Annotated in this window: 120 protein-coding genes, 4 pseudogenes and 1 other annotated feature (2 of these 125 running past the window's edge); of the genes and pseudogenes, 11 read left to right on the plus strand and 113 right to left on the minus strand. The window is 38.0% G+C overall.

Annotated features, from left to right (window positions below):
• Positions 1 to 816, plus strand: the 3' portion of a protein-coding gene (locus FXF62_RS02135; protein ID WP_149517479.1) for a YdcF family protein. Its footprint begins 198 nt before the window's first position; only the last 816 of its 1,014 coding nucleotides appear in the window; its start codon lies beyond the left edge, outside the window; its stop codon occupies positions 814 to 816.
• A 54-nt stretch (positions 817 to 870) separates the two neighbouring features.
• Positions 871 to 1,554: a B3/B4 domain-containing protein gene (locus FXF62_RS02140; protein WP_149517480.1), complete on the plus strand. Its 684-nt coding sequence runs from the start codon at positions 871 to 873 to the stop codon at positions 1,552 to 1,554.
• A gap of 90 nt (positions 1,555 to 1,644) precedes the next feature.
• Here the strand turns inward: FXF62_RS02140 and FXF62_RS02145 are convergent, their stop codons facing one another.
• The 12 genes from FXF62_RS02145 to FXF62_RS10970 all read right to left on the minus strand — a co-directional run bounded on the left by FXF62_RS02145 (position 1,645) and on the right by FXF62_RS10970 (position 12,279).
• Complete coding sequence (locus FXF62_RS02145; protein WP_149517481.1) at positions 1,645 to 3,417, minus strand: ABC transporter ATP-binding protein; 1,773 nt, start codon at positions 3,415 to 3,417, stop codon at positions 1,645 to 1,647.
• Positions 3,418 to 3,426: 9 nt separating this feature from the next.
• Positions 3,427 to 5,163, minus strand: coding sequence for an ABC transporter ATP-binding protein (locus tag FXF62_RS02150; protein ID WP_149517482.1), 1,737 nt, complete (start codon positions 5,161 to 5,163; stop codon positions 3,427 to 3,429).
• A gap of 317 nt (positions 5,164 to 5,480) precedes the next feature.
• Positions 5,481 to 6,668, minus strand: a complete 1,188-nt coding sequence (locus FXF62_RS02155; RefSeq protein WP_007520162.1) for a tyrosine-type recombinase/integrase — start codon at positions 6,666 to 6,668, stop codon at positions 5,481 to 5,483.
• Positions 6,640 to 6,909 (minus strand): DUF3173 family protein, encoded by a 270-nt coding sequence (locus FXF62_RS02160; protein WP_000450956.1) that lies wholly within the window; start codon positions 6,907 to 6,909, stop codon positions 6,640 to 6,642. Before FXF62_RS02160 ends, FXF62_RS02155 begins: the two co-directional genes overlap by 29 nt.
• A gap of 305 nt (positions 6,910 to 7,214) precedes the next feature.
• The gene (locus tag FXF62_RS02175; RefSeq protein WP_149517483.1) at positions 7,215 to 7,433 is read right to left on the minus strand and encodes a helix-turn-helix domain-containing protein; all 219 of its coding nucleotides are present in this window, start codon (positions 7,431 to 7,433) and stop codon (positions 7,215 to 7,217) included.
• 553 nt (positions 7,434 to 7,986) lie between these two features.
• Positions 7,987 to 8,559, minus strand: a complete 573-nt coding sequence (locus FXF62_RS02180) for a hypothetical protein (protein WP_149517484.1) — start codon at positions 8,557 to 8,559, stop codon at positions 7,987 to 7,989.
• 242 nt (positions 8,560 to 8,801) lie between these two features.
• Positions 8,802 to 9,623, minus strand: a complete 822-nt coding sequence (locus FXF62_RS02185; protein ID WP_149517485.1) for a putative PEP-binding protein — start codon at positions 9,621 to 9,623, stop codon at positions 8,802 to 8,804.
• A gap of 277 nt (positions 9,624 to 9,900) precedes the next feature.
• Positions 9,901 to 10,170, minus strand: coding sequence for a nitroreductase family protein (locus FXF62_RS10965; RefSeq protein ID WP_149517486.1), 270 nt, complete (start codon positions 10,168 to 10,170; stop codon positions 9,901 to 9,903).
• A 26-nt stretch (positions 10,171 to 10,196) separates the two neighbouring features.
• Positions 10,197 to 10,418 (minus strand): helix-turn-helix domain-containing protein, encoded by a 222-nt coding sequence (locus tag FXF62_RS02195; protein WP_149517487.1) that lies wholly within the window; start codon positions 10,416 to 10,418, stop codon positions 10,197 to 10,199.
• A 700-nt stretch (positions 10,419 to 11,118) separates the two neighbouring features.
• A complete protein-coding gene (locus FXF62_RS02200; protein WP_149517488.1) occupies positions 11,119 to 11,586 on the minus strand; it encodes an NUDIX hydrolase in 468 nt (155 codons plus the stop codon).
• 4 nt (positions 11,587 to 11,590) lie between these two features.
• On the minus strand, positions 11,591 to 12,139 hold the full coding sequence (locus FXF62_RS02205) for a hypothetical protein (protein ID WP_149517489.1): 549 nt from the start codon (positions 12,137 to 12,139) through the stop codon (positions 11,591 to 11,593).
• A 50-nt stretch (positions 12,140 to 12,189) separates the two neighbouring features.
• Positions 12,190 to 12,279, minus strand: a complete 90-nt coding sequence (locus tag FXF62_RS10970) for an SHP2/SHP3 family peptide pheromone (protein ID WP_394366084.1) — start codon at positions 12,277 to 12,279, stop codon at positions 12,190 to 12,192.
• A gap of 62 nt (positions 12,280 to 12,341) precedes the next feature.
• Here FXF62_RS10970 and FXF62_RS02215 point away from each other — a divergent pair.
• A pseudogene (locus FXF62_RS02215) lies at positions 12,342 to 13,193 on the plus strand (Rgg family transcriptional regulator).
• A gap of 218 nt (positions 13,194 to 13,411) precedes the next feature.
• Here the strand turns inward: FXF62_RS02215 and FXF62_RS02220 are convergent.
• From FXF62_RS02220 to FXF62_RS02235, 4 genes and pseudogenes are all read right to left on the minus strand, one after another.
• Positions 13,412 to 13,570: pseudogene (locus tag FXF62_RS02220) on the minus strand (competence protein ComA); the annotation flags it as partial.
• Between the two features lie 140 nt (positions 13,571 to 13,710).
• Positions 13,711 to 14,343 (minus strand): ABC transporter ATP-binding protein, encoded by a 633-nt coding sequence (locus FXF62_RS02225; RefSeq protein WP_149517491.1) that lies wholly within the window; start codon positions 14,341 to 14,343, stop codon positions 13,711 to 13,713.
• Position 14,344: 1 nt separating this feature from the next.
• On the minus strand, positions 14,345 to 16,360 hold the full coding sequence (locus FXF62_RS02230; protein ID WP_149517492.1) for a bacteriocin-associated integral membrane family protein: 2,016 nt from the start codon (positions 16,358 to 16,360) through the stop codon (positions 14,345 to 14,347).
• A gap of 268 nt (positions 16,361 to 16,628) precedes the next feature.
• Positions 16,629 to 16,799 (minus strand): PhrA family quorum-sensing system peptide, encoded by a 171-nt coding sequence (locus tag FXF62_RS02235; protein WP_149517493.1) that lies wholly within the window; start codon positions 16,797 to 16,799, stop codon positions 16,629 to 16,631.
• A gap of 188 nt (positions 16,800 to 16,987) precedes the next feature.
• Between FXF62_RS02235 and FXF62_RS02240 the strand changes: the two genes are divergently transcribed.
• Entirely contained in the window at positions 16,988 to 17,845 is an 858-nt protein-coding gene (locus FXF62_RS02240) for a helix-turn-helix domain-containing protein (RefSeq protein WP_149517494.1), read from the plus strand.
• A 349-nt stretch (positions 17,846 to 18,194) separates the two neighbouring features.
• On the opposite strand, the gene FXF62_RS02250 is transcribed toward FXF62_RS02240, so the two are convergent.
• From FXF62_RS02250 to FXF62_RS02300, 11 genes are all read right to left on the minus strand, one after another.
• Positions 18,195 to 20,018 carry an SAG1250 family conjugative relaxase gene (locus FXF62_RS02250; RefSeq protein ID WP_149517496.1) on the minus strand — a complete coding sequence of 608 codons (1,824 nt, stop codon included), beginning with the start codon at positions 20,016 to 20,018 and terminating at the stop codon, positions 18,195 to 18,197.
• The gene (locus FXF62_RS02255) at positions 20,005 to 20,370 is read right to left on the minus strand and encodes a MobC family plasmid mobilization relaxosome protein (RefSeq protein ID WP_149517497.1); all 366 of its coding nucleotides are present in this window, start codon (positions 20,368 to 20,370) and stop codon (positions 20,005 to 20,007) included. Before FXF62_RS02255 ends, FXF62_RS02250 begins: the two co-directional genes overlap by 14 nt.
• 4 nt (positions 20,371 to 20,374) lie before the next feature.
• Complete coding sequence (locus FXF62_RS02260) at positions 20,375 to 20,731, minus strand: SAG1252 family conjugative relaxosome accessory protein (RefSeq protein ID WP_149517498.1); 357 nt, start codon at positions 20,729 to 20,731, stop codon at positions 20,375 to 20,377.
• Between the two features lie 920 nt (positions 20,732 to 21,651).
• Positions 21,652 to 24,150: a Spaf_1101 family AAA-like ATPase gene (locus FXF62_RS02265; RefSeq protein WP_149517499.1), complete on the minus strand. Its 2,499-nt coding sequence runs from the start codon at positions 24,148 to 24,150 to the stop codon at positions 21,652 to 21,654.
• Positions 24,151 to 24,177: 27 nt separating this feature from the next.
• Positions 24,178 to 24,939: a type II toxin-antitoxin system toxin PezT gene (gene pezT, locus FXF62_RS02270; protein ID WP_149517500.1), complete on the minus strand. Its 762-nt coding sequence runs from the start codon at positions 24,937 to 24,939 to the stop codon at positions 24,178 to 24,180.
• Complete coding sequence (gene pezA / locus FXF62_RS02275; protein ID WP_048789090.1) at positions 24,939 to 25,415, minus strand: type II toxin-antitoxin system antitoxin PezA; 477 nt, start codon at positions 25,413 to 25,415, stop codon at positions 24,939 to 24,941. Before pezA ends, pezT begins: the two co-directional genes overlap by 1 nt.
• A gap of 80 nt (positions 25,416 to 25,495) precedes the next feature.
• Positions 25,496 to 25,768: a hypothetical protein gene (locus FXF62_RS02280; protein ID WP_048789091.1), complete on the minus strand. Its 273-nt coding sequence runs from the start codon at positions 25,766 to 25,768 to the stop codon at positions 25,496 to 25,498.
• Between the two features lie 37 nt (positions 25,769 to 25,805).
• Positions 25,806 to 26,189 carry a DUF5945 family protein gene (locus FXF62_RS02285; RefSeq protein ID WP_149517501.1) on the minus strand — a complete coding sequence of 128 codons (384 nt, stop codon included), beginning with the start codon at positions 26,187 to 26,189 and terminating at the stop codon, positions 25,806 to 25,808.
• On the minus strand, positions 26,186 to 26,419 hold the full coding sequence (locus FXF62_RS02290; RefSeq protein WP_000152419.1) for a DUF5965 family protein: 234 nt from the start codon (positions 26,417 to 26,419) through the stop codon (positions 26,186 to 26,188). Before FXF62_RS02290 ends, FXF62_RS02285 begins: the two co-directional genes overlap by 4 nt.
• Before the next feature lie 50 nt (positions 26,420 to 26,469).
• Positions 26,470 to 27,555, minus strand: coding sequence for a toprim domain-containing protein (locus FXF62_RS02295; protein ID WP_149517502.1), 1,086 nt, complete (start codon positions 27,553 to 27,555; stop codon positions 26,470 to 26,472).
• A gap of 9 nt (positions 27,556 to 27,564) precedes the next feature.
• Positions 27,565 to 28,206: a peptidylprolyl isomerase gene (locus tag FXF62_RS02300; protein WP_149517503.1), complete on the minus strand. Its 642-nt coding sequence runs from the start codon at positions 28,204 to 28,206 to the stop codon at positions 27,565 to 27,567.
• A gap of 159 nt (positions 28,207 to 28,365) precedes the next feature.
• Here FXF62_RS02300 and FXF62_RS02305 point away from each other — a divergent pair, with 159 nt between their 5' ends.
• Positions 28,366 to 28,563, plus strand: coding sequence for a hypothetical protein (locus tag FXF62_RS02305; protein WP_149517504.1), 198 nt, complete (start codon positions 28,366 to 28,368; stop codon positions 28,561 to 28,563).
• A 13-nt stretch (positions 28,564 to 28,576) separates the two neighbouring features.
• On the opposite strand, the gene FXF62_RS02310 is transcribed toward FXF62_RS02305, so the two are convergent.
• From FXF62_RS02310 to FXF62_RS02360, 10 genes are all read right to left on the minus strand, one after another.
• Positions 28,577 to 28,873, minus strand: coding sequence for a DUF5966 family protein (locus FXF62_RS02310; protein WP_149517505.1), 297 nt, complete (start codon positions 28,871 to 28,873; stop codon positions 28,577 to 28,579).
• Between the two features lie 13 nt (positions 28,874 to 28,886).
• Complete coding sequence (locus tag FXF62_RS02315) at positions 28,887 to 29,171, minus strand: DUF5962 family protein (protein WP_000969635.1); 285 nt, start codon at positions 29,169 to 29,171, stop codon at positions 28,887 to 28,889.
• A 74-nt stretch (positions 29,172 to 29,245) separates the two neighbouring features.
• Positions 29,246 to 35,470 carry an SNF2-related protein gene (locus FXF62_RS02320; protein ID WP_187984210.1) on the minus strand — a complete coding sequence of 2,075 codons (6,225 nt, stop codon included), beginning with the start codon at positions 35,468 to 35,470 and terminating at the stop codon, positions 29,246 to 29,248.
• Positions 35,471 to 35,517: 47 nt separating this feature from the next.
• Positions 35,518 to 35,928 carry a thrombospondin type 3 repeat-containing protein gene (locus tag FXF62_RS02325; protein WP_014713375.1) on the minus strand — a complete coding sequence of 137 codons (411 nt, stop codon included), beginning with the start codon at positions 35,926 to 35,928 and terminating at the stop codon, positions 35,518 to 35,520.
• Positions 35,929 to 36,358: 430 nt separating this feature from the next.
• A complete protein-coding gene (locus FXF62_RS02330; protein ID WP_149517507.1) occupies positions 36,359 to 37,675 on the minus strand; it encodes a beta-carotene 15,15'-monooxygenase in 1,317 nt (438 codons plus the stop codon).
• Between the two features lie 17 nt (positions 37,676 to 37,692).
• Positions 37,693 to 38,424, minus strand: coding sequence for an ABC transporter ATP-binding protein (locus tag FXF62_RS02335; RefSeq protein WP_149517508.1), 732 nt, complete (start codon positions 38,422 to 38,424; stop codon positions 37,693 to 37,695).
• 886 nt (positions 38,425 to 39,310) lie between these two features.
• Entirely contained in the window at positions 39,311 to 40,528 is a 1,218-nt protein-coding gene (locus tag FXF62_RS02340; protein WP_001291561.1) for a tyrosine-type recombinase/integrase, read from the minus strand.
• 81 nt (positions 40,529 to 40,609) lie between these two features.
• Positions 40,610 to 40,813: an excisionase gene (locus FXF62_RS02345; RefSeq protein ID WP_000814511.1), complete on the minus strand. Its 204-nt coding sequence runs from the start codon at positions 40,811 to 40,813 to the stop codon at positions 40,610 to 40,612.
• 460 nt (positions 40,814 to 41,273) lie between these two features.
• Entirely contained in the window at positions 41,274 to 41,504 is a 231-nt protein-coding gene (locus tag FXF62_RS02355) for a helix-turn-helix domain-containing protein (protein WP_000857133.1), read from the minus strand.
• Positions 41,501 to 41,923, minus strand: coding sequence for a sigma-70 family RNA polymerase sigma factor (locus FXF62_RS02360; protein WP_000804885.1), 423 nt, complete (start codon positions 41,921 to 41,923; stop codon positions 41,501 to 41,503). The genes FXF62_RS02355 and FXF62_RS02360 overlap by 4 nt, the downstream gene beginning before the upstream one ends.
• A gap of 504 nt (positions 41,924 to 42,427) precedes the next feature.
• Between FXF62_RS02360 and FXF62_RS02370 the strand changes: the two genes are divergently transcribed.
• The gene (locus tag FXF62_RS02370) at positions 42,428 to 42,781 is read left to right on the plus strand and encodes a helix-turn-helix transcriptional regulator (protein ID WP_001227347.1); all 354 of its coding nucleotides are present in this window, start codon (positions 42,428 to 42,430) and stop codon (positions 42,779 to 42,781) included.
• A 59-nt stretch (positions 42,782 to 42,840) separates the two neighbouring features.
• Here FXF62_RS02370 and FXF62_RS02375 read toward each other — a convergent pair whose 3' ends face one another.
• From FXF62_RS02375 to FXF62_RS02415, 9 genes are all read right to left on the minus strand, one after another.
• Positions 42,841 to 43,026 carry a cysteine-rich KTR domain-containing protein gene (locus FXF62_RS02375; protein ID WP_011058338.1) on the minus strand — a complete coding sequence of 62 codons (186 nt, stop codon included), beginning with the start codon at positions 43,024 to 43,026 and terminating at the stop codon, positions 42,841 to 42,843.
• Positions 43,027 to 43,126: 100 nt separating this feature from the next.
• Complete coding sequence (tet(M), locus tag FXF62_RS02380; RefSeq protein ID WP_002414694.1) at positions 43,127 to 45,046, minus strand: tetracycline resistance ribosomal protection protein Tet(M); 1,920 nt, start codon at positions 45,044 to 45,046, stop codon at positions 43,127 to 43,129.
• Positions 45,047 to 45,364: 318 nt separating this feature from the next.
• On the minus strand, positions 45,365 to 46,300 hold the full coding sequence (locus FXF62_RS02385; RefSeq protein ID WP_001224320.1) for a conjugal transfer protein: 936 nt from the start codon (positions 46,298 to 46,300) through the stop codon (positions 45,365 to 45,367).
• Entirely contained in the window at positions 46,297 to 47,298 is a 1,002-nt protein-coding gene (locus FXF62_RS02390; RefSeq protein WP_000769868.1) for a bifunctional lytic transglycosylase/C40 family peptidase, read from the minus strand. The genes FXF62_RS02385 and FXF62_RS02390 overlap by 4 nt, the downstream gene beginning before the upstream one ends.
• A complete protein-coding gene (locus FXF62_RS02395) occupies positions 47,295 to 49,472 on the minus strand; it encodes a CD3337/EF1877 family mobilome membrane protein (protein WP_000804748.1) in 2,178 nt (725 codons plus the stop codon). Before FXF62_RS02395 ends, FXF62_RS02390 begins: the two co-directional genes overlap by 4 nt.
• Before the next feature lie 2 nt (positions 49,473 to 49,474).
• Positions 49,475 to 51,922 carry a conjugal transfer ATPase TcpF gene (tcpF, locus tag FXF62_RS02400; protein WP_000331160.1) on the minus strand — a complete coding sequence of 816 codons (2,448 nt, stop codon included), beginning with the start codon at positions 51,920 to 51,922 and terminating at the stop codon, positions 49,475 to 49,477.
• Positions 51,906 to 52,298 (minus strand): conjugal transfer protein, encoded by a 393-nt coding sequence (locus FXF62_RS02405; protein ID WP_000723888.1) that lies wholly within the window; start codon positions 52,296 to 52,298, stop codon positions 51,906 to 51,908. Before FXF62_RS02405 ends, tcpF begins: the two co-directional genes overlap by 17 nt.
• 88 nt (positions 52,299 to 52,386) lie before the next feature.
• Positions 52,387 to 52,884, minus strand: coding sequence for an antirestriction protein ArdA (locus FXF62_RS02410; protein ID WP_000342539.1), 498 nt, complete (start codon positions 52,882 to 52,884; stop codon positions 52,387 to 52,389).
• Positions 52,885 to 53,000: 116 nt separating this feature from the next.
• Complete coding sequence (locus FXF62_RS02415; RefSeq protein WP_001009056.1) at positions 53,001 to 53,222, minus strand: hypothetical protein; 222 nt, start codon at positions 53,220 to 53,222, stop codon at positions 53,001 to 53,003.
• Positions 53,223 to 53,401: 179 nt separating this feature from the next.
• Between FXF62_RS02415 and FXF62_RS02420 the strand changes: the two genes are divergently transcribed.
• Positions 53,402 to 54,649, plus strand: a complete 1,248-nt coding sequence (locus FXF62_RS02420) for an ISL3 family transposase (protein ID WP_000019067.1) — start codon at positions 53,402 to 53,404, stop codon at positions 54,647 to 54,649.
• A gap of 256 nt (positions 54,650 to 54,905) precedes the next feature.
• Here the strand turns inward: FXF62_RS02420 and erm(B) are convergent, their stop codons facing one another.
• From erm(B) to FXF62_RS02750, 59 genes and pseudogenes are all read right to left on the minus strand, one after another.
• Positions 54,906 to 55,643: a 23S rRNA (adenine(2058)-N(6))-methyltransferase Erm(B) gene (erm(B), locus tag FXF62_RS02430; RefSeq protein WP_001038795.1), complete on the minus strand. Its 738-nt coding sequence runs from the start codon at positions 55,641 to 55,643 to the stop codon at positions 54,906 to 54,908.
• A gap of 124 nt (positions 55,644 to 55,767) precedes the next feature.
• The gene (locus tag FXF62_RS02435; RefSeq protein WP_001814874.1) at positions 55,768 to 55,851 is read right to left on the minus strand and encodes a 23S rRNA methyltransferase attenuation leader peptide; all 84 of its coding nucleotides are present in this window, start codon (positions 55,849 to 55,851) and stop codon (positions 55,768 to 55,770) included.
• 48 nt (positions 55,852 to 55,899) lie between these two features.
• Positions 55,900 to 56,067, minus strand: a complete 168-nt coding sequence (locus tag FXF62_RS02440) for an MLS leader peptide (RefSeq protein WP_000502600.1) — start codon at positions 56,065 to 56,067, stop codon at positions 55,900 to 55,902.
• Entirely contained in the window at positions 56,067 to 57,317 is a 1,251-nt protein-coding gene (mobT, locus tag FXF62_RS02445) for a MobT family relaxase (RefSeq protein ID WP_117645176.1), read from the minus strand. The genes FXF62_RS02440 and mobT overlap by 1 nt, the downstream gene beginning before the upstream one ends.
• A 177-nt stretch (positions 57,318 to 57,494) precedes the next feature.
• Positions 57,495 to 58,880: an FtsK/SpoIIIE domain-containing protein gene (locus FXF62_RS02455; RefSeq protein ID WP_000813488.1), complete on the minus strand. Its 1,386-nt coding sequence runs from the start codon at positions 58,878 to 58,880 to the stop codon at positions 57,495 to 57,497.
• A gap of 28 nt (positions 58,881 to 58,908) precedes the next feature.
• Positions 58,909 to 59,295: a YdcP family protein gene (locus tag FXF62_RS02460; protein ID WP_000985015.1), complete on the minus strand. Its 387-nt coding sequence runs from the start codon at positions 59,293 to 59,295 to the stop codon at positions 58,909 to 58,911.
• A gap of 15 nt (positions 59,296 to 59,310) precedes the next feature.
• Positions 59,311 to 59,625 (minus strand): YdcP family protein, encoded by a 315-nt coding sequence (locus FXF62_RS02465; protein WP_000420682.1) that lies wholly within the window; start codon positions 59,623 to 59,625, stop codon positions 59,311 to 59,313.
• A gap of 566 nt (positions 59,626 to 60,191) precedes the next feature.
• On the minus strand, positions 60,192 to 63,005 hold the full coding sequence (locus FXF62_RS02480; RefSeq protein ID WP_149517509.1) for a phage tail tip lysozyme: 2,814 nt from the start codon (positions 63,003 to 63,005) through the stop codon (positions 60,192 to 60,194).
• Between the two features lie 11 nt (positions 63,006 to 63,016).
• Positions 63,017 to 65,374 (minus strand): VirB4-like conjugal transfer ATPase, CD1110 family, encoded by a 2,358-nt coding sequence (locus FXF62_RS02485; protein ID WP_187984211.1) that lies wholly within the window; start codon positions 65,372 to 65,374, stop codon positions 63,017 to 63,019.
• Entirely contained in the window at positions 65,325 to 65,684 is a 360-nt protein-coding gene (locus tag FXF62_RS02490; protein WP_001097589.1) for a PrgI family protein, read from the minus strand. Before FXF62_RS02490 ends, FXF62_RS02485 begins: the two co-directional genes overlap by 50 nt.
• 53 nt (positions 65,685 to 65,737) lie before the next feature.
• Complete coding sequence (locus tag FXF62_RS02495) at positions 65,738 to 66,592, minus strand: conjugal transfer protein TrbL (RefSeq protein WP_001054257.1); 855 nt, start codon at positions 66,590 to 66,592, stop codon at positions 65,738 to 65,740.
• 16 nt (positions 66,593 to 66,608) lie between these two features.
• Complete coding sequence (locus FXF62_RS02500; RefSeq protein WP_000627865.1) at positions 66,609 to 66,851, minus strand: hypothetical protein; 243 nt, start codon at positions 66,849 to 66,851, stop codon at positions 66,609 to 66,611.
• Between the two features lie 20 nt (positions 66,852 to 66,871).
• Entirely contained in the window at positions 66,872 to 68,749 is a 1,878-nt protein-coding gene (locus tag FXF62_RS02505; RefSeq protein WP_149517576.1) for a VirD4-like conjugal transfer protein, CD1115 family, read from the minus strand.
• Positions 68,749 to 69,237, minus strand: coding sequence for a hypothetical protein (locus FXF62_RS02510; protein ID WP_000093683.1), 489 nt, complete (start codon positions 69,235 to 69,237; stop codon positions 68,749 to 68,751). Before FXF62_RS02510 ends, FXF62_RS02505 begins: the two co-directional genes overlap by 1 nt.
• A complete protein-coding gene (locus FXF62_RS02515; protein WP_149517511.1) occupies positions 69,227 to 69,526 on the minus strand; it encodes a hypothetical protein in 300 nt (99 codons plus the stop codon). The genes FXF62_RS02510 and FXF62_RS02515 overlap by 11 nt, the downstream gene beginning before the upstream one ends.
• A gap of 282 nt (positions 69,527 to 69,808) precedes the next feature.
• On the minus strand, positions 69,809 to 70,645 hold the full coding sequence (locus FXF62_RS02520; RefSeq protein ID WP_129299934.1) for a nucleotidyl transferase AbiEii/AbiGii toxin family protein: 837 nt from the start codon (positions 70,643 to 70,645) through the stop codon (positions 69,809 to 69,811).
• Complete coding sequence (locus tag FXF62_RS02525) at positions 70,645 to 71,235, minus strand: type IV toxin-antitoxin system AbiEi family antitoxin domain-containing protein (protein WP_138027053.1); 591 nt, start codon at positions 71,233 to 71,235, stop codon at positions 70,645 to 70,647. The genes FXF62_RS02520 and FXF62_RS02525 overlap by 1 nt, the downstream gene beginning before the upstream one ends.
• Positions 71,236 to 71,376: 141 nt before the next feature.
• Positions 71,377 to 71,589 (minus strand): annotated as a pseudogene (locus FXF62_RS02530) (hypothetical protein); the annotation flags it as partial.
• A gap of 80 nt (positions 71,590 to 71,669) precedes the next feature.
• Positions 71,670 to 72,854 carry a hypothetical protein gene (locus FXF62_RS02535; protein ID WP_149517512.1) on the minus strand — a complete coding sequence of 395 codons (1,185 nt, stop codon included), beginning with the start codon at positions 72,852 to 72,854 and terminating at the stop codon, positions 71,670 to 71,672.
• Positions 72,851 to 73,444 carry an ATP-binding cassette domain-containing protein gene (locus tag FXF62_RS02540; protein WP_149517513.1) on the minus strand — a complete coding sequence of 198 codons (594 nt, stop codon included), beginning with the start codon at positions 73,442 to 73,444 and terminating at the stop codon, positions 72,851 to 72,853. Before FXF62_RS02540 ends, FXF62_RS02535 begins: the two co-directional genes overlap by 4 nt.
• A 20-nt stretch (positions 73,445 to 73,464) precedes the next feature.
• Positions 73,465 to 73,688, minus strand: a pseudogene (locus FXF62_RS10815) (hypothetical protein).
• 372 nt (positions 73,689 to 74,060) lie between these two features.
• Positions 74,061 to 74,648: a CPBP family intramembrane glutamic endopeptidase gene (locus FXF62_RS02550; RefSeq protein ID WP_149517514.1), complete on the minus strand. Its 588-nt coding sequence runs from the start codon at positions 74,646 to 74,648 to the stop codon at positions 74,061 to 74,063.
• Between the two features lie 2 nt (positions 74,649 to 74,650).
• The gene (locus FXF62_RS02555; protein ID WP_000840776.1) at positions 74,651 to 74,884 is read right to left on the minus strand and encodes a hypothetical protein; all 234 of its coding nucleotides are present in this window, start codon (positions 74,882 to 74,884) and stop codon (positions 74,651 to 74,653) included.
• Positions 74,885 to 74,896: 12 nt separating this feature from the next.
• A complete protein-coding gene (locus FXF62_RS02560) occupies positions 74,897 to 75,277 on the minus strand; it encodes a thioredoxin domain-containing protein (RefSeq protein ID WP_149517515.1) in 381 nt (126 codons plus the stop codon).
• Positions 75,270 to 75,719 (minus strand): hypothetical protein, encoded by a 450-nt coding sequence (locus FXF62_RS02565; RefSeq protein WP_070889446.1) that lies wholly within the window; start codon positions 75,717 to 75,719, stop codon positions 75,270 to 75,272. Before FXF62_RS02565 ends, FXF62_RS02560 begins: the two co-directional genes overlap by 8 nt.
• Positions 75,703 to 77,061, minus strand: coding sequence for a DNA (cytosine-5-)-methyltransferase (dcm, locus tag FXF62_RS02570; protein WP_149517516.1), 1,359 nt, complete (start codon positions 77,059 to 77,061; stop codon positions 75,703 to 75,705). Before dcm ends, FXF62_RS02565 begins: the two co-directional genes overlap by 17 nt.
• Positions 77,062 to 77,159: 98 nt before the next feature.
• Positions 77,160 to 77,939: a replication initiator protein A gene (locus FXF62_RS02575; protein ID WP_149517517.1), complete on the minus strand. Its 780-nt coding sequence runs from the start codon at positions 77,937 to 77,939 to the stop codon at positions 77,160 to 77,162.
• The gene (locus FXF62_RS02580) at positions 77,936 to 78,109 is read right to left on the minus strand and encodes a hypothetical protein (RefSeq protein ID WP_187984212.1); all 174 of its coding nucleotides are present in this window, start codon (positions 78,107 to 78,109) and stop codon (positions 77,936 to 77,938) included. The genes FXF62_RS02575 and FXF62_RS02580 overlap by 4 nt, the downstream gene beginning before the upstream one ends.
• A gap of 201 nt (positions 78,110 to 78,310) precedes the next feature.
• Entirely contained in the window at positions 78,311 to 78,679 is a 369-nt protein-coding gene (gene rplL, locus FXF62_RS02585) for a 50S ribosomal protein L7/L12 (RefSeq protein ID WP_001196964.1), read from the minus strand.
• 73 nt (positions 78,680 to 78,752) lie between these two features.
• A complete protein-coding gene (gene rplJ, locus FXF62_RS02590) occupies positions 78,753 to 79,253 on the minus strand; it encodes a 50S ribosomal protein L10 (RefSeq protein ID WP_001287273.1) in 501 nt (166 codons plus the stop codon).
• A 39-nt stretch (positions 79,254 to 79,292) separates the two neighbouring features.
• Positions 79,293 to 79,427: a sequence feature (ribosomal protein L10 leader region), on the minus strand.
• 59 nt (positions 79,428 to 79,486) lie between these two features.
• A complete protein-coding gene (locus tag FXF62_RS02600; protein ID WP_048791744.1) occupies positions 79,487 to 79,828 on the minus strand; it encodes a hypothetical protein in 342 nt (113 codons plus the stop codon).
• A gap of 128 nt (positions 79,829 to 79,956) precedes the next feature.
• Complete coding sequence (locus FXF62_RS02605; protein ID WP_149517519.1) at positions 79,957 to 80,754, minus strand: formate/nitrite transporter family protein; 798 nt, start codon at positions 80,752 to 80,754, stop codon at positions 79,957 to 79,959.
• 107 nt (positions 80,755 to 80,861) lie between these two features.
• Entirely contained in the window at positions 80,862 to 81,809 is a 948-nt protein-coding gene (gene mmuM / locus FXF62_RS02610; RefSeq protein WP_149517520.1) for a homocysteine S-methyltransferase, read from the minus strand.
• A gap of 297 nt (positions 81,810 to 82,106) precedes the next feature.
• Positions 82,107 to 82,805, minus strand: a complete 699-nt coding sequence (locus FXF62_RS02615) for a glucosaminidase domain-containing protein (protein WP_149517521.1) — start codon at positions 82,803 to 82,805, stop codon at positions 82,107 to 82,109.
• Positions 82,806 to 83,087: 282 nt separating this feature from the next.
• Positions 83,088 to 83,675, minus strand: a complete 588-nt coding sequence (gene yihA / locus FXF62_RS02620) for a ribosome biogenesis GTP-binding protein YihA/YsxC (RefSeq protein WP_149517522.1) — start codon at positions 83,673 to 83,675, stop codon at positions 83,088 to 83,090.
• 9 nt (positions 83,676 to 83,684) lie between these two features.
• Entirely contained in the window at positions 83,685 to 84,914 is a 1,230-nt protein-coding gene (gene clpX / locus FXF62_RS02625) for an ATP-dependent Clp protease ATP-binding subunit ClpX (RefSeq protein ID WP_015604700.1), read from the minus strand.
• Positions 84,915 to 85,133: 219 nt separating this feature from the next.
• Positions 85,134 to 85,646 carry a dihydrofolate reductase gene (locus FXF62_RS02635; RefSeq protein ID WP_149517523.1) on the minus strand — a complete coding sequence of 171 codons (513 nt, stop codon included), beginning with the start codon at positions 85,644 to 85,646 and terminating at the stop codon, positions 85,134 to 85,136.
• 153 nt (positions 85,647 to 85,799) lie between these two features.
• The gene (locus FXF62_RS02640) at positions 85,800 to 86,285 is read right to left on the minus strand and encodes a hypothetical protein (protein ID WP_149517524.1); all 486 of its coding nucleotides are present in this window, start codon (positions 86,283 to 86,285) and stop codon (positions 85,800 to 85,802) included.
• A gap of 135 nt (positions 86,286 to 86,420) precedes the next feature.
• The gene (locus tag FXF62_RS02645; protein ID WP_149517525.1) at positions 86,421 to 87,260 is read right to left on the minus strand and encodes a thymidylate synthase; all 840 of its coding nucleotides are present in this window, start codon (positions 87,258 to 87,260) and stop codon (positions 86,421 to 86,423) included.
• An 84-nt stretch (positions 87,261 to 87,344) separates the two neighbouring features.
• Entirely contained in the window at positions 87,345 to 87,752 is a 408-nt protein-coding gene (locus FXF62_RS02650) for a hypothetical protein (protein ID WP_149517526.1), read from the minus strand.
• Positions 87,753 to 87,796: 44 nt separating this feature from the next.
• The gene (locus FXF62_RS02655; protein WP_149517527.1) at positions 87,797 to 88,756 is read right to left on the minus strand and encodes an ROK family glucokinase; all 960 of its coding nucleotides are present in this window, start codon (positions 88,754 to 88,756) and stop codon (positions 87,797 to 87,799) included.
• 207 nt (positions 88,757 to 88,963) lie between these two features.
• Entirely contained in the window at positions 88,964 to 89,812 is an 849-nt protein-coding gene (locus tag FXF62_RS02660; protein WP_149517528.1) for a DNA/RNA non-specific endonuclease, read from the minus strand.
• Positions 89,813 to 89,885: 73 nt separating this feature from the next.
• Complete coding sequence (locus tag FXF62_RS02665) at positions 89,886 to 90,074, minus strand: DNA-directed RNA polymerase subunit beta (protein ID WP_148876414.1); 189 nt, start codon at positions 90,072 to 90,074, stop codon at positions 89,886 to 89,888.
• Positions 90,067 to 91,347, minus strand: coding sequence for a UDP-N-acetylglucosamine 1-carboxyvinyltransferase (gene murA, locus FXF62_RS02670; protein ID WP_149517529.1), 1,281 nt, complete (start codon positions 91,345 to 91,347; stop codon positions 90,067 to 90,069). The genes FXF62_RS02665 and murA overlap by 8 nt, the downstream gene beginning before the upstream one ends.
• A 68-nt stretch (positions 91,348 to 91,415) precedes the next feature.
• Entirely contained in the window at positions 91,416 to 91,646 is a 231-nt protein-coding gene (locus FXF62_RS02675) for a DUF1146 family protein (protein ID WP_037616426.1), read from the minus strand.
• A 92-nt stretch (positions 91,647 to 91,738) separates the two neighbouring features.
• A complete protein-coding gene (locus FXF62_RS02680) occupies positions 91,739 to 92,161 on the minus strand; it encodes a F0F1 ATP synthase subunit epsilon (protein WP_148881415.1) in 423 nt (140 codons plus the stop codon).
• A gap of 7 nt (positions 92,162 to 92,168) precedes the next feature.
• Positions 92,169 to 93,575 (minus strand): F0F1 ATP synthase subunit beta, encoded by a 1,407-nt coding sequence (gene atpD / locus FXF62_RS02685; protein ID WP_005589740.1) that lies wholly within the window; start codon positions 93,573 to 93,575, stop codon positions 92,169 to 92,171.
• Between the two features lie 37 nt (positions 93,576 to 93,612).
• A complete protein-coding gene (locus tag FXF62_RS02690) occupies positions 93,613 to 94,491 on the minus strand; it encodes a F0F1 ATP synthase subunit gamma (RefSeq protein WP_125372930.1) in 879 nt (292 codons plus the stop codon).
• Between the two features lie 15 nt (positions 94,492 to 94,506).
• The gene (gene atpA, locus FXF62_RS02695) at positions 94,507 to 96,012 is read right to left on the minus strand and encodes a F0F1 ATP synthase subunit alpha (RefSeq protein ID WP_045496794.1); all 1,506 of its coding nucleotides are present in this window, start codon (positions 96,010 to 96,012) and stop codon (positions 94,507 to 94,509) included.
• A 15-nt stretch (positions 96,013 to 96,027) separates the two neighbouring features.
• Positions 96,028 to 96,564 (minus strand): F0F1 ATP synthase subunit delta, encoded by a 537-nt coding sequence (locus tag FXF62_RS02700; RefSeq protein ID WP_125372929.1) that lies wholly within the window; start codon positions 96,562 to 96,564, stop codon positions 96,028 to 96,030.
• A complete protein-coding gene (gene atpF, locus FXF62_RS02705; RefSeq protein ID WP_005589735.1) occupies positions 96,564 to 97,058 on the minus strand; it encodes a F0F1 ATP synthase subunit B in 495 nt (164 codons plus the stop codon). The genes FXF62_RS02700 and atpF overlap by 1 nt, the downstream gene beginning before the upstream one ends.
• 22 nt (positions 97,059 to 97,080) lie before the next feature.
• A complete protein-coding gene (gene atpB / locus FXF62_RS02710; protein ID WP_045496788.1) occupies positions 97,081 to 97,794 on the minus strand; it encodes a F0F1 ATP synthase subunit A in 714 nt (237 codons plus the stop codon).
• A 33-nt stretch (positions 97,795 to 97,827) separates the two neighbouring features.
• Positions 97,828 to 98,028: a F0F1 ATP synthase subunit C gene (locus FXF62_RS02715; protein ID WP_005589732.1), complete on the minus strand. Its 201-nt coding sequence runs from the start codon at positions 98,026 to 98,028 to the stop codon at positions 97,828 to 97,830.
• A 350-nt stretch (positions 98,029 to 98,378) separates the two neighbouring features.
• Positions 98,379 to 99,755, minus strand: a complete 1,377-nt coding sequence (locus FXF62_RS02725) for a sensor histidine kinase (RefSeq protein WP_149517530.1) — start codon at positions 99,753 to 99,755, stop codon at positions 98,379 to 98,381.
• Positions 99,752 to 100,408: a response regulator transcription factor gene (locus FXF62_RS02730; protein WP_015604682.1), complete on the minus strand. Its 657-nt coding sequence runs from the start codon at positions 100,406 to 100,408 to the stop codon at positions 99,752 to 99,754. The genes FXF62_RS02725 and FXF62_RS02730 overlap by 4 nt, the downstream gene beginning before the upstream one ends.
• Positions 100,409 to 100,429: 21 nt before the next feature.
• Positions 100,430 to 101,647 (minus strand): ABC transporter permease, encoded by a 1,218-nt coding sequence (locus tag FXF62_RS02735; RefSeq protein WP_015604681.1) that lies wholly within the window; start codon positions 101,645 to 101,647, stop codon positions 100,430 to 100,432.
• An 11-nt stretch (positions 101,648 to 101,658) separates the two neighbouring features.
• Positions 101,659 to 102,333, minus strand: coding sequence for an ABC transporter ATP-binding protein (locus FXF62_RS02740; RefSeq protein WP_149517531.1), 675 nt, complete (start codon positions 102,331 to 102,333; stop codon positions 101,659 to 101,661).
• Complete coding sequence (locus FXF62_RS02745; RefSeq protein WP_149517532.1) at positions 102,320 to 103,585, minus strand: efflux RND transporter periplasmic adaptor subunit; 1,266 nt, start codon at positions 103,583 to 103,585, stop codon at positions 102,320 to 102,322. The genes FXF62_RS02740 and FXF62_RS02745 overlap by 14 nt, the downstream gene beginning before the upstream one ends.
• A gap of 28 nt (positions 103,586 to 103,613) precedes the next feature.
• Positions 103,614 to 103,880 (minus strand): hypothetical protein, encoded by a 267-nt coding sequence (locus tag FXF62_RS02750; protein ID WP_015604678.1) that lies wholly within the window; start codon positions 103,878 to 103,880, stop codon positions 103,614 to 103,616.
• Positions 103,881 to 104,120: 240 nt separating this feature from the next.
• On the opposite strand from FXF62_RS02750, the gene FXF62_RS02755 reads away from it, so the two are divergent.
• Positions 104,121 to 105,131, plus strand: a complete 1,011-nt coding sequence (locus FXF62_RS02755; protein ID WP_149517533.1) for a lactonase family protein — start codon at positions 104,121 to 104,123, stop codon at positions 105,129 to 105,131.
• Positions 105,132 to 105,204: 73 nt separating this feature from the next.
• Entirely contained in the window at positions 105,205 to 105,390 is a 186-nt protein-coding gene (locus FXF62_RS02760) for a hypothetical protein (RefSeq protein WP_149517534.1), read from the plus strand.
• Between the two features lie 219 nt (positions 105,391 to 105,609).
• Here the strand turns inward: FXF62_RS02760 and FXF62_RS02770 are convergent, their stop codons facing one another.
• Positions 105,610 to 106,185, minus strand: coding sequence for a hypothetical protein (locus FXF62_RS02770; RefSeq protein ID WP_149517535.1), 576 nt, complete (start codon positions 106,183 to 106,185; stop codon positions 105,610 to 105,612).
• A 76-nt stretch (positions 106,186 to 106,261) separates the two neighbouring features.
• Positions 106,262 to 107,566 carry a surface-displayed alpha-enolase gene (gene eno / locus FXF62_RS02775; RefSeq protein ID WP_015604660.1) on the minus strand — a complete coding sequence of 435 codons (1,305 nt, stop codon included), beginning with the start codon at positions 107,564 to 107,566 and terminating at the stop codon, positions 106,262 to 106,264.
• Between the two features lie 183 nt (positions 107,567 to 107,749).
• Here eno and FXF62_RS02780 point away from each other — a divergent pair, with 183 nt between their 5' ends.
• Together FXF62_RS02780 and FXF62_RS02785 are read left to right on the plus strand one after the other, a co-directional pair.
• Positions 107,750 to 108,208, plus strand: coding sequence for a DUF1694 domain-containing protein (locus tag FXF62_RS02780; protein ID WP_149517536.1), 459 nt, complete (start codon positions 107,750 to 107,752; stop codon positions 108,206 to 108,208).
• Entirely contained in the window at positions 108,205 to 108,543 is a 339-nt protein-coding gene (locus FXF62_RS02785; RefSeq protein WP_149517537.1) for a nuclear transport factor 2-like protein, read from the plus strand. The genes FXF62_RS02780 and FXF62_RS02785 overlap by 4 nt, the downstream gene beginning before the upstream one ends.
• Here FXF62_RS02785 and FXF62_RS02790 read toward each other — a convergent pair.
• The 6 genes from FXF62_RS02790 to FXF62_RS02815 all read right to left on the minus strand — a co-directional run.
• A complete protein-coding gene (locus FXF62_RS02790) occupies positions 108,540 to 109,661 on the minus strand; it encodes a glycerate kinase (protein ID WP_149517538.1) in 1,122 nt (373 codons plus the stop codon). The two genes, FXF62_RS02785 and FXF62_RS02790, sit on opposite strands and share 4 nt — an antisense overlap.
• Positions 109,662 to 109,669: 8 nt before the next feature.
• Positions 109,670 to 110,317 (minus strand): phosphoserine phosphatase SerB, encoded by a 648-nt coding sequence (gene serB, locus FXF62_RS02795; RefSeq protein ID WP_149517539.1) that lies wholly within the window; start codon positions 110,315 to 110,317, stop codon positions 109,670 to 109,672.
• Between the two features lie 99 nt (positions 110,318 to 110,416).
• A complete protein-coding gene (gene ezrA, locus FXF62_RS02800) occupies positions 110,417 to 112,141 on the minus strand; it encodes a septation ring formation regulator EzrA (RefSeq protein WP_149517540.1) in 1,725 nt (574 codons plus the stop codon).
• A gap of 85 nt (positions 112,142 to 112,226) precedes the next feature.
• The gene (gene gyrB, locus FXF62_RS02805) at positions 112,227 to 114,176 is read right to left on the minus strand and encodes a DNA topoisomerase (ATP-hydrolyzing) subunit B (RefSeq protein ID WP_149517541.1); all 1,950 of its coding nucleotides are present in this window, start codon (positions 114,174 to 114,176) and stop codon (positions 112,227 to 112,229) included.
• Position 114,177: 1 nt separating this feature from the next.
• Positions 114,178 to 114,756 (minus strand): HAD-IA family hydrolase, encoded by a 579-nt coding sequence (locus FXF62_RS02810; RefSeq protein ID WP_187984213.1) that lies wholly within the window; start codon positions 114,754 to 114,756, stop codon positions 114,178 to 114,180.
• A 122-nt stretch (positions 114,757 to 114,878) separates the two neighbouring features.
• On the minus strand, positions 114,879 to 115,343 hold the 3' portion of the coding sequence (locus tag FXF62_RS02815) for a DJ-1 family glyoxalase III (protein WP_149517543.1). The gene runs 84 nt beyond the window's last position; the window shows 465 of its 549 coding nt (coding positions 85–549); its start codon lies beyond the right edge, outside the window — the gene reads right to left on this strand; its stop codon occupies positions 114,879 to 114,881.

The raw sequence follows: 115,343 nt of genomic DNA on the forward strand, positions 1-115,343 counted from the left end.
CTTTTAGCAATTCCTATTAGTATTTTCGCTTCTACTGCTTATTTGATTTTTAATGGTCGCCAAATGCTACAGCTAGAGGGGCTCAGACTAGCCAATCTCCTATCCCTTCTCTACGGCCTAGCGATCGTGGGACTTGCTTTACTGCATTTTCTCGCTCCTCGGTCATTTCTTGCAATTTTGATTTCCCTCGCTGATTTGCTACTATTTTACGGAACCTTTCTCTATCTTTCCTATATCATCTACGCATTCTTTTTAAATATTTTTCCAGTTAAGAAAGAGCCTCAGACTATTATTATCCTCGGTGCAGGATTGTTTGGAGACAAGGTACCTCCCTTGCTGGCTCAGCGCTTGGATAAAGGGCTAGCCATCTATGAAAAATTTAATCGGAAGCCAGTCATCATTGTCTCTGGCGGTCAGGGAGACGACGAGTGGATTTCCGAAGCAGAGGCCATGGCAGGATATTTGATAGATAAAGGAGTCCCAGCTGATAGCATTCTACTTGAAAATAAATCTCGCACTACTCTTGAAAATCTCATATTCAGTAAACAGCTCATGCTCGTACAAGGACTGGAGCAAGATCGAGTTCTCCTAGTCACAAATTCTTTCCACGCGCTACGTGCGGGGATCTATATGAGACAAGTCGGTCTCAAAGGCCGCAGTATCGGTTCTCGAACGGCCTTCTATTTTCTTCCTTCTGCATGGATCCGAGAAACCGCTGGCTTAATCTGTATCTACTGGAAATGGCATGCGTTTATCATCGGAATTCTACTGCTTCCCTTCCTTTTCTCCTTATTCCACTCATATTTTTCATTGTGAAAGCTATAGAAAAGAGTATAATAATAGTAAGAAAAAAATGGAGGTGCGTCTAAGATGAAATTTACCATTAATAAAAGTTTAGCAGAACTTGGCATCACAAGCGTCGTCCTTGGCATTGCTAGAAACGTCGATCCCCAAGCACCTTTATCAGAAGTTTTTCTCCAAAAACAGAAGGAAGCAGAAAACTGGGCTTTGAACTGCAATCTAGCAGAAATCACTGACCATCCGACTATCCAAGGCTACTGTGATTTACTGCAGAAAGTGGGGCGCAGTGTTAAAAAGAACCCGCCAACAGTACCAGCTCTGATCCGCAATATCCAACACCGTGGCTCCATTCCAAGGATTAACAGCGTCATTGATATTTATAATGTAGAATCCTTGCATTCTCTCCTAGCTATCGGCGGGCACGACCTTGATAAAATCGGTGATGAGATTGAGTTTACTGTCAGTCAGAAGGACGATATTTTCCTCCCTATCTTATCCAAGGAAAAACACGTGGCTCCGACTGACTATGTCTATCGAGATGAAAAAGGCATCCTTGCTTGGCTTGATGTCCGTGACAGCGACCTTTATAAATTTGATGATCGCACTAAAAATGCCATTTTCATTATCCAAGGAAATGCCCATACATCTGTCCAAATGCGACTAGAAGCCCTTGAACGCATTCACCAGGATTTAGCCGCAGCCATGCCAAATCTCGAATTTGAAACCCATGTCATTCAAGTAGACGATCTTTAAGCAACTTTTACCCGACAAGCTTTTGGTTTAAAACTACATCAAAATGATTATTCAAAAAGGAAACTCAAGCGAGCTTCCTTTTTTGTATGTCTAGGCTTCTTTCTTATCCGAAAATTGACTCATATACAAGTCATGATAGAATCCCTTGTCGGCCAGCAGCGACTCGTGATTGCCCTGCTCAATGATTTGTCCATCCTTGAGCACCAAAATCTTATCTGCTTCTTGGATAGTGGATAAGCGGTGAGCAATGACAAAGCTCGTCCGCCCCTGCATCAGAGTTTTCATGGCTTTCTGAATCAACAGCTCCAAACGAGTATCCACTGAGGAAGTCGCCTCATCCAAAATCAGAATCTTAGGATCCGCTAAGAGCGCCCGTGCAATCGTCAGGAGCTGCTTTTGACCTAGCGAAATATTGCTAGATTCCTGATTCATTTCCATATTGTAGCCACCTGGCAAGGTGCGGATAAAGTGATCTACATTGGCTGATTTAGCTGCTTCCACAATCTCCTCATCGGTAGCATCGAGGTTACCAAAGCGAAGATTTTCCTTGATAGTTCCTTCATAAAGCCAAGCATCCTGCAAGACCATGCCAAATTGCTTGCGATAGTCTTGGCGGGATAGCTGGCGAATATCGTGACCATCCACGCTGATAGAGCCCTTAGTCACATCGTAGAAACGCATGAGCAGGTTGATCAGGGTCGTCTTACCTGCTCCAGTCGGCCCGACAATGGCCACCATTTCACCCGGCTGGACTTCCAGATTAAAGTTGCGAATCAGCGGCTTGTCTGCCACATATTGGAAGTCTACATCTTTGAAGCTGACTTGACCAGTCAAGTCCTTATCTAGCTGGATAGTATTATCCATGACTTCATCTGGCTCATCCAAAATCTGGAAAATCCGATCCAACGAAGACTTGGCACTCTGGAGCTGACCTGCCAGCTGGGTAAGGTTTTGGATAGGCTGATTGACCTGCCAGACGTACTGGACAAAGGCTTGCATATTACCGATGGTCAATTGACCAGCAATAACCTGCAAACCACCCACCAGAGCCACGATGAGATAGGTTAAATCCGAAATCGCATTAAGAACGGGCATCATGAGCCCTGAGATAAAGCTGGCTTTAAAACCGACTTCCTGCAAGTTTTGAGTAATAGCTCGAAAATCCTCAGCCGAAGTCTCTTCCCGACCATAAAGCTTGAGAACATTGAAACCTGACAGATTTTCCTGAACGAAGCCATTCATAGCGCCCAACACATCCGCCTGCTGCTTAAAGTAAGGCTGAGATTTTTTGAGAATAAATCTAGCTCCCAAATAGGTCAGAGGAATGCTGACGATAACGATCAAGGCCAGCTGGAGATTCAGATACAAAACCATCCCGATGACTAAAATCAGGGTCATGACAGCATTGACCACCTGCAAAAAGCTTTGTTGGAGAGCATTTGAGACGGTCTCCACATCGCTGGTAAAGCGCCCAATCAAATCACCAAATTGGTGCTTGTCAAAGTACGAAACAGGAATTTGATTGATCTTATGACTAAGCTCATTGCGCATGTCGCGAACGGTGCTCTGCACAGCATTGGTCATGAAATAGTTAGAAAAGTAAGAACCAATCTCATAAAAGAGGGCACGAATAAAGTAGAGCAGCATGATCCAAGCCACATAGCTGCTATTGATGGTTGCACCGGGCACTCCCTTGGCCATATCCAGCAGATTTTGCGTCAGTTCTGTAATGGCAAGCCCTAGGACAAAAGGCTCTAGGACACTCATGACCACGCTGACAATCTTGAGGAAGACTGCAAGAAGCACGGCTGCTTTATAGACTTTTAGATAGCCCCATAAGCGGACAAAACTATTTTCTTTCATCTCTTCCTCCTATTCTTCTGTTAGTGATTGACTATTGAGCTGAGAATTAGCAATTTCGCGATAGATAGCATTATTTTCCATCAGCTCCTCATGTCGGCCGCGACCCACGATTTCACCCTTGTCTAAGACAATGATTTGATCCGCATCCATAATGGTGCCGACCCGCTGAGCCACGATGAGAACCGTTGCATCCTGAGTCACTTCCTTGAGTCGGCGGCGCAAAGTCGCATCCGTTTTGTAGTCCAGAGCCGAGAAGGAATCATCAAAGATATAAATATCCGGCTCCTTGACAACCGCACGCGCAATGGACAGGCGTTGCTTTTGCCCACCAGATAGATTGCTGCCGCCTTCGGCCAAATGGGTCTCGTAACGCTCTTCTCTGCTTTCGATAAAGTCGCGAGCCTGAGCCACATCTGCTGCTTGATTGAGCTCCTCAGAGCTAGCATCTTCCTTACCATAGCGGATATTTTCAGCGATCGTCCCAGTAAATAGCAGAGCTTTCTGCGGGATAAAGCCAATCTTCTGACGGAGGGCCTTGAGATTATAGGCGCGGACATCCACACCATCCACCAAAATCTTGCCCAAGGTCACATCATAGAAACGCGGAATCAGCTGAACCAAGGAAGACTTACCAGAGCCTGTTGAACCGATAAAGGCGATCGTTTCCCCTGGCTTGGCCTTGAAAGAAATATTATGCAGGACAGGATTTTCTGTCTCACCTGGATAGGCAAAGGTTACATTGTCAAATTCCAAATAGCCATGAGTCGCAGTTTCCGTGATCCCATTCTCATTTGGATCGATGGAAATCGGCATATCCATAACTTCCTTCAGCCGCTCGCTAGAGACCGCTGTCCGTGGATACATGGTAAAGAGACTGGATAGGAGCAGGAAGGACAGAAGAGCATGGAAACTGTACTCGATAAAGGCAACCAAATCCCCGATTTTCAGCTCACCGCTGCCTAGTGGTTTCAGAGCAAACCAGACAATGGCTACAATCATGGCAATGATAATCTGCACAAAGAGAGGCTCCGTCAAACCTGTCAATTTAAAGAGACGGTTAGAATTCTCCGCATAAATTTCATTTTCATTGGCGAAGCGCTCTTCCTGAAAATCCTCACGGGCAAAGGCTCGAATGACCCGCAGACCGGTCAGATTTTCCCGAGCATACTGGTTGATCTTGTCCAACGTCTTCTGCTGCTTTTCAGACAGGGGACGCGTCTTGACTGCCACATACCAGACTACGATTGCCAAAAAAGGCACCGAAATCGCCACAATCCAAGCCATGGAGGGACTGGTCAGGAAAATCATGAGGATGGAAGACAGCATCATGATGGGCGTGATAGCTCCCATCTTGAGCGTTTGCTCCGCAAACTGCATAAGGACAAAGGCATCACTAGTAATCCGCGTCACCAGCGAAGAAACGCCAATCTGCTCGTACTCATGATGGGAATACTCCTGTAGCTTGTCATAGAGATCATTCCTCATATCCCTCACCATGCTGGTCGTTAATTTTCCAGCGGCATAGGAAAGGACGATCCGCCCCAAAATCCCAAGGATAATAACCAGCAGCATGATAAAGCCCCAGAAAAACAGGCGTTCCTGATCGCCCTGGTTAATCCCTTCGTCAATCATGCGCGCCAAAACCGTTGGCAGCCCTAGATTGACCACTACAAAAAAGATGGCCGACACAAAATCCAGCACCAACCACTTGGGATAGCGTTTCAAATAAGACCAAATGTAAAGCATAATCCCTCCAATTTCTATAATAATAAAAAAGCACTGAAGAGCACTTTTAGACAGAAAAGAGCGCGCAAATGCACGCTTTATTAAGAATATTATAGCAGAAATATGAAAAATCGTAAAGAGTCACCAGCATATCTTTTCTTTCGAGTTTGTACTATATTTTAAGAATACGTTATTTAATACAAATTGTTACAAATTGAATAATTACAAAAAAACCAAGTCGAAAGACTTGGTTTTTTAAATTGGATACTATATTACTTAAGAGTAACAATTTGCAAATCCTATTTTCTCCCAGTATTAGTGGGTTAATTCCTCAATTTTCAACTCTGGCAGGAATTTGGTAGGTAAATTGATAATCCAAGATTATCTAAACTGTTTGTAATCTCTTCTGAAATTGTTGAATCACCTGAATAATACCAATGACTATATGTATTCAAGGTGGTTGACTTATCAGCGTGTCCTAATCGATATGAAACATATAAAGTATCCTTATGTAACACATTTATAAGATAAGATGCGTGACTATGCCTTAATCCTTTCCCTGTAATTTCTGGTACACCAGTAACCCTAGCATGCCTTTTAATTATCCTGGAGATTGTAGACTTACACAAGGGCTCACCAAAACGTGATATTACATAATCTTTATCATCATTCTTGATTTGAACTTCTCGCCATTTTTTAAGTATTGTAATCGTAAAATCATCTAAATCAATTTTACGATTCCCTGCTACTGTCTTTGTTTGTTGTTTAGCATACCATACACCGTTTTTATCTTTCTCAATCGTCGAATGAACATGAATCCATTTACGTTCAAAATCAATATCTTCCCATTTAAGAGCAATACCCTCACTAACTCTTAAACCAGTCATAAAATATAACCAGATCGTCATGTAATTATGGAGTCCCTCATACTCACTAATATCAAAAGAGTTTATTACCTTCTTAAATTCATCAAATGTCCAAAATTTTGTATCAGGGTGCTTTCCTCTAGGATTATCTAATCCTTTAAAAGGAACTCTATCAATATAACCCAATCTTTCTGCATAGCCCAGACATGCTTTAAATCTAGACCACATATTTTTAGCATAGTTACTAGAATACTTGTCTATAATAGCTAAGCGAAATCTTTCACAGTCAATAGTACTAATATCTGATAATTTTTTACTACCAAATTGCTTAATAAATAACTGATGATGTGGTAAAGCGGTCTGATAAGTTACAAATTGAACTTTTTGTTGATAATATTTTAAATAAATCTCTTCCATAAACTCTCTAAAAGTTAGAAAACTATTATTAATAGTAGAGTTCACAAATTCATGTTTTAAACGAAGTATCTCTTCATATGCTTCCTTAAAAGAATTAAACGGTAGTCCCTGTTGATTTTTCCTTCCTTTCTTTTGAATTCTTTTCCCAGTTATTGGATCAACTCCTAATTCAATTTGAAAATAAATTTTTCCTTTTGAATCTTTGTATACACCTTTATATTTCTTTGTCTTTGATATAACCATTTTTCTCACCTTCTATATCTGAAAAAGAAATACCAATTAAATTTTCTACAATATTTTTAGGAGCAATGCCTAACCTTTTATTATCGAAAGGTGAACATCCTAATTGTACCGCATTCTTATCATTTTTTCTAGCTTCTTCAAACTTTTTTACAGCAATCTTTTTTGCTTGTCTAATAATATTTCTCGATGTGTGCTCTGGAAAACCAATCGCAACTAAATCTTTATAGTTTACTGTTTCCATGATTTTTCTACTTCCTTTCTTAGATATTTTACCTCCATGGCATGACTGATGAAGTCATCATAAGAATTTCACTTGCTGCTCTTTTACGGTGGCAGCCTGAACGGTCAGAAGTATCATTGTATATCATTTGTATCATGGCATATAAAGTATCGCTCTATTTTATTGATGGTTTTAATGTCGCTCTTATCATGGCGAGCCATTCAAAACTGCTCCACAAATGAGGAAAGTACCATTTTGGACTATTCAATTGTCAATGTTCTAATTAAATTCTTCTTAATTTCACGAGATATGAAATATGGACAATTTTATTTAATGTGAATTTTATTAGGATAATCTGTAATACCCAATAAAAAATCTGTACTTACATTATAAAAATTTGAGAGATCTATTAACACTTCTGCAGTAAGAGTTCGTTCTCCGCGCTCTATCTTTGAATATGCTGAAGTTGTAAATGAAAGTAATTTTGCTAATTCTTTTTGGGTTAAATCACGATCTTCCCTCAAATCCCTTAATCGTCTGTACATACAGCTTTCTCCTGAGAAAAGTATAATATATAAAACTAAGAAATCATTCAAAGTGTCCAAATTGGACATTTTGAACTAAAGTTAATTTATTAAACACTTCTCATAAGCTCATCTATTATAGGTAAGACAATAATAAGAAAGACGGTCAAAATCTATTAACCGTCTAAAAATGTTATAAGCTATTAAAAAATCAGCAGTAATCCGGTAACAAAAGTCACATAATTTTGTTATAGAAGGAATTAATGATGTACAGATTTCTGTAAACCAGCAAATTGAAAAAAGATCAACATGATATTTTGATTGTGAATCTCTTACTTTCAGAATATAAAAATTTTATAATAGGCACGATTTAACAATAAAATTATTTGTTGCATTAACTGATGTAGATAAGCCACTCCATCGATTCAAAGCAATTAATGAGATTTTATATTGTTTTATCTTCGAAGATTCACAAATCAATGTTTACTTACAATTATTCTGTGTATTTCAGAAAAACCAACAATATCAAGTGTTTTAGACATTTTTTCTCCTATAAAATGGTTTTAACTATAACTTAGACTCTGAATCTCTCACAGTTAATAAATAATTTTGATAACATTCCAAGCCCCCCCCTACCTTCAACAACCTCTTTTTTATATAAAAATGTATCCGTATCATTTAAAATGCTATTAACATATGAGTAAGCATCTATATCAACAACTCTTTTATTTATACTACAATAATAATTAAAGAGTTCTCTTATAACTCGTTTCTCTATATAAGAATTATTTATTACTGTATTTTTGTTAAATCTTATTAGTTCTAAACGAGATACCCACAGCTCTTCTTCTAAAGATTTATTAACATACGAATTTAAAATAATTTTATTCTGAACTTCAGAATAAGCTTCAAAAAATTCATCAATTGATATCCAGGATGACTGATATTTCGAATAGTCCATAAAATCATGAATAAGTATCTTACTATTAGCTAAATCGAGACGACTTATCATCGGTGGATGTATTATAGAATTTTTTAAAAAATTACTATAGCTAGAAACTTTCGAAGTATCAATCGCAACAATTACATATTCTTTTCGTTTCAAATGTTTCTGGATAAAATTTAATAACTTTTCTTTAGTATTCAACTCTTTCCTATTCTCGTAAGAAAAGATCAATTCAGGAACATACAAATCATATCCAATAAAAAATCAAAATATTCTTGCTTTGTATTTCTTTGTTCTAAAATAATACATTTCATATTTAACATACTACATAAAAAGTTAATATTTTCTTTAGTATAACAGTTAATAATACTGCTAATATGGGACTCATAAGGCAGAATTCCGTATTTTGGAACGCTCACTGATAATTCAATCATGAGTCTGTCCTAACTTTCTTTTACATGCTTAAGATGCTCTGGATAAGCAACAGTTTTATTAAAAATCTGAGGAATTTGGCTATAATGGATGATACATTTAATATCTAATCTATTCATTTTATCAATAAATGAACGACTTAAATAACCTGCAATAGCTAAATCAACACCATAAATTTTAGCCTTTTCATGAATATTCTTAATAACTCTTAACATTATGTTACTTTCCATATTATGCCACTCACTATTTCTAACTGTTCCATAAATAAAGGAAGTGAGATCGTTCATCCCAATAGTAATTCGAGTAATATCCGTTTTTAATATATTGTCTAAGTCAAGGTATGCTGAAGGTAATTCTATCATTGTTCCAATTTTTCCATGAAAACCATTATTTCTCAGCATTTTAATAGCTTTTTCTAGCTGCGTAGAATCATTTATAAATGGGAAAAAGACAGACAGATTTTGATATTTTTTATATACTTCTCGAATTACATCTATCTCTGCAATGAATTCATCTGGATACTTCAGCAATCTCCTTGTACCTCTGACTCCAAAAAGAGGATGTTTTTCATCTAATTGCTCTCCCGTTCCTTCCAAACAATTAGCCTCACTATTGGTTAACTCTGAAAATCTATACCAAACCTCTTCACTGCAGTACTTGTTGCAGATACCAATCAAATAGTCAAATAAATATTTTTGTGAATCACATAAAAGAATATTCTTTTTCAATTCTCTAATAAGATATTCTCCACGAATCATTCCTACATTCCTAAATAATTCAGGATATATCTTATTCTCTATACGCTCTCCACTTAATGCTAGTTCATTTTTCATTTCTTACTCCATTCCACAAAACATAAACATATTCTTTAACTTATCAAAATCTAGTAAATACCCACCTTAATATACCAACTTATCAAATAAACCAATAAGCCATTTTCTCCTATTATTTCACTTGATTTTTATTTATATATTCATTGCTTAGAAAACATTCTTTTATTTTGGGGAGTTTTTAGGTGTTAATCCCTATTTAGGATTATATCATTTTTCCTCAGCTTTGGAACAACGACCCCTGCATCTTCAATGTAATAATGAGTACTTTCATCAGAACTTATTTCAATAATTGTTGATGAAGCCCTCTTCTTCCAAAGCCCATAATTAATACAGGTGATAAATTTTTATCTAAATCAATATAGGTGTTTATATTTTTATCATTATAGACACTTATGATGCATGAATCGATATTCGATTCCATCAATGACAAAGTTATTATCTGTGCACAAATACCAGCATTGCAACAAACTGATCTTTCATTATCAAATATTTTATCATCATTTATAATTATAATATATCCTGATGGTCTAATAAAAAATCTCCTCATTTTCACACTCTATGGAATTGAGGAGATTATTTTCTAAAGCGAATTTTATCAGGAAAATCTGTCAATTCCAATAGATAGTCTGTACTGACATCGTAAAAGTTTGAGAGAGTTACCAATACATCTGCCGTCAAGGCATGCTCACCCCGTTCAATTTTAGCATAAGCTGAGTTTGGAATCGAAAGTATTTTAGCTATTTGTTTTTGGGTCAAATCGTGATCTTCCCTCAAATCTCTTATACGTTGGTACATTTAGATTTCTCCTAAGAAAAGTATAATATATAAAACTAAGAAATCTTTCAAAGTGTCCAAACTGGACATTTTGAACTAAAATTATTATTAAACACTTCTCATAAGCATATCTATTATAGGTAAGACAATATTAAGAAAGACGGTCAAAATCTATTAACCGTCTAAAAATGTTATAAGCTATTAAAAAATCAGCAGTAATCCGGTAACAAAAGTCACATAATTTTGTTAAGGAAGGGATTAATGATGTCCAGATTACTACTAACCAGCAAATTGAAAAATGGTCAACATGATATTTCTAATATGAATCTCTTACTTTCAGAACCTAAAAGTTGAATAATAGCCACTCCCTACTTATCAATAAAATTATCCGTTGCATTAACAGATGTATATAAACCAATCCATGGATTTCAAAGCAATTAACTAGACTTTATTTGTCAATAACCACAAAATTAGATTAGAAAAATCATTAAAAATTAATTGGAGTCCTTTATGATGCTTTTTAAATAAAAGTAATTTTGCAACTCGTGCTGAATATCTGAATAATACAATATGCTAACGTTTCCTTTCAAAATAAACAATATTTAATCTAATTTGAATTATGATTAAATTTTATAGTAGATAGTACAGATGATTAACATATCAAGAATTTAATAACTCTTTGAATCACTACTTAAAAAATTCTGCACATAAATGCTCCAAACTATCTTCCCAAAATACAAGAATTTTCAAAAAAATCTTTTATCATGTCCTCATGCTGTTTATTCACCAATACTAGTTCTTGTATTTCATCATAATTAAAAAATTTCAACTCCAATGTCTCAACATTCTTATATTCCATGTTAATATAAATATCCTCAGAATAAACTTCATATAAGATAGTAATCACTTGAGCCTCATCTCCGTTTGGATAACAATCTGTATACTTAGTATAAACATTTAAAAGTTTCAAAGGTTTTATCTTAATTCCTGTCTCTTCATAATACTCTCGAATTAATGCTTCAGTAGCTGATTCACCCAATTCAATAGCACCCCCTGGAATACCCCAAGTCCCTTTATCACTCCTTCTTTGTAATAAAATTCGTCCAGACTTCTGTAATATCCCAGCCGAAAAATTTAAAAAAATTTTATCATGTCCCACTTTTTTTCTTATATTTTTAATATAATTCATTGACTTATCCTCTAAAATTATAATCTGTCACTGAGATTTTTTCCATAATTCCAAAAAATTCTTTTGGTATCCCATATGTTTTATAAAAATATTCCCAGTTCGAAATATCTATATTTTCATTACCAAAAATACGATTATTTAAATCTAACTCGATTTTGTGTAATTTTTCGCTAAAATATTTACCTGATTTTTCCGCAATACCATAAAATTCAATAAACATCTTGTAAAATTCACTCAAATCATTACTTGAAATATTACAATAATATTGAGAGTAAATGAATAAACTTTTTATTTTACGAGCTAGTTCACTTCCAATTCCTTTTGCTGAAGGATATATACTATTCTCAAATAATATTGAAATCGTGATAAAATCATTCAAAAGTCTATGAATATTTATTTCACTTAAATTTACTTTTTTTAATATCTTGTAACAGAAGTTGTATTTTTTTCTCTGAAAAATATACTCCACATTCTCTCTTATTATACCAATTCTTTCTTGAAATAATATACTGTCAAGTTGAGAAAGATTTTCTTCTGTATTAATATCTACCAATACAAAGCTTCCAATAACGACAATTTCGTTAAGGTGTACACCTAAAGAATTTATCCACCAACAATAATGATAATATCCATCACCAAAAACAAAATTGGCAAAAATTTTGAAACTTTGTTCATACTCATACTTCCTTTCATTTTTTATTTATTGTATAATAAATAAAAAATGTGATATTTTTTGTTGGGAAAATGGGAAAATTATGAAATCAAAACTTGGCATAACACTTAGAAAAGTTCGTAAGGGAAAACAAATTAGTATATGTTCTGTGTCAGATGAGTATCTTTCAAAATCACAGATATCTCGATTTGAACGCGGAGAATCAGAAATATCTTGTGTTCGATTGATCAATATCTTAGACAAATTACACATTACCTTGGATGAATTTCTTATTTTACATGACAAAGACTACACAAATACCGAATCATTCGCCAACTTGGTACAATACATACGTAAACAATATTCATTACAAAATATCAATAGCATAGAACACATACTTTCAGACTCTTCAAATTACACTCTCAATCTTTTTGAGGAAATAATGGTAAAATCAATCTTATACTCAATGGATTCAACTATTTTTCCTTCAGAAGAAGAATTACTTCAACTAACAGATTATCTCTTCAAAGTTGAAAATTGGGGTTACTATGAAATCATTTTGTTAGGTAACTGTGTGCGAACAATTAACTACAACTCCTACTTCTTACTAACAAAGGAAATGTTAAATAATTACATTTACTCTTCTCTAAATAAAACCAATAAACGAATTGTTACTCAACTAGCTATCAATTGTTTAATTCTTAGTATTGATAAGGACGAATTTCCAAATTGCTCATATTTAATTAATTAGATAAAAAAGTTATTAAATAATGAATTAAATTTTTATGAACAGACCGTTTTTCTTTATGCAACCGGTTACTATGAATTTAAGCGGGAATTAAGTAGTGGTATTGAAACAATGAAACAAGCTATACAAGTTCTCGATATTTTAGGAGAAGACGAGTTAAAATTACACTATACTGACCATTTTAATAAACTGGTAAACAATAAATGAAATGATTATTTACCATCTAACGTTTTATAATCAAGAGTCTCAATAAAGCCATAAAAGCAACAAGTTCATTCGGACTTGCTGCTTCTTTCTCTTATTCTTTAATTATTGTTTATTTTGAAATGAATCCTTCAAAATCTTTTAGTTGAAAAGTATATTTTTCAGTGAGTAACACATTATCCACTGCAACATCTTCTCCCAATGGGTAAATATTTCTTTTGAAACGGTTGTAGGAGTAAAATCTCTCCTACACTATTATTGATTCTGAGAGAAAATTGCAAAATATCATCTACCAAACTTTCAATTATTAAGATTTTTTGCAGTTTATCTGAATTAGAATCGCAAGGCTTCTCAATAATATAATTGTCGAATTTTTTCATTCTAACTTCCTCTCCACTATTTCTTCCTTTATCAAGAAAAAGTAAGCTCAATATTAATAAAGTACAATTCTAAATTAACTCCAATTATTGATTCATGATAATATTTCAGTAACTCATCGTGCAATTAAAAACAAGGATTTTTATTTCAAACGATCCATCGTGATCACTTCATCAGCCATCTCCCAAATTGCCGGATTATGTGTTGCGATAATGATTAGCCTATTATCATCTCGAAGAGATAGCAAAATCTCCATAATCAACTGAGAGGTTGCTGGGTCTATTGAAGCTGTTGGCTCATCTGCCAGAATAAGGGGTGGATTCTTTAAGATAACTTTTGCCAAGGCAACCCGTTGCGATTCTCCGCCCGATAACTCAAAGATGCGCTTATCTAGGTCAAGATAAGCCAGGCCGACCTGTTCTAAAGCCTGCTTCTGCCTCAACCGCTGTTCCGACCGACTCAACTTTTGACCAATGAGACCTAGCTTAAGGTTTTCTTCAATACTTTGATTTTCAATTAAGCCAAAGTTCTGGAAGAGGTAGCCCAATTCGTGACGGAAAAAATCACTCGATTTATAATTGGTCAAGTCTTTACCTCGGTAAAAAATCGTCCCATCATAAGATTCTAATTTCCCAATCATGTTCATCAAGGTTGTTTTTCCGCTACCACTTGAACCAATTAAGGCATAGACTTTTCCAGCCTCAAATATCATTGAAAGATTCGAAAATAACTCTCGTTCTCCAAAAGATTTACTCACCTGTTTAAGTTCAATCATATTAACCTCCCTTCAAAACAAGCATGGACATCTTGTTTTCTTTCTGCATTTGGACATGTAACTGTAAAAGAGATAGACCAGTAAAGAGTAACGAGACTAAGAAAGCAACTAGTATCTCTACCTGAAGAAATACACTCGCAACAAATCCCAGTAAAAACACACCCAGTTGAACAAAGAGATAAGTGCGATGGATTTCTAAGAACCTGAGACCTGCAATGCGTTTGATAAAAATGGCACGTCTAAATTCTTCAAAGTAGAGCCTATTCATAGTGTTAAACAACAAGATTGAAGTTGCAATCCCAAGCACAGCTCCTGCTAGCATTACCCAAAGTTCCCTCTGGAAATTATCCAATAATGTGATGTAGTTGTGGTAACCTGTTTGCATTTCTGAGACCCAATTTTCAATGCCTTGTCTCTGGATAAGCTCCTGGGCATCAGACAATTGATTAAAGAGAACGTAGTTCTGTACTGCGTCTACCCAAAACAAAATGGACTGTGGACCAGTTGATTGGGGTGTTATAACAATGATGATTGGATCTTTCAAAAACTGCTGGTAAGAAATAGGGGTCGTATTATACACAAATCGATCCTGACCTGATTCCAAATAACCCACCGTAGCAGTCATTTGCTGTCGTTCATCTTGACTAGACATGCGACTGGTTAAGTCGTCTTCAAAAACAGATTTATAATGTTCTTCCTCTGAACGGAGGTGTTCAGGCAGCAATAAGACAAACTCCCCTACATCAAGGTGATTCATCTTTTGCACAATAGTTGTATCTACAGGAATGTTTTGACGCTCCAAGTATTGCGGTGTGACGATAAGGACATTGCCTTTCGGGCTGTAATCGTGCCATTCTGTAGAGGTTGTCAAGTTTTTGGAGGAAGCCATGCCATTTTGCAAAGTACGTTCAATTAACTGGTGTCTAGATAAGAAAGCCTTTTGTTCTGAAACAGCCAGATCCATCAATTGATACCAAGTTCTGAGTTTCCTTTGAGTTTGTTCATCAAAACCAGGACTCGTTCCTTCACGGCTGATTGATAGGGTAATCAGTTGCCTTTCCTGACTCCAAACCTCTTGTCCAATCCGATGCTGTTGCCAGCCTTGGAAATACTTTAAGCTACTCCCTATTCCCAGCGTTACAATAATAATCGCTAATAGTTGACCGATTAAAATCAAACTAATGATTCCTCTGACAGGCACTTGCCCTTTTATAATCTGCATCAGGTGTATCTTTTTTATCCCAACTGCGAAGAGTTGAGCGAAAAACAGGGAGATCGACAACAAGATGAAATTATAACTGAGCAAGCCTTCTCCTATGGTCATTAGGGATTGCGTTGGAAGCGACAGAATTTTTTGCATAAGAATGGCGAGCACGCCAGCTAAACTGAAACCAACAGCTATCCCTTTCAAATCCTCACCAACTGGTCTAAGGAAAATGGACCACCGTTTCTCTCCTGAAATGAGGCGAATGCCCGACGACCGTAATTGGCTAATTTGACTAATTAAAGTCAGTGCTACAAAGGTTAAGATGAAAATTAATAGACTGATTAACTGAAATCCGTTACTAAAGATAGCCATTAACGTAGATAGTTTAGATGGAATTATCAGGTGCATGTTAGTCAAGCCAAGTTGACTTAGCTCCTCCCTTAGCAAGTGAATATCTAGGTGTCCATCGAATACAAAATAATTTGTTTCAACACTACTACTTTGAGCATCTTTTAGATTTTTTTCCTGAAGCCCATCAGGCAACTTTCCGTCCCCAAAGGTCGTATAAGAAAAAACTGTATTACCATCTGAGTTAAGATCTTGGTGTTGAATCGCAATAAAGCTATCCGTTTCTTCTGCTAGTTTTTCCAAGCGTGTAGCAACATGCTGAAAAGTTGTTTCAGGGGAAGAATCACGTACAACAACGTTGGGGTAATAATGGGAGACATATGTATCAGTCCAAATGGTAAATACCCAAACAAAGAACAAACTAACAAGCAGGTTGGATATGAGTATAAATATTTTTTTCATAGTGCACTCCTTATTCTAAAATAGAGGGCAAAAATACCCCTGACTTCTATAAACTAACAAGCTTACTAAACTATTGATAAAAGAATCTTCTTCAATTTTTATAAACCAATCTTAAATACTTTAGATTTTGTAACTCATAATTTTCAACAGTTGGTTAGCTATAAAAGCATTTTATCAAACATCTCCATTCTTATATTTATCTGGTATTGTTACAAGCCCTCATCAGAATACTTTTCTCTAAATAGTTGAATTTTAAAGTAATACGAAATCAATCAGCCTTCCCAACATCAAGACCATCAGACTTCTTTTGTGATTCTACTCGAATCTCCAATCGTTTATTCTTCTGAATAAACTGTTGGTAAGGAATTGTATTACTAAACGTAAAAACCCCTGGTAATGCTAATATAGCTAATTTTTGAATTCCACGATCTTTCTTCATTCGTGAAACCGCTTTCTATTTCCTTGTTTTTATTCTAACATATATATTTTTATTTAGCCATTTTTTTATTGTTTATTGAACTTTTTTATTTTTTATTACCATAAATAATATTTTATTCCTTTAACTTCCTATTTTGAACTAAAAATTTTATAATGAAATTAAGCAAATAGGAAGGTTTATTATCTTTAATGAATACACTCGCAGAGAAATTCAGATTAAAAAGAAAAGAGCTAGGACTCTCCCAACAAACTCTTGCAGAAGGAATTTGTGAACAAAGCCAGATTAGTAAAATTGAGAGAGGGTATTTCATTCCCTCCGCAGACCTTTTGTTCAAACTCTCACAACGACTTGAAGTACCATTAGATTATTTTTTTAATGAACAAATTGAAATTAAATCTAACCTCTCTAATTTCAAGCAATTATCTGCTCGACTATTAGATGACAGAAATTATGATGATTTGGAATATATTTATAGAATAGAGATTGAACGAAGTACTTTTCTAACACTAGAAGACCGAACTTACCTTGAATGGATTAAAGCTATTATTGACTTCTATCAATATGACAGTAAGTGTGAGGCTATTTCTTCATTGGAAAATATATTATTAAAAGTCTCCTCAAATACTCTGATTTATTTAAAGGTATTGAATACTCTATCTAATTTCTATTCCTTAGTGAGTCGTGAACAAGAATATGAGGCAAACTACTCTCATTTAATGGAGTTATATCAGACAAAAAATTTTGAGCATCAAGAGTTTTTATTTGGCTACATCAGAGTTCGTTACAACTACGCTCACTACCTAGTGTCAAAGGAAAAATATAACGAAGCCATCCAAGAAGCTCTTGAGACGATTGAACTCTGTAAACAAAGACAGACAAGCTACCAACTGGCTCCCCTACTTATTCTTGTAGGAAATGCTGGAGCCAAATTTCTAGACAAAGAACAAGTCAAAAATTATTATATAGAAGCAAGAGAGTTATGTAAGATTTATAACAATCCTTTAATATTGATAAAATTCTCTAATCTCCTAACCTTATATTCGTAATCATCTATCCATTTAGTCATAAATCTTTGATTTTCTTCGATTGCTTTCTCCACCTGCTCCAGTTTGATAGCTGAAGTCAGGTTCATCTTGGCAAAGATATTGAAAAGAAAAATGATAAATAAGAGTAAACGATAAGATAAAACCATTGAGCAGTTGAATTTATCAAACAAATCAATAAAAAAACTAGTAAGGAAATAAGTGAATAAATATAAGGAGATATTTGCTCAAAATGATGATTTTTTTGTATCGTATGTGATAACTAAATCTACGACTGATGCAATAAAAATTATCATAATTTCAAATATGTTTTATAAAAGATACACATTTTATATAATGGTTGTCTGGGTTCCTATTTTTGAAAACATATCCCTTCTTCTTTTGAAATTTTCTTACTCAAACGATTGATAAACTTATTCACTTTAAATACGATGTTTTCATATCTATTGCTCTCTAATTCTATCTGGATACCTAACTCATTCAATTCCTTCTCAACAACATCAATGCCAATTTTATCAGTTATATTCAATTTTGAAAGATTCAATTTCATTTTTTGCTTATTTTCAGCTGAAGCCAGTAAATATTCTGCTACTTGATTTAAGGTTGTCACTCGTTCTTGCAAAGCATTGATTCTCAATTCTGAAGCTGCTAATTCATGAATTAAATCATCTTTAATTGTAATATAAGAGTGCTTATCCATATCCAGCTCAAGTAAAGTATACACTTCCTCAATCTTCTCTTTAATCATATCGACTGTCGTTTTTCTGCGGAATGGAATCGTTTGATTTTCAGAGCTAAACTGTCTAATCAAGGTTCGGCCTTTCATATAACGATTTTTATCGGCAGCATCTTTGTGATAAATGTAGTAGGAACTGGTTTCTCTGATGAAAACTTTCACCTTGTCCTCCTCCATATCGAGCTCCATGTTAGGCAAAAAGATAAGCCCTTCGTGACGAATACCAAACTTGACCTTGATGTAAATACCATCATCCACTACTTTTTCGATTTGATTGAGTGACAACTCTACCTCAAATTCATGAACAGCATCTCTGTTTCTCCTAAACTCTTGATAAGATTCCCAAAACTTCTCCTCGCTTGGGAGTTCTTTTTCTTTGGAGAATCTCTCTTCTTGATAAACTTGAACTAAATCCTTAACTTCTGGAGCTTTCAAATCTTTTCTCTTCTCAAAATAATCTTTGAAAAACTCTACATCATATAATTTTTTCTGATCTAGTTCTGTCTCTTTCACTTTTACTTCTGCAAATTGAAAAGAAACATGCTTTTGCTTAGGATTGATATTTAATCCAAATAGTTTTGCTTTTTTTACCAGATTTTCTAAGTTATCAACCTTGGGTAAAAGAAATTCCATAAGCTCTTCCATTTTCCTTTTGGCAAAGTAATTCTTGAAAAATTCTTCTGTGTAAGCTTGCTTGCGATTGAGTTTATTACCACGCACCACTTGTCTCATAGTTGAGTCCGTCATAAAAAAAGTGGTATGCTTGTGACTGAAATCTATCTTCACATGTAGTAATGGAGCGTTCTTTTTGAAATCCTCTAAATCGGTAGAATTTTTCATCAAAAAATAGAGTCGTTGCTTAAGTTCATATTTGTGATTAGTCTTACGATAAATTTTATACTGCTGGTGAGAATAGCGATTCTCGATAATTTTTGCACCTGCAATTTTAGAAAATCTATCTGAAATCATGCGAAGATTTCGTTCGACTTTATAATCCCACTTAAGTTTTTTGTCAGAATTGCTGTCAACCGAGTTTATAATGATGTGATTATGCAGATGGTCTTTATCAACGTGGGTCGTAACAATAAAGCGAAACTTTCCACCAGTCAATTCTTTCATAGTCTCATAACCAATCTGATTGATTTGTTCAGGAGTGAGATTGTCCTCTGGCGAAAAGGACTGAATAATATGGTGAGCATGGATTTGTCGTTGTTTCTCCTCCAGCCTATCGTTTCGAAAATCGTAAAGCGTGTCATTGTTGATAAAATTTTCATGATACATCTGCACCATCTCCTCATAGCTAGGAAAATCCAGAAAATTCCTCATACCATAGTCCGATACCAATGCAAGATTCTTGGTCTTCTCAGGATTAAGAATATACTTGATGATTTTTTTGCGATAACTCTTTCCGTGAACGGCAAAATGTTTAGTGATGACCATGAAACTCCCTCAACTTTTTAGCTTGAATACTAAACTCTTTCTCTACCTCTCTTATCAATTCGGAGATTCCTTTTTTCAAGTTCTGTAATTCATCATTTGAAATTAACTGAGATTGGTTTACACTTCGGGCAATCTGATTAATATTGTTGCCAATCCTCTTCAACTCAAACACCAAATCTTGATAACCAGTTGTATCAATGGTGATGAAATTCATACCAGGATTGAGTAGGGTTCGTCGAGCATATTCTGAAAAAGATTGACAACCGCTTTTGTCGATACAATGTTTCAACTGATCCAATTCGCTATCAGACAGGAAAACTTTCTTTAGATTGTTTCGGTAACGATTTTCCATGTGCCTACCTCATGTATTTTTTACGGAAGTCTTGACTGAGAGGAATGGAGTTCCCTATTTCTTGAATCAATTCCTGCACACAGGTTAAGAGAATGGATACATGTTCTTGGGTGACTTGATTTTCTGACCTTGATAAGATTAAAATCTCATAAACATCACGACTGATTTGTTCCAACTTTTGAGATTGCCAGAAGGTGAACCACTTTTCAGCAGTCATTTCTAACTCATCCTCCAGTAACTTGTTTCTGGCAAATGAAGAAAAGTGTTCAAATCCTTTATTTTTCATCATTACGTCAATCATTTCTAATTCATTTGCGGTCAAATTAACCTCTTTACGAATGTCTCTGTATTGTTCTGGCATACTATTTCCTCACTTTCATGCATGGTCGTACGATCCCCGACCCCGTGTCAATCACGGGAAACTTGCAAAATCAAAATTCAGCATTCTGTAAGGCTTTGCGAGCTCAGATATTGTGTCCACAATATCACAAAAATCATATCGCCAGCCGACCAAAACCTTCTAGTTTTGACAGCCAACGATAAGATAACTTGGTGGCTTCGCCCCCAAACCCCCAGTTTAAATTTGAGGATCGATTTTCTTTGGATGATATTAGGATAGCAAGGATTATTTGAAGAAGTTATCACAGATCGATTAGGGACTAATCTCTAGCCCCTCTCACACCACTGTGCGTACCGTTCGGCACACAGCGGGCCAACTAAGTTTTAACGAAAGCATTATTCTCACTCATCTTCTCATTTTACAATTCGTTCTATCAGTGCCGTCCTATATTTATAATCAGCTTCCATCATTTACGTTTTCAGTTCACTGTCTTTTCAGGCCAGGAATTAGGATTGACAAATTTAATTAGAGAGATATTCATTTAGTTATTCACCCTTCGCTCCATTTCCATTACAGAAATTTCTTCAATACTATGGGTTCAGCTGACTCCCATGATTCGTTGTACTACGTCCTAAACGCTCACGGAATAAGCCGTACATCTTTCCTAGTTTACTCTCGTAATTTACGTATATAGGTTACGACACCTATTTGGATTTTAGAGTTCCTCATCCGATATATGGCTTCAAGTCACGATTCCGTTTATAGAGCCTTGATTCCGCTAATTCCTTCCTCTCCCCCCTACCTCACGATATTCACCCTTAGGAGTCGCTATTGGTTTCATCTGCAGCAGATATCCACAGAGGACTTGGACCTCAGATGTACACTATGCCTGTCGAACAAAGAAAAAAGTAGGCTAAATTTCTAACCTACTTTTTCTGGCTCTACTCTGATAAAGCCGTCTCATATATAGACATTTTATGCTTGAAGGAATCTTTCCCTCCCTCTAATTGATTGATGATATGATTTTTTATATATTTTTCACTAACATATCCCTGTGATTCAATCCATCCGTTAACTCCATCTGACTCCATAATAACAACTTGATCTGTCATAGAATTTGTTACAATTGTAGCATTATGTGTTGCTAAAATAATTTGACGTTGAGCTTTCACATCTCTAAACTGCTGAACTAAATGCCTGTAAATATAACGATTGTCTAGATTATCTTCGGGCTGATCAATAATCAATGGTCTGAAGTCTTTAGAATAATCACTATACGCTAATAAAAAATCAAGCATGGCTACAACTTTTTGTCCCAAACTTAATACACCAACTTCTTTATAGAGAATATCAAGTTGGTGTGAGGTTTCTTTGGAGTTAATATTAAATTCCAAAAATAACCTTTCATTAGCTACATGCGCTTTTAAGACTCTTTTAAACTCATTTAATAAACTACTATTTTCAATTAAAGAGTAGATACTCGTTTTTAAATGCGTAATGTTGTATTCATTAATTTCAGATTTATCTCTCCAATTATTTTCTTGTTTTGCAAAATTATCTTCAGAGATACTTTTTAAAAGCATAAAATACTTATTAGGGATATTTTGTCTTACAATGACTTTAACAAATTCTTTCATTCCTAATTCCCGATAGATAAGATATAAAACGTCTGCTACATCTTGCATACTAATTCTATAATTATCAAACGAAGAACGATTATTCTTGAAAAGATAACTTTCGAAATGCGGTTCTTCCCATCTATCAATTTGCTCATAACAAATTCTTAACTTACCAATCTGAGTTTCATTAAAATCCTCAATAATTTCGAGTATTAATTGCTTCCGCTGTTTTAAATATTCATCAAGTTCCTTTAATTTTACTTCAAACGATTCGAGTGTCTGAGTTCTTAGCCCATAGTCTGGTCTCGGTAATTTTTTATTTTTAATCATTAAATTAGAAATAAATTCTGTAATTTTTTCACCGTCAGCTGTTCTAACTAATTCATTAACAGAATATCTCCTATCAAACATTTTCTCTAAAATTCTATTTTTATCAACTAATCTAAAATAGTTACCTTCAACTTTATAAACTTTTGTGTACTGAGACCGTGTCCATTCTTTAATAGAGTCAGAATTAAATCTATAAGAATAGCCAAACCTATTCTCTCGATTTTGCCCATAATATTGTAAAATATTATCCTTATTTTCTTGTTTGACATCTGGCAAACTAACTTCAATAATATATTCAGTTTCTTCTAAAACATAGAGTACAAAAGCATTTGCATGGTTACATAGAAATTCCAATTTGCTTTGCTTATCACAATCTTGAGAAAGTACAAATTGTAGCATATCAATTAATGTGCTTTTCCCTGTACCTCTCCCTCCAATTAAACAATTCATAGATGGTGAAAATGTTAAAAAGAAGTCTTTATCTTTTTTTAATTTATCACCTGCAAGAAAACTTCTATTTCCCCCACGATTTTCTATATATAATCCTTTTATATAAGACTTTTGTTTAAAGCTTGGCTCACATAAACTAACTGATACGTTATAATCAAACAATGCTTCTTGAAACATCTTGAAAGAAATTTTTCCACCTTTCAACCACAGATTGTTCTTCCCGAGTGAATCAATTTCGTGAGAATCATTATCTAATAGAAAGTTGGGCTCACAATTAAAATCTGCTAATAGTTTTTTTCTAGAACCTTCAATAGAATTTATATTTTTAACTCCAATAAATCGTGTATTTTCTTTAGAAAAAATTTTTCGTTTATATGCACCTGATAAGTGAGAACCTTTTTTCAAAATGTCATAACTATTGAAATGAGCAATATAGTTAACTATTTTTTGATTATTGAAATCCTTCATTATAGTCAGTGAATGTTGATAACTTCCATCTTTCTCACTTATAATATTTTCACTTAACCATTGATTAACCCATGACTCTTGTTCATAATCATATATACATACAATATGCAATTTATCCGCTGCACTAATTTCTACTCCATGTAAAATATGAGGATGTATATCATAATTCGGATAAGTTTGCATTATGATTGAGACTGCCTTTTGCAACTTTTTAATACCTTTGGTAGTATTATGATCAGTTACTACAACTATTTCTATTCCATTTTTTATGATTGCCTCTGCTAACATAAGAAAACTAATATATTCTTTTGAACTAGAAAAAACAATCTTATCAAAATTACTAAAAAAAATTGTCTTATCAACTTTTATTTTCTTATTTTCAAAAAATATATCATATAGTTCATCTTCAGTAATTTTTCTATATTTCGTTGTAGTCCAATTAGAAAATAGCTTATAATCATAAGAAACAGGTGTATGCAAATGAATTAAAGTTTTGTGAAAGCTACCGAATTTCTCTTTGGAATTTGTTAGTTCTTGATAAACAGACTTTATCTTGTTATTAAACCCTCTCACTTCTACTCTCCTAAAAATATCAATTGTTTATTTTTCATGTAATTCATTAAGTCTCTTTTCCCCCACCTTCAACATCTCTTTCTCCACTTGATTCCATTCTCCAAATAGTAAATCATGAAGAACGGTTGCTGCTGAAGTTGTATCTTCTCCTGAATCATATACACAACTTCTATCTCGTTTGTAAATTTGAATTCTTTCAAAGATAGCTAGTTCTTCTAATTGTCGTGTATTATCAACCAGATGATTTACAATGAAATCATGATGTTCTTTTGGAGTTGCGCGTGCTTGATTTGGATTGATAGCATACAGTTCTTCGTATCGGATAAGAGTACTCAGATAGGACAGCTTAGGCTTTGTCGCAATCAAGGCCAATTGTACTACATATCCCTTATTTTTCAAGAGTTGTGCTGTTTTCTTTGGAACATCAATTGTTCGTAAAGTTCCCTCGATCAAAAGATTGTACCCCAAATGACTCAATTCTGTTACTAAAGACTCTACCATTTTCCCTGCAAAATCTTTAGTGTATTCTACACTATCTTTGCCATATTCTTGATGCAGTTCTATATAGCGTGGATGCTGAGAACGAAAACTATCACCATCGATGATAATGATATTACCTTGAAATTCCTTTTGCTTGATACGATGTATCACTGTCTTACCTGCTCCGCTTTGCCCACCAAGTAAGATAGCTTTCGGTTTATCTGGAATCGTCTTTCCTCGGGTTAAGGCCCTAATGGTTCGCTGTAAGACCTTCTGAAAGTCAGTCTCACTAAATTCTTCCAATCTCATTAGGCTACCACCCGATTTTCAGATATCTCTAACATGCGTTCAATTCCATCCAAATAGCCGCTATATCTCTCTATTTCATCAAAAGTTTCTACTAAATAGATATTCGTATGAATTAAGTCAGATAGATCATCACTCATTAAAATCCAAGGATTAGATTCATCATCAATGCTAATTCCCTGACTATCTTGATAACGATAGAGTCGAGATAATAGATTAGCACCTCTTTCTTTCACAATTTCAATTTTTAAAGTCAATTCATAATCTTCAACAGGATTGAGCATTTTATCTTCTCCTACAATATCGACATAAGATACATTAAACTTCTGACAAATGATGTCTATTAATTCGGTAGAGACTGAACTCGTTCCATTTTCATAACGACTCAGACTATTTCGTGAAATACCTACAATCCGTGCAAATTCGTGTTGTGTTAAGTCATGTGTTTTACGTAAGGATTTTATGTTTTTTCCAATCATGGCAAACTCCTTTTATTTGATACCACCATTATAACATTTAGAAAAAACAAATGCACCATTTTTGGTGCATTTTTGGTGCGTTATTGATTGTTTTTCCTAAATCTCTCTAAATTCTTCTCCAATTGTTCCTTATGAAGTTGATTCTTAGCTTCTTTTAATGTGTCGTCCAAAGTTTCTTCTCTGTAAGTTGCTTCTGTTTTTAGTTGTTCTGATCCTTGATCTGGAGTGAAAATGATATCTAACAGTCGGTCTATTTTTTCAAGATCTTGGACAGACATATCAGATAGTCTATGAATTAGCTTCTTAAATACATCACTATTGTCTTGGTTTTTCTTAAAAAATGTTGTAAACATCTATAACCTCTCAAAAAAAGCAGCCTATCAGGACTGCTTAGTGTAATTCCGAAATCGCATCATAAATGGACTGCAATTTCTTATTGTCTTTATTCTTTGTGTCAATCAACGTATGTAGCTCTTCAATTTTCTTTTGACTACTTTGAATATCACTATTGTTATCCGCAATCAGTCTTTTAAGATGTTGCTGATAACTTGTAGTGATATCTGTCTCTTTTCCTGTTCTAACCTCTGTAACTTTGGGTTTAGAACTAGAATTTGATTCCGTCACAGGTGCTTGTTTGCGCTTTTGAAAAGCTTCTTCATAATTCACATCATTACCTCCTTGATGATTTCCAAATAAGGCCGCAATTTTATCTGGATCTTCTTGATTTTCTGATTTACTTTCTAATGGTTGATTAAAATTCCAATCTTTTGTCATTCACTCATTTCATCCTTTCTAAATTCAGAATCATCGAATTGTCTTTCTTTACCAAAGGCATGGTCAAGAGCTTCTTCAAAACTCATGTGACTGATGCTTTGACGCCTTTTGAACGTCGCAAACATCGCTGTCTCCAGTTGTTCTTTGTAAGCAGCGAGTTTTTCTGTCTCTCTTGCTACCTTACTTTCTTGCCTAGTGACCTTTTCTTCTAAGCGTTCAATAATGGTCATATACGATCCTCCTTCTTTCTAATAATAGCTAAAACATCTTGATTTTGTTATCACAGTTCTAAACATTGAGATAATTGTCTTACTGGTGGATTTCCAAATGTCTCTTTTACAGTTTCAAGCTTAAATTGAAAATCTGATTTCTTTTCTCTAAGAATATCGTTCCAGTCTATTTTTTCTTTCTCAGATTCATTATTAGGTAAATCCAGTAAAACAGGAAATCCTGATTGAGATAACTTATCAGAAAAATCTTTACCTGCATCATCACAATCTACCGCAAGTGTCAATAAATCAGGATGATTATCGAAATAGGTGCTGGTATCACGAATTGTATTGATCAAATGCAATAACTTTGAAGGTGTTACTGTATCTAAAAATTCCAACTTCTGATTTTCTTCAGCTATTAGTCGTAAAGTTTGATAAGCAACAACAGACCTTTTTAATCCTTCCATAGATACCAAACGAACATCAGTTAGACTTTGTTGATGAAGTTCGTAATAGCTCATCAAGTCGATGAACGATTCACAAAAGACCAGTCTATTTGGTTTACCAATGTCAAAGGATATTCCAACATGTCCATGGCTTCCTTTTAGAATCGTTTTTAACCTTTCTCTAGGAAGAGAGTGATTCTTATAAATTCCTTGTAAGCTTGCTGCCTGCAGCTTGTGACGATGATCAAAGCTTTTAAAAACAATAACAGGTTCAACTGTTTCATTTGTTTTCCAGCTGGCTTGTGCTATCAAACCTTGTTGTATCATCTTTTGTATGATTTCTTCTGAGATTCCTCTACATTCTGTTAAGTAATATCTAGTCAGACTGCAGTTAGAATCTTCTACTCTCTTTAAAGGATAATAAAATGGTCTCTCTCTTTTTTCTTGAACAGCTTCTTTTTGAAAAGGTTCTTCAGAAAGAAAAACTAGAGCTTCTTTAAAGGAAATTCCCTTAACAAGTCGAACAAAATCAATGACATCACCTTGAATATCTCTTGAAAACCATTTAAAAGTATTGGTAGTTGAAAAAATCCGGAATGAATCGTGTTCAGGATGTTCATAGACACTGCTAGAAACTTGTTTAAAGGAGATACCCAAACGACTCGCTACATCAAGAATTGAAATTTGCTTACATTCTTCTATTTCCATGCAATATCATCATTTTGTCGTAGTATTTGGCAGTGATGGAACAGATGAGGATTCTTCCAAAGCTTTGGGAGTGGCCTTATCCAAATCATCTAACCCAGATTTCCAAACCTGTACTTGATTGACCAATAACTTACCTGGTAGTTTCGAATAAGACAACTTAACAGTTCTGGTTTCTGTCTGATTGGTCTTTGATTGGTTGGCATTCTTTAAATCAGATACATAGGTTACATTATAAGAGACCATGGCAATGGCTTGATTCGTAGTCTGATTGACAAAGATATCAGCTTTTTCAAAATGATAATCCAAAATATAGTCCTTATACACTTGATTCATGGCATCGTTTTGACTTGTCAATTCTTGAGAATAAGCCGATTCAGTCATATAAGGTTGAATACGTGTATTATTTTCTCCGAGCTTTTCTTTCGTATAGTACTGAGTCAAAAATTCTTTTACAGTATCCGATGACAAAATGCTGGCTTTATCTTCTGCTTGTTTATCCTCTACAAGTTTAGCTGCAGCCAATTCGATTTCTTTGCGACTTTGTTTAGCAGTCGAGTGTTGACCAGCAGTATATCCCATCATGAGAATAAAGCTAGTTGCAGCAACTGCTCCAACACTAATTAAGGCTTTAGTTTTGACTTTATTTAACATCTTAGACCTTCTTTCTATAAAAACTAGGTCAAGAATAACAAAAAGAACTTGTAAGTTTTATCACATCACAACGAAAGGTAATTCCTACATTTCTGGCGCAAAATCGTACAGTTCAGAGAAAAATATCAAAATTAGCTGTCTTCAGCTTATAATGTAACTATGAAATATTTAAAAGAAGAAAATTTGAGAAGAGCTCTTTCTCATATTGAACGACATAAACAAGCCATAAATACAAGTAATAACAGTGAGGATAATGATTTTCATAAATTATTACTCCAATTTAGCTATGAAGTATATGAAAGAATCAAGGCAAATAAAAAACCTTATCCAAATTTAGATTCAGATAAAGTCTTTTGACAATCTAAAAAGTTCACATTTTTTTCTTATTTATGGAGTTAATGAAGCGCCAACTGAATCCCAGAACCAACATCAGATTGATGAAAAGGAACACAGCCGTAAAACTAGTTAAACCATATTGTCTGATATCATCAAAATATAAAGTAGGTTCAGTAAAGAACAAATAAATTCCATAAACCTCCACGAAAATAAGAAAACTGACAAAACCAATCAGGAAAAGTCCACTGGCAATAAGAAAGAGTCTCCATAAAAGAATGAGAATTCCTCCAACTGCTAAAAAAATTACTGGGATAAGGAGTAAATCATTCATGACTTTCTCCTTTCTAGTCAATCAATTGACGATAATGGGTGGCAAGAGAGGAATCAAACTCTTCTAATTTTTGAACTAAGTCCAAATATTCCTCTTTCTCATGTTCTTCAAAGTCCACACCTCGATGATTCTGAAGAGCGATTTCCAATTGACTAGTAAGTTCTCGTATAGAAAAGCTGTAATCGCCTGTCACTTCCTCATAATGTTCCTTTAACTCCTTGTAGGCTTGGTATTCTTCAGGTGTTTGAAATCCCTGTACCAAAGCCTCTTCTAATTGATAATAGGTATCTTCCATCATAATCGTTACCTCGTTTCTTTCTATCTTTATTCTACCGCGCTTTTCTTTTCTTGTCCGCTATTTATATATATTTTTTAATCTAATTCAAAAGAAAGTTGTTCTTGCTTTTCTTTTCCTTTTTCGTGGAATTGTCGTAAGGCCTGATCAATAATATCTAAATCCGTTTCTGTTTCAATCAATGGCGCGAGTACATCGTATTCGGCCTTTTTAGTTTGATAGTCCTCTTCCTTTGGAAAATTTTTCTCAATCTCTACTTTAGCAATAGTCCATTTATCTTTTAATTCATCCAATAAGTTCTGAGTTTTCACTTGGTCCTCCTTAATGTGATCAATCGTATGTTGGAGCCTTTGAATCGTTCCCAAAGAAGAATACAAATCTAAACTGACAGAATACTGGTTTTCTCCTACAATCTTAACAGAGAAGGTTTCAGGAAGAGGTTGATTTGTTGGAAGACTAAGCATTTTAATGTCAAATCCTCGATAACTTGCTAGGGTACGGAATTCTTTGCTGTCAGATTGATTATGACGGATAAGACGGTGTAGGGATTCACCTGCTTCAGCTCGTTGCTCAAAAGCTTGCTTACCTACTGTCATAGAAAATGCTTGGTCTTTCGACATTTCAGACTGTTGAATGTCGCCTTCATACTTGCTTAATCGTTTCTCAAGAATGGGAATATTTTCTTCACAGTAAGAGATTGTATGACGATAGTGATCCTTGCTACGTTGAAAGGCGCGTCTTTGATTTTCTAATAGAGTTAGATCATTCTCTAGTTCCATCTTATATTTGAGATAAGGATTACCTGTTGCTAGTGCCTTAAAATCAGAAGCTGTCATGGTCTGCTCATCAATGTCTTCCGCAGCACGAATCGGCTCCTTAGAAGTCATAATCTGCTTAATATAACGGAGTTTGTTCTCCTGAGTTGCCCATAGATAATTATCAAATGAACCTTTGGTAATGTAGTGGTAAATATCCACTTCCTTGTTTTCATTTCCCTGTCGGATAATACGTCCATTACGTTGCTGAATGTCACTTGGTCTCCAAGGGACATCCAGATGGTGAACTGCTTTCATCTTGCTCTGAACATTTAAACCTGTTCCTCCTTTTTCAGTTGAAGCAAGGAGAATCCGCACCTCTCCTGCATTGACCTTTCGAGACAAGCTATTTTTCTTTTCATCACTATTGGCATCATGTACAAAGGCAATTTCCTTACTAGGGATTCCTCTATCAACTAATAAAGCCTTTATTTCAGAATAAACATCAAAGCCATTATCCTTTTTCTTAGGTGTGCCAATATCTGAAAAAATCATCTGAGTAGCCTTATTTTCAATTCCCTCACGATAAATTCTCTCAACATTATCCACTACCTGAAGCAGTTTATGATTGTCTGCTAGACTATAACTAGAGTCCAATAAACGCATATCAATTGCTAGTTTTCGCGCCTCACCCGTAATTTTTAACATGTTATCCTGGCTCGGATCAACTGTTCCACATTTGACAGCATCTGACCTCATAACTAATTCTTCTAAATAGAGTTTCTGGTTTTCAGTTAACTCACTCTCAATAGGGATAATATGAGCTTCTGGAACAGGTAAATCCAACATATCTTGTGTTTGAATGTCGGCTGTTTCTTTATAGATTTTCATCAACTCAGGTAGATTGACAAACTTTTTAAATCGTTTCTTAGGTTGGTACTTATCCCCTGTAGGAGCTAATTCCATAGAGTTTTGAATTTCTCCAAAAGCACCTACCCAAGAGTCAAAATAATCAACTTGATAGTGTTTTAAGATATCTGGTTGAATATAGTTCATCATAGTGTATAACTCACTAATAGAATTTGAAACAGGTGTTCCTGTCGCAAAGACAATATTTTTAAAATCATGTTCTTCCTGAATCTGTCGAACCTTCATTTCCATATCCACATTCTTCTTAGAAGTTGTATTGGTAATCCCTGCTACATTTCCAAGTCCAGTAATGGGACGTATATTTTTAAAGTGATGTGCTTCATCCACAAAGAGAAAATCAATTCCTAAGTTCTCAAAATCAATAAAACTATCACGATTAAAGCGTTGGAGTTCTTCCAATTGTTTCTCTAGACCACTTATTGATTGTTCTGCTTCTTTAACAGTATACTTATTTTCAGAATGTGTTTTAATCTCTCGTAGTTCATTAAGTTTATCCTCGATATAATTCATCTGTCTTTCTTTACTGACAGGGATCTTTTCAAATTGAGAATCCCCAATGACAATGGCATCGTAATCTCCTGTAATAATACGTGACACAAACTGTTTTCTTCTTGCCTTCACAAAATCTTTCTTAGTAGTCACAAAGACCTTTTTAGTAGGGAAAAATTTCATGATTTCTTGGCCAAATTGAGCAGATAAACTAGAGGGCACCACATACAAGGGCTTATGAACCATCCCCAACTCCTTTAATTTAAAGCCAGCACCAAGCATGGTCAAGGTCTTTCCTGAACCTACCTCATGAGCTAACAAGGCTCTTTTTTCTTCTACAATTCTTTGAATGGCATTCTCTTGATGAGGACGAAGACTGATGTTTTGTGCCAAGCCATCAATGACTAAATGGCTACCGTCATACTCTCGACTAACCGTTCGATTATAAAGACGATTATAACTTTCTTCAATGACTTGTTGAACTTCTGGATACCGTGAGACAAAGTCTTGAAAGAGTTCTTGTAAATGCTGCTCTTTTGCTCTTAGAACAGAGGTTTTTTCCAAATCTGTGATGGTCTTTTTCTTTTCCCCTTCCGTAACAGTCATAGTAATCGTCGGTTGGTTTGAATTAAGTAAATTCTCAAAAATCTTTCTTCCTGTATCATAACGTGAGCCACTGACTCCAAGACTACTATCTTTGGCACTTGGATAGCGATAAGCAAATGATGTTCTTAAATGAACCTGCCCATCGACAGGATTCACTTCAATGACTTGTTCAACATCAGGCGAAGACAATTCAAATTCACGATTGGTAAAACATTCAAAGGCAAATTTACCATAAACGGATTGAGGAATCCAACGTGACCCTATTTTAAACTCAATATCTGCCAGATGAATCCTTGGAGGGCGAACAGATTCTAACAAATCTAAAGCATGAGACCAGTCACATTCTTGATTGTTTTCCTCTACTAATAGTTGAACTACTTCTATCTTGTTGAGAATATCTCCTGACAAAAACTGGTTCTTAGAAAGATATTTTCTTTCCCCTCTTAAATAGCTTTCTGGATCCATTAAGATCTGGTCACCCAACTCATCTAAAATAGCTACTTGGCTATGTTCAGGGTAAATTGATACCATATAGTCTAAATCAACCCCTCTACCATCTGATAAACTGGAGTTTAAGGCATCTAAAGCCGTTGATACTCTTGTAATCACTCTCTCCGGCCTAACCAATGCTTTCTCAAAGGCTAAAGATTTTTTATATTTTACTTTCTGGTCTTTAGAATCAATATACTCATCTTCTAAACTAGCTAGTAGGGAATACTTGTCGTCACTATCAAATAAGTTCCGATTGACTGAAGCATTCAAGTATCCAAATTGACTTACAAAGCGGTCATAGTTATGATTGAGTTTACTAAGTAACACCTGAAATTCTGTCCGACTATAATCTTGATGACGTTGAATTTCAATTAAGGATTGATAGGTCTCTCTCAAATCAACCATGCCCTTAATGCGACTAATATCCTTATCCGATAAGGGACTTTCATAAAAGACAGTTTTTTTGAACAGTCCCTTATATTTCCCTCTTTTACTCGCTTCTTCTGACTTGTAAACATCTAGTGCTTCCTCATCTGTCAAATGAAGTTGCACGAATCGGTCTATTTTATGTTCAGACAAAGAACTGTCCCAAGCTTTAAAATCTCCCTTCTCATCTACATAATAACTAATTTCGTCTACTTTTGAACTTTTCCGAATGCCATGCGTATCTCGGTAATAAATTTGATTTCCCTCATATCCAAAAGAATAGAGCGCTAAGTCCTCACGTATACGACTTGGGATCGAATTATCCACTTCTTCTTGGATAAAAACAGGTGCTTTCAAAGAATTGTCAATTTGTTTAGGTGCTTCCACATTCTCGAATGCTTTCATTATATCAGTAGATAATGTTTCTGATACCCCCTTTACATTGAGGGTTCCTCCATTAAAATTACGTACTTCATATTCACCCAAAACTTGTGTGTTGTATTTCCCATCAAAATAAGGATTGATCCAGACACGCTTATCTTCCTCGAAGGGAATAGAGCCACTAAAGACAAGTTCCTCCTCATTAAGATTCTTTGCTTGATCCTTTTGAAAGAAGAGGAGATCTGTGGTCACTCGAGTACCTGCAATCGTTTTAAAAGCCGTATCCGGCAAACGAACACCTCCTAAAAAATGAGTGTTGGTTTTAATCTCTTGTAAGACATTATCTGTCCGCTTATCCATTGTCCCAATAGATGAGATAATCGACACTTGTCCTCCGTCTCTTACTAAATCAAGTGAGTGTTTGACAAAGTAATCATGAATCATATAAGGTTTATCATAGTTTTTATCGGCAATGCGAAAATTTCCAAAAGGAACATTCGTTAAGACTAAATCAAAACTATTATTTTGATAGGGAACTTCTTCAAATCCTCGCACTTCAATATGGGTATTGGGGTGGAGTTGTTTTGCGATTGCGCCTGTCACACTGTCTAATTCAACCCCATAGAGTTCTGATTTATCTCGTATACTTCTAGGCATAGCCGCAAAGAAGTTCCCAGTCCCCATAGAAGGATCTAATATCCTTCCTCCCTCAAAACCATCATCCAGTAATTTTTGCCAAATCTGGTGAATGATCATTGGGTCTGTATAATAGGCTGTAAGAGAACTTTGTTTCATGGTCGAGTATTCTGATTTACTTACTAAACTCTTAAGAGTTAAACGTTCTGTTTCATACTTAGGATTGAGTTCATCGAAAAATTCATTGGCAAGACCACCCCAGCCGACATACTTGGCTAGTAGCTCTTGTTCTTCTGGATTCGCTTGTCGTCCCTCTTTTTCTAATCTTTTAACAAGTTCAATTGCGGCGATATTCGTTTCAATCTTTTCTCGATTTGTCTTAGGATAAAAGTTCTCTAAATCATCTGGAAAAACAAAATCTTGAACAGGAATATCCAACTCTTCTATACTTGAAATAAGTGGTGTTGATTCTGTTTCATTATCCTTTTCCTTTTCTTCTTCCAGATAGGAATACAAATCTATTTCCTGACTTTCACTTGATGAATCCATCTCAATCTCTGAATCTTCTTTTTCAAGTTCTACATGAGACAATACTTGTTCAATCTCTTCTAAACTGTTCAAGTATAAGATAGGTTTTTCTTCAAATAACTGGTTGGAATCATTGAATAGCTCTAGGCGAACTAAGCCATTTAACTGTGCATTTTCAATTGAAACCAACTGAAATACTTGTCCTTTATAACTTACTTGTGAACCAATCGGATATACCCTCAAAGCTTCTTCTACAATTTTATCTACTTTAGATAGGGAATGAACTTCCACATTTTCTTCTACCTGGTCAATATTATCTAAAGGTAAGACTGCTTCCTCTACTTGCTTAGACTTTTCTCTTATAGCCTTTACTTCATCAAAATAAGTAATAATTTTCAGCTTTTGTGTCAGTGGGAGTTGTGTGTAGTTTTCTTCATGATGGACAAGATCCGTAACGATATCTAAAGTAGCCATCAATTCTGAACCCAAATAGGCTAGAACATCTCCTTCTTTTTCTTCAAAATGAATCTCAAGAACTTCTTTTTTTAGTTCTTTGGAATCAACCATTAGAAGAAACTCCTCTATATCTCTACTAATACGGTCAGATAGATTATTCGCAACTCGATAGACATTGACTAAATTGACATCCTGATTCTGATGAAATACAAGCTCACTTAATGGTTCTAACTTCTCTTTTTCAGATTGGATGTAAAATCGAGTGGAAAGGTTATAGATTGCGACTTCTAGCACCAAGTATTTCTCCCAACTACTTAATTGAGATAATTTACTTAGACCTGCTTGTCCAAAATTTCTTGTATAACTTTCTAAATCTTGGTCATTATTTTCAGAACTTGCCTCTAAGAAAGAAACAATATCTTGATGAAACGAATAGACATGAGGTATCTCTTCTATTTTGCCTTCTTCAGCAAAAAAACTCTCTACCAAATCCTGCCATTTCTCATCAAAATGTTGCGCTTGATAACGAAGAAATAAGTCCATTTTCTCTCTATCTTTTGGAATTGTTCCACGAAACATAGCCAATAATTGTATTACTTCCATACTCGCTCCTTTCATCTATACGAAAATAGGAGAATCACATGATTCCCCTACAACTCTATCTCCATTTCAACCTCTTGAGGACTGATTTCTAAATCACTAGATAAAAGAGAAACGGCATCCGTTCTCATGTAGTAAGTATATAAGTCTTCTAGGTCTTGTTGGTTTTCAATCCCTGTTTCAATACTAATCAGAGCCTGTATAAATTCCTTGTAGTGACTCTCCATCATATCTGAAATCTTTTGTTTCATTTCCATAAATACTGAGGACGGTTCAGTGATACTTGTTTGGTCTATGTCTTGTAAATCCTTTTCTAAGGGATTGGTTCCTTCTTCTATTTCCACTAAATCTGAACGCCCATCACCATCAGAATCTGCGCTAAGAGGATTGGTTCCTAGCGCCAATTCTTGAGCATCAGTTAGTCCATCTTGATCCGAATCACGTTGATAAATGGCTTCCATATACTTCCTTCTTTCCTAGTTAATCTTTTTTCACTCCAATCCTACCAAATATTCCTTGAAAGAAGTATCACAACAAAAAAGAGAACGAGCCAAAACTGCGTTCTCTTAAAAATGATAAAACATTACTATTAAAATAGATTACATGTAAAACTCTAAGCAGGCAGAGCCTGCTAACTCATGACAGAAAAAGATGTTTAGCCTATAATAAAGGTGAACAATACCAATACGTGATCTTTAATAGGGCTTTTCCTAGCCTGTATGTCAAACTGGTTGAACAAGAGTCATGAGATGACTCGAATATGCCTTGAGCATGAAAATATCTTACTAGTAGCCTCTTGTTCTATTGTTCAAATAGTTAACAGGAGGTTTTTATAATGGAAGTCATGATTGAAACGTGTTTGTATTCTTTTGAATCAGTAACTACTCCAATTTATCTATCTCTAAATATATAAAATCCCTTTGTAATACTATAAAAAATAACTAACAAAGAAATAACTATAAGACTCGGTTGCCAAAAACCCGATATATCTACTACACTTTGGCCTAAAAGTTGGCCAATAAAGCTAACTAAAATTAAAATAATTAAATTGAAAATTACTGATACTAATAAAATTAACACCGAATGTATTATTGCCTCGCCTATACGTATTTTAAAAAGTTGTGATCTTGACACTCCCAGTGTCTTTAACTGTTTAATGTCTTCAATATCTTTATTAGAAGATAAAATTGTAAGAGAAATAGAACTAGTAATAATCAGAATAATTGGAGCAGACAGATAAGCAATAAAGGAAGCTCTTGCTTCGAGTACACCGTTTGCTGTATTCATGAATGAATACATATTTTGGGTGTAAAGAATAAACCCAGAAATGAGAGTTACTCCCATGCTCATTGAAGTTTGTATACTTTTCAAATAACTAGGATTGGATAGTAGATTCCAAAAGCCTGTATTGATTACATAATTTTCAGTTGGAAATATCCTCATAAAAAGTTTTATTAGAAACACTTGAATTGATGGAGATAGTGATTGAATAATAAGGATGTGAATAATTAATAAAAATAATATTATGCTTGACTGTGTTGCAATTATTTCTTTATTTCTACTAAAACTTGCTGAAACAATCAAACCTATACATAGTAACCATAGGATTAAACGAACAGAGATGTTAATAAATCCAGTTACTGTAACTTTTCTTTTTTTCTTTTTTGGTTTTAATATTGATGATATTTTAAGTATTCGACTTGAATAAAAGTAAGCCCCTATCCCGACAATTGTTGGGACTATAAAAACACTCAATAAAATTGATTGAATGTTGGCTGTAATAACTAAATCAGGTAACTCATCTCTTCCTAATAAATTTTGTAAAAATTTGTAGTAACTATCTGTCACAAAAAATGAAAGTATTGTACCAATACTACTAACAATCACTGCCATTAAATAAAACTGTCCAGATACTAGTAAAGATAGTTGAGTTCTGCTTGCGCCTAAGATGGCCCATAATTGGTAATCCTTTTTAAAGATATCTATTAGCAGCCTTATATTATTTGAAATAAGGAAAAATAAAGTAGTCCCTCCAAAAATTATTAGCATTTGAAAAAGTTGTGAAGCGTTAATATTAGCAGTATTTATTGAACTAGCAATACCAAATAAAGATGTTCCAACAATCAGGCTAGATACAAATAGTAATGGTATTGTTCCTAACCATTGTCTTTTTGAGTACTGAAATTGGTAAATGATTAATTTTAGCATAATAAATCCTCCTCAAATTAATCTTTACTACTTTCAAGTGCTTGGTAGAGCTCATCAGCTGAAGGTTTAATAATTTGTTGAGATATTTTTCCGTCTTTTAAAATGAGTGCTCTGTCAGTTTTTGAAGCCAACTCAATATCATGAGTGACCATAAACACACATTTTCCTTGACTCGCTAAATTACGAAGTGTTTCAAAAATAAGTTTTCTTGAGACGCTGTCCAGAGCTCCTGTTGGCTCATCAGCAAAAATAATTTTACTATCAGCTATTATTGCACGAGTAATAGCCACTTTTTGCTGTTCTCCACCTGATAAGGTAGCAACTAATGATGATAGTTCTGCTTTAAAATTCAAACTATCCAACATTTTTCTTACTTTATTGCTATCAACACTCTTTCCTGAGAGTCTCAGAGGAAGTGTAACATTTTCTAGTACAGGCAGAGCAGGTACCAGATTATAGTTTTGAAAAATAATTGCAATATCTTGCCTTCTAAATTTAGCAAGCTTCCCTTCTTTTAATGTATATGGATTTACACCATTGATAACAACTTCGCCACTTGTTGGTTCAGATAAACTGGATAAGCAACTTAGCAAAGTAGACTTTCCAGAACCACTGACACCAAGTATTGATACAAATTCCCCGTAATTGACAGATAAAGAAACATCTTTCAAAATAGAGACAGTTTTGTCTTGCCCTAACAAAAATTCTTTTGAAAGGTTTGAGACTTTAACAGCTACATTATTAACCATTATAAATCCTCCTGATTCCAGTGTCATCTTTGATTTAATTATACAAATTGGAATTCTATTAATATCAAGTAAGTAACTTATGAAACGTATTTTTAATGGATAAAATTTCTATTTCCTTTGGATCTCGAATAAAGGTTTTTAGCGAACTAAGAATTTTTTCTATTACAATAATAGTATCATAAATGAGGCTTGATTGAAAGCGTAAACATAGCTTTGTTAAGTGATACAACTATTCTATACAAAATTTAAACATAAAACTTAGGTATACTTAATAAATGAGAATTTAAGTTAGCTATAACTAAGATAGTAGCATATGTAAAACTCTAAGCAGGCAGAGCCTGCTAACTCATGACAGAAAAAGATGTTTAGCCTATAGTGCTGGCATTAAAAAATCCTCACACATCACGCAAGGAAATCGCTAAATAAAACAGGCTTTGACCATGTCGGGATTAATTGCAGCACATTCCAAGGATCCAGCTTTTTCTTTTTTTTTATAATCGAATTTCCCAAAGAGTAAGCAAGATGAAGGCCGTCATTGCTTATGCTCATAAGATTCTCAGAATCATTTACAAACTACTTTCTGCCAAGCATACTTATCAAAAAGAGAAGGGGCTAGGACTGAGGAAACAGTTCTAACGCCAAAACTAAAAAATTTCAATTACACGCTAGTACAGGAATTGATTTTTTACGCTTTCTTACTGTTTTTTTGCGTAAACAAAGTATAAATTTCTAATTATCTTTTTATATTTTCTTAAATGCTCGTAAAGCCTTATTCTATGTGCTTTCGAGTATTTTTACTGTAGGAAGATACTTCACGTTTCTTTGCATATTTCCTCATGTCTTAGCTGTCAGAAGTGGTAAATAAGTAGTAAATTCATTTGTACTACTAAGCAACAAGACGCTCCTGTTGCTTCTCTTTATTCAAGCGTTTCATTTCTGCCATTGCAGAATCGAATGTTGCATGTGCGTAATAGTTCAGCGTCATGGCTATATTAGCATGTCCCATAATGTACTGTAATGCCTTTGGATTCATTCCTGCATTTGCATAGTTGGTACAGAATGTATGTCGCAAACTATGTGGAGTGATGTGTGGCAATTTATCCTCGTTATACTTATTGTATTTCTTAACAAGACCTTTCATCATGCCGTTGTAATCACTTGCCACTTTTGGATAGTTCTTTCTATTAAGAAAGAGGAAATCACTATATCCATCAATCTCAACACGCTTATCATTCTTTCGATTCGCTAACACTCGCTTAAATGCTTGATAGGCTTCTTCAACCATAGGAACTTGACGTTCGCCACTTTTGGTCTTTGGTGTTTCAATGTAGTACCCAATTTCAGTATCTCTCAATAGCTGATGGTCTATATTGACAAGACGATTCTCAAAATCTAAATCTGGAAGTGTCAAACCACCAAACTCTGAAATACGAAGACCTGTTTTTAAGAGTATCAGAATTTCATCATAATTTTTGCTGTAGGTTTTATCAGCTTTTGCAAAGGCTAACAGTTTTTCTTCCTGTTCTTCTGTTAGTACGGTCTTAGGGACAGTATCATCATCAAGAACTGCTTTCAGTTGAAAGTCAAATGGATTCTTCCGAACACAATCATCTTGTATAGCAATATAGAATGAAGCCTTTAAAGAACGTTTGTAGTTATTGATGGTTTGATAAGCATAACCATTTTCACTCATTCTAATAGCCCATTCTTTAGCGTCTGATGGCTTAATACTGTCAATACTTCTTACACCTAACTTGTCTTTCTTCAAAATATCCATAAGATATTTGCGTCCAGTTTCAGTGTTTTTTCTAACCTTTGGTCTTTGAGCGTTCTGTTTTGCGTAAAGCTGGCAGAGTGTCATTTTCTTTCCTACAACATCAATACCATCATGAATGTCTTTCTGTAACTCTGCGATTTTCTCTCTAAGTGAGATACAATCACGCTTTCCTGCTGGTACTCGGTCTGTAGCCACAAGTTTCCACGAGTAAACAAATTGCGGTTCTCCAAATGAATCTATATATTTGTATAAGTATCTTCCGTCTTTTCGTTGGCTCTCTCCAGTCTTTAAGATTCGACCTTTATTGTCACGTCTTTTTTCTGACATGGCATTTGCTCCTTTCCTTTATGGAAAGAGCCTTGATACGACTTAATACTATTTTATCATATACAAGACCCTTTGGCGACGCTAGATTGCGTCCAATGTATCTATAATTTTTTCAAATTGTTTTCGTTTAATCTGAATACGATTGCCATTCATAATCAGCCAATTTGCATTTTTATTTTCCTCTGCCAAGCGTCGTAGCTTGTTTTCGCCAATACGAAAATATTTTGACGCTTCTTCAATGGTTAGGGTATAACGTTCCCAAATAGGAATGTCAGTCTGCTTCATAAAATCCTCCTTTCCAAATCACTTATTTGGATTTCATAAAAGTTGTTTTACCAGCAATCGAACAGCTTTAGCAAAGCTCACGGGAGTTCCACCCCTGCATGGTTCTCATGTAGCCATACTCATTGCCTGCGACGGTTTTATCACGCTCGGACTATTGACTGTATGGGAGTATCATTATCACGATAAGAATGTCGTTGCAGGCAATCCTGCTAAAGATTGCTTCTCGGATCACTAACATGAATCGCTCGCTATCTTTATAAGATAGGTCATGGCGGTTAGTTCCGTTGGCTCTTTTCTTATCGAAACGTATTCGATTACTTTTATTCAGTTTTCAAAGAACAATGGCTCGTTAGCCTATCAAAACACATTGAAAGCTCAATATGCTTTGGTGGAATAACAAACCTCCCTGTTCGGGAAGCGTGGAATGGTTTAGCACGCTTCCACGAAAGGAGAGAGGATATTACTTAATTTCAAATGACAAAATCTTTGTAATCAGTCTGGTTTCCATTCTTCCACGTAAGACTTCATCAACGACCATACTTTGATTGCCATATTCATCTTTCATAAGTCGTAGGGAACGCTTCGTTATGTACCCTCTGTAATGATGTAGAATCTGGTTAATCGCTTCGGTATCGCCATCTGTTGCCTTTACAATGAGAGGAAAGGGAATCATAGGATATTGTGTTTTCATTCTTCAAATTCCTCCATAAACTTTTTAATTAAGGCTAGTCCACTGGTTCTATGCCGATAGACAGTAGAACGGTTCAATTTCAACAGGTCTGCAATTTCTGAATCGCTCATGTCCATAAAGTAAAACAGCAGTAGAATTTCACGTTTCTTGTCTGGCAACTCACGTAATGCTTCACTCAACAAATCATTTTCAACGCCTACTGATAACCCATTGAGTGTAAAAATCTGAAAGTCAGTTGAATAGTTATCTGTTGTCGCAAACTGGCTAACAAGATAATCGCCAACATCCGAAAAGGACACCTCACGCTTTGCAATCCTTGAAAGATAAAGCATATAATTCTTTCGCTCGTCTTCCATAGCACGTTTACAGATATAGTCAAACTGATTTTCTATTGTGGTCTGAAAAGAAGATGGTTTCATGTTTCTCACCCCCTTTCTGTCTAGGAAAGGAAGTGAGCCTTGCTCGTTTATCTCCTTTCACTCTTAGTCCCAATGTGAAAGGGGGATTTGTTGCATTACTGATAAATAAACTTTGTAAAAAAGTTCTGAATAGCCAAAAAAGCATATAAACAGATTTATTTCTCTGTTTACATGCTTCTGTTATTCTATCTATATGATTTATAAAACCACATTGGTGGACGTACTTATCTATTGCAGATAGACGACTTTTTTTGACAAGAACCCAATGTAAGGAAATTTATTGTATATGATGTACTTCATGGCGACGTTGACCTCCAACAAACCGCCATTTGGAAGTAATATACAATATTTTAACAGCGTAAATAGCACTACCATATAACGGTTTTTTTTATTGGCGTTTAGTAGTGCTTTTTATTAAATATAAACCTATAAACCATATAACACGTTTTTCTATACCTGTTTTTAATTCAGTAGGAACAATAAAATGTATAGAGGTGGTCTACTATGCGTAAAAAAGAAGATAAATATGATTTTAGAGCCTTTGGTTTAGCCATTAAAGAAGCTCGATTGAAACGAGGTTTAACTCGTGAACAAGTGGGAGCATTGATTGAAATTGACCCACGGTACTTAACTAATATTGAAAATAAAGGGCAACACCCCAGCATACAAGTTCTTTATGACCTTGTATCGTTACTTCATGTTTCCGTTGATGAATTTTTCTTACCTGCTAATAACTTGGTAAAAAGCACCCGACGATTACAGATAGAGAAATACATGGATAGCTTTACAGACAAAGAACTATCCTTAATGGAATCTTTAGCCAGCGGTATCAACGAAGCAAGAAACATCGAAGACTAATTAAAAGAATCCATACATAACGGAAAGAGCCGATAAAATGAGATTGTATTAATCTCATTTTATCGGCTCTGCGTCTTTGCGTCTGGCTCTGTAATCACAGTTACTTTGAACTGCTTTATTTCAATTAAATTTTCTTGTCTGCATTTCGGACAATAGAGGGGGAATTTTTTTAATTCAGTATCTTCCCTTATCTTTAATCGTGTTTTATTTCCACATACAGGACACAATATCCACTTGTAGTTTATAATAACTATCTCCTCCTTTACACTTTAATTCAAATCTTTATTAAAAAATATTTCATCTTATTTAACAAGAAACCATATTTATATAACAACATAAAATACACTAAGTTATTTTATTGAACATATATCGTACTTTATCTATCCGACTATTTGGACGACGGGGCTGGCAAACAGGTTCACCGGTAGTAACATGGTACCCTTTTAACTCTGTTAAACAAACACTACGTCCATTTGTAAAGAAAGTTAAATCACTACGATATTCTTGAATACACCGAGCAGGGATTTCTCCACTAAGAATGACCTCATTATTTTTCAATTGAGTGTCTACGATGTTCGCACAATATTTAGGAGCATCGTTGTATGCTCGTGAAAGATATTCCTGTGGCGCATAAATTTTAAAACTAAGATATGGCTCTAACAATTCTGTTCCAGCTTTTTTTAAGACTTGTTCCAATACAATAGGAGCAAGCATCCGAAAATCTGCTGGGGTACTAACAGGGCTATAGTATAAGCCATACTTAAAACAGATTTTACAGTCCGTCACATTCCAACCATACAATCCTTGTTCACAGCCATAGCGTATCCCCTCCATAACTGCATTTTGAAACGATTGATTTAAGTATCCAAGAGAAACCGAGCTCTCATACTGTACTCCGCTCCCTAATGGAAGCGGTGCTACAGATAGACCAATGGAAGCCCAGAAAGGATTCGGTGGAACTTCGATGTGAATGGTATACTCTGCTTTTTTTAACGGTCTTTCCATATAAATGACTGTAGGCTCTTTTATTTCTATCTCCACATGATACTTTTCTTGCAGCAGAGCACAAGTCACTTCCATTTGTACTTTCCCTAAGAAAGAAAGTATGATTTCATGTGTCGCAGAATCCACATAATATCGCAGAAGCGGGTCACTGTCGGAGATTTCTAAAAGTGCATCAAGTAACATTTCCCTTTGTTGAGGTTTGCTCGGTTCAACAGTCGTTTGCAGCAGAGGGAGGGGATTTTCAATTCTCTCTCTCTGTGGCAATAGCTTTGTATCTCCAAGAACACTATTTAACTTCAAAAACTCATTCTGCAAAATAACAATTTCCCCGGAATAAGCCTTATCGATTTTACATAATTCACCATTTATTGAAGTATACATTTCTGTAATTTTTATTTTTTCCTTTTCCGATATTCTAACCGAATCTCGCAAATGCAGTACGCCACTATAAAGACGTATATATGCAAGACGCTGTCTTTTTTCCGAATACTCAATTTTGAAAACTTTTCCGCAAAGTTCAGACTGACCTCGATGTGTTGATGAATAAAATTTATTCGTAATCACTTCTATAAGGTTATCAATCCCTATATTGTTTTTTGCACTTCCGTGATAAACAGGGAACAGGGAACAATTATGAAATCTTATGCTTTCCTCTTGTTCGAGTTCTAATGCTTCCAATAATTTCCCAGACGTATATTTCTCCAAAAGGTAATCATTTCCTTCTATTACCATATCCCATTGTTCAGATTCGGTAAAGTTCATTACACGCATATTAGGATGCAGTTCTACCTTCTGTTTGATTACAATTTCCGCAGAAAGTTTCTCTTTAATATCCTGATAAACCGTTGATAAATCAATTCCATTTTGGTCAATCTTATTGATAAAAAAGATTGTGGGAATACCTATTTTCCTAAGTGCATGAAACAATATACGAGTTTGTGCTTGTACGCCATCTTTTGCAGAAATCAGTAGAATTGCCCCATCTAATACTGATAATGAACGATATACTTCTGCTAAAAAATCCATATGTCCTGGCGTGTCTATGATGTTTATCTTAGTATTTTTCCACTGAAAAGAGGTTATCGCCGTCTGAATTGTAATTCCTCTCTGACGTTCTAAAAGCGTATTATCCGTTTTCGTTGTACCTCTGTCCACGCTTCCTAATTCTGTAATCGCTCCACTGTTATATAATAAGCTTTCTGTTAAGGTAGTTTTTCCCGCATCAACATGAGCTAAAACTCCAATATTAATAATTTTCATGTGATTTTCCTCCATTCAAAAGCCCAAAAGGGCATAAAAAGCATACAGATATTCTCCGGATACTTTAGAATCACATGATAAAGGTATTCTTAAACTGGGTACAAAAAACTAAGCCCTCCTAAAAAAGGACATCCAATTATTTGTTCCCACTATCAAATTGACAGTTTATTTAAGAATACCTTGCCGCATATTTATTAACTCCTTTTAAATAGATACTTAAATAATAGCACGTAAGAGCATATTTGTAAAGGAATCTCCAATTTTTTATCAAAGAGAGTACGTGATTACAAAATAGCTGTAATAATGTACCAATATTTGTTATTCTATAATCTTCCAATTACTCCCGTTCTTTTCAAGTACCAAATCAAATTGAGATACCTGCGTTGCTTTGGTCTGCTGGTCGATATACTCCACTGTCAGCGATACCGTGACTTGATTATCCTTACGATTGTGAATAGGATTTACCAGTTCTTGAAAGATGTACTCTTTTCCGATTGGTTTTAATATCCCGTCATTCACATAGTAGGAAAGTTCACTGGCTGTCGCTGTAGGATAGAGCTTGAAGAACGTCGTTAAAAACTCATTGATTTCATTGGTTGTAATGGAATCAACCGTCCCCTCACTTTCAATGGCTTTTGGTTTATAACTTGATTTCTTAGGTATGTTGGTAATGGTCGGATTCTTAACCAGTACCATATTTCCAGAACCATCTACATAGACACTCACTATATAAGCAGAGTGGACGGTCTTTGTATTTTCTCCCTCTGTAATGAGCTGGTCTACACTGTAGGTTACATTAAACTCATTGTCGCCAGTTGGCTCTACCGTCCATATCTGAAATCCTCTTACAGAAGACGATACAGGAATATCTTTGCGTACTGTATCAACATTGAGAGCTTGAAGTTCATCTGTCAGATAGCCTTTTAGACTTTCCATTCGATTATCAATGGACTTATCGGATTGCTCCCATGAATAGTAGACTTTCGCAAAGTTCTCTACAAAATTTTCTACATGATGAGTATCAACGTATTCCTTTTCTATGATAGTTGTTTCGTGAATAGTATGAGTATCTATAGCTGTAAAGTGCTTGAATATCGCAAAGCTGAAACTAAGCCCTAAAAGTACCCACAAGGCAATCACAACCTTTTTATGAGGATTGACCTTATAGTAGACACGAGGTTTCTTTTCCTTTGGTATCTGTTTTTCTTTATTCTGATTTTTTCTAAATTTCATCATTAAATCTTCCTTTCTCATTGTTTGATTCGTCCTGCTCCCACTAAATGCTGTTGCCAGTAGGGGCTTGTTAAGTCGGCATAACCGATTGGGTCGCCTGCATGAAACATACGGTTATTGCCAAGGTATATCCCAACATGAGTAATATAAGAGCCAGCGTTATAGGTAGAATGAAAGAAAACCAAATCGCCAGCTTGTGCTTCCGATAGTGGGATATGCTGGGTCACATCATATTGCTGTTGTGCGGTTCGTGGTAAGTTAATTCCAGCTTTTCCATACGTCCATTGTGTCAGTCCGCTACAATCAAAAGAAGTAGTCGGGGAAGCTCCACCGTAAACGTATCGCCAGCCCTCATATTTCAGTGCTTCGTCCATGATGGCTTGTACCGTATCATCATCAAACTCTGTTGTGACAAGATACTGCGTTACCAGTTGCACATAAAACATATTGCCATAGTTGTATCGCCAGCCCCCATTGATAGGTATGGCTATGGGATTGGGGTAAGACACTTTTTCGCCACCTGAATACTCTTTTGAGAAACTTTGAGCCAGTTCAAAGGTATATTTATTTCCACGATTAGCCACATACCCTAAGAAACCACCACCATAATTGTAGGACTGGATAACCGATTCTAAATCTACACTGAGCCTTTCGCTACTGGCTAATAATTCACTGAAATACTTCACACCTTGCTTAATGGATTCTTCTGTACTCAATGAATTAGGTGGAAGACCGAGGGATTCCGAGGACTGCATAACATCTTCCGCAGTACCGCCCGATTCCACCTGTATAATCGCAAGAAGTATGTTGACATATTCTTCAACGCCATATTCTTTGGCATATTTTTCTACCATAGGCTTATGAGCCAGCACTTCTGCGGAAACATTCACACCTCCATAATGAATATTGGAAATTCCGCTGTCCTGTTCATCTGAAAATAAAATGGCAACAAACAGAAGCAGTGAGAAGACCATCAAGAATAATCCAGAACCACCAATCACTAAAGTTTTCAACTTCATGGTTTCTTACCGACTTTCTTAATGGTGGCGGTTTTGATTGGTGGTCTACTTCTTGTATTTTGTAGTGGTACTCTTTGAACAGTAGACGGACGTTCTTTTGTGATTGGACGTTGTGAAGTTCTATCTGCTGTAGTGGTTGAAGTTGCTGGCTTTTGAACGGTTTTTTCTTGAACGGTATTGCCTTGGCGTTCCACTTTTGGACTTGAAAAATCGGACTTAACTGCTGGACGCTCTTGTTTGGCTTGTTGAGATTCCTTATATGAAGTCTGAATATTAGACTGTTTTGAGGTCTGTTCATCATGATATTGTTCTTGTCTTGTAGTCGGTCTTTCATGAACAGAAGAAGCAGGCTGTTTTTTCTGTTTGACCTGTTCCATTTCAGAGCGACGCTTCGCAATGGTTTTTCGCCTTTGTTCCTGCTGTTCCTTGCGTCCACTGGCTCTGTCCGCTTTGGTTTGAGAAATACTACTGGTTAAATCACGGACATTCTCTTTTACTTTGGATTTTCCTTGATATACTGCATATCTTGCATTGGTCGGCAAATCTTTAACCTGTTCTTTCAAACCACTAGCAGTGTCTACCATTCTGTCTTTGGTATCAGCTACTGTACCGATGGTTTGACCGATACGTTTTCCAAGTGTTGATTTTTCCTTTCCGTCTGGTCGGGAGTGATCTGCTTGTGTCCTTGCAGAACTCCCCGAACCCGACTGTCCTTTTTTACCTGTAACAATGGCAGACCCAGCCCCTAGAGTAGTCATGGAACGTCCAAGTTTCCGCTGTAGACGGTGCATGTGAGCGTGCATAAGCATACGAGGTTTTCTCATCACACGACTTCCCACACTTTGAGAATCGTTACTCTGTAGAGAAAACATACTCATTAAATCGCCCAGCTTGAAGTAGATTCCTGCAAAGGTCACAATCTGTAGAAAAGCAATCAAAAAGAACGGATAACCAGCCGATAAGGTATAGAGCATGGTTGAAATACTAAATGCTGTCGTAATAATCAATGTGATTCCAGCTCGTGTCAAAATGGTATTAAAGAGCTTTGTTATGGCTCGTTTTGACATACCATCAAATGATGGAATCATGCTTAAAATAAAGCTCACAGGCAGAAACATAGCATAGATGATAAAAAGTACCTGCGAGAAAATCATGATTCCTGTTAATAGGAATACAAATATGGAAATCCCAATATTGAAGACAAATAGGAAGAAGACTGTACCTAAACGGTTAATGGTCTTTGTAATGGTTAGATTGGTATTGCTTCTGTCTTCAATTTCTTCCGCAACAATTTTTTCTCTGTCTTCGCCATTGTTGGAATCTGGGCTGGTGGAGAGCAGGCTTTCCACACGGTCAATACCGATACTTTCAATGTCTGAACTGTTGTATTGAAGCAGTAGCCACGGTTGCTGAACCTGTATGGAAAACAGGCTATCTCTGATTAAGTCCACGCTGTCCTTGCCTTGACTATCGGAATGGGGCATGACAATCTTCGTGCCAAGTGATAAACTGGCATTACTGATGTCTGATGAAAAGTCATTGATTTTTTTAATGTAGTCGGGAGCGTAGGCAATAAAGGAAGCCGATAGGATAAACACCAGCACAAAATTCATAATGGCATGAATTGCCTTTGTGGTTTCTCTCTTTATCAGTCCCGTATAGGCAACATAAACCCCAAGAACCAAAATCAAGAGTAAGAGGAATCCAACATAGAAACCCTCTGTTGAAAATCCGTTTGCACTCACACCAGCTAAGGTCTGCATATTCTTACCAATGGAATCTGCTGTAGCGGAAATGAAGTCTAAGGAATAGGCTTCCTGTACTAAGTAACCTGTCGCATTGGAAACATACAAACTGATTGTCCAAATAAAATTGGTAATGGCATATAGTCCATACATGACCTGTTTTCCAATCCCGTCCGACCAGTTCCACGGAAGCCAGCCCCAGCTATTATCCACATAAAAATCCAGTTGATAGTTTTCAAGTGGGTATCGGCTGTATTCATTTGCCACATTGACCGTATCATCTACCAAGCCCGCAGCTTGAACCACCGTTCCCAGCATGGCTAAAAGAAAAATGGCAATCACAAGTGTGAAAGCCACTGTCATTGCCACTTTACCTAGACGTTTCAGCGTCCAGTTTGATTTTATTCTGTTTACTATTGATGGTTTCACATTTACACCTCTTTTCGCACAGGTGGTCTGGTATCAAAGGCATGGAGCAGTTCTTCAAATACAGGGTGGAACTGTATCACACCGACACGACCATATAAATCACTGATAAGGCATTGCCCGTTTTCCAAATCACGCAATCGCTTCTGATTGTTTTCGTCCTCTGGGTCTACACCAAAAAAGGCTAAGGTCTTTTTAATCTCGTTAAGGTCAGTGGAACGAAATGCAAATTTTAAGCCGAGGTTATTTTTCAGTTTTTCATCTAAGAGGTCGTCTGTATTTTGGGTCACGAAATATACCCCAGCGTTCATAGCACGACCAGCCCGAACCAGCTTCATAGATAGTGTTTTTCCTTGTGCTACCTGTAAAAAGCTCCATGCTTCGTCTAAATCTACAATCTTGAAAATGCTTCGGTCTGTATGGATAAAGTCTAAAGCAAAGGTACTAATGACAATCAGCATAGCAACGGATAAAAGCTCCATAGTGGTATATTCCTCAAAGGAAGTTTCCTTGTCGGGAAGTACCAAGTCCGCAACCTGTATAATGTTCAGTTGTTTTTCTAAGCTGATAGACTGCTCCACATAACCATTACTGAATAATAAATGTGCAAAGTCATAGTCTGTAAAACTTTCGATATGGTCGGCTATACTGGTACTTAGTGGCGTATTCTCAACCCGTAATTCCTCAATCACTTTCATCAACCCTCGTACTTCACTATTGGTTACTGCACGAATGGCTTTTCTAAGGATTGGGAAGCGTTCCCCATCACGAGAGGAAATCCCCGTAAGGAATGTCAGAATATCAATAGCCAGTGATTCAGAATCTTTGGGATTTTTCATAATCACATAAGGGTCAAGTAAGCCTTTGTTTTTCTCATCAGAAGTCAGAGTGACGATATTGATTTCATGGGAAATCTCTGGCAAGGTTTCTTTCCATCTGCCACGTTCTGCTTTTGGGTCTACAATCACTGCTTGTGCCCCATAAAGCACCGCATAATAGACGATAAGGTTATTCGCAAAGGATTTACCACCACCCAGCGAACCAACAAAAGCCGACGCTAACGCATTGGTTACTGAACCCTTAACCCCTTGACTGGCAAGAGCAGGTTTCAGATAGACATTGCGTCCAGTATCTAAGCTGTAGCCAACATAAATCCCCTCATTTTCCCCCAGCATTTGAGTAGCACCAAAACCTAAACCAGCGAGGAAATCAGAGGTCACGTATTGAATATAATCATTCATATAACGCTTGCTGGCAGGTAAAAATTCTTCATGTAAGCCGAGCATATCCCCAAATGGTCGTACCAGTTTTACGCTTAAATCGTCATAAAAATCTTTCACTTCATTACAACGACGTTTGAGTTCGTCAAGATCATTTGCTGATACCCTTACCACATAAGACAGCTTGTACATAGATTCCTTGCTTTGGTCTAAATTGGTTTCCAGCTCATTCACACTTTCCAGAGCTTCCGCCACATTGGAGCTGGTTTCATTATCACTTTGCCAAGCGTGGTTATCCAAGTCTTTCAGTTCTTTCTTTTTATTGCGGACAGTAGATAGGGCTTTACGATTCGCTACAATTTCCACATTCATTGACGTATCAATCGGGAATGTAAATTGCTGTTGCTGGTAGTAGAAGATTTCAGAGGACGGGAAGTCCAGTTCTCCGACAATGCTGTTAATGGTAAAGTAAGCTACATAGACGGTTTCATCTTCCTGCTGGATTTTCAAATATCGCTGTTTTTCTTCCACCAAACAGCGAGTAGGCTTAATCAAGTCATAGTATTTAATCAGCGTTTCATTATCCAGCTTTTTCTTTGATAGATGGTACTCATACTCTTCATAGGCAGTGCCTGTCTGTCCGTAAAGGTGTTCAATCAGATAGCCGAAGTCGTCCTTATCTAACCTGCGGATTTTGAAACGACGAGAGATTTTATTTTCTAAGAGCTTTTCCATCTTCTGAAAACGCAGGATTTCATCATTACTCATACTAACAAAATCGCCCATCAGCTTATGGTTCACATCATAGACAAAATCAGACAAAGCATTTTTTGCTTCAACGGTAAGACTTTTCATAGAAAACTCCTGATCGTTGAGAAGCAACTTAAAGCCGATAAAGAAACGGTAGTTCACTTGATTTTCGCCAATCATGGATATTAAAGCGTCTGTCTGTTGGTCGATTTTGTCATAGGCAACCGCTTTGAGCTTGCCAGTGACTTCATTTTTGGAACGCTCTTGTGCAGAACGTATGCTGGATTCTGTACTGATTTGTAAAGCATGAATTTTGCCATCACGATTTTGTGCGATAAGCTGTCTGAAAGAATCATGCACTTGTATTTTCTGTTCTGGACTTAGAAATGAGTAATTGTAAGGAACAAGCTCATAGTAAGCATAACATTCCCCGTCTTTATTCCAGACGAGATTGTTTTCAATGTATTTAATTGGATATGCCATAAAATTCACTCCTAACTGCTGTAATGGCTTCTTGTGGCTGGTTTCTGCCAAGCGTTACTTTTTTTCCTGCATAGGTCAGCTTTGGTCGCAGTGCATAAGCAATGACAGACTTCAAAAATCCATAAGGCTTTTTACCATCAAAAGTTTTTGTAGACATAAACCATGTGAAAGCCACAGGAATCCCAAAGTATTTGAGAAATGCTCCCTCTATCATGGAAAGAGGGGGCAAGTTGCCAAGTATCATCACTGCAAAGAGTGACACGACAAACCATGTCATTTGCGTAAAGGTTATGGGAAACGGAAGTCTAAAATCATTGATAGAATACAGTACCTTTTCCACAGACCAGATACTGGTATAGCTTCGTATTTTCTTCATGTAATCAATCCTTTCATAAAAAATAGGGGTAGCTGATTGAGCCACCCCGTAAAATAGAAAATCTGCCAGTAGTAATGTACCGACAGATTTAATAGACGATTTCAAAAATCCCATGATTGGTTGAGATAAACGTTCCTGAAAGGTCTAAATCCCGACCATAGGCTTGATAATCAATATAGTTTTGAAGACTAGCTGGTACTTCGCCTAAAGCACCCGTTTCTTCAATGTAGTAGCGTGCCACGTCATACATATCATCACAATCGGAATGAATGATAATATCCTCTTGATGTTCGCTTAGTTCTTCAATGCTTGAAAAATGAGTGAGCAGAGCAGATAGCTCCGATTGTAATTCTTCGGGTAATTCCGATACCATTTCCCATAGTCGATTGAGTTCGCCAATGGAAGTGTATTCGTCAACCGTAAAGGGTAACTCGTAGTCATGAATGGCGTATTCCTCATATTCATCATTCAAGCCGATTTTCTCTTTGACTTCCTCAAAGTCAATGGGAAAGGTAAACCACGCACCGACCAATTCGCCCTCATTGTATTTGCCTAAATTCGCAATATAGACTTGCATATCGTCCATATATTCACGTCCTTTCTTTGTAGAGATTCAAAAATCCCTACCGCACTTCGTTTGGTGTACCATTCCTTTGCGGAACATAAGAAAACCACTTATATTCCACAAAAGAACGGTTTTATTTAAGCACCAATAATGCGATTGAATAGCTCTAGTAAAATGTCTTTTACTCCAGCAGCGTTGAAGACTAAGCCAACCGCAATAATCGCAATAATTAAAAAGCCAATCAGTTTGCTAAACTCACGCTTGAAGCCAAGATACAAGCCAATCACAACGATTGCTAAAAGCACCAGTGATTGAGCGTTTGATAGAAACCAGTTATAAAGGTTTTGTCCAAAATTCATAAAAATGTTCTCCTCTCTATATTCAATGAATTTGTATTTGAGTTATTTTTTTGGGGTATACACTTTCTGGTATGGATAGAGATTCCATGCCAGATTTTTTTATACAAAAAAGAGGACATTTGCTGTCCCCTCGTTATACAATCAATTCACCACAAAAATCATGAAAGAAGGTTAAACAAATGTCCCATAATGATTCTATCCTAAATATTCTTGGAATTAAAGATAAAAATATTAAAATTATTTCTGTTGAAGAAGCTGAACACAACAACGATTCTGTTAAAGAGTATATAACGCTAATAACAGCTACTCTTTCTTATCCGATTAATCGTTGTCGTAACTGTGGCTTTCCCACAGTTAATAAGGATGGCTTTCGCAAAACTCATGTACGACTGGCAAGTTTAAATGGGAGAAGATATGAACTAGAGCTTCGTAAACAACGCTATAAATGTAAATCATGCCATACTACTTTTGGTGCTATTACTAATTTAACCAAAGAAAATCAAACCTTATCCAGTGATCTCAAAAATCAAATCATGCTTTTAGCTCGTAAAGGCTTATCTGGTCAGCTTATTGCTGAAATGTGTCACTGCTCTCCTAGCAGTGTTCGTCGAACAATCTTAGAGCGCATGGAACCACACTATCGTGTGGCTAAGTTGCCTAAGCATCTATGTTTTGACGAGTTTCGTTCAATTAAGTCTGTGATGTCCTTTATCTGTTGTGACGCTGAAACCCACCAAATTGTCACAAAGTTACAGGATCGTCTATCACCTACCATTGTTGATTATTTTGAAAGTCGTTATTCAAAAGCCGAACGCGAATGCGTTCAATCAGTTGTAATTGATTTAAATGCTCAATATCAAAGTTTTATCTATCGCCTTTTCCCTAATGCCAATATCATTATTGATCGCTTCCACCTTGTACAATTAGCTGGTCGCGCTTTGGACAATTGTCGTATCTCTATCCTAAAGCAACTTGATAAACAGAGCCAAGAATATAAAATTATGAAGTCACATTGGAAGCTATTCCATAAAAAAGCTGAAGATCTTCACCCTGAAGAAGTAGTTTTTCTTCGCGGCGTTAAACAATATATGACTCGCCAAAATGCTGTTGATCTCATTACTAGTAAATTTTCCAAGTTCGCTGAAGTATACCAAACTTACCAAGATATCACGAAAGCCCTAAACGAGCGCAATAGTGAATTACTAGAGTCAACCATCTTAGACTACCAAAAAACCAATACAGAAATGGATACTGCTATTCAAACCCTTCGTCAAAACAGAAAATATGTCTTAAATAGCGCTAAATTTGAATACTCTAATGGTCCTTTAGAAGGCATCAATCGCAAAATCAAAACCCTAAAACGAACTTGTTATGGTTTTGCCAATCAAAAATTTTTCTTTTTAAGAATCGATTGTATTTTTTCGTAAAAAAATACCCCCTACATTTTCGTAGGAAGTATTTTTAGTCAACCATACCAGTTGACAGATATCCCACTTAGGACATTTTCCTACAAGGGGTCCCGAGCGCTTAGTGGGAATTTGTACCCCTTATCGATACAAATTCCCCGTAGGCGCTAGGGACCTCTTTAGCTTCTTGGAAGCTGTCAGTAGTATATCTAATAATTTATCTCCATTCCCTTTAGTAACGTGTAACTTTCCAAATTTAAAAAAGCGACTCATAGAATTATTTCCTCCCGTTAAATAATAGATAACTATTAAAAATAGACAATACTTGCTCATAAGTAATGGTACTTAAATTGTTTACTTTGGCGTGTTTCATTGCTTGATGAAACTGATTTTTAGTAAACAGTTGACGATATTCTCGATTGACCCATTTTGAAACAAAGTACGTATATAGCTTCCAATATTTATCTGGAACATCTGTGGTATGGCGGGTAAGTTTTATTAAGACACTGTTTACTTTTGGTTTAGGATGAAAGCATTCCGCTGGCAGCTTAAGCAATTGCTGAATCGAGACTTGAGTGTGCAAGAGCAACCCTAGTGTTCGGTGAATATCCAAGGTACGCTTGTAGAATCCTTCTTCAACAATCAGATAGATGTCAGACGCACGGCTTTCAAAAACCACTTTTTTAATAATTTGTGTGCTTAAATGGTAAGGAATATTCCCAACAATTTTATACCTCTGTTTGTTAGGGAATTGAAACTGTAGAATATCTTGGTGAATTAAAGTGACACGAGTATTCAGTTTTAATTTTTCTGACGATAAGTTGAATAGATGACTGTCTAATTCAATAGACGTTACCTGTTTACTTATTTTAGCCAGTTTCGTCGTTAAATGCCCTTTACCTGTTCCAATTTCGTAAACGGTATCGGTTTCTTTTAAATTCAATTGTTTTATTATTTGGTTGAGTACTTTTTCACTCGTTAAAAAGTTTTGAGAATATTTTATATTTTTGTTCATGTAATCTCTCCTGAAGTGATTACATCTATAAACAAATACAGAAGTTAAACGATTTGTTTGTAATTTTAGTTATCTGTTTAAAAAGTCATAAGATTAGTCACTGGTAGGAATTAATCTAACGTATTTATTTATCTGCGTAATCACTGTTTTTAGTCTGTTTCAAAACAGTAGATGTTTTATCTACATTACGCATTTGGAATACCAACATGACGAATCCCTCCTTCTTAATTACAAATTTTTAGCATCTAATTTAACTTCAATTCCTATTATACAAAATTTTAAGATAATGCACTATCAACACACTCTTAAGTTTGCTTCTAAGTCTTATTTCCATAACTTCTTTTACGTTTCCGCCATTCTTTGCTGTTTCGATTTTTATGATATGGTGCAAGTCAGCACGAACACGAACCGTCTTATCTCCCATTATATCTTTTTTGGATATCTGTCAACTGGTATGGTTGACAGATATCCTTTTTTTGTTGTTATCACGTCCTGTTCTTTTACTGACTGTTGCTTCAAAATCTGCTTGTGTCGGTCTGTCAGTTTCGCATGGTCGAGAATGTCTTTTACAACCTGCGTCTGGTTGATTTCATCAAGTTTAATCGCAACCTTTAAGGTCGGGGCAACTTGATGAGATAGCCAGTTCAGCGTCCTTTGGAAGGAGTAAGGCTCTGGTTTTGTGGTTAGTTTTAATCGTTCACGATTGTTCCCAATAAACCAAGCCCATTCTTCATTCAGTTTCCAATCAGAACGAGGTTTGGAATCGTCTTTATCTACAAAACGGATATACCGATTGATAATTTTAAAGGCGGTATGCTCTGGATTGTCATAGACGAGTAAATCACGGACTGCATAATAGGCACGCTCATTTTTCAATCGAATCTCAAAACGGTTTTTTACTTCTGCGTCTTCAATGGGAATATCATTTTTCTTGTACTGCTCGTAGTCCTTTTCATAGATACAGAAATAAACTTCACTTTGTAATGAACCGATATAGAGGGTGTTTCCCATACATTCCTTTTCCTCTTTGCGTACCAGTTCGCCACTGCGATAGCTTTTAAAACTGCGGAAGACGGAGATACATTCTTCCTGTTGGCACTTTTCAGTGAGTACAGGGATATTCAAAATCCCTGTCTTATCGTTAATGGCAAGGTCAAGGCGTTTCATCACACCGCCAGCCACCAAAACGTCCATAAAGAACTCATACCAGCTTCTTTGTTGTGCCAGAAGATAGCTTTCAAATTGTCTGCACCCACGACCTTTCAATTCCACCAGAACTCCTTTGTCCAGTTCATGGGAGCAAAGGACGAATATGTCGCCTAAAGCATAATGCTCTGAATAAGAATAGAAACCATAGTCCTCATGAAGAAAATAGGACAGTTTCAGTTGTAAGATGTTTTCGACCACCTGCTGTACGTCTGTTGTCGGAAAGCGAATCCTTACATAATCAAACAGCATTTCAAGGGGAGCGTCGGGATTGAAGCGTTCCAGAGCTTCCCAAAGGGACTGCTGTAAATCCTCTGATGGCTTGACTTTTCCTGTTTCAATATCGCTTAGATACTGCCTTGTAATACCAGTCGCAACAGCTAAACGGTTTTGAGATAGTCCATAAGCCAAGCGTTTTTCTTTTAAATGCTGTAACCAAGTTTGTTCATTCAGTAAAAATCCCTCCAATCAAAAAGGCGTATGTCAACTTTTAAAGCCCATTTGACATACGCTGAAATTTTGTAAATCCCTTGTAACCAAAGGATTTTCTAATGTTTTTTTGACTGTTTCCTGTCGATTTGTACCCCCCTGTTAGATACGGGGGGTTAAGTGCTGGCGTGGCTATTGCCACACCAGCCAGCAAGATCAGTCCACACCTGCGACTTCCGCTTCGCACGTCGCCTGCGTGGACTGTCTGCTGTTGGATAACTTTTTAATTTCCTCCAAGAAATCATATCCTTTTGGTACAAGGGGAGTATAAAACTCTGATATGACACTTGTTCCTACATCAACATAGCCACGACCTTTGATTCGCTTTAAGAAGAAATCCTTTTGTACGTCACTGCCAAACATCATGCCATAGCCCATTTCAGACATACGACCTAAAGCCACTCTGAAATTAAACTGATCACGGATTCCGTCGCCTAAATATTTTGCGTCTGGACGTTGACAAGCCAGTATTAGAAAGAAGCCAGCTTGACGACCTAACATGACAATCTGTTTCAGCTTATTCATAACTGCGGTGTTTTCTTTTGTTCCCAGCATTTCCATGAAAGCGACGTATTCATCAAAGATTAAGAAGTGTGCCGGGAGACCTAAGTAAGCATAATTTTTGCCAGTCTTATAGTTCTTCATCTGCTTCATTTCCTCACTACGTTTCATCATTTCTTCATAGAATGTTTCAATGCAAGAAAGCAAGTCTTCTTTTCTATAGTAGACATTTGCCATCACAGAACCTAAGTCCGCAAGGTCAGCATTTTTCGGGTCAAGAATATACAGTTTTGAATCTGTATGAAGCAAGGCTTCAATCAGTGTCAGTATAAAGTAAGTTTTACCGCCACCTGTACCACCAGCAATCAACATATGAGGGAGCTTATCATATTCCCACCATACGTTTTTCATTAAGCGAAGTTTACCATCTTTAGCTTCTACTTCATCAATAGAAATACGACTGGCTATGGTGTCATAGAGCAAAGTATATTCCACATAGGAATCCTTTAACTCTTTATCCGTCAGCTCACAGTACAAGCCACTCTCTAATTTCTTTTCCAAGTGTAAGAGTTGGTCTTGATATTTTCCCAGCGTGATTTCCACCCGTATCTGTATCAAGCCATTTTTAAGTCGATAATACATTTTAGGGAAGTAGGTTATCTTTTCCTTTGTACGACCAGCACTATCTTTAAAGAAACCCTCTGTTTTGACCTGTTCAGATTCATACCACTTGTTTTCAAGTATCATCTTTGCCAGTTTTTGACGGTGGTAAAGTTGTTTAACCGTATCATAGCGAACCCGTTTGAATACAAACGCTACCAGCAAGCAGATAAGAATTGCGACACTGAAACTGATAATTAAATAGGGAATGTCAATCTTATCTGCTTGTGATAGGTTAAAATCCTGCCAGTTGATCTGCTGGATTGTCTTCACATGAAACAGTCCGACAACCAGCAGGAAAACAGGCAGGAGTGACGCTATCGTAAAATGAAAGACTAAATCTTTACCAGATGGGCGAATCCTTTTACCACGCTGTTTCATGCGAAAAAGTCTCCTTTCTACCTAGCGACTATTTGTCTTGTGTCGGTTCTTTCTTTGCTTGTGGTTGAGCTTTGAATGAACTAGAATCCTTTGTCAGCACAATATCGTCTGCCTTGATATACCAGTCAACATCTGCTCCTTGATAGGTGGCAGTAGCAACGGTGTCCGCAATGGGATTGATAAGTTCCACCCGTGCGTTATAATCAAACTCTTTCAAAGGCACGCTGGCAGGAATACTTACTTGAATCATGCGTCCTTGTCCTTTGGATTTTAAGTCATAGGTACGTTCCTTGATTTCATCTGAAACCGACCCGTCTTCATTTTGGATTCTCACTTCACGACGTAGAGCAGAGAATTTCAATTCTCCAAAAGTCGTGTCTTTATCTAATACAATGCCATTTGCTAATCTCATCATTTTTCCTCTCTTTCTTTATTCTTTTATCATGTCGTCAGCATGTAAAAGGTAATTTGTAAAACCACGAGTGCCGATTTTGTAGCCCTCTGCGGTAATACGTGGATTGACTAACTTCACACGTTCCTCAAAGCCGAAATGTTTTTCGCCAGCTTCAGCAGGAAGCACCACCACAATATCATCTGCTCTTTGAACATCAGAATAGAGATTATAGCTTCTTGATAAGACAGTTAGCCGTCCGTTGATTCTTCGCTGAACGACTTTATCCTCGCCAGCAAATTCTAAATTGCCGAATGTTTTTTCCATGTTGGGAATCACAAATTTAAGTTCCATATTTTTACCTATCCTTTCTTTTTTATTGGCTGAATGAATGTTTGATGGTCTTAAAGAGTGGGGAACGACCTTTTGATTCTTGATTTTTTGTTTTCATAAGTTCACTTCCTTTCAAAATCGGGTAAAAAAATAGACACCTCATTTTTTGAAGTGTCTACCTATTAAATATTCAAATTTTATTGGAAGTATCTTTATATCTTCACTTTTCAAGGATAAATCGTCGTATCAAAGCTCATTCATAAGTAGTAAATTAGTAGTAAATTGAGTGGTTTTGACCTTGATAAAGTGTGATAAGTCCAGTTTTTATGCGGATAACTAGATTTTTATGCTATTTTTCAAATAAAAAAGATGACTTACTGAACCTGTAAGCCACCTAATCAGTCGGTTTATTCTGGTGTCTGCCACCGCTTGGCCCGTACGTCCAAGATTGCTATCGGATTTTGTTCTGGTGTCCGCCACCGCTTGGCCCTTATGTCCAAGATTACTATCAGATTGACCATGAGCCGACCACTCATTTATAGACATATTGTATCTTTAAATAGCTACAATTTCAAGTGTAAACTCTTCTATTTGGTCGTATAAGCAAAACTGATGGCACTATCTGCTTGAGAGATTTTTCTAAAGGTATAGTTAGGGTTGCCCCCATAGTTGGTTTCAGACACAAGGAAAGAACCATCATCATAGACCTTCTCTACAAAAGCCACATGACCATAGCTGGCTGGTGTACCATGTGTACCTCCTACAAAGGAAACAATAGCACCTGCTCTTGGTGTAGAGCCCGTTTCCCCACCAAGACTTGAAGCTGTCGCAACCCAGTCTTGACCATTTCCCATGGTATTAATGATTGAAATCTTTTCTCCATTTCTACCTTTTAATTTTAAGCCTAACTGGTTCATACGAGCCGCAACACCCCATGTACATTGTCCATAAGCATAGGCCATACCATCTCCACCACCAGGAACAGAATGATCATACAAGTCCCCACGAACCCCTTCAAGGGATTGTGGATCACTTTTTGCCTGTCCTCCATTTGTTTGACTAAAGCCTTTTTCAATTTGGTAATACCATTCCGTTGCTCTGGTTTGTCTTTCCAGTAGTTTGTCACCAGAATTTCCCTCCCAATAGGTCAGAAAGAGTTGGGCCAGATTGGCTGCACTGCCTGTATTTTTAAAGAAATCCTTTAACCAACTTTGATAGTAAGGACTATCCCCATGAAGCATAAAATCAAGTTGTAGGTCTAAATCATACCATTTCTTATTTTGGGTGCGTGCATAATTTAACAAGGCTGTATGCCGTGTTGACCCATCTGCGGTATCTGTCCATTGCCCTAAACCTAGACCTCTATGAAGAATATTAGGATAAGCACCACTATAAATGGCTGGACCTCCAATCGCTAACCAGCTTTCATTATCCCATGAGGAATCGGTAGCGCCAACAGGAGGAGATAAATAATCTCCTTCAGCTCGTTTAGGATTAATAGAAGACTCTACCGACCAATTTCCTAAAATTGCCGCAATGGCTTGGGGACTTGCCCCTTGAGATTTCAAAAACTCATAAATATGTTTTGCTCGTTCAAACTCATCCCCACCAAACTGACCAATGGCTGGTAAGATAGTGGTCTGAAGTTGAATGACTTTTGGAAAATAAAATTGCGGATTGACATACACCAATTTTTCTTTCTTGTTTTTATACTTTTGATAGGAAACTTTCAAACCTGTATCGTCTGGTGTTTCACCAATAATATCACCCGTTAGGACTCTTGTCCCCTCAATCGCACGGCCATTATGAATAGAATACAAGGTCAATCGACTCTCATTCTCTCCTTTTCCGTTAGTGAGAATAACATCATCTCCGTCTAGAGATACAACACCATCCATTGGTGCGACAATTGTTTGGTGAGCCTTCGCTTCTAGTAGAATATACTCCTGAAGAGTAGGTTTTCCGTCTAAATCATAGTATCCATAACGATAAGTCATGGTTAGACTATCTTCGTTGCTTTTCCCCTCAAATGGATTGTCCAATTCCTGCATGGAAGCATAGACACCCTCTTCTTTTAGTTCCTTTATTTCCTCTTGATCGTCTTTCGATAGTTTATACTTAGGAGTTTCATAGAGGTCTTGCATGGATTTCAAATCATCCCCATCGTTTAAATCATGCCACAAAGTAGACAGATAATCCTTGTAAGATTCTGAACTAAATAAGTGAACTGGTTTGTGTAACTCATAGTCATGGAATTTAAAGTTCATATACCCCATCACATCATCAACTTTTGTGTAATAAGTAATTCCTTTGTCATTTGTGCGAGTATGTTCTGCATCTTCCCAAGTTAGGTGGGTATAAGCTTTTGTTAATTCAAATTCATCTTGTTGAATCAAACTAGCAGATGAAAATCCTAAAAAGAAGCTCATTATAAGTAAAAGAAGAAAGACTATTCCTCCAACTATCCAGGTTACAGGATTTCCAGCCGCAAATGTAAAGAAGGAAAAGGCTGCTTTTAGTTTTTGATAGATATTTCGGACACTTGTAAGACCTTGTTTCTTTAATTTTCGAAACCGATTTTTAAAAGAACTTGGGTTATCTTTCGCTAGTTTCCATCCTTTTCCATCCTTAAAATGATGGTATCGCTCTTTTGTGTTGGTCAGTCTTTTCTTGGTAAAACGACCTGTTGCTTGTCCTGTTTTGACACTAGCTTTTCCAAGGTTATAAGAAAGGAGACTGTAGCGTTTTCCTTTTCTAATTGTCTCTTGAAGTGTGTGATAACCTTCTAAATCTTCATTTTCTGAAGCTAACTCTCCACCTTCACGTCCAAGGACATAAAGAAAAGTTTTGGCTTTCCTACTGACTTTTTTGGACTTATAGGCTTGTTTAGTAGATTTTAGATTCTCTTTTGCGGCCTTGACTTCTTTCTTAGCTTTTAATTCTTCTAAACTCTTCCCTTGAAAGAAAAAATTAGATTTATGTTTCGATTCCTGACCGTAGAAAAATTTTTGATTGGTTTTTCTTTCTTTACGACTCTCTTTTCTTTCTTCTTTTGCTTCTACCTTTGCTTCCTTAAATTGATTCTTGGCTATTTTCAATCGTTTCCTAGCATGAGGCAACCGTCTGTCTCTTAATTCTTTGCGATTTAAAAGAGATGGAGGACTATTTTGAAGAATATGATTGTAGTCTTCATTTGCTTGTTTTACTCTAGCCTTTGAAGCTTCTCTCATCTCCTCCAGCTTTTCCTTTATCTCTTTTTTCCATGCTTTTTCATCCAGTACAGCGGAATTTTTTTTCTGTTTCTTCACCTCCTTCTTTCCTTTTTTCAAGAATTTCTTCTCATCTTTTAGACTTCTTCTAAATGCCTTTCGGGCACGTATGATTTCTCTTTTATCCTTCATTTACCTTCTCCTTAATTAGAAGCCATTTTATCAGGATCTGTACTCATGATATCAAACAATTGAGTACCTTGAGGAATCTTATTTTTAAAGGGAACTACAACGGAACCAGCTTTTATCAGTCCTGCACCTTTTTCTGGATTGACTAGGTATTTTTCAAGTTCTTTTGACAAGCCTAAGAGTTGAACCAATTCTTCTCGGTCATTTTTTGCTTGCTTGAGGAGAATCATAAATTCACTATTTGCAATAATCCGTCTACCATTTGGATCTAACAATAAGGTTTCGACATTTTGGGTTATCCCAGTCGGACTGGCTCCATATTTTCTGACACGACTCCACAATTTAAAGAAGAAATCACTGGCATATTTATCTAATAAAAGAAGCTGCATTTCATCAAAATAAATCCAAGTCTTCTTCCCTAATTTTTGGTTCCGAACGACACGATTCCATATCTGATCAAAAACAACCATAAGAGCGATTTGTTTCAGCTCATCTCCTAACTTTTTAACGTTATAGATTAAGAAGTTAGATCCTGTCTGAATATTGGTCTTATGAGAAAAAATATCAAGAGAACCTTCAACATACAGTTCCATATCAAGTGCCAAATTCTGCGCTTCTTCTTCTGGTTGTTGGCTCAAGACAAAGACCCATTCTTCCAAAGAAGGCTCTTTAAATGACTGATAGGTGAGTCTGGTGACTCGGTCTATAATCGATTTTTCTCTCCCATCCATTTTTCTATCCAATAACTTGCCAATAAAAGATAAAAGAAATTCTGATTTTACCTTTACAGGATCCTCATCCATATTTTCCTCAGACAAGTCAAGGACATTGAGATAAGTTTGGGAATCGGGCGCAATATCAATCATTTCTCCCCCAAAAGCTCGTCCAATGACACTGTATTCTGCTTCTGGATCCACGATGATAATTTCAGTATTTTCACCAGATTCCTTGATTTTGGTCGTGATAATTTCATGCTTAGTTGCCATCCCTTTCCCAGCTCCAGATGTTCCTAAAATCAGACCAGACGGTGTATTTAATAGGCTGCGATCAATGGTAATAATATTGCTTGAGATTTGATTGATACCATAATATTTCCCACTACGGTCTTGTAAGTCTACTGAAGTCCAAGGTGAGTTCACTGCTATATTGGACGTTAATAAACTCCGTGATACTCCCTCTAAAAAATCACAACCAAATGGCAGCAAACTATTAAAGGCTGCTTCTTGCATATATGGAAGTTTATCAATCATTAGATCATTTGAGCCGGCCACTTGTTGGATAATGTCTAGGGCTTGTTTGAGTTCTTCTTCATCCTGACCAAAGACCCCAATCAAGAAGACCGTTTGAAATAGTTTATCTCCTGTCTCGGTCATGGTTTTTAAGAGTTCTTCAGCTTCATCGATATTGCTTTCTAATACATGACCTACTTTTTCCAAATAGATACCTGTACGAGCTAGTTTTTGTTGTTCTCCAATCTTTTGGGATTCCATTAAGGTTTTCTTTGTTCGTAGTTTCTTCATGGCATCTGCCTTGGTCGAACTTTGAGCATGAAGGCTTACAATCAATTCCAGATCTCCTTGCATAAGGTCTCGGATAAACTGATCCCCTAATTCCATACCGTAGTCTCTCACATAGACAATCTGTAATAAGCGGTCATTGATTTGTAGGTAATTCTTGTTTTTAAAATCCAAGAGATTAGGTGCTATGAAGTGACGAGTTGTCTGGCCAGATCTCGTTAAATCACGATAAGAAAAAGGAAGATGGTGTTCTCCTCTAAGCATATCTGCCAACAAGTTCACCCGTTCTTCTCCAGTCAAGGATCCAAATCTTGCATCAATTTCTGAGAAACCACTCTTGAAATATTCGCCTATTTGAGACAAGGAACGATAAGCTTGTTTGGGATTAGAATCCTTTCTACCAAAACTAATCAGTTTCACAGCCGAAAAGTTATTTTCACCACTATCTAAATTTTGATTCATCATCCGATTCAATTCTTTACGATAGGTATCATATCCATCTTCTTTTTCCTCATACAAAACACTTTGTCTAAACTTTTCTAAATTCAATCTTTTATTAAAGATAGTCAATTGGAAGTTGGTTTGGTCGTCTAAAGAGTTAATCAAATCAGAATACTTCTCAATGATTGCCCCCTTATCTTCTAAACCAACGGTTTGGTAATTGACATCACCAAGTAAATAGCTTTGTGAGAAATAATCTTCTTTCACCTGCATCAGACCATTTTGATACAGGGCTTGATAGGAAAGAGTATTAGCCGTTGAAGGTAACACTTCCTCTTTTTTCCCTTTAGCTTCTTCCTTTTTATTAGTCATTGAAGTTTTTTGTTTCTTTAATGTATTTGATTTTCTTTTCATGTTCAGGTCCTTTCTTTCCTGTAATTGTGCGTAGGGGAACCGTTAATTCAAAATGAAGACGGTATTTCAAATAATGTTCAAAATATAAATCATTGGGTTTATAGACTCCAAATAGCATGAGGGGGATGGTAAAAGCAAACACAAAACCGTAAACAAACCAATCTCCAAATTGCCAGAAAAAGAGATTCAAGCCCAAAACAATAATTGTGACAATAAAGGCTGGTAAAACAAAGATGATTTGTCTTGTGGTGAAACCTAACCAAGCCCTGTGTTGGTATTTTGAGATGTCTTTAAAGACACGTGTATTCATGACTTTCCTTTCTAAAAAGGCTAAGAAGCAATCACTTCCTAGCCTTTATCTAATTACATACCTAAGATTGAGCGAGCCGTACGTTGAGAACCAACGAGGGCAATAATCAGTAAGATAGCTTGTACCAAACTACCAAACATAATTGCAAGTGATTGCAAGACTCCTGCACCATTTGAAACAGCTATTTTCCCAGCAGATTCAAACAAAGGAACAAGAGAAACAATCAGAAAAATGAGAACCCCTTGTACCGCATAAACCATAATATTTTTTAAATAGCCAATACCAATAGACTTCCACTCATCACTTAAAAATGTTGGAATCGTAAGAGGGGCAAATGGAATCATAAGGTAGAGTTGAATAAATCGAATAGATACCAAAAGATTAACCATGGCTGCACTTACTATCCGAACTAGCCAAATGAGGAGGGCGAAAAAGCCCACAATCATCCGGCCAATAAATCCTGAACCTTTTAATCCAGAGATTGTATCATACTTTGCCCCACCGTGAGCCACAATCGAAGCTACTTGTTCAATGGCATGACTCGCAATCCCGATGATGGCTTCTACAATCACGGTTGTATTGGTAATTACAACTGCGACCATGATATAACTAATCAACATCGGCGCTAATGCTTCAAAGGTCATCGCACCTCCTGAGTTAGCAATTTTCTTTGCCATCTTCGAAAATTCTAAGATGAGAACAACTGATAAAATCGCAACTCCAAGAGGCTGCATGACACTTTTAGTAATACTAGACATATAAGTCCAAACTGTTGGATTGTAGCTAGATAGGGATTTAATCAGATCTACCGTAGATTGTAAATCTACATTAAATCCTTCAAATAAATTTTCAGCTGATATTTTTTCAGATGCAAGGTAAACAAAGGGTGAGACTAAACTAAGATTCATGTCATTGTTTATTCTCCTAAATTGAAATTTGAGTTACAAAGGCTCCAGCAGCCCCGACCATAACACCACCGACAATTTCAAGAATGGCATTCCGAACACCTGGTCCACCATCTTTAATATTGGTTGCAAGATTGACAATCCCAACAACAACGAGAAAGGCACCAACCGCAATCAATCCCTTCTGTAACAAAGACATAGCTTGTGCAAACATAGCACTTGCGTCTACTCCATAAACAAAACCTTTAAAATGCGTAATCATCTATTTCCTCTTTTCTATTTTTATTTTAAACTAGATTCAAAAGTCAAATCACGAATTCTAAGGCCTTCAAGATGATTTTCCTGACTTTGATTCAAAGGATTGATCTGATAGTTCCACCACCGTTCATCGGTTTCTTGATTGGCTAGGTACTTCCAGTTTGGATGCTTAGTTGAATTGTACTTTTTGCTTTTAAAGACAGGCATATTGGCAATTCGAACCAAGCATTCATGCCGTTTCATATTTCCGACTTCATCGGGTGTCATTAAATCACGAGCAATCTTTTGATGAGAAAGGGATCCTGAACCTGTCTGGCCAAAGGAACGACTAGTATTTCGAACATCAATGGTTTGTTTACCGAGTAAGCCACTCATAAATTTAAAGGTATCTTCATCATTACCACCTAAGTAGACTAAGCTATCACAGTTCCCAAGAATGGTTTTCCAAGCTTCTTTTTCTTTATAGAGCCCTTGAAGTTGGGCAATATTTTGTAGAATAGGAACGAGACTCATATTTCGAGAACGGACTGTTGAGGTTTGTTCAGCAAAATCTGGAATTTCTCCGATATTTGCGAATTCATCTAAATAGACTCTCACATGAAGAGGCAATTGACCCTTAAAATCAATATCTGCTTGTCTTGTTAAGGTTTGAAATACAGTTGAAAAAAAGAGGGCTGAAAGAAAGCGAAAGGTACTATCGTTATCTGGGATAACTAAGTAAACCATTGATTTTTCCTGGCCCCATGTCTTCATATCAAGTGTATCTTTTTTGGTCAAATCCATGACACTCTGAATATTGAAGAGGGCAAATTTAGCAGTGGTTACAGCTATAACAGAATCCAGAGTCTTATCCTTATAATTTTGAAAATCTGCCCAATTTCGCATGGTAAAATTTTCAGTCCCATACTTTTTAGCATAATTTTCAAATAGAATTTCTAAGACACTTTTTTCTTGGTTTTCACCCTTGGATAAGTGTTTAATGAGTTTTGAGATTTCAGCAAAACTTGGATAACGTCCTCGTTTTTTTCGTTCTTCCACTTCTTTTTTTTGACGTTTCAACAAGTTTTGATATTCTTTTTGACTCAAACGACTCTCTTCAATGAGCTGTTCTCTTGTTTTAGGTGGATTATAGAAATCGACCAAGTAAGAGGCTAAAGCTCGAACCAAAGTCATAGAAGCTTCATCCCAAAATGGGTCACTACGGGAGCCAGAACCTTTGGTGTTATTGAAATAAACCGTCAGCATGCGATTCAAATCATTTTCTGTCTCTATATAGCGAAAAGGATTGAAGCCATCTGAGTTCTTCATATTGACTAAATCTAGCACCTTTACTTGGTAGCCATGTTCTAAAAAGAGTTTGCCTGTTTTTTCGGCCAAGTGATCTTTAGGATCCACTACAATATTAGAACTATTCATTTGAATCAGATTGGGTTTCACAAAGCGAAATGTCTTCCCACTTCCTGAACCTCCGATCACCGCAATATTCTTATTTCTATCATATTGAGGTGGTTTTTTATCTAATAATGTCAAACGAACATCTTGTGCTAAAATCGTATCATGAGAAAATTCCTTACCGTAAAAGAGCTTCTTTTCTTTTAGAGTTCCAAAACGGGCGCTCCCGTATTCTACCCCTTCTCGGTATTGTTTTTTACCAGTCTCTAGATAGAGATAAACTAGTAACATCATCACAAAGCCTAGTAGAAAAAAAGCACTTGATTTTCCAGTAAAGGAAACATTCCATGGCGACTGAAGAACTTCATCTTGACCTTCCATCAGAAGATGAGTCCATTTATCTAAGGTATTTCCAGTATAGGAATCATACAAAAGCGTCAAACGATGAAAAAGATAGCCTAGGATGATACCTAACAGTGAGAATAGTAGGCATTTCTTTCCACTGTACATCATCTCACCATCTCTTTCTGTTTGACGGCCCCTTCTTGTCTAAAGGTTATTTGGGATTTAGCTTCATCAATAGCATCATCTAATGACTTATCCATGGTAAAATCAGCTAATTTCTCAGGATCATTAACCATTTTTTCTAACAGATGGTCTAAATGATTGTCTAGAATCGAACGGTCTTTCGTGTAGAAATGCAGAGAATCCCCTTGCCAAGCGATGGCTAAAGGAATCTCTTCTTTTTCTAAAAAAGCTTTAAATTTCTCTATATCAATTGGTTTGTCTAAAAAATCTTTCTTCAGATTAATTGTATCAATCGAATAAGGAGATTGTAGCAATTCTTCTAATTTCTGCACCCCTACCTTATAGGCAGAATCCTGTGCTAAAGCCTGACGTCTAGACCATTCTAGAATCTTTAAAAGACTTTTTACAGTAAATAAAAGACTACGCTCAGCATATTGAACTGCCATTCGTTCCTGTTGTTCAGAGGACATCTGATGCCTCCTTCTTCACAAATAGCAGCTTTCCTTCTTTATAACGATAAGCTATCAATTTCTGACGTTGCTTAATCGACTTAACAACCTGCAGTAGATCTCTCGAATAAGGTTCTCGAAGAGTAACTTCTACTGCTTTCCCATCAAAGATACCAACACGTTTAAATTCAATGTAGTCTTTTTTGAGATGTCCTAAGCCCATACCAAAGGGAAGGTGATGAATCAATTGGATGGTACAACCACCTTTATTTCCCATTTGTTTCAAATCATACAAGTTTACTACCTTCATGATTAACTCCTTTATCTAGTTTGTCGCATCGTTTAAGTCTGGTAACGATAAACTCCGTGTCTGTTAGAAAATTCTCACACACGTCTTGTGCCAGTTGCCCTTCACAGGGAAATACTCTCAGTCCCTACTTACACAGGCACGCTAATCAAGACGGAGTGGATTCAATTTTCAAAGAACAGGTAGCTTTATTATAGATAAGAGTAGTTGAAATTTTTATCACATTTTTGATATTGTTGGAATAAAAAAAGCAACTCACTGCTTTACGAATGAGTTACTTTTTCACTAAAATATTTGTTGCATAATTTCCCTAATAACCTGAACAGAGTTATCAAATGAGATATCTTTAGCATACTTAAATTGGCGTTGATAACGAATCCATAGCTCTTTCTGATAATCAGAAATTTCAATTCCTCTCACTTGTTCTTCCCAATTATAAATAGTATCTTTACTTTTACGTTTTTCTGCCGTATTCTCAAGTGCATTTTTTAATACTTCGAGATTAATCTCTTCTTTTCTAAGTTTATACAAGGTGAAAAGATCATATCGATCACGTGGGCGTGTCGAAGCTAATCCCCTACTAATGATCGTTTCTAACTTTTCAGCAAGTACAGTCTCTAGATTATATGTCCATATCTTGATGCTTTCATTAGTAAAGATAGAAGTCATTGAATAAGTAATTTCTCTTGGTGTGATTTTATCACCAGTAGTAATATCAATAAAAACAACCTCTTTTAATGTATCAAAAGTTGCATTTAATTTTAATGAAAATCCTCCATATTCATCATCTTGGCGAATAGGTTCTAGCTTATCTACTGAAAATGAAAATCCATCAGTTTTAGAACAAAGAATCTCTTCAAAGATATGAATCAAATTTTCTTTGCTCATTTCGGTTCCCTTCAGAGTGACATCTAAATCCATTGTGGTTCGCTTATCTAGTCCAATCATTTGACCTATTAGATACCCTCCTTTTACAATGAAGGAATCTCTATAAGAACTAGTAGAAATCAGCTTTAATACTTGCTCAATTAAATAATGTTGTTGTACTTGTTGAGCTGGAATTCCCTTATCTTTTGAAATGTTTTTGATTTTTGCTTTAAAGCTATTCGCATTTGAAAACATTAAGATAGTACCTCCGTATAAGATTGTAACTTATCAGTTACTTTAAATAGCTGGGCATAATAAAATAATTTGTGTAAATGAATTTTATTTTGTTGAAAATATTTTTTAAACGCTGGTGCAATAATTTGAAGATCCACCTGATGAACTGGTCTTAGACATTCAACCAAAACTCGTTCAACTTCATAAACTTTAATAAATTGACCAGGAAGGCGCTCTATTTCAATAATTCCTTCACTATAGTGAGAGCGTAAAATAATAGGACATATATCTGCTTCCTTAATATTTTTGGTATTCGTACCATAAGGAAAACTCATCGTCATGTTAAAAGGGATAGTCAAAGATAAACCATGTAACCAAAGTGCTGTCTCCAAAGAAAAGATTCCCTTTGGAAATCGATACTGAAGGACAAACCACTCATCTAAATAAATATCAGGTAAGCGATATAACCCTTTTTCTTCAGCAACGATTTTTCCTTCTGCAACCATTTTTAATAAGGTTTTGTAGTGTAAATTTTCATCTATTACTTGTTTAAAAGTTAAAAAACCATACTGATTGAAAGAGTTCATCAGTTTCTCTCTTTTATCAACCATATCATTCTCCTTTCTTAGAAATAAAATACTAACATCTACTATATATGTTAGCATTTTATTTCTTTGAAATCAATTTATTTAGTTTTTTTATTTCAAAATTAATCCATACGTAAGACAGACCAGCTATTATAAAGAAGAAGTAATCCGATATTCTCTAGATAATCCTAATAGATGAGGAATGGAGGAGTTTGGGACTGATAGAATAATTTCAGGACAGTTCTCCATATCTGTCTGATAAATATATTTGTACTGAGAAACATTTTTCTCAATAGTATTGGCCAAGCAATCCATCTTAACATTGAGAATATCAATCTGTCCATCAAAAGTCTTTAGCCATTCCAAAGTATAAGTCATTTGAATTTTCTCCTAAAAAAGAGAGAATCAAGTTGATTCCCTCTCTATGTTAGTTTTTACTTATTTTTCCTATAGGAAAGCTAGGATCTATTAAAAAATTCTTTTTTCTGTGAACTTCCCCATCTTTCAATAAGTAGAATCCCCACTAACAAAAGGATAATCAGGCAAGGAAGTAAGACCATCCCCATGCTCCAATTCAGATTGACATTATCAATTTGTTTAGGTAATCTTCCAGACAAAATCTCCACTGAACGCAGGTAAGTAAAGGGAATCAGATGGGCAATACTCTGAAGAGGCTGAATCGTTTGGATACCAAACAACAAGCCAACTATCCCAATTAAGGAAATAAAGAGGACAGGCATTTTTTGCTTGAAAAAGTAAGCAATCAAGTAAACGACTTCCACAATAACGATAAAAGCCAAGAAAGTTAAGAGCAAGCTAGGAAATAACACATCTTGTATTTTTCCAATACTTACCTCTTGATTCGTTAAGCTATAGAACGGGTAGGGATAATCTAACTGTCCAAAACCACTTATCAGACTTCCCACTAGAAAAGAAAAACCACAGATTCCGATAAATAGCACGGTTACATAGCTCACCCCAACTCCAAGAGAGGACATGGCAAATGTCACTTTTGAAAAAGGATATAACTGAGCTGTATCGAGATTATTTTGATATCTTTCTGCAAACAGTTGTGTTAGCATAAAAATAATGCCAATCACAAACAAGCTTGGGATGATAGCCTCTAAAATCCAGACAATCTGATCAATCCCGTGAGTCGGATATTCTAAATTGTGGGCTTTTATGTTCAAGGGATACAGGGCTTGGTAAATCTTCCGTTGGCGGTCAATTGCCATTTTTAATTCAGAGTTAGAAGTCGGTTCATTTGACATAACTTCATAATTCTTCTCTTCATCTTGCCACTGCAAATAATAGGCTTCTTTCCATCGTCCTTCTTTTAGTAAAGTCAGAATTTCTTTCTTTTGCGTTAAAAGATTTTTTTGCGATTCTAAATTTTCTTTAACAACCTGGTATTCCTCCGAGCTGGTGTCAGAGATTTGGGAGAGTTTCACTTCATTTTCATTGATGATTCTCTCATGTTTTACAAGACGGGTTTCCAACTCGCTCTCCAAGCTGTGTGAGTTTGCAGTCTGACTATTTAAATAAAAGGTAACACCGAGTACAGATGCAAATAAAGCTAAGATAATCCAGTTTAAGCGACTTTTGAAAACTTTCTTTAACAAAAATAGGCTAATATCTTTCATAACGGAACCTCTTCTATCTGCCCCTGACGAATGGTTACGATGCTATCGCAAATCTCCACTAACTCCTCTTTGTAGTGGGAACTCAAAAGAACCAGCTGCTCTTGTCTATCGATTTGTGCCAGCCTATCAAAAAACTTCTGTCGATAATACTCATCTAAGCCATTTGTTATCTCATCCATGAGCCAGCATTTCGCCTGACTGAGGAAATACATAGCAATCACCAAGCGTTGCTTCATCCCTAAGGAATACTTGCGGATGGGAAGGTTGATATAGTCAGACATTTCCCAATAGGCGATTTCGTCCCCCAAGTTTAGGTCTGACTTCCAGATGTTTTTTATGAGACGAAGGTAGTCCATCCCACTTAGGTTTCCATCCAGCCATTCAACGCTCTCATAATAAAACAAAGAAGGAGGGGCTGCGAAATTTCCACTACTTATAGGAATTAAATTGCTAATGGCACGGAACAGTGTCGTCTTTCCAGAGCCATTGATAGCAAGAAGACCATAAATCCTACCCTTTTTAAAGGTGAAATCCGCATCTTGCAAGATGACTTGTCGCGTTTTTAAGGTCACATGAGTAAGTTGCAACATATCTAGCCCTCCTTTTGGGATTAATAGCCTCCGCTGTAGTAGTTTAGTACTCATAAAGATCGTAATTCCAGCCAGAACCAACTTTATACTCAGAATAGCTATAATAACGAGACCATGACAGAACATTAATATAGCTATATCTGTGGTAATTCATACTAGACCTATAGTAGGTGTTACAATCATACCGATAACTTTTAGTGTCTATCACAACAGATACACTGGATTGAAAAGACCAATTGATAATAAACTACTAATATAACAACTTTTGCTAATTTTTCATGGTTTTCACTTCACTAATATATTTACTTTAGAAAGCGCTTTAATTATACCATTTTTTTATTTGTTATACAATAGTTTGTTTGATTCGAAAAGTCTCACACTAAACGCTAGCAACTGGAATTTACTCTAAGACGACTCTGTTTTAGAGCTATTTGTCGTGCACTTTTTTCTGAGTCTTTTCGCTTTTGAACCCTTATATATCAAGAAAAAGAAAACCAGTGGAAGTTATTCTAAGACGAATTTCCACTGATTTCACGCATTTTTCTCATACTAAAAGCTAGGTTGTGGGAAACTGGAAGTTAGTTTTAGAAGTTACCTAAAAATCAGGTCACCTATTTTAAAAAAGCTGCAAACTATAAACTAGTAGGTTCCACACTAAATGTAGCCCCATACTGCCCCATAAGTCCGATTTATAGCGCACCATCCCTAAAAACATTCCCAATGAAACATACAAACACCAAGCTAGAATGGTTCCTGGATGATGTACTAAGGCAAATAAAACACTTGTCAAAGCAACTCGAATATCCAATTTTCTAACCAAGTTCCATAAAATTTCTCGATACAAAAATTCTTCAACCATACTCGCATTGATTAAGAACAATAAAAATGAAAACCAAGGAACTTGATGTTGAAGCCCAATTAAGTTTGCTTGATTCGTGCTTCCTTGAGCATGAATCAGACTAAAACATAGACTTATAATCAGTAGGCTAACGAATCCAATACCAAGCCATTTCATCCTAGTTTTCATATTGACCTTGACCACTTGTTTTCGTTGACCATACATCCATAAAAAAGAAATGAGCGACGCTCCATAGAGAATCTGTAGTATAGTTAACTCACCGATACAAAGAAATTTCAGTAAGTATAGGGATACCAATAGGACATTTACTTGTTGGAATATATAAACTGGAATTATTCTTTTCATAGTTACCTCCGAAATAAATCTTCATAATCTAAATCTAATACCTGCACAATCCTTTCTACCCATGGACTTTGAGGCATTCGTTGTTCCATCTTATAGTGGCGAATCTTTTGATACAGACGATTCAATTCACTTGGATAGTGAAACTCTCCCGCAAACATTTTTCTGGTTAACTCAATCCAGCTGATATTTCTTTCAGCCAAAATAATGGACAAGTTCTCCCAAAATCGTTCAGCCATATTGTTTCTCCTTTAGTTAGATAAATAATGTGTTTGTGCCATGTAAATCAATTGTTTCGTATCTCTTGGCAATAAAGCTCTAGCCTCTTCCAGATTCAGATTTGGATAAACTCGCTTATTTGAAACCGCAAGAGGAAGTCTGATGGTTAGTTCAGGATTTTTTAATATCATTTCGATGAAATCTGTTAATCTGAGGTTATCTTGATTCTTAAATCGTAATAAATTGGGAGATAAAAACTCAAAACAATCTGAAGAATAGCTCATCATCTCAATTAATTTGTCCTTTGTCATTTCAGAAACTGAATGACAAGATACCTCTATGCCATACTTTTGAAAGAAATCCAAAAGAAGTTGATTTCTATGACAATTTTTACTTAGATAGAGATCAATCATGGGAGACCTCCAAAAGATTCGGTTCCATTTGATATTCTGATACAATTAAGGAATCTAACAAATTTGAGAAGTTAATCGGATTCTTATCTTCATCAGAAGCTTTTACAGTTACTTGGGTTGTAAGTATTCCCTCTTTTCCCTCGGCTCGATAACCTTGTCCATATAAAATAAAAACGAGATTTTGATGATCATCTACAAAGGCATCAACCCCATTCTTTATGTCTTGACTTTCAAGGAATTCCATAACGTTTTGAAGATAGGACTCATAAAATAGTGGGTAGTTGTGTTTTTTATGGTAATCATCTAAAAATGTTACTTCAAACTCACATGGATAATTGGGTATCAAAAATAATTGTTCATCCAGCTGTTTGATTTCTGCATCATGTAATTCTGTTTCTAATTCATCACAATCTAGTATTGATTCTTTATTTAATGCTTTCATCTTTTTCCTCTATTTCTTTTAATTTCTTTGCGATTGCGGCAATCACAGGAACGGTTACACTATTACCAGCTTGTTTATAGAGCTGACTATTACTAGAGACTTTTCTAGCAGCTTCAAAAGCCCAATCAGGAAAGCCCTGCAAGCGAAAACACTCTTTAGGAGTGATTCGTCGTATCCTCAGACGGTAAAACTGTCCATCTATTAATACACCGGCTACATGATAAACTTGTTTATCTTCTCCTTCATAACTAGCAACTACTACTCCCATTTGTCCACTAGTTGTTAACGTATTAGCTATACCTTTTCCAACTCTACCACGACGATACTGAGAACTTGGTCTTTCCAAATTAATTGAATCTCCTATTTCTGCTTGAGCGTATCCTTTTTTCGTTGCTTCCCGTACTTTTAGAAATTTGATTGGTTCTGGAATTAGTATTTTGGGAATTTTATCTCCACCTTGCATTGTAGTCAGTGTTGGAGATAACCCCTCACTTCCATAAACTCGACCAGTTTCCTTAAAGCTAGTTGGTAAATCTCCAACAACGACAATACCATGACGATCCTGAGTATTTAAAGTAAACATCGCCTCTTTGTTTTCCTTAAAGCGTCTACCATTTTGTCTCTTGTCTAATCTATCTGGTGTAATGCAAGGAATCGCAATCTTAAATCCTTCTCCTTTTCCACGAACTAAGGTTGGCGCAAGACCTTCTGAATAATAGACTTTACCGCTCATTCCACTTTTTGATGGATTCAAATTCCCTAATGTTTTTAAAATCTCAGAGTTAGTTGCTTGACCTTCTCGTCTGAAAGGAAATAAGAGTCTGGTACTTTTCTTTCTAGAATGTCCGATAATAAACACCCTCTCTCTGTTTTGGGGAACGCCAAAATTCTTACTGTTAAGCACCTGCCACTCAACATCAAACCCCAACTCATCAAGTGTGGTAAGGATTGTGGTGAACGTCCGTCCCTTATCGTGATTGAGTAAGCCTTTAACATTTTCAAGAAAAAGAAAACGTGGTTGGATTTGTTTGGCCGCCCGAGCAATTTCAAAGAACAAAGTTCCTCTAGTATCTTCAAATCCCAATCGTCTTCCTGCGATTGAAAATGCTTGACAAGGGAATCCCCCACAGATGATATCGACTTTCCCTCTAAGTTTTTTAAATTCGTCATCTGAAACATCTCGTATGTCATGAAATTCAATTTCTCCTTCCGTTTGAAAAATGGACTTATAAGATTCTCTAGCAAATTTATCAATCTCACAAAATCCAATACACTCGTGTCCGACACTTTCCATTCCTAGTCGAAAACCACCGATACCTGAAAATAAATCAATAAATTTCATTTCTTTATCACCCCTTTCTGATCGACTATCAATGTCCAAAGAGTCACACCACTTGAAATGAAAATGAGCATAACTAATATCCACTCGATTGGTGACATTTAACCACCTCCTTTTCTAACACGGTTATTCCAAACGGAATATAGGCCATTAAACACAAATTCAGCAAGTGCTTCCGCTCGTCTAACAAAGCGAACATTGTCAAGAGCATACTGGTAGATTCTCTCAAAATCAGTCATAGCAATTTCACTGGCTGTTTCAGAAAAACCCTCTCGTCTAAATTGATCTTGCACCAATCCCCAAATATAATCTCGATCATATTTTGTGACCTTTTCTACTTTTCTTTTCAAGATAGGTTGAGTATTCCTATCCTCCTCATCCTCACTAAATAAAGAATCAGTCTCACTATATTTAGTCTCACTAACTTCAGTCTCACTAGGGGCTGAATATGAGACGGGGGCCGTTTCATTTTCAACCTGCCCTAGTCTTTTTTTAACACTAGTCCTGTCAGAAATAGATACTGGGGTAGAAGATAATTCCCCTAAATAAATCTTATTAGCTAGTCTTCCTTTCTCACTTGAAGACTGTTGAACTTCATCAATTAAGTCATATTCTTTAAGAGTCTTTTTGATGGACAGTAATTTGGACTTCGAACAACCTAACAGCCTCATCAGTTTAGAATTAGAAAATACTAAATAGACCGCGCCTTCTTCATCTATCCAACCACGATTGAGAGATAATTCTAGACGATCTTTTAAAATAGAATAAGCTACCTTTACTTCTAGTTTCATATCCATATATTTCTCATCTTCAAAAAGAATTTTAGGTAATTTATAATACCGTTCTGAAGTTTGGTATTGATTTGCGGTAATTCGTTTCATAGCGCTCCTCCAAGTTCTTTGAGTATTAAATCTCCACTTGATTCCAATAGAATCAAGCCACTTTTTTCTAATTCAGCCATAAGAGATATGGCTTCAACAATGTCAATTCCCATTTCACGTACTAAAAATGAAATGACAATATAGCGTGATGATTGTAATTCTTTTGTCATTTTCCCTCCAGAAAATAAAAAAAGGAGAACAATATTCAACTGTTCTCCAAAATAATTTTATTAAAAAGAAAAACCCTGCCAAATTAATTTTTGGTAGGGTTTTTGGCAGGAAACTAAATTAATTTATCAGTTTCTAAAATGTGTTCACGATTCTAAAAGGCTGATACTATAGTATTCCGAATTCTAATTGGTATATGCCTCTTATTTAAGAGTAACTGAAGCTCCAGCTTCTTCCAATTTAGCTTTGATTTCTTCAGCTTCTGCAGTTGGAACGCCTTCTTTGATGACACCTGGTGCACCATCAACAAGTTCTTTAGCTTCTTTAAGGCCAAGACCAGTGATTTCACGTACAACTTTGATAACGCCAACTTTTTTGTCACCAGCAGCTGTCAATTCAACGTCAAATGAATCTTTAGCAGCACCAGCGTCAGCAGCACCAGCTGCAGCAACAGCTACAGGAGCAGCTGCAGTTACACCAAATTCTTCTTCGATAGCTTTTACAAGGTCGTTCAATTCAAGGATTGAAGCTTCTTTAATTTCAGCAATAATGTTTTCAATGTTCAATGCCATTGTTATTTCCTCCAAATAAGTTTTTATTTTTATAATAATAATTTGTAGCTAGGCTACGCTGCGTAGCTTAAGATTAAGCTGCGTCTTCTTTGTTGTCTGCAACTGCTTTGACAGCAAGTGCAACGTTGCGAACTGGCGCTTGAAGTACAGAAAGGAGCATAGAAAGAAGTCCTTCGCGGTTTGGAAGAGTTGCAAGTGCAAGAATCTCTTCTTTTGATGCGACAGCGCCTTCGATAGCACCACCTTTGATTTCAAGTGCTTCTGCATTCTTAGCAAAATCGTTCAAGATTTTCGCTGGTGCGATAACATCTTCATTAGAAAATGCTACTGCAGATGGTCCAACAAATACTGATGCAAGATCTTCAAGGCCAGCTTTTTCAGCTGCACGACGTAAGATTGAGTTTTTAATTACTTTGTACTCAACTTCGCTTCCACGAAGCTCACGACGAAGAACAGTATCTTGCTCAACCGTCAAACCACGAGCGTCCACAACAACGATTGATGCAGCAGCTTTCATTTTCTCAGCTACTACGTCAACTAGTTCTGCTTTTTTAGCAATAATTGCTTCACTCATTTAGTGTTTCACCTCCGTAATTATTTTGCTTGGGGGAATTTTTCTAAAAGAAAAACGCGCCCAAACCTAGACACGAAAGTACAATACGCTTCTTTTACATGATACGTTTTGTCCTCGGTAGGATTTTTATGAGTCGAGCTCCCCTACTGTCTTAGGCAGTTTTTTCAAACCATTTATAATTATAGCAAAAGAAAAAAAAGATTGCAAGCTTTTTGTGCAATCTTTTTAATTTTTTATGCATTTTTAGGAAAAGTCTTGTCAAGCAAGGCTTTACTAGCATCGTCAGCAGGCACCCAGCCATCTGTGAAAACTCGGTCTTTTATCCAAAGACGATTATAGAAAAAGGCCCAAAACAAGTTGTAGGCAGTTCCTACAGGTCTCAAGAAATCATCTGGGATAAGAAGCGTTGCAATCACAGCAAATACAAATAGTGAGCCAAGCATGATCCCAAAGTATTTCCAGTCTTTACGAAAAAGAGGAACGAAAAAGTTAAATAGCAAGGTTGTAATAGAGCACATAGGTGACAAAGTCTTAACATTGCTGCCATCTGGTGCTTGAATAGTAAGCTTATTCATCAAGATCTCCTTAAATATAAAAATATTAGTAAAGTTTAACAAAATTTTATATGTTTGTCAATTTAGGCAAATCTAGACGGGAATCAGAGCGTCACCTCTTCAAAAAAATGTAGCCCCAAGGCTACATTTTAATCTACATAATGTTCTTCTTTTTTATTGAACCAAGCATATGGCAGACCGATTAGAAGACCACCGCCAATCAAGTTTCCTACGAAGGTTACAGCCCAGTGACGCAGGATATTTCCAATACCAAAATTTGCCACCTGTGATGCAGCTGAGCTAAATTTGACGATAGCAAAAGAAGCAAAGTTAGCTGCCAAGTGTTCGTTGGTTAAGAAAACAAACATATAAATAGCTGAAATAACCAAGAAAAGCTTAGCTGTACTATCTTTCACCAAGATAAAGGAAAGAATCGCAATATTAACAAATACATTGGCGAGTATTCCCTCAAGTAAAATAAGTTCATTTGAACGGGCAAGCTTCATCTGCACAACACCAGCAATGAAACTTTCCTTGCTAAGTCCCGCATAAGCCGCCGAATTAGCAAAGAGCCACCCAGCAATCAGAGCCCCAATCAAGTTAAAGAAAGTACAATAGAACAAAATAATCAATGCTTTTTTCCAGTCAATCTTCTTCAAGAAAGTGCCAGCTGTCAAAAACATCATGTTGGAAGTCACCAGCTCAGCATTCAGAAAGACGATGTAGGCCAATCCCCAAGCAAAGATAAAAGGGAAGAGAAAACGACCCGTTCCTGGAACAATCTTATTTGTCAGGTCTGCCGCAATAGCTCCTGCTCCTGTACTGAAAGTCAGAAATGCTCCCGCAAAGATAGAGCGAACAGCATACTTCCCCTTGCTTGTGTCAAACAAGCCTTCTTTCTTGCGACAAGCTGCTTCTATTTTTGGAATAAATGTCGATTCGACCATAATAATTCTCCTCTAAGTTAAACTATGTACAGTATATCACAAACTTTTATTTTTCGAAAGCGTTTTCTGTAAGTTTTTTTCTAAATTTGAACTTGTAATGCTATATTTCAAGTTCTTAATTCGCCTGCTAGCCGCCTTATATCTTCTGGCCGAGTTCGACAGCAACCGCCAAAAAGCTGAACGCCCTGCTTCTTCCAAAGCTGACTGTAATCAGTTAAACAGAGCTGCTGCTCAGGATTGTCCTGCCAAGTATTCGTCGCCCCATTATAGACCTCTCCAGAATTTGGATAGGCTAGTAAGGGCTTATCGCACACCTGTTTCAACTTTTCTAATAAAGGAGCAATCAAATGTGGAGCTGTGCAGTTAAAACCGACAGCCAATACTTGTGGACTCGACTGAACCAAGCGCCCAACTTCTTCTATCAATGTTCCGTCCGAAATCGCCGATGCCGTCTGAGCTGTAAAAGATAAATAGGCCTCCGCCTGCGGAAATTCTTCTGCTAACAAGTGAACAAGCGCCTCTGTTTCTGCTCCATTTGGAATCGTTTCAATTGCCAATAAATCACAGCCCGCGTTCAGTAAGGCTTGAATGCGCGGACGATGAAAGTCTTTAAATTCCTCCTCACTCAAATGGTAAGCTCCTGTGTACTCCGAACCATCAGCCAGATATGCAGCATAAGGCCCGACCGACCCAGCTATCAAAGGATAAGAGCGCTGCTCCTGCTCATCTAGCGATAAACTCTTCCAGATATTTTTAACAGCTACCTGTGCCAAAAAGACCGTTTCTTTGAGAAGTTCATAGGCCTTTTCCGGACTCAGCCCAGCCTCGACAAAAGCTGGAATGCTAGCCTGATAACTGGAAGTGGTGATAATGTCACTGCCAGCCTGAACGTAAGCTTCATGTAAGTCTTGAAGAATCTGGGGATTTTCAAGCAGATACTTGGCTGACCAAAGCTGACCAGAAACATCATAACCTTGTCTCTCCAGCTCTGTTCCCAAAGCACCATCTAGAATTATTACTTCTTGCTTTTCAAGTAAATCTTTAAACGCTCCCATTCTTCCTCCCTAAGCTTTCCTAAAACCCTCAATACTTAACAAATTCTAGTAAAGAGAGAACCTATTGCTTATCTGAAATTAGCTTTTACTTCAATAGTAAAACGCAAAAAAGAGAGTGGGACAGAAATCGGTAATTCGTTAGAATTCGATTTCGTCGTCCCACCTCCGCACAGTTGAGTAGGGCTATAAAAGCTGATGAAATCAGCGTAGTAGAGCCCACTCAACCACTGCGTCTTGCTCGAGAATCCAAAGACAATTGAGAGGCTAGGACTTTTTGTCCCAGCCTCTTTTCTTTATCTAGTTATTTGACGCCCAAGCGTTATCTACATCCAAGACATCCTGAGTCGTGTATTGTCCACGGTAAGGATTGTAAACCATATTAGACGCTCCTGTCTGATAGCTAGGTGAGTCAAACTGAGTCAGATTATAAGCTTCAATCAGATAGTTCAATTTCGCGTAGTAGTTACTATCCGTCGCATACACACCAGTCAAGGCAGCTGTCGCGTCTTGATAAGTCGGGGCATTGCTCTTCCAAGCCCCCGCAAAATGACCTTGTCTCAAGACATAAACATAGTCCTGAAGTGATTCAGCGTAACTTGAGTAAGAGCGGAATTGATCATTGATCGCATAAGTATTACCCTGACCATCTTCTTCCAAGGTCTCCATTGTCGCTGACTGACCAGCATAAGCTCCTTTAATACCGAACAGATTATAGTGAGGATAGCCTGACAGACCAGACTGACCAGAACCACTCTCTAAAATAGCTTGTGCAATCATCACAGAAGCATACAGATCATTATCCTGAGCCAACTGGCGAGCTGGCTCACTGATTTGTGAAATGAAATATTCTGTTTGGTTCAATGGTTGCTGAACAGCATCATTTGCACTTGCTGGCTTGACTTGATTTGACAAAGCGAGACCAACGACAACAGTTGAGGCCATCACTGCCAAACCTGTCAAAAGTTTTTTTCTTTCTTTTGAAATTCTCTTTTTCACAGTCCTTCTCCTGAGTAAGATATTTATTCTACTATTGTAACATACTAAGAGCAAAATAACATTAGCAATAAATTACAAGTATATGACATTTTTTAGGTTTTAACAAATATAAGTCTCACAAGCCACGATTGTTACAAGTAAAATTTCCTCGTTTGGCGTTATCACTAAGTTATATAGCTCTAGCTAAAGATGAAAATAACCTGACTCCAATCCATACGGAATCAGGTTAGGATATTTAAACTCTGAGAGTTCAACTATCTCATTTCCCTTATCATCTGCTATCTAAATTTTGCCCAAAATCGCATCCCAAGCTTGATCAAGACCAGTTTTATCAACTGAAGAAAAGATAATAAAATCGTCAGTCTGGTCAAAATCCAACTTTTTCTTGATGGCACTTTCGTGTTTGTTCCATTTACCACGTGGAATTTTATCCGCCTTGGTAGCCACGATGATGACAGGAATTTCATAGTATTTGAGAAACTCGTACATCTGTACATCATCCGCACTAGGGTCATGACGCAGGTCTACCAGACTTACGACCGCTCGCAGATTGTCCCGAGTGGTCAGGTATTCCTCAATCATTTTGCCCCATTTAGCGCGCTCCGTTTTCGAAACCTTGGCATAGCCGTAGCCAGGAACATCCACAAAACGGAGCTTGTCATCGATATTGAAAAAGTTCAACAACTGCGTTTTACCAGGCTTACCTGAAGTCCGTGCTAGATTTTTACGATTGAGCAGAGTATTGATAAAACTAGATTTACCGACATTGGAGCGACCAGCCAAGGCGATTTCCGGGATATCATCCTGAGGGTAATGCGATTTATTGGCTGCACTTAGTAAAATCTCAGCATTATGTGTATTGATTTCCATAAGCTTCCCCTAGGCAGTTTCTAAGATTGGCTTGTCTGTGCCGTCCACTGCTTCCTTCGTGATACGAACCAGTTTGACATTTTCCTGGCTCGGCACTTCAAACATAACATCCATCATAGTTTCTTCAATAATTGAACGAAGTCCACGCGCACCTGTCTTGCGTTCGATGGCTTTTCTAGCAATGGCTTGCAGGGCTTCCTCGTCAAATTCAAGTTCAACATCATCATAAGAAAGCAAGGTTTGGTATTGCTTCACTAGCGCATTTCTAGGTTCATTCAAAATTCGAACCAAATCATCCACAGTCAGTTGCTCTAGGGCTGCAAAAACTGGCAAACGACCAATCAACTCAGGAATAATCCCAAATTTTTGAATATCGTCAGCGACAATGGCCTGCATATAAGACGCACCTTCGTCAATTGCCTTATTATTTTGACCGAAACCGATAATCTTCTCACCAAGACGTTGCTTAACAATTTCTTCGATACCATCAAAAGCACCACCAACGATAAAGAGAATGTTCTTGGTATCAACCTGAATCATTTCTTGTTGTGGATGCTTACGACCACCCTGAGGAGGCACACTAGCAACTGTTCCTTCGATAATCTTCAGCAAGGCTTGCTGAACACCCTCACCTGAAACATCCCGAGTGATAGAAACATTTTCACTTTTCTTAGCAATCTTATCGATTTCATCCACATAGATGATGCCACGTTCTGCTCGCTCGATATTAAAGTCAGCTGCCTGTAAGAGCTTGAGCAGGATATTTTCCACATCTTCACCGACATAGCCAGCCTCAGTCAAAGCTGTCGCATCCGCGATAGCAAAGGGAACATTGAGACTGCGCGCCAAGGTCTGTGCTAGGAAAGTTTTCCCAGATCCAGTTGGACCAATCATGAGGATGTTGGATTTTTGCAGCTCCACATCATCCTCTTCGCGACTGTCATGAAAATTGATCCGCTTATAGTGATTGTAAACGGCAACAGCCAAAGCTCGCTTAGCCCGATCCTGACCGATCACATAGTGGTTCAAGATATTGAGCAATTCTTGCGGTTTTGGTACTTCAGAAAGATCAGCTAGGACTTCCTCAGCTAATTCTTCTCGGATAATCTCCTGCGCCAACTCGACACATTCATTACAGATAAAGGCATTGTTGCCCGCAATAATTTTTTGGACTTCGTCCTGATTCTTTCCACAGAAAGAACAATATACCATCATCTCATTATTACGATTTGTAGGCATTGTTTACTCCCATTCTAAATTTCTAATTCAATTTTTTATTTACATTTTAAAAGAGTGTCATATAAAAAGCATGGATGGAATTAACAAGATTCGTAAAAGCATTTAACAAAAATAAAATAGCCAATCCAAAACGTTTTTTACGAAAAGTTTGAAAAGAACAAATCAGACAAATTGCACATAAAAAGGCCGTAAAAAAACCAAAAACACTTCTTTCCATTCCTATGAACCCTTTCTTTTGAGGATTTTTACGGTGAAATCATACTCATTTTTTGCATCTTTTGGTCGAAAACGACTGCTTACTTCATCAAACTGTGTCAAATCAAAGTCTGCTGGGAAATAAGTATCGCCTTCTAAGCTAGCATGGATTTCTGTCTTAATCACCTCATCCAATTCATGCTCGAATAAAGAATAGATTTGACCGCCACCGATAATATAGAGATTCTTCTCTTGCTCTTGGTACCATTTCAACACCGCTGGGAGATCATGGAACACCAAAACACGCTCATCTTCAATCTGATAATCCCTATCACGTGTCAAGATCAGAGTTTTTCTATTTGGCAGCACGCGCCGATGCATGCCATCAAAAGTCACCCGCCCCATTAGAATTGCATGTCCAGTCGTGATTTCCTTGAAATGTTTCAACTCTGCTGGTAAATGCCATGGCAAGCTTTGGTCTTTGCCAATCAGACCATTTTGATCTTGTGCCCAAATCGCCGCAATCTTTTTCATCATTTCTCCATCCTTCACATTGATATTTCTATTCTATCAAAATTTATTAAAAAAGACTTGTTTGGACTATCACTTCTATCTATTTATTTTTGTCAGCCAATTCAGATAAAAAATCGATAACCTAAAAGATTATCGACTATTCGCTTATCAGCCAAATTACTCTTTCTTCATCTTTTTGACAAAGACAAATCCTACAACAGCAGCCACAAGGCCAAACAAGGAAACGTTCAAGAGGGTTGAGTCTGCCTTTTTAGGCTCAGCAGAGGTGGCCTCTTTTTTATCCGCTAAGGGATCAATATCACATCCCTCTCTTTTGACTGACTTGCCTTCAGTTGAAGCGCCAGCATTGCTTTGCTCAGTTCCTTTATTTTTAGGACCCTTCCCATGACAAAGCAAATCAATCGTATAGGATTTCTTCCCCTGATTTGCCCCATCCGAACCTTGGTCTACAAGTTGTAGAAAATCATCTTCTTCCACTGAGGAATCTGCTATTTGCTCAAGTTGGGATTCTGCCTGCTGGACTTCATCTGCACCCACAACAGCCATAGGTGCCACAGAAATCGATAAGCCAAGCAAGAATGAACAAATGCCCAGACTAAAGAGTTTTCTACGACTTTTATGTGTCAAAATATTTGCTTCCATATCAATACCTCCGAGATAGGCAATAGCGAAACACATATATCTATTGTCATTATAGCACTTACAAATTATATTTCAATCATTTGCTCTTGAAAATTTAAAATCCCCACTGACCTTCATTCAGTAGGGAAAATATGATCAAATCGCCAAATCAAACTTGAGCTGAGGTTTGACCGGATCGTAGTCTAAAAGCTCAAAGTCCTCTGCTTTGATATCAAAGAAATTGGTTCCATCTGGCACATTTAAAACGAGTCGAGGTTGGCAGTTGCTGGGTTCCCGACGCAACAACTCCTCTGCCTGCTCGAATTGATTATCATAAATGTGCAGGTTGTTGACAAAGTAAAAGAACTTACCGACCTTCCAACCGAAATGCTTAGCAATCATCATCTGCAGAGCTACATATTGCATAGCGTTGATGTGGTGAGCCACTAGCATATCATTTGAGCGCTGGGTCAGAGTCGCATCCAGATAAATGTCTCCATCTACACGCCGAACGTCAAACATGGTCTGAAAAGCGCATGGCAGCAAGCCGTCTGTTTCTTCGAAAGCTTCATAATCCCAGAGAGAGATGATATTGCGGCGGTTCCAAGGATTGGCTTCCAGCTGTTGGAGAATTTTATGGATAATATCATGCTTTTTGACAACAGCTCCGTAGCGCTGACCAATCGTACCCGTATCGCCAACTTCCCAGTCATTCCAGTAGTGAACATTGTATTTATCATTGAGCAGGTCCAGACTATTAGACTGGTCTTGATAGATCCAGAGCACTTCCTTGATGGCGGACTTGATGGCAATAGGGCGCAGAGTCGTGATTGGGAACTCGCCCTTGCTCAAATCGTATTCTGCAAATGAACCAGTGATATACTTGGAATTGGCTACATTTCCATCCTTGTAACGTGGACGGGCATTTTCAGAAAAAACACCTTGCTCCATAATTTTTTTAATATTCTCTTTGAAAATCGTATCTGCTAACGTCATGATTTCTCCTTCGTTCAGTGAGCTTTTTCTAGTATAGCAAATTTTCTATAAAAATTCTCCTGCCAAGTTTAGCAGGAGAAAAGTTTATTTGACCCATTCATCTGGATGATTGAGCTTATTCACATCTTTTTCTGACAATCTCAAGGTAATATCTGACACAGCAGGAATATTTGAGATGGTGACATAAGGGTAGTTTTTGTAGGTCGTGAATTTGACACCACTTCCTCCCTTTCTGCCACTAATATCATAGATATAATTAACCTCTGCATCTTCAGGCAAATCAACCCAGGCATCTTCATTATCTTCCTCAGACTCTACAAGATCTAGAATATCTGCAAATTCATCTAAGGTCTTGGTATTTCTTGTCTGATAAATCTGCTGATTCTGACTATTCAATATGGTCAGAAAACCTTCTGTCTTTGATTTGCAAGCCGATAAAATCAAAAGAAAGATGGGAAGTAATACTAGAAAATAAGCAATTTTTCTCTTCATTTTAGCCCTCCTTATAGCTTTGCTAAGAGAGGAGATGGTTAGAACTACTGAAGTACCAGCGAAGCTGCTCCGATAACTCCGGCATCGTTTCCGAGAGTTGCAAGAGCTAATTTAGTTGATGTACGCACTTGTGGGAAGGTATTTTCATCATAAACCTTCTGAACACCTTGCAGAAGGAATTCTCCTGCTGCTGATACTCCACCACCGATAACAATAGTTGATGGATTAAGGATAGAACCGATATTGGCGCAAGCAATTCCCAAGTAGCGAGAGAAGTTACGGTAAACGATCAAGGCAAGGTCGTCACCTTCTTTGGCAAGGTCAAAGACAGTTTTAGCTGTTACTTCTTCTCCATCGTCAATCAAGCGTTTCAAGGTTGCATCGCCTTCGTATTCATCAGCATAGCGACGAGTCAAGTTGACAATCCCTGTTGCTGAAGCCACTGTCTCAAGACAGCCTTTTTTACCACAGGTACAAGCGATTGGTTGGTCGAAGTCAACAGTGATGTGGCCCAACTCACCTGCTGCACCAGCTACACCGTGAAGAAGTTTACCTTCTGCAACGATACCGCCACCAACACCAGTACCAAGCGTCATAAAGACCACGTCTGGTTGGTTGTCACCAGCACCCATCCAACGCTCACCAAGCGCAGCTACGTTGGCATCATTATCGATGAAGAATGGAATGCCCAAGGTTTTTTCAATTTTTTCTTTAATTGGTTGGAGGGTTTTCCAGTTTAGGTTGTAGGCACCAATAACAGTTCCTTTCTCACGGTCAACCACACCCGGCGAACCCATTCCAATTCCGATAAAGTTCTCTGCTGATAGATTTAAGAGCTCCAAGCGATGCTGGATAGACTCAATCATCTCGTCTACAATATGACTTCCCTCGTCCAAAATATTAGTTTTAATAGACCATTTTTCTTGGATTTCGCCCTCTTGCGTCAAAATAGCAAATTTGATAGAAGTTCCGCCTAAATCAATCCCAATAATTTTTTTTGACATGATATTCTCCTCTGTATTCGTTCTCCCTTTCATTATAGCAAATTTTTTCAGCATAGAAAAGGTTTGCACGGTATTTTTTGCTTTTAGTTTATGCTCATTTCAATACAAAGCAAAACCGGCACTTCTTTAGGCGCCGGGAAGTCTATTGAAGACATGAAAGCCAGCTTAGCTGCTGACTTCAAATGAACCATATTATGTAAACCACATTTATCTAAGGTTCACTTTGCCAGTGCGATAATCAAGGACAATTCCTGACTGGACATTGGGAACGAAGACATTGAATTCCAAACTTCCATCGCTGGACTTGGCTTCTAAATGCGAGCCAGATGGCACCAGATCATTTTCCGAATCATAGATCAAAGTGACACGATAGCGGACTCGCTTATTCTGGTCCAAAGCACGACGAACCTGAGTTTCATAGTAATTCTGTCCCGTCGAGTTGTCTTTATTGGCCTGATTGGCCCAGGCTGTCTGGACTGCGATATTAGCTGGATTGCTAGTGGAAGCATCGAAGCCCTTTAAGCCACCGATTAGAGAGTAAGCCAAGAGATGCCCGCGATCCACTGCATGGTTGTATTCACCTGATAGATGTTTGACTTGGTGCCAACCGGCAGGAACCCAAGAAGTGGAACCATTTCCCGTTTCTTCTCGTGATTTATACTGACGGGTCGATTTGGCAAGCAAGGCATTGGCGACTGTTGGAACCGTCTGTCCCTGAACCATCTTCGTTTTATTATCTGCATAAGGGACACTCGAAACTTTGGCGTCTAAGTTTGTTTGATTCCCATTGATAATGAATGATCCAGCCCTATTCCACTCGATTTTTCCACCAAGTTGCGAACGCACTGAGTCTGTGAGAACACTCTCAGCCAATGCCTGATCTGGTGTACTGGTATCCTTATTTTGGCTGACAACTGCAGGTGTGTTTACTGCTGGTGACTGATTGCCATTTCCAAAAAAGTAGGCTCCCAGTGATAAAGTCAGAGCAACTAGAAGCCCAGCTACAGTCTGAGTAGATTTAGTGCTCTTTTTTTGTAATTTCTTTCTTTTTGGCATATTTTCCTATCCATTTAAAAGGACTGTGCAAAGATTCTGCACAGTCGGTAAATTAACGAACACTCTCGGCAGATCATTGACCAGTAAACTTAGAAATAAGTTCTTTCCAGGTATTTGGTGATAAGATAGACCAAGGATTATCTGCATTTCCAATCACACCATATCCGATGACCAGACCAAGACAAAAAATGATAAAAGCGACTATCAGCACCAAGGCAACGATGCCTAGCTGTCTAGATAAGTATTTCCAATTTTCACTCATCATCTTCTTCCTTTACGCGTTTGACGTTGGCACCAAGAGCTGCCAGCTTTTCATGAAATTTATAGTAGCCACGATCCAAATGAACTAACTTGCTGACTTTTGTTTTCCCTTCAGCAATCAAGCCCATCAAAATCAAGGTCGCACTAGCTCGGAGATCTGTCGACATGACTTCTGCTCCCTGCAAGCTGCCACCACCCCAAATCCGAGCGGTATCGCGCATAATGTCGGAGTGAAGTCCCATCCGTCGCATCTCTTCTAAGTGCTGGAAGCGATTTTCAAAGACTGTCTCAACCATTACAGACTCTCCTTGGGCTATCGCCATCAAGGCAGTAAACTGAGCCTGCATATCGGTTGGGAAACCTGGATAGGGCAATGTCTTGACAGAAACAGCTTTTAACTTTGAAACATCTGAGCGGACGCGAATTCCTTCGTCTTCTTCGGTCACTTCCACACCCATTTCTTGCATTTTTGACAGAAGCGGACGGTTGTGCTCCCAAATCGCATCTTCAATCAGCAAGTCACCGCCTGTCATGGCAGCAGCAACCATAAAGGTTCCAGCTTCGATACGATCTTGCACGACATTGTGCTCAGCTCCATGAAGTTTTTCAACACCAATGATTATTATATTCTCCGTTCCTGCCCCTCTGACTTTAGCGCCCATTTTATTTAACAGTAAGGCCAAGTCGACAATTTCAGGTTCTCGAGCAGCATTTTCGATAACAGTGGTACCTTGAGCCAAAGTTGCCGCCATCATAATATTCTGTGTCGCACCAACACTTGGGAAGTCCATGTAAATATGCGCCCCCATCAAGCGGTCTGCCTTAGCTTCAATGTATCCTGCAGTCTGCGTAATCTGAGCACCCATTGCCTCCAAGCCCTTCAAATGAAGATCGATAGGTCGGCTACCAATCGTACAACCGCCCGGCATGGACACTTTAGCATGCCCATTACGAGCAAGAATGGGACCCAATACAACAATCGAAGCCCGCATCTTGCTGACATACTTATAAGGAGCCTCTTCAGTCAATGGTTTAGTCGCATCTACAACTACAGTATTTTCATCTTTGTCAAAGTCTACCTGCGTATTCAAGCCGCGAACAACATTGTTCATGGTAAAAACATCCGAAAGGACTGGCACATTTTTAAGAGTTGTTTTTCCCTCACTGGCCAATACCGTTGCTGCCAACAACGGCAACACCGCATTTTTAGCTCCTTCAATCTTAACTCTGCCAACCAGACGGTTATTTCCACCCTGAATAATAATTTTTTCCATACTAACTAGTTACTCCAAATCTTAAAAATTCATCCTTACTATCATATCATAAAATAAAGATTCTGACCTTATAAAGTTCCATTAAAAATTGCCCGACTCATGTCATAAATACCGATAAAAAATAGGCTAGCCATGTAGCCCAAGGCAATACTCAACAATAATATCAAAAAACGAATTTTGAGAGCATTATCAGCATTTACTTTTAGAAATCTTTCCCAACTTACTACAGTAGACAGAAGATGAAAAGCAAAGAAAATAAAGAGCAGGTGACTGCATAGTCGAAATGTTAATTCTATCATAGTTTTTATTATACCATAAGAGCAGTAATTCCTAGCGGAAAGAAACGTAAGCCAACAAAAAAAGAATGGCATTTCCATTCTTTTTTTGCTTATTACATTCTTGTTCCAACGTTAATCCGGTTGATGGCACGCTGAAGGGCGATTTTAGCACGGCGCTCTTGGTCAATCAGATGCTTGTCTTGAGCTTCTTCGATCTCTTTCTCAGCACGCAGTTTGGCCCGCTCAGCACGGCTAATATCAATATCACGCGCACGTTCTGCTGAGTCTGCGATAATGGTAATCACATTGTCAGCTATCTCTACAATACCACCGTTGACCGCAATCCAATCAATATGCTTATCATCATCGACCCGGCGCACCTTGACCTGATCCACTTCCAAAACAGCGATTGTATTGATATGACGAGGCAAAATCCCCATTTCTCCGTCAATCGTTTTTACGGAAACAAATGCAGCACGGTGGTCATAGACAAGACCATCCGGTGTAACGATTTGTACTGTCATTTGAGCCATCATTCACCTCTTAGAATCCCATTTTTTCAGCTTTAGCAATGACATCCTCAATTGAACCGACACCGCGGAAGGCATCTTCTGGTAACTTATCATACTTTCCTTCGAGGATTTCTTTAAAGCCACGAACCGTCTCAGCTACAGGCACATAAGATCCCGGCTGACCAGTAAATTGCTCCGCAACGTTGAAGTTTTGAGAAAGGAAGAATTGAATCCGACGCGCACGCGCAACCAAGGTCTTTTCTTCATCTGACAATTCGTCCATACCTAGGATGGCAATGATATCCTGCAATTCATGATAACGTTGCAATACGCGTTTAACTTCAGCAGCCACCGCATAGTGCTCTTCACCAACAATCTCAGGAGAAAGAGCCCGAGAGCTTGAAGCGAGAGGATCCACGGCTGGATAAATCCCCAATTGAACCAATTTACGTTCCAAGTTGGTTGTAGAATCCAAGTGGGCGAAAGCTGTCGCTGGCGCTGGGTCAGTGTAGTCATCGGCTGGCACGTAGATAGCCTGGATAGAGGTTACAGACCCCTTCTTGGTTGAGGTAATCCGTTCCTGCAATTGACCCATTTCTGTAGCAAGTGTTGGTTGGTAACCAACGGCTGACGGCATCCGTCCCAAAAGGGCAGAAACTTCAGAACCTGCCTGCGTGAAACGGAAGATGTTGTCAATGAAGAGCAAGACATCTTGACCTTCCACATCACGGAAATATTCTGCAATCGTCAAACCAGTCAAAGCAACCCGCATACGCGCTCCTGGTGGCTCATTCATCTGACCGAAGACCATGGCTGTTTTCTCGATAACGCCAGACTCCTTCATTTCCCAGTAGAGGTCATTCCCTTCACGAGTACGTTCCCCAACACCGGTAAATACGGAAATACCACCATGCTCTTGGGCAATGTTGTGAATCAATTCCTGAATCAGGACGGTCTTACCAACTCCGGCACCACCGAAGAGTCCGACTTTACCACCTTTCAGATAAGGTGCTAAAAGGTCGATAACCTTGATACCTGTTTCTAAGATTTCTGATGAAGTAGACAACTCATCAAAGGTTGGAGCTTTTTTATGGATTGGTTGACGCTCTGCATCATCCGCAAAAGGAGCATCCAAGTCAATGGTATCTCCCAAAACGTTAAAGACGCGACCAAGTGTTTCTTTGCCGACTGGTACAGAAATTGGACGGCCAGTATCTAGCACTTCCATGCCACGAGTCAACCCATCCGTTGATTCCATAGCGATGGTCCGAACCACTCCATCACCAAGCTCAAGAGCTACTTCAAGGACGATTTTTGATTTTTTTTCGTCATTTTTATAGACTACAAGTGCATTATTGATCTCAGGTAGCTTGTCGCCAGCTGCAAACGCTACGTCTACAACTGGTCCGATAACCTGAGTAATTTTGCCTGAGCTCATTCTTTTCTCCTCTTTATACTATTTATTTTCTGTGACACTATTCCAGTGCACTTGCACCCGCCACAATTTCAGTAATTTCCTGCGTGATAGCTGCTTGTCTAGCACGGTTATACTGAATGGTCAAATCATTGATAACTTTTTTAGCGTTATCCGTTGCTGTCTGCATGGCTGTCATACCAGCAGCATTTTCAGCAGTTTTTGCGTCAATAATGGCTCCGTAAATCATACTTTCAGCAAACTGAGGCAAGAGCTGATCCAAAATCGCATTTCGACTGGATTCTAGTTCTAGATTGAGGATATAATTCTCATCCGCTTCACTAGGATCCAAGTCAACGATTGGCAACATCTGCTCTACCCGCATCTGACTGGTCAGACTGTTGACATGGTGGTTATAACACACATAAAGTTCATCAAAAAGCTCATTCTGATACATTTCAATAGTCTTGGAAATGATTTTCCGAACTTCATCAAAACTCGGATGATTGGCTAAGCCGCGCAATTCATAAATCGGCTGAATGCCTCGTGCGCGGAAGAAATCCGCTCCCATTCCTCCGATCGAAATAATGACATAATCATCCTTTTCGTGGTATTCAGAAATCAATTCCATCATTGATTTGAGGATGGTTGCGTTGTAGCCACCGACCAAACCACGATCAGATGTAATGACGATATAAGCCGTTTTCTGAACCGGTCTGCTCTTGAGCAAGGGATGATGACTAACATTTTCTGCCTCATGACCATGCAAAAGGTCGGTCAAGAGTTTCCGAACCTTAGAAGCATAGACTTGAAAGTTCTTTGCTGCTTCTTCGGATTTTCCCAACTTAGATGCAGAAACCATCTGCATCGCGTTTGTGATTTGACTGGTGTTTTTTGTGGATGCAATTTTATTTTTGATATCATTTAATGAAACTGCCATCTGACACCTCTATTCTTATTTGAAGTTAGACTGATTGATAAATTCAGTAATAGCGGCGTCCAGCACTTCTTCACTCGGCAAATCTTTTGTCTGGCGAATGGTTTCATAAATGTCTTCATGATGAGCGTCAAAGTAAGCAAAAATCTCTGCTTCAAACCGAAGAATCTCATCTACTGGTACTGCATCAAGGAAGCCGTGAGTCAGTGCATACAGGATCACAACTTGCTTTTCAACTGGCAGTGGCTCATGAACTGGCTGTTTCAATACTTCTACTGTACGGCGTCCACGGTTCAACTTAGCCTGGGTTGCTGCATCGAGGTCACTACCAAATTTGGTAAAGGCTTCCAGCTCACGATATGAAGCAAGGTCAATACGCAGAGTTCCTGCAACCTTCTTCATGGCCTTGATTTGTGCAGATCCACCTACCCGAGATACAGAAGAACCAGCGTCAATAGCTGGACGAATCCCTGCATTAAAGAGACCATCTCCAAGGAAGATTTGTCCATCCGTAATTGAAATTACGTTGGTTGCAATATAAGCTGAGATATCTCCTGCCTGCGTTTCGATGAATGGCAATGCGGTGATTGATCCACCACCAAGCTCATCAGAAACTTTAGCTGAACGTTCAAGCAGACGGCTGTGAAGGTAGAAGACATCCCCTGGGAAGGCTTCACGACCCGGCGGACGGCGAAGCAAGAGAGAAAGTTCACGATAGGCTACCGCTTGTTTTGACAAGTCATCATAAACAATGAGGACGTGCTTGCCATTGTACATAAATTCTTCAGCCATTGCTACACCGGCATAAGGAGCCAAGAAAAGCAATGGAGAAGGCTGAGAAGCTGACGCTGTTACCACGATAGTATAATCCAAGGCTCCATACTGACGGAGAGTTTCCACTTGTGTACGGACAGTAGATTCCTTTTGACCAATGGCAACGTAGATACAGATCATATCCTGCCCTTTTTGGTTGAGGATAGCATCGATGGCAATACTAGTTTTACCAGTCTGACGGTCACCGATAATCAATTCCCGCTGACCACGACCAATTGGTACAAGGGCATCAATAGCTTTCAAACCTGTTTGCAATGGTTCTGATACAGACTTCCGTTGCATAACTCCTGGAGCCGGTGCTTCTACAGGGCGTGTTTTAGTTGTAGCAAGCTCACCCAAGCCGTCAACAGGACGACCAAGTGGATCTACGACACGACCAATCAAAGCATCTCCGACAGGAACTTCCATGATTTTACCCGTGCGGCGAATCGTATCGCCCTCACGAATATCTGTAAAATCACCCAAGATAATGATTCCGACATCGGTTGACTCCAAATTTTGAGCCATACCATAAGAACCATTTTCAAAAATCAAGAGCTCGCCACTCATGGCATTATCAAGACCGTGGGCACGAGCGATTCCATCACCAATATAAGTGACGACCCCAGTTTCTGTGACGTCAAAATTTGGCTGGAAATTTTCAATTTGTTGCTTAATTAAAGCGCTGATTTCTTGTGCGTTAATCGCCAAAATTCACACCACTTTCTATTTCAAATTTTCTTTTACGAGTTGTAATTGACGTTTTATACTTGCATCAATTGTTTTATTATTGGCTGAAATGACGAAGCCACCAATCAGGCTAGCATCTAATTCCTGCTTGAGCGAGCGAACCTTGAGGCCCATTTTTTGCTCAATCATTGGTTTCAATCTTTCTTTTTGACTGTCTGTCAATGCTTGAACAGATTTAACCGTCACTTCAAATTCATTGCTTTGTTTCTCAATCTGATGCTGAATTTCTACCAACATATCGTAGAACAAATCTGCTCGATGATTGAGAATAACGACTTCGATAAAGTTATCAATCAGCTGTGAATCTGAGTTTTGAAAAAGTCGAAGAGCCTTCTCCTTTTCTCCATCATCAACGCCAATATGTGATAAAAAGTCAGCAAGATTTGTTTCCTCAAACACGGCCCTAATTTGGCTTAGTTTTTCAAAAACATCTTGTTGCTGACCTTTTTCAAATACTAATTGAACAAAAGGCAAGGTATATTTTTCAATTACCGCATAGTGCTTTTTGTCCATTAAGCATCTCCTAATTTATCAATATAACGATCAATGAGCTCACTGTGTGCTTTTGTATCAAGCTGCTGGCTCAAGATCTTACTTGCAAGACTTACTGTTAGGTCAGCCACATCGTCTTTAATGCTATTCAAGGCTTCTGCCTTGCTTTGAGCAATTTCCTGATTGGCTTTTGCTTTCAAACGTCCAGCTTCTTCAGCTGCATCCGCTAAAATTCCAGCCTTATTTTTTTCAGCTGTTTCCTTAGCATGTTCGATAATCGTCGTTGCTTCCTGACGACTTCCTGCTAATTCATTCTCACGTTTTTGCGCAAGTTCCTCAGCCTTTTTGCGGGCTGACTCAGCCCCGTCAATATCATCCGTAATCTTTTTAGAACGTTCTTCTAAGATACTGGTAATATTGCCCCAGGCAAACTTCTTTACTAAAAAAATTAATAAAAGGAAGGAACCAGCGATGAGAATAAAGTCACCAATAATGGCACCGATAGTTACGTGCATTCCTTTTCTTCCTTTCTACTTACTATTCTTCACCGTTTATTTTCTTACCGATATACATCGAAGACAGCATGGTAAAGACATAGGCCTGGATACATGAAATAAATATCGAGAAGGCTGTCCATAACATACTACCTAGGAAAGCAGCTGGATACCAATAAAATGCTTGTTGTGACAAGGTAAGCAACAAGCCAGCCAAAACTTCCCCTGCAAAGATATTTCCGAAAATCCGCAGAGCTAAGGAGGCAAAATTGGTAAATTCTTCCAAGATATTCATTGGAGTCATAAATCCAGGTGTTGCAAAAGCTTTTAAGTAATCTTTAAAACCACGACGACGGATTCCTTCCACATGACTAATCAATGTAATGATAAAGGACAAGGCTAGGTCATAGCCCAAATTTGCCGTCGGTGAGGTCCAGAGATTGTAGCCATTGGTGGTTTGAATTTTAGCCATCAAACCGATATTATTGGCAACTGCAATAAAAAGAAACAAGGCAAACATAAACAAAGAATAATCTTTGATGTAGTGTTCCCCAATATTTTCTTTAGTAAAGCCAATGACAAAATCATAGACGTACTCAAGTAAATTTTGCTTTCCTTTTGGTCGGATGGACATTTTTCTACTTCCCCAGTAGATAAAGCCAAAGACCATCAAAACGGTCACAAGTGACATAGCAAGTAGGGTCAAATCAAAGGATATTGGGCCTAGCTGAATAGTCGGATTAAGACTCTCTTCCAAGGTTTGACACCCCCTTTTCTAAAATAGAAAAAACTATTTGATAATGAAAGACATAACCAAAGTAACGAAGAAAGTACCTTCAACAAAAGCGACACCCATGATGAGCAAGCTTCTTAATTGATCAACCATTTCTGGCTGACGTGAAGCTGCTTTAAACAGATTGCTCATAATCAAACCTTCAGCTAATGAGACGCCAAAACAGGCAATACAAAGTCCTAAAAATGTTAAATTCATGATGAATTCTCCTTTTATATTTTTTAAATGTACCCCATTAGTTTACTCCTAATAAAGTTAATAGTCAATTATTTTGTGATATTGTAAGCGTTTTTCGCACTTTTCTTTTAAATTTAAAACAAAACTTGAATAAAAGTGCTTTTCAAACATTTATCCTATAAAAATCCAAGCAAAAATGAGAGTGGGACAGAAATCAGTAATTCATTAGAATTCGATTTCGTCGTCCCACCTCCGCACAGTTGAGTAGGGCTGTAAAAGCTGATGAAATCAGCCTAGTAGAGCCCACTCAACCACTGCGTCTTGCGCGACAATCCAAAGAAAATTGAGAGGCTAGGACTTTTGTCCCAGCCTCATATCTGTTCCATTTGAGGTAAAAAAATCGTGAAGCGCATCCACCTATTCTCAACTGCTTCAAAGCGATAAGTGAGATGGTGCTTTTCTAAAATCTGCTGCACGATGAAGAGCCCCAGTCCCGTACCACCATCCTTGCGATTGCGACTGTAGTCCGGTCGATAAAACGGCTGGAAAATCTGCTGAATCTGTGACTCATCCAGCACTCGCTCAGCTTCATTTTCTACAATTAATACCCCATCTTCTAAACGAACCAAGATTTCTCCGCCTTCTACTGTATAATGGAAGGCATTGTCAATCAGATTCTTAATAGCTTTCAGTAAATAGGTCTTATTTCCTCGGACTTTTGTTTCTGTAAGTTGGACATTAAATTGATAATGCTTGAGGTCAGCCAGAACCTTGTATGTACTGATATTTGCTTCAAGCAACTCTTTGAGAGAGAAGATTTCCCGCTCTGTCTCCATGGTCATTTCTAGTTTTGAAATAGCTAGGATGGACTGGACTAAGCCTGATTGCTCTTCCAATATTTCGCGGCACTTCTGCAGGTATTTGTCCCGATCTTTAAAATCGCCCACTCCATAAATCATCCCGTCAATCATTCCCATCATACTGGTGATGGGAGTCTTGAGTTCGTGGGAAGTCATTCGGAGAAATTCTGCCTTTTCGCGCTCGCTTTCTGCGACTTTTTCATTTTCCAAGCGCAGGGCTTCCATACTGGTTAAGAGGTTAGCATATAAGTGATTGATATCCTGAGCCAAATCAGCAATCTCGTCATGCCCTTTCACCTGACAGGAAACATCTGGAAGCAGACTGGTCATTTGCCGAGTGCTATAAGAGATATCCTTAATCCGCTGACTGGAGGTCCGACTATAGAGATAGGCGGCAAGCCCACCCAGACTCAGCGACAAGAATAATACAAAGGGATAGAGATTCAGTAAGATCCGACTGGCATCCGAAACGGGTTGCAGGGAATATTCCCCTCGCAGGACTACTTCTTTGCCATCTGATGTCCGAAAACTTTCTGACAGGGTCTTACTCTCATAATTGCTGTTGGCAATGGCTGGAACAATGGTCAGCTGGAGAGAGCTATCCCCATTCGTTTCGAGCGCTGGGTAAAGAATCGTATTGTCTTTAGCCAGCAAGGTGAACCAGATTTGATTGCTTTTTTTGCTATAATTGCTCAAAAGCTCACTGATTTCTTGGCTGGACTTTCCTTTGACCTGCTTGGCTACCTGAGCAAACTCACGCTGGGCTTCTCCTCCCTTGACCTGCTGGTAATAAACCGGCATGGCGAAATAGAGGGTGGATAAAACGATTGTCACAACGACAAAGATGATGAAAGTCGTTAAAAGGAAGTTCTTTTTGACAATCTTCACGTGTCTTCTCCTCCAAGCTGATAGCCCATACCCGTGATGGTTTTCAGAGGAATACCTGGAATCTTCTTACGAATGTTCTTGATATGATTATCCAGCACCCGGCTGTCCAGCTCGCTGTAACCCCAGATGGTATTCATGAGCTGATCGCGGGTCACTAAGTGATCCTTTCTCTTGGCTAGAGCCTGCAAGATTTCATACTCTTTCTTGGTCAGAGGCATCTTTTCTTCCTGCCAATAAACCGTACAATCATCGATAGAGACGGTCAATTCACCGACAGTAATCTCTGAAGCAACCGTATTTCGTCGTAGAATATTCTCAATCCGTTTGACTAAGATCAGCGGTGAAAAAGGCTTGGTCACATAATCACTAATGAGGTGATTAAAGCTGACTAGCTGGGTGTACTCGTCATCTAGTGCCGTCAGAATCATGACGGGAATCTGAGAAGTCTTGCGAATTTCCTTGAGGACATCCAGTCCACTCATGGTTGGCAACATCATGTCTAAAATAACTAAGTCAAAAGACTCTGCTTCAAATTGAAGCAAAGCCTCGCCTCCATCAAAGACTGGTGTAACTGCATAGTTACTTTCTTTTAAAAATTCACAAATGACTTGATTGATCGTAGTATCGTCTTCCACTACTAAAATCTTGTGCATATATGCTTGATTCTCCTTTATTTATTCAAATCGCAGGGCTTCAATTGGATCCAGCTTGGATGCTTTCACAGCCGGCAGGAGCCCAAATACTACTCCTATTATACAACAAAAGAGCAAACTTACAAAGACCGAAAATAGAGATAAAATATATGGATAGGCCAAAGACTGGGTAATAGCAAAACCAGAGGCGATACCTGCTACCACACCAATAATTCCTCCCATCAGAGTCAGGATGACCGCTTCGATCAGGAACTGCTTGAGAATGATCTTGCGCCGAGCTCCCAGAGCTTTTTTAATCCCGATTTCACGCGTCCGCTCTGTCACTGAGACCAGCATGATATTCATAACCCCAATACCTCCAACTAAGAGGGAGATGCTGGCAATACCCGCTAGCAAGACAAAGTTAGACTGGTTGAGGTTATCCAATTGACGTTCAAATTCTTGCAGATTTAGCACACCAAACATATAGTCTGACTGGGGCATCTGCTGATTGAGATAATCACTAACTTTCTTGGCTACCTTCTTCAAATCATCGGCTTTGTGGGTTTGAACAGTTACTTCTGGACTAACATTGATGGTATCAAAAATCCGGTGCCATTGTTGCAGAGGAATATAGGCCACCTTTTCCGAACCAGAAGTTAGGCCACTCTGCTCAGTCGACTCAAAGACGCCAATAACTTTAAAAGGATTGCCCATAACTTCTACATATTTACCGATACCATCTCCCTTAGGAAAGAGAGTATCATAAAGAGTCTTTTCTAGGTAGGTTACTTGCTCTTGATTTTTGAAGGCTTCAGAGTCAAAGCCCTCACCTTCCAACAGCCGTTGCTGCTTGATGTCAGCTACCGACTGAGAAACCGCCTGAACCTTGCCAGATGACTTTTGACTAAGATAATAAATCTTTTCGTCCGTACCATAAGTCATCAAAGCATTTTTAACGCCAGGAATTTCCTTGATTTTGGATAAGACATCCTCTCCCATGAAGGGAATGTAGGAAGGCTTCTGCGCTTGGGATTTTTCTGGAATAGAAGGGTCAATCGAACTCTTCTTGTCGTAAACAACCTTAATGGTATTATTGGTCCCACCGATCAACTGGCGCTTGGTATTTTCTGTATTTCCTTCAATGATAGAAAAGATAGCAATAATAGCGCCAATCCCGATGATAATCCCCAACATGGTCAGCATAGAGCGCATTTTGTGGGACAGGATGGAGTTTAGAGCTACAAAAATATCTTCCATATAGCCCCCTTCTATCCTAATGCCCGAGTCTCTATATTACCGTCCCGCAAGACAACTGTTTGCTTGCAAAGTTGAGCCACTTCCGGCTCGTGGGTAATGATGACAATGGTCTTGCCTTGTTCATTAAATTGCTTGAATAGCTCCATAATCTGAACACTGGTCTTAGTATCCAGCGCCCCAGTCGGCTCGTCTCCCAAGATAAAGCTGGGATTGGTCACAAGAGCACGCGCAATAGCTACCCGTTGCTTTTGACCACCAGACAGCTCCATAGGCTTGAAGTCACTTCTTTCTTCTAGGCCGACCAGTCGTAGCATTTCTAAGGCGCGCTCGCGTCGCTCTTTTTTAGGAACTTTCATGTAAGTCAGAGGCAGTTCAACATTTTGACAGGCTGTCAGCTTGGGCATGAGGTTGAAATTCTGGAAAACAAAGCCAATTTTCTGATTACGCAAATCAGATAGTTGGTTGTCGGACAGGTCAGAGACGTCAGTCCCTTCGATATGATAAGAACCTGCACTAGCCTTGTCCAAACAGCCGATAATGTTCATCAAAGTGGACTTACCTGATCCAGACGGCCCCATGATCGCTAGAAAATCCCCCTCTTTCACATGCAAATCAATTCCTTTCAAAATCGGAAATTCCTGACTGCCCTGTTGATAAGATTTGTGGATGTCCTTAAGCTTTAACATTCTGTCCTACCTCCATCCCGTCTTTCATGCCTTCTCTAGGCGTCGAAATGGTATCCTGCATAGTCAGACCTTCTGTAATCTCTACCAAACGGTCAGAAACTTTCTTGGTCTTAACTTCTTTCATTTTCACCTTTTTGCCCTCTACCTTCCAGACATAGGTCTTGCCATTTTTACTGAAAGTATAGGCTTTATTGACAACAACCTTGCTGGCTTCAGGAGCATTTTCTACGACATTGACATAAGAATGGGAGCCTACAAGTGGCATTTCACCACCCTGATCCAGCTCGACAGTATAAGGGAACTTGCCTTGGTTGGGGTTTTCCTGTTGTTTATTTCCACTATTACTATTTCCAGCATTTGCAGTTGTCAAGGTGCCGACCTGAGTGACGGTGCCACTCCAGCGCTTCTTAGGATCCTTGCGGTCTACGATATCTACTCTCTGACCCACGCTCAGCTTCTCACGGTCAAATTCGCTGACAGTCCCTTTTACCAAAGTCTTAGACTTGTCCATGATTTCGATAAAGGTTTCTTCTTCCTTTTTAGCTTTGGACTGGGTCGGTAAGTCTTCGTTCATAGAGGTAATAGTCCCCGCTGTATCAGCCGTCACGGTATCATATTTCATACGGTCTGATTCCGTCTGAGCGGTCACCTGAGCCTTTTCAGCCTCAATCTGAGCATTTGTTACTTCATTGTCAGCAGTCTTTGCGTCACTGAGCGCTTGAGCCAGTTCATCTTCAGCAGATTTTATCTGATCCAAGAGAGACTCATCCTTACTAGAATTGTATTTATTCCGAAGTGCATTAAGACTAGCCAGCTTACGGTTATAAGTTTCCCATTTGATTGATGCGCTGGTTTGAGCAGTCGTAATGCCGTTGGCCTTAGCTTGAGCATCATACTGAGCAGACTGGGCTGTCAATTCCTGAGAGGTCACATAGGAAAAGAGGGGCTGCCCTTGCGTAACAGTATCGCCATTTTTGACAAATACTTCTTTAACTTCACCTTTAGATGGGTCAATTTTGACCTTACTGCTATTGTTAGCAACTACTTCTCCAGATAAAACCAGGCTTGTTTTTTTACTGTTATTGACAGCATCCTGGACCGTCAGAGAATCAATCTTATTATCAACCATTTGCATGGCCTGTTTTTGATTAACCTGATTGAGAAGTACATAGCCTCCCAGCCCAGCACAAGCGAGAATGACCGTGCTGCCCAATATTATGGTTTTACGATTCATTTTTTTTCTTTCAAACATATTGCCTCCAACCTACAGGTTCTAACGTTTATTTATCAGTTGATTCAGATTCATCTGTTGGTAATTCTTCACCATCTGCTGGGATTTGAATTACATTTCCGTCTGGCATAGTGTACTCTGTCACTTCCTTGCCGTCTACTGTTTTCGTTTTTTGATCTACGGCATCTTTCTTGAAGTCCACTTGTTTGCCATCGATAACTTCTTGATTGTCAGCATTCTTAGAACCACATGCAGCTAAAAAGAAGCCAGACATTCCGATAAGAGTTACAAGCATTGCGAATTTTTTTGTGTTCATTTGATTTCTCCTTTGTTTTAGAAAACAGGAATTTTGAGCTTTCCTGATCGTATTTGTTTTTTTTGAACAATTCCATTCTATCAAAGTGGTCTATCCCCTTCCTACCCACCATCTGTTTTTTGTCTGTTTTTTGAAAATAATTCAGGCTTTTCCATTAAAATACAGGCTTTTCTTGCGTCAACAGCTTCTCAAGTCATTTTGTGGTATAATAGATTGACTTTAAAAGAATGAGGTGGAGACATGACTCAAACAGTTTATTTTGGAACATATACCCGACGAGATTCCAAAGGAATTTATAAGGCAGATTTTGATACTGAAAAGGGACAACTCTCAAACTTAGAATTAGTAGCCGAAGAGCCAAGCCCAACTTACCTAGCCTTTGACCAAGCTGGTCATCTATACACTGTCGGCGCAAAAGATAGGCAAGGTGGGATTGCTGCCTATGACCAAGAAGGGCAGCTGCTCAATCACGTGGTTGAGGAAGGTGCTCCGCTTTGCTATGTCGCTGTAGATGAGGAGAGAGGACTCGTTTACGGAGCCAACTACCACAAGGGGCAAGTGCTGGTCTACAAGCAGCAAGAAGATGGCAGCCTAAAACTAGCTGATTCGGACACCCATGTCGGTCAAGGGCCTCATGCCAATCAAGACTCTGCCCATGTCCACTACACTGACTTGACACCTGATCAATATCTGATTACCTGTGACCTCGGAACAGACCAAGTCACCACCTACGATGTGACAGAAGCTGGGCAATTAAACAAATTAGCTACTTACACATGTGCTGCTGGGGCTGGGGCACGCCACCTTGTCTTTCATAACCACTACAAAATCGCCTACCTTATCTGCGAATTAAACTCTACCATCGAAGTATTGATTTACGATGGCGTTGGTCAGTTTGAACACATGCAGACCGTCTCAACTCTCCCAGAAGGATTTAAAGATTTTAACGGAACTGCAGCCATCCGCCTTTCAGCAGACGGTAAATTCCTCTATGGCTCTAACCGTGGCCATGACTCAATAGCTGTTTATCAAATTCTAGCTGATGGAAGTTTACAGCTCCTTGAAATCACTCCAACAAAGGGCAAAAATCCACGCGATTTCAACATCACACCTGACCAAAACTACCTCATCGCTGTTCACCAAGACTCGGACAATGCAACTGTTTTCAAACGCGATCCTGAAACAGGCCGATTAACAGAAATTTCTCATGATTTCTATGTGCCAGAAGCAGTCTGCGTAACCTTCCTATGAGCAAATATCTTGCTTTAAACCTAGATATTTGATTAAATAGTATCAAAAGAAAATTATCAAAGGAGCATTCAAGATGAATCCAGTAGAATTGTTTAACCAAGTAAAAGAATTGATCGAAAAGAAAGATTTTGATGCAGCTAAGAAGTTTGTCGAAGACCACAAGGATGAGCTGGGAGAATACTTAGATAAGGCTAAAGATTTGGTCGCAAATTCAAAAGGACTCGATGGCGTCATCAACAAAGTTAAGTCTCTTTTCTAAAATCTTAATCAAAAATGAGAGTGGGACAGAAATCGGTAATTTGTTAGAATTCGATTTCGTCGTCCCACCTCCGCACAGTTGAGTAGGGCTGTAAAAGCTGATGAAATTAGCCTAGTAGAGCCCACTCAACCACTGCGTCTTGCTCGACAATCCAAAGACAATTGAGGAGGCTGGGACTTTTGTCCCAGCCTCATTTTGATTCATCGAGCTTTATTTAGTCTATTTCCGATTCATAAAATCATCTAATTCTTCCAATCGCTTCCTTGTCAAGGTCTGAGCAAGAAAATCATCCTTATCGACATCTTTGTCCTTATTAAAATCATGTAAGTCAACCTTTTCATAAACTATCTTATTTGTATAAGCAAGTTGACCATTTACATAGGTCATAATCGCTATATCGCTCTTACTAAAAAATGCTCCATAATAATCTTCCCGAACCACTACTGTCTGCCCTTTTTCCTCAAGATAGGCATAATGGGTCACTGGAACATAAACTCTAAAAATATAGCCAATAATAGGAGAAACTGCCAATAGCAACAAGCCTAAAGCAAGAGCAGGATAAAGAAGCCACCTATATCTTTTGACCAATAAATAGAAAGCGAGAAACAAAAAGGGAAAAGCAAACCATGGGCTGAACTGAGGATACCAGAATATACTGGTGATTGTAAGAAATAAAAGAACTGCCAAAAGCGCCAGAGAGCTTGATTCGCGTTTATAAGCCAAAAAGAGGCCTATAAATAAAACGGTAAAAGCTAGCCACTCTCTACTTAGGATATACAAAATGAAATAAAACATCCCAAAAGTCTCCCCTTATTTATTAAAAATCCCTTGAGTGAGCCTCAAGGGATTTACTTCATTCCATTAGAATGAATTATTTTTTCAAGTTGTAGAATGATTTCAATCCACGGTATTCAGCTACTTCACCAAGTTGGTCTTCGATACGAAGCAATTGGTTGTATTTAGCGATACGGTCTGTACGTGAAAGTGAACCAGTCTTGATTTGTCCTGCGTTAGTTGCAACTGCGATGTCAGCGATTGTTGAATCTTCAGTTTCACCTGAACGGTGTGATACAACGGCAGTGTAACCAGCTTCTTTCGCCATTTCAATAGCGTCGAATGTTTCAGTAAGAGTACCAATTTGGTTAACTTTGATAAGGATTGAGTTAGCAGCGCCTTCTGCGATACCTTTTTCAAGGTAAGAAGTGTTTGTTACGAAGAAGTCGTCACCAACCAATTGAACTTTACCACCAAGACGTTCAGTAAGAGCTTTCCAACCGTCCCAGTCGTTTTCATCCATACCATCTTCGATAGTGATGATTGGGTATTTGTTTACCAATTCTTCAAGGTAGTCGATTTGTTCTGCAGCAGTACGTACAGCAGCTCCTTCACCTTCGAATTTAGTGTAGTCGTATACTTTACGTTCTTTATCGTAGAATTCTGATGATGCACAGTCAAATCCGATAAATACGTCTTTACCTGGAACATAACCAGCAGCTTCGATAGCAGCAATGATAGTTTCTACGCCATCTTCAGTTCCTTCGAAACGAGGAGCAAATCCACCTTCGTCACCAACAGCAGTTTCCAAACCACGAGATTTAAGGATTTTCTTAAGAGCGTGGAAGATTTCAGCACCCCAACGAAGAGCTTCTTTGAATGATGGTGCACCAGCAGGTACGATCATGAATTCTTGGAAAGCGATTGGAGCGTCTGAGTGAGAACCACCATTGATGATGTTCATCATTGGAGTTGGAAGAACTTTAGTGTTGAATCCACCAAGGTAGCTGTAAAGTGGGATTTCAAGGTAGTCAGCAGCAGCACGAGCTACAGCGATAGACACACCAAGGATTGCGTTCGCACCCAATTTACCTTTGTTTGGAGTACCGTCCAAAGCGATCATTGCACGGTCGATAGCTTGTTGGTCACGAACATCGTAACCGATGATAGCTTCAGCGATAACGTTGTTCACGTTGTCAACTGCTTTTTGTGTACCAAGACCGCCGTAACGAGATTTGTCGCCATCACGAAGTTCAACTGCTTCGTGTTCACCAGTAGAAGCTCCTGAAGGAACCATACCACGTCCGAAAGCACCTGATTCAGTATAAACTTCTACTTCAAGTGTTGGGTTACCGCGTGAGTCGAGGACTTCGCGAGCGTAAACATCAGTAATAATTGACATTTTGACTCTCCTTATTGTTTAAAATTATTTACTAGTCTATGATACCTCAAAAGCGCTTTTTTTTCAAGGAAAAACAGTATCTTTGCGTGAAAAATCACAAATTTTAAGATGCAATCGGTTACATTCTGCCTCTTTCTTAACAGTTTGTAAATCAGAAATCCTTATTTATGATATACTAGAAATATGACAGATCTAAATAACATTATCATGGAAAAATCTCAAGGGAATGCTAAGCTCAATCCTGATGAACAGCGCAAATTTCTGGAAACTTTTGAAGAGCGGGTAATTGGCTACTGCTCTATTTCTGATGCAAATTCTACTCTCCTAAAGCAGCATTTTAAAGAAATAGTTGAGAAGATCACTAAAAGCTACTATCCTGTCACAGTCAAAATATCGCCTGAAGTCATATCCAGCCAGCAGGTTTTCTACCTAAAAACCGCCAAAGACTTAGGCTGCGAGGCCACCATCGTCTCTGCTTTTTGCCAATCCTCTCCTTTCGGTTTGGTTATCCATAGTGATCGTCCTGTGATTGCGGAAGAAAAGGACTTGAGCAAGCAATTTGCCGACGTCCTCCATCCAGCAGAGAGTAAACCATCTCCCCGCAAGAAAACTTCTCTTTGGAAAAAAATGTTTCATAAATGACGAATTTAGAGAAATTATTTGCCTTTTTCGAGGCGGAAAATCAGCGTGACTGGGACATTTATCAGACTTTTTTAGACGAGCATGTCGCCTGGGAGCTACATGGAGAATCCCCAGAAATTATTCAGGGAAAAGAAGGCTACCTCCACAGGATAAAGGAAGCTTATCAGAATAGTTCCACACAGTTTAGTTGCCAATACTATCACAGCAATTCTGAGCAAAGTCGGATTCTAACAATTTTGGTCAATGACTACGGAGACCTTTCCTGCGATCTATTTGAATTTGCAAACGGCTTAATCGTCAAAGAAATCGAATACTTACTGAAAAAAGCGGATTAACTTCCGCTTTTTTTGATTGCTAATAGGTTGCCAATATTGCGAGCAGTACGAACTAGATTTTCCCTCGCTCGACCTAAAGTTGCATCCAAATCCGCCACTTGCGAGATAATTGGAAAAGCTGCCTGAATATTTTCTGTAGGAAATGGAGGCAAATCATCTGCTAAGCTACCGCAAATAGCAAGAACAGGAATCTCTTTTGGCGTCCGCCTTGCTACTCCAACTGGCGCCTTTCCTGCCAAGGACTGCCTGTCCATACGGCCCTCACCGACAACAACTAAGTCCGCTTGCCCAACTCTGCGGTCAAAATCTAGCAAATCCAGACAGGTACCAATTCCAGAAGCGACTTTTCCATTGGCAAATGTGACCAGCCCTGCTGCCATACCACCTCCTGCGCCAGCACCAGCTTGGGTAAAAATCTGTGGATTGGCCAGTTCATAGAACTTCCTCATTTCCTGATCGACAGATGAAAGAAGCCATTCAGACAGGCCTTTCTGCCGTCCAAAGATATGAGTCGCTCCTTGCTGACCACATAAAGGATTGGAAACATCTGTCAAAATTTCGATTTCTATATCATCCAAGTAAGCTGGAACACGTCCCGCAGAAATTCGAGCAACTCTCCCTAGAGAAGAACCAACTGGTCGGAGCTGATGATTGTTTTCATCAAAAAATTCATAACCTAAACCGGCTGCCAGACCTATCCCACCATCATTCGTTGCCGAGCCTCCAACACCGACCAGAACCTTTTTGACACCATTTTCCGCTAAATGGAGAATCAGCTCTCCTAGACCTCTGGTTTCTAAGCCTAAAGGATTGCGTTTTCCCTCGGGAATTAAAGCAAGTCCCACCAAATCGGCCATCTCAAAAAGGGCTAGCTGGCCTTGTCTAGCATATTTCATTTCTACCGATTGGCCAAAAGGTCCAGTTACCCAGTGCCGAAACTCTCTTAGGTCCATAGCGGTAATCAGCGCAGCCATGGTTCCCTCTCCGCCATCTCCGATAGGCAGCAAGTCAAAAGTAGCCTCTGGTAAGGCCTGAGAAAATCCTTCTTTCAAGGCTTCTGCTACCTGAACAGCAGACAAACTTTCCTTAAAAGAATCTGGTGCTAACAAGATATGCATAGCGCCTCCTATTTTTTCTTAGCATCCAAAATATCAATCACTTGGTAGAGATCGTAAACATTGATTTGATAAGGTGCTTGCTCTCTTACAATTGGCTTGGCATTAAAAGCAATTCCGATGCCTGCTATTTGAATCATAGGCAAATCATTGGCGCCATCCCCCATGGCAATGGTTTGATTTAATTCCAAATTATTATCTTGAGCCCATTCTTTCAGCATCTGAACTTTAATATCTTTGGTAACAATATCTCCCAAAACTCGACCGGTCAGGAAACCATTTTTACTTTCCAAGCGATTAGCTTTTACATAGTCAATCCCTAGCTGCTCAGCCAGCCTATCCACCGTTTCATGGAAACCGCCTGAAACCAAGCCAACCTTGTAAGCACGCTCATGTAACTCATCAACTAATTTTTTAGCACCAGGCGTGAAATGAATCTTGTCAGCTATCCGAGAAAAGATAGTTTCTGGAAGCCCCGCCAAAAGTGAAACCCTTTCCCTCAAAGCGTCCTCGAAATCCAATTCTCCGCGCATGGCTCGCTCGGTAATATCAGCTACTTGTTGCCCAACTCCTGCTTCCTCGCCCAGTAAATCAATCCCCTCTTCCATAATAAGAGTGCTATCTACATCCATAACCAATAGACCTTTGACCTGACCCATCTATTCACCTCATATTTTCTGTGATTTGTTGTATTATACAGGATTTTTAAGTGCAAAACAAGCAAGATCGCAAAGAAAAAAGTTCCCGAAGGAACTTTCTTAGAAGCGAATATTTTCGCGTGTTTTTTCATATGAGTTGATGAAACGAGCTGAAACCCCAGGCTCAACAACATCCAAGGCTTTTGAAATAATTTCCAAAGATTTTGCGTAATCAAATTCAACTTCAAAAGCATGAAGGGATTCATTGAAGGCTGCCTGCACATTGTCATCAAATGAACGATAACGGTTAGAGTATTGTAGCAACTGCTCTGTTAAGGTAGAATTTCGAACGATTCGATATGTCTCTTCTTCCAATTCATTCATTGTATTTGCCAGAATCTCTAACCAGCGGTTAACAGATTCGATATTCACACGAGTTGCCTCCAACTCTCTAGCCAGCTCCTCAATATAGTCGCTTGCTCCAAAGAAAATTGTTAAGAAGGACTCTGGAATACCCGGTAAATTACGTTTTTCCATAAATCGCTTAATCGTATGCAATTTATTGGCATAAATCGTAACTTTCTGACGGGCATTGACATCGTCTTTTTCGATCTTTTCTAGCTGCTCACCAAGTTCAATCTGTTCATCTTCGATTTCTTTCAATCGGTCTTGAATAGCTTCCAACTCTTCTCTAACTAATGAGAAAGGTTTCTTCATTTCAGCTGTATCTTCAAGTGAAGAGTGAACCACTGCTTCTTGAGCAGATAATTCAGATTTCAAATCTTTAATATGATTTATTTCAGGCTCTGGCAGCAAGAAGGAATGTGATAAACGTTCCATTTCGTTTTGAAGCTGTTGGTTATTCTCTTTAGTGTGTTCTAAATAGTCAGGAATGTAGTTCACCAACTTCTCAACGACTTTATGAGCTTCAATTTCTCGAGTGAAGATGGCATAAAGAGCATCCATTTCCTCTTGGGCTTGCTCATTTTCATACAAGGCATTATCCAATTCCAAAGCCGCAAGATTTTCTTCATTTCGTTTCAAACTAGCATGAAGTTGTTGGAAACGTGCTTCCAAATCCGTTTCGATGAAATGATAATTGGTCTCCAATAACTTACGGTGACCTGACTCCAAGTCTTCTAATTGATCTGGCAGCTTCTTGGTCAAATCTTCCACAATTGCTGGAACTTTTTCGACAATCTGCGTCAAAGCTAGGATACGATCCTCGGTCTTATCCAAGATTTCCGCTGCTTCTACAGGATCCCCAGAAGAATTGAGGGTAACAAATTGAGAGAAATCAGACTCAATGTTTTCCATCTGCTTCTCAATTTCTGCAAGTGCTTGACCATAAGCATCAGGATTGCTAGCCACAGTATGTTGCAATTCTTCAAATAGATCCAAGGCGTGCAGAACCCGTCCGCTATTCTTAGACTCTTGTTTTTTAAGATCTTCCAAAGCCTGACGAATGGCATGAATGTCCTCACTGATTAAATCAATTTGACTTTCAATCTTTTCGATAGCATGCTTGGCCTTGAGGAAACGGAAAGAATTATTGTAGCCCTCTGCCTCAAAGAGATTGTTCTCGATATCAGCAAATGAATTTAAAGAGAGATCTACCCATTTTTGATTCCATTCGCGGAAAGTCACTTGACTTTGCCCAATCAAGTGTAAGTTTTTAACTTCTTCAACTTCATCATTCACGGGAAGATTGTAAAGTTCCTCTTTTTTCTCCTCCAAACTTCGAAGCTTCGCTTCATTTCGTTTTCTCATATAGATAGCAGTAAAATAGCCTAAAATTAATAGTGCCGCTACTACAATAATGAGAATAATCAGTCCATTAGACATATAAAACTCCTTCATTCTTTTACTAAAAAGCAAACATATTGATTATATCACAAATTTATTTGTAATGGTTGTTTTTTCTAACTTTTTAGACATCAAGTGTACTATATACTGCATTTTTTTCGATAAAGTCACGACGAGGCTCTACTCGATCCCCCATCAGCATATCAAAAATCTTGTCGGCTTCTGCAGCATCATCGACAGAAACTCGCGCCATTAAGCGATGTTCTGGATTCATGGTCGTTTCCCACAACTGATGGTCATCCATTTCTCCGAGACCTTTATAGCGTTGAATGGTTGGCTTGGAGCGACCTTCACTGTAACGAGCCAAAGCAGCCTGAAGCTCTTCTTCCTGATTAGCACCAGGCTGAATGTATTCTTTAATCTCACTTCCGACCTTGACACCATAGATGGGTGGTTGGGCGATATAGACATAGCCTGCTTCCAGAACCGGCTTCATATAGCGGTAAATCAAAGTCAAGAGCAGAGTTCGGATGTGGGCTCCGTCCACATCCGCATCGGTCATGATGACTAATTTATGATAGCGAGCTTTGCTGACATCAAAGTCCGCTCCAAAGCCCGTTCCCATAGCAGTAAAGAGACTGCGGATTTCTTCATTGGCCAATATCTTGTCCATGCTGGCTTTTTCAACGTTGAGAATCTTACCGCGAATCGGCAAAATAGCCTGAAATTCACGGTTACGCCCAGACTTAGCTGAACCACCCGCTGAGTCTCCCTCCACGATGAAGAGTTCTGTTTCCTGTGGGTTGTTGGACGAGCAATCAGCCAATTTCCCTGGGAGATTGGAAATTTCCAAGCCAGACTTCTTGCGGGTTACTTCCCGAGCTCGCTTGGCAGCAATTCTGGCCTTGGAAGCCAAAATTCCCTTTTCGACGATTTTCCGAGCCACTGCAGGATTTTCCAAAAGGAAATCGGAGAAGGCTTCGCTGAAGAGTCGATTGGTAATCTTGACCACTTCGCTATTGCCCAGCTTGGTCTTGGTCTGTCCTTCAAACTGAGGGTTAGGGTGCTTGACAGAGATGACCGCTGTCAGTCCCTCACGCACATCTTCCCCAGTCAGATTGTCCTCATTTTCTTTGAGAAGCTTGTTTTTCTTGGCATAATCATTGATAACCCGAGTTAGGGCTGTCCGGAAGCCTTGCTCATGCGTTCCACCCTCGTGGGTATGGATGTTATTAGCAAAGCTCATGACTGTTTCGTGGTAGCCAGTCGTATACTGCATAGCGACTTCAACCGTAATGTCGTCCATTTCGCCATCAGTATAAATTGGCGTTTCAAAGATTACATCCTTGTTTTCATTGATGTATTGGACATAGCTGGCAATCCCGCCCTCATAGTGGTAATCCTTGGCCTGCTCGATTCCATCTCGCTTATCAGTGATGGAAATTCTGAGACCACGATTGAGGAAGGCCAGTTCTTGCACCCGCTTATTGAGCTTTTCAAAGTCAAATTCTACTGTTTCAGTGAAAATCTCTGGATCTGGTGTAAAGTGGACTGTCGTACCTGTACGATCTGTCTCACCGATGACTTCCAGATCAGCGACTACATGACCGCGGCTGTATTCTTGGTAATGAATCTGACCGTTTTTATAAACGCGGACATCCAGCTGAGTGGACAGGGCATTTACAACGGAAGAGCCCACACCGTGCAGACCTCCTGAGACTTTGTACCCGCCACCGCCGAATTTTCCTCCAGCATGGAGCACGGTAAAGACGGTTTCCACAGCCGGGCGACCTGTTTTCTCCTGAATGTCAACGGGAATGCCTCGACCATCGTCAACAACTGTAATCGAATTATCTTTTTCAATAAAGACTTGAATGTGAGTGGCAAAGCCAGCCAAGGCTTCATCAATCGAATTGTCAACAATTTCCCATACTAAGTGGTGCAGACCTTCCTTGGAGGTCGAACCGATATACATACCAGGGCGCATCCGAACGGCTTCTAAGCCCTCCAAGACCTGAATCTGACTGGCGTCATATTCTTGCGCTTGTATGTCTTGTTGCTTTTCTTCTGTCATGTTATTCCTTTTCTAGTTCAATATCTACAAATTCTTCAAGATTTCTCATATTATCAAAGAGATAGCAGCTAAATCCTGCCGCCTGACCAGCTTCGATATCAATCGGTCGATCTCCGATAACCAGACCAGACTCAATCTGGTATTTATCTTTTAAATACAGCATAGACTCAGGGTCTGGCTTGCGTTTAAAACCATTAGTAGCTGTCACTACTTCTGTAAAATAGACACTGATCTGCGTCTTCTGCAAAATCTCTAACACCTGATCATCTCGGTGAGAAATCAAAAAATTTCTACCACCCTGCTGGATAATTTGTGCTAATAATTCTGAAGCTCCCTCAAACAAGATCGGATGTTCTAATTCCTTGGCCTCATTCGCCTTATAAGACTTTAAAAATTCCTTATTTCCAGGGGCAAACTGGCGGACTGCATAATCTGTTGAGACCTTGAGAGCCTTGTACACTTCATCATGACTCGCAGTCAGACCAAAGTCCTGCAAGGTATGGACAAAAGCTGCGGTTGAAGTCTCATAATTATCCAAGAGAGTCCCACCCAAATCCCAGAAGTAATCTTGATAATTCATACCCTTTATTATATCATATTTTTTGAAAAAAAGGGCTTTTATTTATGATGAAATAGCATATTTTCATAGATTTTTCATCTAACTTAGACAGAAAAAATTCACCCGAAAATCGAGTGAATCTTTTAGTTATCAAAAACATCTTTAAAAAGCATAGAACTTGCCAATTGATCCGCATCTCCGCCTAACTGGTGAACCAACTCATAGGCAAAAGGCAGGGCTGTGGATGGGCCACGGCTGGTGATTAACTTTCCATCTATGACAACGGTCTGCTTCTGATAGCTACCATTCTCAATGTTTGCTTCCACTCCATCGTAGCAAGTAAAGTTCTTGGCATTTAGCAGACCTGCGCGGTCAAGAGCAATCGGAGCGGCACAAATCGCTGCGACAAATTTACCTTCTGCTTGAAATTCCTGTAGAACTTCCATCAAGCGGTCATCATCTCGCAGATTTGTTGATCCTGGCATACCGCCTGGAAGAACAACCATATCATAGGCAGATAGATTCCCATTCCAGACTTGATCGGCTTTGACAATAATCTGATGAGAACCTGTCACAGCCTCCTCAAAACCAATCATATCACAGATAAA

This window comes from Streptococcus cristatus, assembly GCF_008369405.1.
Lineage (GTDB): Bacteria > Bacillota > Bacilli > Lactobacillales > Streptococcaceae > Streptococcus > Streptococcus cristatus_G.

What these genes read in the sequence shown, in the direction of transcription:
- FXF62_RS02140 (WP_149517480.1), top strand. Translation starts at nt 871, where the DNA reads ATGAAATTTACCATTAATAAAAGTTTAGCAGAACTTGGCATCACAAGC.
- FXF62_RS02145 (WP_149517481.1), bottom strand. Translation starts at nt 3,417, where the DNA reads ATGAAAGAAAATAGTTTTGTCCGCTTATGGGGCTATCTAAAAGTCTAT.
- FXF62_RS02150 (WP_149517482.1), bottom strand. Translation starts at nt 5,163, where the DNA reads ATGCTTTACATTTGGTCTTATTTGAAACGCTATCCCAAGTGGTTGGTG.
- FXF62_RS02155 (WP_007520162.1), bottom strand. Translation starts at nt 6,668, where the DNA reads ATGGTTATATCAAAGACAAAGAAATATAAAGGTGTATACAAAGATTCA.
- FXF62_RS02160 (WP_000450956.1), bottom strand. Translation starts at nt 6,909, where the DNA reads ATGGAAACAGTAAACTATAAAGATTTAGTTGCGATTGGTTTTCCAGAG.
- FXF62_RS02175 (WP_149517483.1), bottom strand. Translation starts at nt 7,433, where the DNA reads ATGTACAGACGATTAAGGGATTTGAGGGAAGATCGTGATTTAACCCAA.
- FXF62_RS02185 (WP_149517485.1), bottom strand. Translation starts at nt 9,623, where the DNA reads ATGAAAAATGAACTAGCATTAAGTGGAGAGCGTATAGAGAATAAGATA.
- FXF62_RS10965 (WP_149517486.1), bottom strand. Translation starts at nt 10,170, where the DNA reads ATGAGGAGATTTTTTATTAGACCATCAGGATATATTATAATTATAAAT.
- FXF62_RS02195 (WP_149517487.1), bottom strand. Translation starts at nt 10,418, where the DNA reads ATGTACCAACGTATAAGAGATTTGAGGGAAGATCACGATTTGACCCAA.
- FXF62_RS02200 (WP_149517488.1), bottom strand. Translation starts at nt 11,586, where the DNA reads ATGAATTATATTAAAAATATAAGAAAAAAAGTGGGACATGATAAAATT.
- FXF62_RS10970 (WP_394366084.1), bottom strand. Translation starts at nt 12,279, where the DNA reads ATGAAAGGAAGTATGAGTATGAACAAAGTTTCAAAATTTTTGCCAATT.
- FXF62_RS02225 (WP_149517491.1), bottom strand. Translation starts at nt 14,343, where the DNA reads ATGATTGAACTTAAACAGGTGAGTAAATCTTTTGGAGAACGAGAGTTA.
- FXF62_RS02230 (WP_149517492.1), bottom strand. Translation starts at nt 16,360, where the DNA reads ATGAAAAAAATATTTATACTCATATCCAACCTGCTTGTTAGTTTGTTC.
- FXF62_RS02235 (WP_149517493.1), bottom strand. Translation starts at nt 16,799, where the DNA reads ATGAAGAAAGATCGTGGAATTCAAAAATTAGCTATATTAGCATTACCA.
- FXF62_RS02240 (WP_149517494.1), top strand. Translation starts at nt 16,988, where the DNA reads ATGAATACACTCGCAGAGAAATTCAGATTAAAAAGAAAAGAGCTAGGA.
- FXF62_RS02250 (WP_149517496.1), bottom strand. Translation starts at nt 20,018, where the DNA reads ATGGTCATCACTAAACATTTTGCCGTTCACGGAAAGAGTTATCGCAAA.
- FXF62_RS02255 (WP_149517497.1), bottom strand. Translation starts at nt 20,370, where the DNA reads ATGGAAAATCGTTACCGAAACAATCTAAAGAAAGTTTTCCTGTCTGAT.
- FXF62_RS02260 (WP_149517498.1), bottom strand. Translation starts at nt 20,731, where the DNA reads ATGCCAGAACAATACAGAGACATTCGTAAAGAGGTTAATTTGACCGCA.
- pezT (WP_149517500.1), bottom strand. Translation starts at nt 24,939, where the DNA reads ATGAGATTGGAAGAATTTAGTGAGACTGACTTTCAGAAGGTCTTACAG.
- pezA (WP_048789090.1), bottom strand. Translation starts at nt 25,415, where the DNA reads ATGATTGGAAAAAACATAAAATCCTTACGTAAAACACATGACTTAACA.
- FXF62_RS02280 (WP_048789091.1), bottom strand. Translation starts at nt 25,768, where the DNA reads ATGTTTACAACATTTTTTAAGAAAAACCAAGACAATAGTGATGTATTT.
- FXF62_RS02285 (WP_149517501.1), bottom strand. Translation starts at nt 26,189, where the DNA reads ATGACAAAAGATTGGAATTTTAATCAACCATTAGAAAGTAAATCAGAA.
- FXF62_RS02290 (WP_000152419.1), bottom strand. Translation starts at nt 26,419, where the DNA reads ATGACCATTATTGAACGCTTAGAAGAAAAGGTCACTAGGCAAGAAAGT.
- FXF62_RS02295 (WP_149517502.1), bottom strand. Translation starts at nt 27,555, where the DNA reads ATGGAAATAGAAGAATGTAAGCAAATTTCAATTCTTGATGTAGCGAGT.
- FXF62_RS02300 (WP_149517503.1), bottom strand. Translation starts at nt 28,206, where the DNA reads ATGTTAAATAAAGTCAAAACTAAAGCCTTAATTAGTGTTGGAGCAGTT.
- FXF62_RS02305 (WP_149517504.1), top strand. Translation starts at nt 28,366, where the DNA reads ATGAAATATTTAAAAGAAGAAAATTTGAGAAGAGCTCTTTCTCATATT.
- FXF62_RS02310 (WP_149517505.1), bottom strand. Translation starts at nt 28,873, where the DNA reads ATGAATGATTTACTCCTTATCCCAGTAATTTTTTTAGCAGTTGGAGGA.
- FXF62_RS02315 (WP_000969635.1), bottom strand. Translation starts at nt 29,171, where the DNA reads ATGATGGAAGATACCTATTATCAATTAGAAGAGGCTTTGGTACAGGGA.
- FXF62_RS02320 (WP_187984210.1), bottom strand. Translation starts at nt 35,470, where the DNA reads ATGGAAGTAATACAATTATTGGCTATGTTTCGTGGAACAATTCCAAAA.
- FXF62_RS02325 (WP_014713375.1), bottom strand. Translation starts at nt 35,928, where the DNA reads ATGGAAGCCATTTATCAACGTGATTCGGATCAAGATGGACTAACTGAT.
- FXF62_RS02330 (WP_149517507.1), bottom strand. Translation starts at nt 37,675, where the DNA reads ATGCTAAAATTAATCATTTACCAATTTCAGTACTCAAAAAGACAATGG.
- FXF62_RS02335 (WP_149517508.1), bottom strand. Translation starts at nt 38,424, where the DNA reads ATGGTTAATAATGTAGCTGTTAAAGTCTCAAACCTTTCAAAAGAATTT.
- FXF62_RS02340 (WP_001291561.1), bottom strand. Translation starts at nt 40,528, where the DNA reads ATGTCAGAAAAAAGACGTGACAATAAAGGTCGAATCTTAAAGACTGGA.
- FXF62_RS02345 (WP_000814511.1), bottom strand. Translation starts at nt 40,813, where the DNA reads ATGAAGCAGACTGACATTCCTATTTGGGAACGTTATACCCTAACCATT.
- FXF62_RS02355 (WP_000857133.1), bottom strand. Translation starts at nt 41,504, where the DNA reads ATGAAAACACAATATCCTATGATTCCCTTTCCTCTCATTGTAAAGGCA.
- FXF62_RS02360 (WP_000804885.1), bottom strand. Translation starts at nt 41,923, where the DNA reads ATGAAACCATCTTCTTTTCAGACCACAATAGAAAATCAGTTTGACTAT.
- FXF62_RS02370 (WP_001227347.1), top strand. Translation starts at nt 42,428, where the DNA reads ATGCGTAAAAAAGAAGATAAATATGATTTTAGAGCCTTTGGTTTAGCC.
- FXF62_RS02385 (WP_001224320.1), bottom strand. Translation starts at nt 46,300, where the DNA reads ATGAGAAAGGAAGATTTAATGATGAAATTTAGAAAAAATCAGAATAAA.
- FXF62_RS02390 (WP_000769868.1), bottom strand. Translation starts at nt 47,298, where the DNA reads ATGAAGTTGAAAACTTTAGTGATTGGTGGTTCTGGATTATTCTTGATG.
- tcpF (WP_000331160.1), bottom strand. Translation starts at nt 51,922, where the DNA reads ATGGCATATCCAATTAAATACATTGAAAACAATCTCGTCTGGAATAAA.
- FXF62_RS02405 (WP_000723888.1), bottom strand. Translation starts at nt 52,298, where the DNA reads ATGAAGAAAATACGAAGCTATACCAGTATCTGGTCTGTGGAAAAGGTA.
- FXF62_RS02410 (WP_000342539.1), bottom strand. Translation starts at nt 52,884, where the DNA reads ATGGACGATATGCAAGTCTATATTGCGAATTTAGGCAAATACAATGAG.
- FXF62_RS02415 (WP_001009056.1), bottom strand. Translation starts at nt 53,222, where the DNA reads ATGAATTTTGGACAAAACCTTTATAACTGGTTTCTATCAAACGCTCAA.
- FXF62_RS02420 (WP_000019067.1), top strand. Translation starts at nt 53,402, where the DNA reads ATGTCCCATAATGATTCTATCCTAAATATTCTTGGAATTAAAGATAAA.
- FXF62_RS02435 (WP_001814874.1), bottom strand. Translation starts at nt 55,851, where the DNA reads ATGTTGGTATTCCAAATGCGTAATGTAGATAAAACATCTACTGTTTTG.
- FXF62_RS02440 (WP_000502600.1), bottom strand. Translation starts at nt 56,067, where the DNA reads ATGGGAGATAAGACGGTTCGTGTTCGTGCTGACTTGCACCATATCATA.
- FXF62_RS02455 (WP_000813488.1), bottom strand. Translation starts at nt 58,880, where the DNA reads ATGAAACAGCGTGGTAAAAGGATTCGCCCATCTGGTAAAGATTTAGTC.
- FXF62_RS02460 (WP_000985015.1), bottom strand. Translation starts at nt 59,295, where the DNA reads ATGATGAGATTAGCAAATGGCATTGTATTAGATAAAGACACGACTTTT.
- FXF62_RS02465 (WP_000420682.1), bottom strand. Translation starts at nt 59,625, where the DNA reads ATGGAACTTAAATTTGTGATTCCCAACATGGAAAAAACATTCGGCAAT.
- FXF62_RS02480 (WP_149517509.1), bottom strand. Translation starts at nt 63,005, where the DNA reads ATGAAGGATAAAAGAGAAATCATACGTGCCCGAAAGGCATTTAGAAGA.
- FXF62_RS02485 (WP_187984211.1), bottom strand. Translation starts at nt 65,374, where the DNA reads ATGAAAAGAAAATCAAATACATTAAAGAAACAAAAAACTTCAATGACT.
- FXF62_RS02490 (WP_001097589.1), bottom strand. Translation starts at nt 65,684, where the DNA reads ATGAATACACGTGTCTTTAAAGACATCTCAAAATACCAACACAGGGCT.
- FXF62_RS02495 (WP_001054257.1), bottom strand. Translation starts at nt 66,592, where the DNA reads ATGAATCTTAGTTTAGTCTCACCCTTTGTTTACCTTGCATCTGAAAAA.
- FXF62_RS02500 (WP_000627865.1), bottom strand. Translation starts at nt 66,851, where the DNA reads ATGATTACGCATTTTAAAGGTTTTGTTTATGGAGTAGACGCAAGTGCT.
- FXF62_RS02505 (WP_149517576.1), bottom strand. Translation starts at nt 68,749, where the DNA reads ATGTACAGTGGAAAGAAATGCCTACTATTCTCACTGTTAGGTATCATC.
- FXF62_RS02510 (WP_000093683.1), bottom strand. Translation starts at nt 69,237, where the DNA reads ATGTCCTCTGAACAACAGGAACGAATGGCAGTTCAATATGCTGAGCGT.
- FXF62_RS02515 (WP_149517511.1), bottom strand. Translation starts at nt 69,526, where the DNA reads ATGAAGGTAGTAAACTTGTATGATTTGAAACAAATGGGAAATAAAGGT.
- FXF62_RS02520 (WP_129299934.1), bottom strand. Translation starts at nt 70,645, where the DNA reads ATGTTTTCAAATGCGAATAGCTTTAAAGCAAAAATCAAAAACATTTCA.
- FXF62_RS02525 (WP_138027053.1), bottom strand. Translation starts at nt 71,235, where the DNA reads ATGGTTGATAAAAGAGAGAAACTGATGAACTCTTTCAATCAGTATGGT.
- FXF62_RS02535 (WP_149517512.1), bottom strand. Translation starts at nt 72,854, where the DNA reads ATGAAAGATATTAGCCTATTTTTGTTAAAGAAAGTTTTCAAAAGTCGC.
- FXF62_RS02540 (WP_149517513.1), bottom strand. Translation starts at nt 73,444, where the DNA reads ATGTTGCAACTTACTCATGTGACCTTAAAAACGCGACAAGTCATCTTG.
- FXF62_RS02550 (WP_149517514.1), bottom strand. Translation starts at nt 74,648, where the DNA reads ATGAAAAGAATAATTCCAGTTTATATATTCCAACAAGTAAATGTCCTA.
- FXF62_RS02555 (WP_000840776.1), bottom strand. Translation starts at nt 74,884, where the DNA reads ATGGCTGAACGATTTTGGGAGAACTTGTCCATTATTTTGGCTGAAAGA.
- FXF62_RS02560 (WP_149517515.1), bottom strand. Translation starts at nt 75,277, where the DNA reads ATGATTGATCTCTATCTAAGTAAAAATTGTCATAGAAATCAACTTCTT.
- FXF62_RS02565 (WP_070889446.1), bottom strand. Translation starts at nt 75,719, where the DNA reads ATGAAAGCATTAAATAAAGAATCAATACTAGATTGTGATGAATTAGAA.
- dcm (WP_149517516.1), bottom strand. Translation starts at nt 77,061, where the DNA reads ATGAAATTTATTGATTTATTTTCAGGTATCGGTGGTTTTCGACTAGGA.
- FXF62_RS02575 (WP_149517517.1), bottom strand. Translation starts at nt 77,939, where the DNA reads ATGAAACGAATTACCGCAAATCAATACCAAACTTCAGAACGGTATTAT.
- FXF62_RS02580 (WP_187984212.1), bottom strand. Translation starts at nt 78,109, where the DNA reads ATGACAAAAGAATTACAATCATCACGCTATATTGTCATTTCATTTTTA.
- rplL (WP_001196964.1), bottom strand. Translation starts at nt 78,679, where the DNA reads ATGGCATTGAACATTGAAAACATTATTGCTGAAATTAAAGAAGCTTCA.
- rplJ (WP_001287273.1), bottom strand. Translation starts at nt 79,253, where the DNA reads ATGAGTGAAGCAATTATTGCTAAAAAAGCAGAACTAGTTGACGTAGTA.
- FXF62_RS02600 (WP_048791744.1), bottom strand. Translation starts at nt 79,828, where the DNA reads ATGAATAAGCTTACTATTCAAGCACCAGATGGCAGCAATGTTAAGACT.
- FXF62_RS02605 (WP_149517519.1), bottom strand. Translation starts at nt 80,754, where the DNA reads ATGGTCGAATCGACATTTATTCCAAAAATAGAAGCAGCTTGTCGCAAG.
- mmuM (WP_149517520.1), bottom strand. Translation starts at nt 81,809, where the DNA reads ATGGGAGCGTTTAAAGATTTACTTGAAAAGCAAGAAGTAATAATTCTA.
- yihA (WP_149517522.1), bottom strand. Translation starts at nt 83,675, where the DNA reads ATGGAAATCAATACACATAATGCTGAGATTTTACTAAGTGCAGCCAAT.
- clpX (WP_015604700.1), bottom strand. Translation starts at nt 84,914, where the DNA reads ATGCCTACAAATCGTAATAATGAGATGATGGTATATTGTTCTTTCTGT.
- FXF62_RS02635 (WP_149517523.1), bottom strand. Translation starts at nt 85,646, where the DNA reads ATGATGAAAAAGATTGCGGCGATTTGGGCACAAGATCAAAATGGTCTG.
- FXF62_RS02640 (WP_149517524.1), bottom strand. Translation starts at nt 86,285, where the DNA reads ATGGAAGCAAATATTTTGACACATAAAAGTCGTAGAAAACTCTTTAGT.
- FXF62_RS02645 (WP_149517525.1), bottom strand. Translation starts at nt 87,260, where the DNA reads ATGACGTTAGCAGATACGATTTTCAAAGAGAATATTAAAAAAATTATG.
- FXF62_RS02650 (WP_149517526.1), bottom strand. Translation starts at nt 87,752, where the DNA reads ATGAAGAGAAAAATTGCTTATTTTCTAGTATTACTTCCCATCTTTCTT.
- FXF62_RS02655 (WP_149517527.1), bottom strand. Translation starts at nt 88,756, where the DNA reads ATGTCAAAAAAAATTATTGGGATTGATTTAGGCGGAACTTCTATCAAA.
- FXF62_RS02660 (WP_149517528.1), bottom strand. Translation starts at nt 89,812, where the DNA reads ATGCCAAAAAGAAAGAAATTACAAAAAAAGAGCACTAAATCTACTCAG.
- FXF62_RS02665 (WP_148876414.1), bottom strand. Translation starts at nt 90,074, where the DNA reads ATGAGTGAAAATTGGAAATACTTATCTAGACAGCTAGGCATCGTTGCC.
- murA (WP_149517529.1), bottom strand. Translation starts at nt 91,347, where the DNA reads ATGGAAAAAATTATTATTCAGGGTGGAAATAACCGTCTGGTTGGCAGA.
- FXF62_RS02675 (WP_037616426.1), bottom strand. Translation starts at nt 91,646, where the DNA reads ATGATAGAATTAACATTTCGACTATGCAGTCACCTGCTCTTTATTTTC.
- FXF62_RS02680 (WP_148881415.1), bottom strand. Translation starts at nt 92,161, where the DNA reads ATGATGGCTCAAATGACAGTACAAATCGTTACACCGGATGGTCTTGTC.
- atpD (WP_005589740.1), bottom strand. Translation starts at nt 93,575, where the DNA reads ATGAGCTCAGGCAAAATTACTCAGGTTATCGGACCAGTTGTAGACGTA.
- FXF62_RS02690 (WP_125372930.1), bottom strand. Translation starts at nt 94,491, where the DNA reads ATGGCAGTTTCATTAAATGATATCAAAAATAAAATTGCATCCACAAAA.
- FXF62_RS02700 (WP_125372929.1), bottom strand. Translation starts at nt 96,564, where the DNA reads ATGGACAAAAAGCACTATGCGGTAATTGAAAAATATACCTTGCCTTTT.
- atpF (WP_005589735.1), bottom strand. Translation starts at nt 97,058, where the DNA reads ATGCACGTAACTATCGGTGCCATTATTGGTGACTTTATTCTCATCGCT.
- FXF62_RS02715 (WP_005589732.1), bottom strand. Translation starts at nt 98,028, where the DNA reads ATGAATTTAACATTTTTAGGACTTTGTATTGCCTGTTTTGGCGTCTCA.
- FXF62_RS02730 (WP_015604682.1), bottom strand. Translation starts at nt 100,408, where the DNA reads ATGCACAAGATTTTAGTAGTGGAAGACGATACTACGATCAATCAAGTC.
- FXF62_RS02735 (WP_015604681.1), bottom strand. Translation starts at nt 101,647, where the DNA reads ATGGAAGATATTTTTGTAGCTCTAAACTCCATCCTGTCCCACAAAATG.
- FXF62_RS02740 (WP_149517531.1), bottom strand. Translation starts at nt 102,333, where the DNA reads ATGTTAAAGCTTAAGGACATCCACAAATCTTATCAACAGGGCAGTCAG.
- FXF62_RS02745 (WP_149517532.1), bottom strand. Translation starts at nt 103,585, where the DNA reads ATGTTTGAAAGAAAAAAAATGAATCGTAAAACCATAATATTGGGCAGC.
- FXF62_RS02750 (WP_015604678.1), bottom strand. Translation starts at nt 103,880, where the DNA reads ATGAACACAAAAAAATTCGCAATGCTTGTAACTCTTATCGGAATGTCT.
- FXF62_RS02755 (WP_149517533.1), top strand. Translation starts at nt 104,121, where the DNA reads ATGACTCAAACAGTTTATTTTGGAACATATACCCGACGAGATTCCAAA.
- FXF62_RS02760 (WP_149517534.1), top strand. Translation starts at nt 105,205, where the DNA reads ATGAATCCAGTAGAATTGTTTAACCAAGTAAAAGAATTGATCGAAAAG.
- FXF62_RS02770 (WP_149517535.1), bottom strand. Translation starts at nt 106,185, where the DNA reads ATGTTTTATTTCATTTTGTATATCCTAAGTAGAGAGTGGCTAGCTTTT.
- eno (WP_015604660.1), bottom strand. Translation starts at nt 107,566, where the DNA reads ATGTCAATTATTACTGATGTTTACGCTCGCGAAGTCCTCGACTCACGC.
- FXF62_RS02780 (WP_149517536.1), top strand. Translation starts at nt 107,750, where the DNA reads ATGACAGATCTAAATAACATTATCATGGAAAAATCTCAAGGGAATGCT.
- FXF62_RS02785 (WP_149517537.1), top strand. Translation starts at nt 108,205, where the DNA reads ATGACGAATTTAGAGAAATTATTTGCCTTTTTCGAGGCGGAAAATCAG.
- FXF62_RS02790 (WP_149517538.1), bottom strand. Translation starts at nt 109,661, where the DNA reads ATGCATATCTTGTTAGCACCAGATTCTTTTAAGGAAAGTTTGTCTGCT.
- serB (WP_149517539.1), bottom strand. Translation starts at nt 110,317, where the DNA reads ATGGGTCAGGTCAAAGGTCTATTGGTTATGGATGTAGATAGCACTCTT.
- ezrA (WP_149517540.1), bottom strand. Translation starts at nt 112,141, where the DNA reads ATGTCTAATGGACTGATTATTCTCATTATTGTAGTAGCGGCACTATTA.
- gyrB (WP_149517541.1), bottom strand. Translation starts at nt 114,176, where the DNA reads ATGACAGAAGAAAAGCAACAAGACATACAAGCGCAAGAATATGACGCC.
- FXF62_RS02810 (WP_187984213.1), bottom strand. Translation starts at nt 114,756, where the DNA reads ATGAATTATCAAGATTACTTCTGGGATTTGGGTGGGACTCTCTTGGAT.